The 110,841-nt window shown below is 68.7% G+C and carries 115 protein-coding genes and 2 tRNA genes (2 of these 117 only partly in view); 34 read left to right on the top strand and 83 right to left on the bottom strand.

Annotated elements, in window-relative coordinates; translation table 11 throughout:
• Positions 1–34, bottom strand: the beginning of a protein-coding gene (gene rodA / locus BHU06_RS10295) for a rod shape-determining protein RodA (protein ID WP_070399072.1). 1,124 nt of this gene lie to the left of the window's left edge; only the first 34 of its 1,158 coding nucleotides appear in the window; it begins with the start codon at positions 32–34; its stop codon lies off the left edge, out of view.
• Between rodA and BHU06_RS10300 the strand changes: the two genes are divergently transcribed.
• From BHU06_RS10300 to ruvC, 7 genes are read left to right on the top strand one after another with little or no spacing between them, the layout of a single operon-like run.
• Positions 33–671, top strand: coding sequence for a YqiA/YcfP family alpha/beta fold hydrolase (locus BHU06_RS10300; RefSeq protein WP_254668149.1), 639 nt, complete (start codon positions 33–35; stop codon positions 669–671). The genes rodA and BHU06_RS10300 overlap by 2 nt on opposite strands.
• A gap of 27 nt (positions 672–698) precedes the next feature.
• Positions 699–2,762 (top strand): ribonuclease catalytic domain-containing protein, encoded by a 2,064-nt coding sequence (locus BHU06_RS10305; protein WP_070399073.1) that lies wholly within the window; start codon positions 699–701, stop codon positions 2,760–2,762.
• A gap of 8 nt (positions 2,763–2,770) precedes the next feature.
• Positions 2,771–3,652, top strand: a complete 882-nt coding sequence (locus tag BHU06_RS10310; protein ID WP_254668150.1) for an energy transducer TonB — start codon at positions 2,771–2,773, stop codon at positions 3,650–3,652.
• On the top strand, positions 3,652–4,401 hold the full coding sequence (mtgA, locus tag BHU06_RS10315; protein WP_070399074.1) for a monofunctional biosynthetic peptidoglycan transglycosylase: 750 nt from the start codon (positions 3,652–3,654) through the stop codon (positions 4,399–4,401). Before BHU06_RS10310 ends, mtgA begins: the two co-directional genes overlap by 1 nt.
• Before the next feature lies 1 nt (position 4,402).
• The gene (locus BHU06_RS10320) at positions 4,403–5,020 is read left to right on the top strand and encodes a lysophospholipid acyltransferase family protein (RefSeq protein ID WP_070399075.1); all 618 of its coding nucleotides are present in this window, start codon (positions 4,403–4,405) and stop codon (positions 5,018–5,020) included.
• The gene (locus tag BHU06_RS10325) at positions 5,020–6,006 is read left to right on the top strand and encodes a phosphatidate cytidylyltransferase (protein WP_070399076.1); all 987 of its coding nucleotides are present in this window, start codon (positions 5,020–5,022) and stop codon (positions 6,004–6,006) included. Before BHU06_RS10320 ends, BHU06_RS10325 begins: the two co-directional genes overlap by 1 nt.
• A 19-nt stretch (positions 6,007–6,025) precedes the next feature.
• The gene (ruvC, locus tag BHU06_RS10330) at positions 6,026–6,574 is read left to right on the top strand and encodes a crossover junction endodeoxyribonuclease RuvC (protein WP_070399077.1); all 549 of its coding nucleotides are present in this window, start codon (positions 6,026–6,028) and stop codon (positions 6,572–6,574) included.
• A gap of 31 nt (positions 6,575–6,605) precedes the next feature.
• On the opposite strand, the gene BHU06_RS10335 is transcribed toward ruvC, so the two are convergent.
• From BHU06_RS10335 to BHU06_RS10425, 19 genes are all read right to left on the bottom strand, one after another.
• Positions 6,606–7,169 carry a hypothetical protein gene (locus BHU06_RS10335; RefSeq protein WP_139147040.1) on the bottom strand — a complete coding sequence of 188 codons (564 nt, stop codon included), beginning with the start codon at positions 7,167–7,169 and terminating at the stop codon, positions 6,606–6,608.
• Positions 7,170–7,180: 11 nt separating this feature from the next.
• Entirely contained in the window at positions 7,181–8,812 is a 1,632-nt protein-coding gene (locus BHU06_RS10340) for a DUF6531 domain-containing protein (protein WP_070399079.1), read from the bottom strand.
• A gap of 147 nt (positions 8,813–8,959) precedes the next feature.
• Positions 8,960–10,705 (bottom strand): ATP-dependent DNA ligase, encoded by a 1,746-nt coding sequence (locus BHU06_RS10345; protein ID WP_070399080.1) that lies wholly within the window; start codon positions 10,703–10,705, stop codon positions 8,960–8,962.
• Positions 10,702–11,742: a ligase-associated DNA damage response exonuclease gene (locus BHU06_RS10350; RefSeq protein WP_070399081.1), complete on the bottom strand. Its 1,041-nt coding sequence runs from the start codon at positions 11,740–11,742 to the stop codon at positions 10,702–10,704. Before BHU06_RS10350 ends, BHU06_RS10345 begins: the two co-directional genes overlap by 4 nt.
• 30 nt (positions 11,743–11,772) lie before the next feature.
• On the bottom strand, positions 11,773–13,026 hold the full coding sequence (gene clsB, locus BHU06_RS10355) for a cardiolipin synthase ClsB (protein WP_070399082.1): 1,254 nt from the start codon (positions 13,024–13,026) through the stop codon (positions 11,773–11,775).
• A gap of 17 nt (positions 13,027–13,043) precedes the next feature.
• The gene (locus BHU06_RS10360) at positions 13,044–13,784 is read right to left on the bottom strand and encodes an endonuclease/exonuclease/phosphatase family protein (protein ID WP_070399083.1); all 741 of its coding nucleotides are present in this window, start codon (positions 13,782–13,784) and stop codon (positions 13,044–13,046) included.
• A gap of 66 nt (positions 13,785–13,850) precedes the next feature.
• Positions 13,851–14,330, bottom strand: a complete 480-nt coding sequence (gene nudB, locus BHU06_RS10365) for a dihydroneopterin triphosphate diphosphatase (RefSeq protein ID WP_070399084.1) — start codon at positions 14,328–14,330, stop codon at positions 13,851–13,853.
• Positions 14,320–14,625: a hypothetical protein gene (locus BHU06_RS10370; protein ID WP_070399085.1), complete on the bottom strand. Its 306-nt coding sequence runs from the start codon at positions 14,623–14,625 to the stop codon at positions 14,320–14,322. Before BHU06_RS10370 ends, nudB begins: the two co-directional genes overlap by 11 nt.
• A gap of 58 nt (positions 14,626–14,683) precedes the next feature.
• Positions 14,684–15,058 (bottom strand): phage holin family protein, encoded by a 375-nt coding sequence (locus tag BHU06_RS10375; RefSeq protein ID WP_070399086.1) that lies wholly within the window; start codon positions 15,056–15,058, stop codon positions 14,684–14,686.
• Positions 15,059–15,066: 8 nt separating this feature from the next.
• Entirely contained in the window at positions 15,067–15,381 is a 315-nt protein-coding gene (locus BHU06_RS10380; RefSeq protein ID WP_070399087.1) for a YqjD family protein, read from the bottom strand.
• A 129-nt stretch (positions 15,382–15,510) separates the two neighbouring features.
• Positions 15,511–17,313, bottom strand: a complete 1,803-nt coding sequence (gene aspS / locus BHU06_RS10385) for an aspartate--tRNA ligase (protein WP_070399088.1) — start codon at positions 17,311–17,313, stop codon at positions 15,511–15,513.
• 13 nt (positions 17,314–17,326) lie between these two features.
• Entirely contained in the window at positions 17,327–18,001 is a 675-nt protein-coding gene (locus BHU06_RS10390) for a DUF502 domain-containing protein (protein WP_070399089.1), read from the bottom strand.
• Between the two features lie 10 nt (positions 18,002–18,011).
• Positions 18,012–18,362 carry an FmdB family zinc ribbon protein gene (locus BHU06_RS10395; RefSeq protein ID WP_070399090.1) on the bottom strand — a complete coding sequence of 117 codons (351 nt, stop codon included), beginning with the start codon at positions 18,360–18,362 and terminating at the stop codon, positions 18,012–18,014.
• 230 nt (positions 18,363–18,592) lie between these two features.
• A complete protein-coding gene (gene ubiB, locus BHU06_RS10400) occupies positions 18,593–20,158 on the bottom strand; it encodes a ubiquinone biosynthesis regulatory protein kinase UbiB (protein ID WP_070399091.1) in 1,566 nt (521 codons plus the stop codon).
• Between the two features lie 58 nt (positions 20,159–20,216).
• The gene (locus BHU06_RS10405) at positions 20,217–20,813 is read right to left on the bottom strand and encodes an SCP2 domain-containing protein (RefSeq protein WP_254668151.1); all 597 of its coding nucleotides are present in this window, start codon (positions 20,811–20,813) and stop codon (positions 20,217–20,219) included.
• Between the two features lie 50 nt (positions 20,814–20,863).
• Entirely contained in the window at positions 20,864–21,886 is a 1,023-nt protein-coding gene (locus BHU06_RS10410) for a Tim44 domain-containing protein (RefSeq protein WP_070399092.1), read from the bottom strand.
• Between the two features lie 55 nt (positions 21,887–21,941).
• The gene (gene ubiE, locus BHU06_RS10415; protein ID WP_070399093.1) at positions 21,942–22,673 is read right to left on the bottom strand and encodes a bifunctional demethylmenaquinone methyltransferase/2-methoxy-6-polyprenyl-1,4-benzoquinol methylase UbiE; all 732 of its coding nucleotides are present in this window, start codon (positions 22,671–22,673) and stop codon (positions 21,942–21,944) included.
• An 11-nt stretch (positions 22,674–22,684) separates the two neighbouring features.
• Positions 22,685–23,098 carry a gamma-butyrobetaine hydroxylase-like domain-containing protein gene (locus BHU06_RS10420; RefSeq protein ID WP_070399094.1) on the bottom strand — a complete coding sequence of 138 codons (414 nt, stop codon included), beginning with the start codon at positions 23,096–23,098 and terminating at the stop codon, positions 22,685–22,687.
• A 17-nt stretch (positions 23,099–23,115) separates the two neighbouring features.
• The gene (locus BHU06_RS10425) at positions 23,116–26,985 is read right to left on the bottom strand and encodes a DUF3683 domain-containing protein (protein ID WP_070399231.1); all 3,870 of its coding nucleotides are present in this window, start codon (positions 26,983–26,985) and stop codon (positions 23,116–23,118) included.
• 178 nt (positions 26,986–27,163) lie between these two features.
• Between BHU06_RS10425 and ugpB the strand changes: the two genes are divergently transcribed.
• The 5 genes from ugpB (at position 27,164) to ugpQ (ending at position 32,106) form a co-directional block, all read left to right on the top strand.
• On the top strand, positions 27,164–28,483 hold the full coding sequence (ugpB, locus tag BHU06_RS10430; RefSeq protein ID WP_070399095.1) for a sn-glycerol-3-phosphate ABC transporter substrate-binding protein UgpB: 1,320 nt from the start codon (positions 27,164–27,166) through the stop codon (positions 28,481–28,483).
• 105 nt (positions 28,484–28,588) lie between these two features.
• Positions 28,589–29,470 (top strand): sn-glycerol-3-phosphate ABC transporter permease UgpA, encoded by an 882-nt coding sequence (ugpA, locus tag BHU06_RS10435; protein WP_070399096.1) that lies wholly within the window; start codon positions 28,589–28,591, stop codon positions 29,468–29,470.
• 13 nt (positions 29,471–29,483) lie between these two features.
• Positions 29,484–30,338, top strand: coding sequence for a sn-glycerol-3-phosphate ABC transporter permease UgpE (ugpE, locus tag BHU06_RS10440; protein ID WP_070399232.1), 855 nt, complete (start codon positions 29,484–29,486; stop codon positions 30,336–30,338).
• 11 nt (positions 30,339–30,349) lie between these two features.
• Entirely contained in the window at positions 30,350–31,360 is a 1,011-nt protein-coding gene (locus tag BHU06_RS10445) for a sn-glycerol-3-phosphate import ATP-binding protein UgpC (protein WP_070399097.1), read from the top strand.
• The gene (ugpQ, locus tag BHU06_RS10450) at positions 31,357–32,106 is read left to right on the top strand and encodes a glycerophosphodiester phosphodiesterase (protein ID WP_070399098.1); all 750 of its coding nucleotides are present in this window, start codon (positions 31,357–31,359) and stop codon (positions 32,104–32,106) included. The genes BHU06_RS10445 and ugpQ overlap by 4 nt, the downstream gene beginning before the upstream one ends.
• A gap of 4 nt (positions 32,107–32,110) precedes the next feature.
• On the opposite strand, the gene BHU06_RS10455 is transcribed toward ugpQ, so the two are convergent.
• Positions 32,111–32,359 carry a hypothetical protein gene (locus BHU06_RS10455; RefSeq protein ID WP_139147043.1) on the bottom strand — a complete coding sequence of 83 codons (249 nt, stop codon included), beginning with the start codon at positions 32,357–32,359 and terminating at the stop codon, positions 32,111–32,113.
• Between the two features lie 61 nt (positions 32,360–32,420).
• On the opposite strand from BHU06_RS10455, the gene hemA reads away from it, so the two are divergent.
• The 5 genes from hemA to BHU06_RS10480 all read left to right on the top strand — a co-directional run bounded on the left by hemA (position 32,421) and on the right by BHU06_RS10480 (position 37,232).
• Positions 32,421–33,713, top strand: a complete 1,293-nt coding sequence (gene hemA / locus BHU06_RS10460; RefSeq protein WP_070399100.1) for a glutamyl-tRNA reductase — start codon at positions 32,421–32,423, stop codon at positions 33,711–33,713.
• Positions 33,714–33,775: 62 nt separating this feature from the next.
• Positions 33,776–34,861, top strand: coding sequence for a peptide chain release factor 1 (prfA, locus tag BHU06_RS10465; protein WP_070399101.1), 1,086 nt, complete (start codon positions 33,776–33,778; stop codon positions 34,859–34,861).
• Positions 34,858–35,691, top strand: a complete 834-nt coding sequence (prmC, locus tag BHU06_RS10470; protein ID WP_070399102.1) for a peptide chain release factor N(5)-glutamine methyltransferase — start codon at positions 34,858–34,860, stop codon at positions 35,689–35,691. The genes prfA and prmC overlap by 4 nt, the downstream gene beginning before the upstream one ends.
• A gap of 42 nt (positions 35,692–35,733) precedes the next feature.
• Positions 35,734–36,057, top strand: coding sequence for a Grx4 family monothiol glutaredoxin (gene grxD / locus BHU06_RS10475; RefSeq protein WP_070399103.1), 324 nt, complete (start codon positions 35,734–35,736; stop codon positions 36,055–36,057).
• A 167-nt stretch (positions 36,058–36,224) separates the two neighbouring features.
• A complete protein-coding gene (locus tag BHU06_RS10480; protein ID WP_070399104.1) occupies positions 36,225–37,232 on the top strand; it encodes an AAA family ATPase in 1,008 nt (335 codons plus the stop codon).
• Between the two features lie 6 nt (positions 37,233–37,238).
• On the opposite strand, the gene BHU06_RS10485 is transcribed toward BHU06_RS10480, so the two are convergent.
• Both BHU06_RS10485 and BHU06_RS10490 read right to left on the bottom strand, forming a co-directional pair.
• Positions 37,239–37,868 carry a lytic transglycosylase domain-containing protein gene (locus tag BHU06_RS10485; protein WP_070399105.1) on the bottom strand — a complete coding sequence of 210 codons (630 nt, stop codon included), beginning with the start codon at positions 37,866–37,868 and terminating at the stop codon, positions 37,239–37,241.
• Positions 37,865–39,610, bottom strand: a complete 1,746-nt coding sequence (locus tag BHU06_RS10490; RefSeq protein ID WP_070399106.1) for a proline--tRNA ligase — start codon at positions 39,608–39,610, stop codon at positions 37,865–37,867. Before BHU06_RS10490 ends, BHU06_RS10485 begins: the two co-directional genes overlap by 4 nt.
• A gap of 168 nt (positions 39,611–39,778) precedes the next feature.
• Here BHU06_RS10490 and BHU06_RS10495 point away from each other — a divergent pair, with 168 nt between their 5' ends.
• Together BHU06_RS10495 and BHU06_RS10500 are read left to right on the top strand one after the other, a co-directional pair.
• The gene (locus BHU06_RS10495) at positions 39,779–40,420 is read left to right on the top strand and encodes an RNA pyrophosphohydrolase (RefSeq protein WP_070399107.1); all 642 of its coding nucleotides are present in this window, start codon (positions 39,779–39,781) and stop codon (positions 40,418–40,420) included.
• Positions 40,417–40,935: a CNP1-like family protein gene (locus BHU06_RS10500; protein WP_070399108.1), complete on the top strand. Its 519-nt coding sequence runs from the start codon at positions 40,417–40,419 to the stop codon at positions 40,933–40,935. Before BHU06_RS10495 ends, BHU06_RS10500 begins: the two co-directional genes overlap by 4 nt.
• A 6-nt stretch (positions 40,936–40,941) precedes the next feature.
• On the opposite strand, the gene proB is transcribed toward BHU06_RS10500, so the two are convergent.
• The 4 genes from proB to rplU all read right to left on the bottom strand — a co-directional run bounded on the left by proB (position 40,942) and on the right by rplU (position 43,852).
• The gene (gene proB / locus BHU06_RS10505) at positions 40,942–42,099 is read right to left on the bottom strand and encodes a glutamate 5-kinase (protein ID WP_070399109.1); all 1,158 of its coding nucleotides are present in this window, start codon (positions 42,097–42,099) and stop codon (positions 40,942–40,944) included.
• Entirely contained in the window at positions 42,096–43,190 is a 1,095-nt protein-coding gene (cgtA, locus tag BHU06_RS10510) for an Obg family GTPase CgtA (RefSeq protein WP_070399110.1), read from the bottom strand. Before cgtA ends, proB begins: the two co-directional genes overlap by 4 nt.
• 80 nt (positions 43,191–43,270) lie before the next feature.
• The gene (rpmA, locus tag BHU06_RS10515) at positions 43,271–43,528 is read right to left on the bottom strand and encodes a 50S ribosomal protein L27 (RefSeq protein ID WP_070399111.1); all 258 of its coding nucleotides are present in this window, start codon (positions 43,526–43,528) and stop codon (positions 43,271–43,273) included.
• A gap of 12 nt (positions 43,529–43,540) precedes the next feature.
• Positions 43,541–43,852: a 50S ribosomal protein L21 gene (rplU, locus tag BHU06_RS10520; RefSeq protein ID WP_070399112.1), complete on the bottom strand. Its 312-nt coding sequence runs from the start codon at positions 43,850–43,852 to the stop codon at positions 43,541–43,543.
• A 279-nt stretch (positions 43,853–44,131) separates the two neighbouring features.
• Here rplU and BHU06_RS10525 point away from each other — a divergent pair, with 279 nt between their 5' ends.
• The 8 genes from BHU06_RS10525 to BHU06_RS10560 all read left to right on the top strand — a co-directional run bounded on the left by BHU06_RS10525 (position 44,132) and on the right by BHU06_RS10560 (position 50,810).
• Complete coding sequence (locus tag BHU06_RS10525; RefSeq protein WP_083293165.1) at positions 44,132–45,061, top strand: polyprenyl synthetase family protein; 930 nt, start codon at positions 44,132–44,134, stop codon at positions 45,059–45,061.
• Positions 45,062–45,110: 49 nt separating this feature from the next.
• A tRNA-Pro gene (locus tag BHU06_RS10530) sits at positions 45,111–45,187 on the top strand.
• Positions 45,188–45,361: 174 nt separating this feature from the next.
• Positions 45,362–47,092: a type IV-A pilus assembly ATPase PilB gene (pilB, locus tag BHU06_RS10535; protein ID WP_070399114.1), complete on the top strand. Its 1,731-nt coding sequence runs from the start codon at positions 45,362–45,364 to the stop codon at positions 47,090–47,092.
• Positions 47,093–47,126: 34 nt separating this feature from the next.
• On the top strand, positions 47,127–48,344 hold the full coding sequence (locus tag BHU06_RS10540) for a type II secretion system F family protein (RefSeq protein WP_070399115.1): 1,218 nt from the start codon (positions 47,127–47,129) through the stop codon (positions 48,342–48,344).
• Positions 48,344–49,201: an A24 family peptidase gene (locus BHU06_RS10545; protein WP_070399116.1), complete on the top strand. Its 858-nt coding sequence runs from the start codon at positions 48,344–48,346 to the stop codon at positions 49,199–49,201. The genes BHU06_RS10540 and BHU06_RS10545 overlap by 1 nt, the downstream gene beginning before the upstream one ends.
• A complete protein-coding gene (coaE, locus tag BHU06_RS10550) occupies positions 49,198–49,806 on the top strand; it encodes a dephospho-CoA kinase (RefSeq protein ID WP_070399117.1) in 609 nt (202 codons plus the stop codon). Before BHU06_RS10545 ends, coaE begins: the two co-directional genes overlap by 4 nt.
• 43 nt (positions 49,807–49,849) lie before the next feature.
• Positions 49,850–50,605 carry a cell division protein ZapD gene (gene zapD / locus BHU06_RS10555; RefSeq protein ID WP_070399233.1) on the top strand — a complete coding sequence of 252 codons (756 nt, stop codon included), beginning with the start codon at positions 49,850–49,852 and terminating at the stop codon, positions 50,603–50,605.
• 4 nt (positions 50,606–50,609) lie between these two features.
• Entirely contained in the window at positions 50,610–50,810 is a 201-nt protein-coding gene (locus tag BHU06_RS10560) for a DNA gyrase inhibitor YacG (protein ID WP_070399118.1), read from the top strand.
• A gap of 13 nt (positions 50,811–50,823) precedes the next feature.
• Here BHU06_RS10560 and BHU06_RS10565 read toward each other — a convergent pair whose 3' ends face one another.
• From BHU06_RS10565 to BHU06_RS10585, 5 genes are all read right to left on the bottom strand, one after another.
• On the bottom strand, positions 50,824–51,261 hold the full coding sequence (locus BHU06_RS10565; protein WP_175442837.1) for a (deoxy)nucleoside triphosphate pyrophosphohydrolase: 438 nt from the start codon (positions 51,259–51,261) through the stop codon (positions 50,824–50,826).
• Positions 51,262–51,269: 8 nt separating this feature from the next.
• Positions 51,270–52,154, bottom strand: a complete 885-nt coding sequence (locus BHU06_RS10570; RefSeq protein ID WP_070399120.1) for an ATP-binding protein — start codon at positions 52,152–52,154, stop codon at positions 51,270–51,272.
• Entirely contained in the window at positions 52,151–53,398 is a 1,248-nt protein-coding gene (argJ, locus tag BHU06_RS10575; protein WP_070399121.1) for a bifunctional glutamate N-acetyltransferase/amino-acid acetyltransferase ArgJ, read from the bottom strand. The genes BHU06_RS10570 and argJ overlap by 4 nt, the downstream gene beginning before the upstream one ends.
• Positions 53,399–53,448: 50 nt before the next feature.
• Positions 53,449–56,202, bottom strand: a complete 2,754-nt coding sequence (gene secA, locus BHU06_RS10580) for a preprotein translocase subunit SecA (protein WP_070399122.1) — start codon at positions 56,200–56,202, stop codon at positions 53,449–53,451.
• Between the two features lie 175 nt (positions 56,203–56,377).
• Positions 56,378–57,331 (bottom strand): M23 family metallopeptidase, encoded by a 954-nt coding sequence (locus tag BHU06_RS10585; RefSeq protein WP_070399123.1) that lies wholly within the window; start codon positions 57,329–57,331, stop codon positions 56,378–56,380.
• A 64-nt stretch (positions 57,332–57,395) separates the two neighbouring features.
• On the opposite strand from BHU06_RS10585, the gene BHU06_RS10590 reads away from it, so the two are divergent.
• Positions 57,396–57,710, top strand: a complete 315-nt coding sequence (locus BHU06_RS10590; RefSeq protein ID WP_070399124.1) for a DciA family protein — start codon at positions 57,396–57,398, stop codon at positions 57,708–57,710.
• Between the two features lie 22 nt (positions 57,711–57,732).
• On the opposite strand, the gene BHU06_RS10595 is transcribed toward BHU06_RS10590, so the two are convergent.
• The 6 genes from BHU06_RS10595 to petA all read right to left on the bottom strand — a co-directional run bounded on the left by BHU06_RS10595 (position 57,733) and on the right by petA (position 61,897).
• Positions 57,733–57,808: transfer RNA gene (locus BHU06_RS10595), tRNA-Thr, on the bottom strand.
• 19 nt (positions 57,809–57,827) lie between these two features.
• Entirely contained in the window at positions 57,828–58,298 is a 471-nt protein-coding gene (locus BHU06_RS10600; protein WP_070399125.1) for a ClpXP protease specificity-enhancing factor, read from the bottom strand.
• A gap of 25 nt (positions 58,299–58,323) precedes the next feature.
• Positions 58,324–58,935: a glutathione S-transferase N-terminal domain-containing protein gene (locus tag BHU06_RS10605; RefSeq protein WP_070399126.1), complete on the bottom strand. Its 612-nt coding sequence runs from the start codon at positions 58,933–58,935 to the stop codon at positions 58,324–58,326.
• Between the two features lie 105 nt (positions 58,936–59,040).
• The gene (locus BHU06_RS10610; protein ID WP_070399127.1) at positions 59,041–59,796 is read right to left on the bottom strand and encodes a cytochrome c1; all 756 of its coding nucleotides are present in this window, start codon (positions 59,794–59,796) and stop codon (positions 59,041–59,043) included.
• 32 nt (positions 59,797–59,828) lie between these two features.
• Entirely contained in the window at positions 59,829–61,229 is a 1,401-nt protein-coding gene (locus BHU06_RS10615) for a cytochrome bc complex cytochrome b subunit (protein WP_070399128.1), read from the bottom strand.
• 50 nt (positions 61,230–61,279) lie between these two features.
• A complete protein-coding gene (petA, locus tag BHU06_RS10620; protein ID WP_070399129.1) occupies positions 61,280–61,897 on the bottom strand; it encodes a ubiquinol-cytochrome c reductase iron-sulfur subunit in 618 nt (205 codons plus the stop codon).
• A 162-nt stretch (positions 61,898–62,059) separates the two neighbouring features.
• Here petA and mscL point away from each other — a divergent pair, with 162 nt between their 5' ends.
• Complete coding sequence (gene mscL / locus BHU06_RS10625) at positions 62,060–62,491, top strand: large conductance mechanosensitive channel protein MscL (RefSeq protein ID WP_070399130.1); 432 nt, start codon at positions 62,060–62,062, stop codon at positions 62,489–62,491.
• On the opposite strand, the gene pdxA is transcribed toward mscL, so the two are convergent.
• Positions 62,481–63,527 carry a 4-hydroxythreonine-4-phosphate dehydrogenase PdxA gene (gene pdxA / locus BHU06_RS10630; protein ID WP_070399131.1) on the bottom strand — a complete coding sequence of 349 codons (1,047 nt, stop codon included), beginning with the start codon at positions 63,525–63,527 and terminating at the stop codon, positions 62,481–62,483. The two genes, mscL and pdxA, sit on opposite strands and share 11 nt — an antisense overlap.
• Positions 63,527–64,282: a Nif3-like dinuclear metal center hexameric protein gene (locus BHU06_RS10635; RefSeq protein WP_070399234.1), complete on the bottom strand. Its 756-nt coding sequence runs from the start codon at positions 64,280–64,282 to the stop codon at positions 63,527–63,529. Before BHU06_RS10635 ends, pdxA begins: the two co-directional genes overlap by 1 nt.
• 103 nt (positions 64,283–64,385) lie before the next feature.
• On the opposite strand from BHU06_RS10635, the gene BHU06_RS10640 reads away from it, so the two are divergent.
• Entirely contained in the window at positions 64,386–65,540 is a 1,155-nt protein-coding gene (locus BHU06_RS10640; RefSeq protein ID WP_070399235.1) for a Do family serine endopeptidase, read from the top strand.
• Between the two features lie 27 nt (positions 65,541–65,567).
• Here BHU06_RS10640 and tatC read toward each other — a convergent pair whose 3' ends face one another.
• The 36 genes from tatC to BHU06_RS10820 all read right to left on the bottom strand — a co-directional run bounded on the left by tatC (position 65,568) and on the right by BHU06_RS10820 (position 98,645).
• Positions 65,568–66,365 (bottom strand): twin-arginine translocase subunit TatC, encoded by a 798-nt coding sequence (gene tatC / locus BHU06_RS10645; RefSeq protein WP_070399132.1) that lies wholly within the window; start codon positions 66,363–66,365, stop codon positions 65,568–65,570.
• Positions 66,365–66,865, bottom strand: coding sequence for a Sec-independent protein translocase protein TatB (gene tatB, locus BHU06_RS10650; RefSeq protein ID WP_070399133.1), 501 nt, complete (start codon positions 66,863–66,865; stop codon positions 66,365–66,367). The genes tatC and tatB overlap by 1 nt, the downstream gene beginning before the upstream one ends.
• A 79-nt stretch (positions 66,866–66,944) precedes the next feature.
• Positions 66,945–67,187 carry a Sec-independent protein translocase subunit TatA gene (gene tatA, locus BHU06_RS10655; RefSeq protein ID WP_070399134.1) on the bottom strand — a complete coding sequence of 81 codons (243 nt, stop codon included), beginning with the start codon at positions 67,185–67,187 and terminating at the stop codon, positions 66,945–66,947.
• 106 nt (positions 67,188–67,293) lie between these two features.
• Positions 67,294–67,656: a histidine triad nucleotide-binding protein gene (locus BHU06_RS10660; RefSeq protein WP_070399135.1), complete on the bottom strand. Its 363-nt coding sequence runs from the start codon at positions 67,654–67,656 to the stop codon at positions 67,294–67,296.
• Between the two features lie 12 nt (positions 67,657–67,668).
• Entirely contained in the window at positions 67,669–68,058 is a 390-nt protein-coding gene (locus tag BHU06_RS10665) for a hypothetical protein (RefSeq protein ID WP_070399136.1), read from the bottom strand.
• A gap of 4 nt (positions 68,059–68,062) precedes the next feature.
• Positions 68,063–68,431 carry a phosphoribosyl-ATP diphosphatase gene (locus BHU06_RS10670; protein ID WP_175442834.1) on the bottom strand — a complete coding sequence of 123 codons (369 nt, stop codon included), beginning with the start codon at positions 68,429–68,431 and terminating at the stop codon, positions 68,063–68,065.
• 65 nt (positions 68,432–68,496) lie between these two features.
• Positions 68,497–68,886, bottom strand: coding sequence for a phosphoribosyl-AMP cyclohydrolase (hisI, locus tag BHU06_RS10675; protein WP_070399137.1), 390 nt, complete (start codon positions 68,884–68,886; stop codon positions 68,497–68,499).
• Complete coding sequence (gene hisF / locus BHU06_RS10680) at positions 68,886–69,647, bottom strand: imidazole glycerol phosphate synthase subunit HisF (RefSeq protein ID WP_070399138.1); 762 nt, start codon at positions 69,645–69,647, stop codon at positions 68,886–68,888. Before hisF ends, hisI begins: the two co-directional genes overlap by 1 nt.
• Before the next feature lie 6 nt (positions 69,648–69,653).
• Entirely contained in the window at positions 69,654–70,394 is a 741-nt protein-coding gene (hisA, locus tag BHU06_RS10685) for a 1-(5-phosphoribosyl)-5-[(5-phosphoribosylamino)methylideneamino]imidazole-4-carboxamide isomerase (protein WP_070399139.1), read from the bottom strand.
• 27 nt (positions 70,395–70,421) lie between these two features.
• Positions 70,422–71,081: an imidazole glycerol phosphate synthase subunit HisH gene (gene hisH / locus BHU06_RS10690; protein WP_070399140.1), complete on the bottom strand. Its 660-nt coding sequence runs from the start codon at positions 71,079–71,081 to the stop codon at positions 70,422–70,424.
• A 19-nt stretch (positions 71,082–71,100) separates the two neighbouring features.
• Entirely contained in the window at positions 71,101–71,730 is a 630-nt protein-coding gene (hisB, locus tag BHU06_RS10695) for an imidazoleglycerol-phosphate dehydratase HisB (protein WP_070399141.1), read from the bottom strand.
• A complete protein-coding gene (hisC, locus tag BHU06_RS10700; protein WP_070399142.1) occupies positions 71,727–72,827 on the bottom strand; it encodes a histidinol-phosphate transaminase in 1,101 nt (366 codons plus the stop codon). Before hisC ends, hisB begins: the two co-directional genes overlap by 4 nt.
• Positions 72,824–74,230, bottom strand: a complete 1,407-nt coding sequence (gene hisD / locus BHU06_RS10705; protein ID WP_070399143.1) for a histidinol dehydrogenase — start codon at positions 74,228–74,230, stop codon at positions 72,824–72,826. The genes hisC and hisD overlap by 4 nt, the downstream gene beginning before the upstream one ends.
• Entirely contained in the window at positions 74,227–74,883 is a 657-nt protein-coding gene (gene hisG, locus BHU06_RS10710) for an ATP phosphoribosyltransferase (RefSeq protein WP_070399144.1), read from the bottom strand. The genes hisD and hisG overlap by 4 nt, the downstream gene beginning before the upstream one ends.
• Positions 74,880–76,160 (bottom strand): UDP-N-acetylglucosamine 1-carboxyvinyltransferase, encoded by a 1,281-nt coding sequence (murA, locus tag BHU06_RS10715; RefSeq protein WP_070399145.1) that lies wholly within the window; start codon positions 76,158–76,160, stop codon positions 74,880–74,882. The genes hisG and murA overlap by 4 nt, the downstream gene beginning before the upstream one ends.
• A 4-nt stretch (positions 76,161–76,164) precedes the next feature.
• Complete coding sequence (locus BHU06_RS10720; RefSeq protein WP_070399146.1) at positions 76,165–76,404, bottom strand: BolA family protein; 240 nt, start codon at positions 76,402–76,404, stop codon at positions 76,165–76,167.
• A 4-nt stretch (positions 76,405–76,408) separates the two neighbouring features.
• Entirely contained in the window at positions 76,409–77,164 is a 756-nt protein-coding gene (locus BHU06_RS10725; protein WP_070399147.1) for an ABC transporter permease, read from the bottom strand.
• A complete protein-coding gene (locus BHU06_RS10730) occupies positions 77,161–78,108 on the bottom strand; it encodes an ABC transporter ATP-binding protein (protein ID WP_070399148.1) in 948 nt (315 codons plus the stop codon). Before BHU06_RS10730 ends, BHU06_RS10725 begins: the two co-directional genes overlap by 4 nt.
• 126 nt (positions 78,109–78,234) lie before the next feature.
• On the bottom strand, positions 78,235–78,507 hold the full coding sequence (locus BHU06_RS10735) for a lipid asymmetry maintenance protein MlaB (RefSeq protein ID WP_070399149.1): 273 nt from the start codon (positions 78,505–78,507) through the stop codon (positions 78,235–78,237).
• Positions 78,507–79,139, bottom strand: coding sequence for a phospholipid-binding protein MlaC (locus BHU06_RS10740; protein ID WP_070399150.1), 633 nt, complete (start codon positions 79,137–79,139; stop codon positions 78,507–78,509). Before BHU06_RS10740 ends, BHU06_RS10735 begins: the two co-directional genes overlap by 1 nt.
• 123 nt (positions 79,140–79,262) lie before the next feature.
• Positions 79,263–79,988, bottom strand: a complete 726-nt coding sequence (locus BHU06_RS10745) for a VacJ family lipoprotein (protein ID WP_070399151.1) — start codon at positions 79,986–79,988, stop codon at positions 79,263–79,265.
• A 30-nt stretch (positions 79,989–80,018) separates the two neighbouring features.
• The gene (gene mlaD / locus BHU06_RS10750) at positions 80,019–80,507 is read right to left on the bottom strand and encodes an outer membrane lipid asymmetry maintenance protein MlaD (protein ID WP_070399152.1); all 489 of its coding nucleotides are present in this window, start codon (positions 80,505–80,507) and stop codon (positions 80,019–80,021) included.
• Positions 80,508–80,527: 20 nt separating this feature from the next.
• A complete protein-coding gene (gene mlaE / locus BHU06_RS10755; RefSeq protein WP_070399153.1) occupies positions 80,528–81,313 on the bottom strand; it encodes a lipid asymmetry maintenance ABC transporter permease subunit MlaE in 786 nt (261 codons plus the stop codon).
• Positions 81,313–82,128 (bottom strand): ABC transporter ATP-binding protein, encoded by an 816-nt coding sequence (locus BHU06_RS10760; RefSeq protein ID WP_070399154.1) that lies wholly within the window; start codon positions 82,126–82,128, stop codon positions 81,313–81,315. Before BHU06_RS10760 ends, mlaE begins: the two co-directional genes overlap by 1 nt.
• A gap of 154 nt (positions 82,129–82,282) precedes the next feature.
• Positions 82,283–83,749, bottom strand: coding sequence for a glutamate synthase subunit beta (locus BHU06_RS10765; RefSeq protein WP_070399155.1), 1,467 nt, complete (start codon positions 83,747–83,749; stop codon positions 82,283–82,285).
• A gap of 39 nt (positions 83,750–83,788) precedes the next feature.
• Positions 83,789–88,567 (bottom strand): glutamate synthase-related protein, encoded by a 4,779-nt coding sequence (locus BHU06_RS10770; RefSeq protein WP_070399156.1) that lies wholly within the window; start codon positions 88,565–88,567, stop codon positions 83,789–83,791.
• Positions 88,568–88,746: 179 nt separating this feature from the next.
• On the bottom strand, positions 88,747–89,454 hold the full coding sequence (locus BHU06_RS10775; RefSeq protein ID WP_070399157.1) for a transposase: 708 nt from the start codon (positions 89,452–89,454) through the stop codon (positions 88,747–88,749).
• Between the two features lie 73 nt (positions 89,455–89,527).
• The gene (locus tag BHU06_RS10780) at positions 89,528–90,721 is read right to left on the bottom strand and encodes a CynX/NimT family MFS transporter (protein WP_070399158.1); all 1,194 of its coding nucleotides are present in this window, start codon (positions 90,719–90,721) and stop codon (positions 89,528–89,530) included.
• On the bottom strand, positions 90,718–91,875 hold the full coding sequence (locus tag BHU06_RS10785; protein ID WP_070399159.1) for a deoxyguanosinetriphosphate triphosphohydrolase: 1,158 nt from the start codon (positions 91,873–91,875) through the stop codon (positions 90,718–90,720). The genes BHU06_RS10780 and BHU06_RS10785 overlap by 4 nt, the downstream gene beginning before the upstream one ends.
• On the bottom strand, positions 91,872–92,996 hold the full coding sequence (gene aroB / locus BHU06_RS10790) for a 3-dehydroquinate synthase (RefSeq protein WP_083293153.1): 1,125 nt from the start codon (positions 92,994–92,996) through the stop codon (positions 91,872–91,874). The genes BHU06_RS10785 and aroB overlap by 4 nt, the downstream gene beginning before the upstream one ends.
• 40 nt (positions 92,997–93,036) lie before the next feature.
• Complete coding sequence (locus BHU06_RS10795) at positions 93,037–93,603, bottom strand: shikimate kinase (RefSeq protein ID WP_070399161.1); 567 nt, start codon at positions 93,601–93,603, stop codon at positions 93,037–93,039.
• Entirely contained in the window at positions 93,604–95,685 is a 2,082-nt protein-coding gene (gene pilQ, locus BHU06_RS10800) for a type IV pilus secretin PilQ (RefSeq protein ID WP_254668155.1), read from the bottom strand.
• Positions 95,686–95,729: 44 nt separating this feature from the next.
• On the bottom strand, positions 95,730–96,272 hold the full coding sequence (locus BHU06_RS10805) for a pilus assembly protein PilP (protein WP_070399163.1): 543 nt from the start codon (positions 96,270–96,272) through the stop codon (positions 95,730–95,732).
• Positions 96,269–96,940, bottom strand: a complete 672-nt coding sequence (locus BHU06_RS10810; RefSeq protein ID WP_070399164.1) for a type 4a pilus biogenesis protein PilO — start codon at positions 96,938–96,940, stop codon at positions 96,269–96,271. The genes BHU06_RS10805 and BHU06_RS10810 overlap by 4 nt, the downstream gene beginning before the upstream one ends.
• 14 nt (positions 96,941–96,954) lie before the next feature.
• The gene (locus tag BHU06_RS10815; protein ID WP_070399165.1) at positions 96,955–97,569 is read right to left on the bottom strand and encodes a PilN domain-containing protein; all 615 of its coding nucleotides are present in this window, start codon (positions 97,567–97,569) and stop codon (positions 96,955–96,957) included.
• On the bottom strand, positions 97,566–98,645 hold the full coding sequence (locus tag BHU06_RS10820; protein WP_070399237.1) for a pilus assembly protein PilM: 1,080 nt from the start codon (positions 98,643–98,645) through the stop codon (positions 97,566–97,568). Before BHU06_RS10820 ends, BHU06_RS10815 begins: the two co-directional genes overlap by 4 nt.
• A gap of 267 nt (positions 98,646–98,912) precedes the next feature.
• On the opposite strand from BHU06_RS10820, the gene BHU06_RS10825 reads away from it, so the two are divergent.
• Entirely contained in the window at positions 98,913–101,339 is a 2,427-nt protein-coding gene (locus BHU06_RS10825; RefSeq protein ID WP_070399166.1) for a penicillin-binding protein 1A, read from the top strand.
• On the opposite strand, the gene cyaY is transcribed toward BHU06_RS10825, so the two are convergent.
• On the bottom strand, positions 101,329–101,658 hold the full coding sequence (gene cyaY / locus BHU06_RS10830) for an iron donor protein CyaY (protein ID WP_070399167.1): 330 nt from the start codon (positions 101,656–101,658) through the stop codon (positions 101,329–101,331). The genes BHU06_RS10825 and cyaY overlap by 11 nt on opposite strands.
• Positions 101,659–101,720: 62 nt before the next feature.
• Here cyaY and BHU06_RS22095 point away from each other — a divergent pair, with 62 nt between their 5' ends.
• Together BHU06_RS22095 and lysA are read left to right on the top strand one after the other, a co-directional pair.
• Positions 101,721–101,873, top strand: coding sequence for a lipoprotein (locus BHU06_RS22095; RefSeq protein ID WP_116958532.1), 153 nt, complete (start codon positions 101,721–101,723; stop codon positions 101,871–101,873).
• A complete protein-coding gene (gene lysA / locus BHU06_RS10835) occupies positions 101,827–103,107 on the top strand; it encodes a diaminopimelate decarboxylase (protein ID WP_070399168.1) in 1,281 nt (426 codons plus the stop codon). The genes BHU06_RS22095 and lysA overlap by 47 nt, the downstream gene beginning before the upstream one ends.
• Here lysA and BHU06_RS10840 read toward each other — a convergent pair.
• The 5 genes from BHU06_RS10840 to BHU06_RS10860 all read right to left on the bottom strand — a co-directional run bounded on the left by BHU06_RS10840 (position 103,077) and on the right by BHU06_RS10860 (position 109,205).
• On the bottom strand, positions 103,077–103,718 hold the full coding sequence (locus BHU06_RS10840) for a sulfite oxidase heme-binding subunit YedZ (RefSeq protein ID WP_070399238.1): 642 nt from the start codon (positions 103,716–103,718) through the stop codon (positions 103,077–103,079). The two genes, lysA and BHU06_RS10840, sit on opposite strands and share 31 nt — an antisense overlap.
• Before the next feature lie 61 nt (positions 103,719–103,779).
• Positions 103,780–104,769, bottom strand: coding sequence for a protein-methionine-sulfoxide reductase catalytic subunit MsrP (msrP, locus tag BHU06_RS10845; RefSeq protein ID WP_070399169.1), 990 nt, complete (start codon positions 104,767–104,769; stop codon positions 103,780–103,782).
• Positions 104,770–104,862: 93 nt separating this feature from the next.
• Positions 104,863–106,230 (bottom strand): c-type cytochrome biogenesis protein CcsB, encoded by a 1,368-nt coding sequence (ccsB, locus tag BHU06_RS10850; RefSeq protein WP_070399170.1) that lies wholly within the window; start codon positions 106,228–106,230, stop codon positions 104,863–104,865.
• 4 nt (positions 106,231–106,234) lie between these two features.
• A complete protein-coding gene (locus BHU06_RS10855; protein ID WP_070399171.1) occupies positions 106,235–108,409 on the bottom strand; it encodes a cytochrome c biogenesis protein ResB in 2,175 nt (724 codons plus the stop codon).
• 181 nt (positions 108,410–108,590) lie between these two features.
• Positions 108,591–109,205, bottom strand: a complete 615-nt coding sequence (locus BHU06_RS10860; RefSeq protein WP_070399172.1) for a cytochrome c — start codon at positions 109,203–109,205, stop codon at positions 108,591–108,593.
• 110 nt (positions 109,206–109,315) lie between these two features.
• Here BHU06_RS10860 and yihA point away from each other — a divergent pair, with 110 nt between their 5' ends.
• Positions 109,316–110,020, top strand: coding sequence for a ribosome biogenesis GTP-binding protein YihA/YsxC (gene yihA / locus BHU06_RS10865; RefSeq protein ID WP_070399173.1), 705 nt, complete (start codon positions 109,316–109,318; stop codon positions 110,018–110,020).
• A gap of 9 nt (positions 110,021–110,029) precedes the next feature.
• On the opposite strand, the gene BHU06_RS10870 is transcribed toward yihA, so the two are convergent.
• A protein-coding gene (locus BHU06_RS10870) for a lipid A biosynthesis acyltransferase (protein ID WP_083293154.1) crosses the window boundary here: on the bottom strand, positions 110,030–110,841 show its 3' portion. The gene runs 118 nt beyond the window's last position; 812 of the gene's 930 nt are visible here — the last part of the coding sequence; its start codon lies beyond the right edge, outside the window; its stop codon occupies positions 110,030–110,032.

Below are 110,841 nucleotides of genomic sequence, written 5' to 3' on the forward strand. Positions count from 1 at the left end.
GCAGCAGACTGGGTTTGTCGAGGACGACGGCCATGGACCGCGATTATCCTCAGTCGATGCACCCCCTCCCCACCACCCACCTGCTCTACCTGCACGGCTTCCGGTCCTCCCCCCTGTCGATGAAGGCCCGCCTGGTGGGCGAGCGCGTGCGCCGCGCGCACCCCGCCGTGACCTGGTGGTGCCCCCAGCTGCCGCCGTCGCCGCGCGCCGCCACCGAATGGATCCGCCAGGCCACGGCCGACTGGCCGCGCGAACGCACGGCGGTGGTGGGGTCCTCGCTGGGCGGGTTCTACGCGCGCTGGTTCGCCCTGCAGACCGGCTGCCGGGCGGTGCTGCTCAACCCCGCGGCCCACCCCGCGCGCGACCTGGCCGCCCACATCGGCGAACAGACCACCTGGCAGAACCCCGAGGAGCGCTTCTTCTTCGAGCCCGGCTTCGTGGACGAACTGCGGGCGCTGGAGAGCGACATCGCGCGCCTGTCGCCGGCCTCGCCGGCCACGCCCGAGCGCCTGTTCGCGCTCATCGCCAAGGGCGACGAGGTGCTGGACTGGCGCGAGATGCAGGCCTTTTGCGCGGGCGGCGGCATCCGCCTGCTGGAAGGCGGCGACCACGCGATCAGCGATTTCGAGGCCCACATGGACGCGGTGTTCGGCTTCCTGCGGCTGGCCTGAGCCGGGCGGGATGGGACAATCGCGCCCATGCACATCCTGTTCGACGAGGCCGGCAAGTTCCTGACCGGCCGCCTGCTGTCCGAGTCCGACAGTTCCCTCCAGGTGGAACTCGACTCCGGCAAGCGGGTGAAAGTGAAAGCGGCCAACGCGCTGCTGCGGTTCGAGAAACCCGCGCCCGCCGAGCTCCTGAAGGAGGCCGGCGCGCTGGCCGAGGGCATGGAGCTCGAACTCGCCTACGAATTCGCGCCCGAGGACGAGTTCGGCTTCGCCGACCTGGCGCGCGAGTACTTCAGCGCCCAGGCCGGCACCGCCCAGCAGGTGGCCGCGCTGCTCACGCTGCAGAACGCGCCGCACTACTTCCGCCGCGCCGGCAAGGGCCGCTTCAAGAAGGCCCCGCCCGAGATCGTGGCCCAGGCCCTGGCCGCCATCGAGAAGAAGAAAGAGCTGCAGGCCCGCATCGAGGCCTGGGCCGCCGAGCTGGTGGCGGGCCGCTGCCCCGAGCCGGTGCACCAGCAGCTCTACCGCATCCTCTTCAAGCCCGACAAGAACGGCCCCGAATACAAGGCCGTGGTCGAGGCCGCGCGCCTGAGCCACACCGCGCCGCTGGTGCTGCTGCAGCAGGCTGGGGCCATCCGCAGCGCCTACCAGTTCCACTGGCAGCGCTTCCTGTTCGAGCACTTTCCCAAAGGCACGGGCTTCCCTGCGCTGAACGCCCCGCCGGTGGCCGAGGCGCTGCCGCTGGCGGCCGTGGCGGCCTTCTCCATCGACGACTCCGCCACCACCGAGATCGACGACGCGCTCTCCGTGCAGGGCCTGGGCTCGGGCACGGTCACGCTGGGCATCCACATCGCGGCGCCGGGCCTGGCCATCGCGCCGGGCGACCCGCTCGACGAACTCGCGCGCACGCGCCTGTCCACCGTCTACATGCCCGGCCACAAGATCACCATGCTGCCCGACGCGGTGGTCGACGCCTACACGCTGCAGGCCGGACGCGACTGCCCGGCCGTCTCGCTGTACGTGGAGATCGACGAGGCCACGCTGGCCGTGGGCCCCAGCCGCACCGCGCTGGAGCGCGTGCCGATCGCCCACAACCTGCGCCACGACCGGCTCGACGCGATCGTCACCGAGGCCTGGCTCGCCGGCGAGGCCAACGCCCAGGCCCCGGCCGAGCTGGCCGGGCTGCAGCCCGCGCTGGTCTTCCTGCACCGCTTCGCGCGCGAACACAAGGCGCAGCGCGAAATCGCGCGCGGCAAGCCCGAGACCTTCGCGCGCCCCGACTACACCTTCAAGCTGGAAGGCGTGCAGGGCGACGAACCCGCCGGCGACGAACGCGTGCTCATCGGCACGCGCTCGCGCGGCGCGCCGCTGGACCTGATGGTGGCCGAGGCCATGATCCTGGCCAACAAGACCTGGGGCCTGTGGCTGGCCGAGTGCGGCGTGCCCGGCATCTACCGCAGCCAGGCCAGCCTGCTGCCGGGCATCAAGGTGCGCATGGGCACCAAGGCCCTGCCGCACGCCGGCATCGGCGTGAAGGCCTACACCTGGGCCACCTCGCCGCTGCGCCGCTACGTCGACCTGGTCAACCAGTGGCAGATCGTGGCCTGCGCGCGCCACGGCAAGACCGCCGCGCTGGCCGCGCCCTTCAAGCCCAAGGACGCCAACCTGCTCGCCGTGGTCAGCGCCTTCGACGCCGCCCACACCGCCTACAACGGCTTCCAGGGCGGCATGGAGCGCTACTGGACGCTGCAGTACCTGCGTCAGAACGGCATCACCGAACTCACCGCCACGCTCATCAAGGACGGCCTGGTGCGCGCCGACACCCTGCCCCTGGTGCTGCCGGTGCTGGGCGCCGATGGCCTGCTGCGCGGTGCCCACCTGCGGATCCGGCTGGGGGCCATCGACGACATCACCTTGGAGCTGAGCGGCACGGTCATCGAGCGGCTCGACCAGCCGGTGGAAGATCCCGCGGCGCTCGAGTCCGAGGCCGAGGAGGACGAGGAAGAGCCGCTGGGCGCCCCGGTGGCGCTGGCCATCGACCTGGACGAGGCCGCGGCGGCCGAAACGCCCCCCGACGGAACGCAGAACGGATAATCCCCCGCGTGAAATCCGCCGCCCGCGCCAAGGCCGTCCGCACCCTGAGGAACCTGAGCACGCTGCAGCTCGCGCTGCTGGTCTCGCTCGGGGTGCACGCGGCCCTGCTGGCGGTGCGCTTCGCCGACCCGGAGCGCTTCGACCGCGTGTTCAAGGACACGCCGCTGGAGGTGATCCTGGTCAACGCGCGCAGCGACCAGCGCCCCGAGAAGGCCCAGGCCATCGCCCAGGCCGCGCTGGCCGGCGGCGGCGACGCCGAGCGCGGGCGCGCCACCTCGCCGCTGCCCCCCGCTGCCATCGCCCGGCTGGGCGACACGCCCGACGAAGAACTGCGCCGCATGGAGGCCCTGATGGAGCAGCAGGTGCAGCTGCTCGCGCAGGTGCGCCGCGCGCTGGCCACCATGCCGCCGCCCGCTCCCGTGGCCCAGCGCCAGACGCCCGAGGCCCGCGAGCAGGAACAGAGGCGCCAGGCCCTGGTGCGCGTGCTGGCCGAGATCGAGAAACGCATCAACGAGGAAAACGCGCGGCCGCGCAAGCGCTACATCAGCCCGGCCACGCGCGAAGCCGTCTACGCCGTCTACTACGACGGCCTGCGCCGGCGCATCGAGCAGCACGGCACGGCCAACTTCCCCGAGGCCGCCGGGCGCAAGCTCTATGGCGAACTCACCATGGTCATTACCGTGAACCACACCGGCCAGGTGCTCGACACCGAGGTGGTGCAGGGCTCCGGCAACCGCCTGCTCGACAGCCGCGCCCAGGCCATCGTGCGTGGCCTGGCCTTCGGTCGCTTCAACGAGGCCATGCGCCGCCAGGCCGACCAGATCGTGGTCGTCTCGCGCTTTCGCTTCACGCGCGAGGACGGCCTGCAGACCCAACTGTCGGGACAGTAGTGGTACGCGCCTTCGGTCGCTGGCTGCTGTGGTTGGTGCTCGCGGGGCTGGCCCTGCAGCTGTACTTTCTGGCCGGCATCGCGCTCATGACCGTGCTCGACCCGCAGAGCACCGCCTTCCAGCGCTCCGAGGCCTGGCGCGTGGCCACCGCCAGCGCGCGCGGCGAGACCCAGTGGCGCTGGCGCCAGCGCTGGGTCGACGGCGAGCGGATCAGCCCGAACCTGTGGCGCGCCGTGGTGGCCTCCGAGGACGCCGGCTTCTTCGACCACGGCGGCGTGGACTGGACCGCCATCGAAAAGGCCTGGCAGAAAAACGAGCGCCGCCAGGAGCAGGCCGAGCGCCGCGCCGCGCAGAACCCCAACCGCCCCGTGCGCGAGGCCAAGGTGGTGGGCGGCTCCACCATCACCCAGCAGCTCGCCAAGAACCTGCTGCTGTCGGGCGAGCGCACGCTGTTGCGCAAAGGCCAGGAGCTGGTGCTCTCCCTGATGCTCGAACTGCTGCTGGACAAGCGCCGCATCCTCGAGATTTACCTGAACAGCGTGGAATGGGGCGAAGGCGTGTTCGGCGCCGAGGCCGCCGCGCAGCGCTACTTCAACAAGCCGGCCGCGCGCCTCAGCGCCTACGAGGCCGCGCGCCTGGCGGTGATGCTGCCTTCGCCGCGCTTCTTCGAGACGCGCCAGGGCTCGGCCTACCTGGCGCGCCGCACCGCCACCATCGTCGCCCGCATGGGCGACGTCAAACTGCCCTGACATGCGCCTCGCCGCCTCCGCCGTCGGCTACCTCCTGCTGGGCCTGGTGCGCCTGCTCACCGGCGCGCAGGCGCGCTGGTACGGCGCGCCGCCCAAGGCCGAGCAGCGCATCTACTTCGCCAACCACCAAAGCCACGCCGACCTGGTGCTGATCTGGGCCGCGCTGCCCAAGGAACTGCGCGGCATCACGCGGCCCATCGCCGCCAAGGACTACTGGACCGCCTCGCCGCTCAAGCGCTGGATCACCACCGAAGTGTTCAACGCCGTCTACGTGGAACGCGAACGAAAGGGCGACGAGGACCCGCTGGCGCCGCTGATCGCCGCCCTGGAGAGCGGCGACTCGCTCATCCTCTTCCCCGAGGGCACGCGCGGTTTCGAGGAAGACCCGCAGCCCTTCAAGAGCGGCCTGTACAACCTGGCCATGAAGTTCCCCGAGGTGGTGCTCGTGCCCACCTGGATCCACAACGTGCAGCGCGTGATGCCCAAGGGCGAGGTGGTGCCCGTGCCCGTGCTGTGCACCGTGACCTTCGGCGAACCCGTGAAGCCCGGCGCCGACGAGCCGCGCGCCGACTTCCTGGCGCGCGCGCGCCTCGCCGTCATGGCGCTGAGGGACGTCTGATGACCGGCTTCCTGCGCGGCCTTACCTCCGACCAGCAGGTCGGTCTGCTGTTCCTCGTGGTGTTCGGCCTGCTGGCCCTGGCCACCGTCGCGGGGGTGCTGCTCTCGCTGCGCGAGCGCCGCGCGCATGGCGACGACCCCGCGCTGGCCCGCCGCCGCCACGACAACGCCGACCTGCTGCGCATCTCCTGGCTGATGGCCGTGGTGTTCTGGATCGGCTGGGTGATGGGCCGCGGTCCGTCCATCGCCCTGTTCGGCGTGCTCTCCTTCTTCGCCCTGCGCGAGTTCATCAGCCTGTCGCCCACGCGGCGCGGCGACCACCGCAGCCTGGTGCTGGCCTTCTTCGTGGTGCTGCCGGCCCAGTACGCGCTGGTGTGGAACGCGCAATTCAACCTGTTCACGGTCTTCATCCCTGTGTACGTATTCCTGGCCCTGCCGGTGGTGAGCGCGCTGCGCGGCGACCCGCAGCGCTTCCTGGAGCGAAGCGCCAAACTCCAGTGGGGCATCATGGTCTGCGTCTACGGCCTCAGCCACGTGCCCGCGCTGATGCTGTTGCAGTTTCCGCGCTGGCTGGGCAACAACGCCTTCCTAGTCTTCTTCCTGGTGCTGGTGGTGCAAACCTGCATGCTGGTGCAGCACCTCGCCGCGCGCGGCCGCCAGCGCCCGGTGGCGCCGGCCATCAGCGCCAGCTTCCACTGGGCCAGCTGGGGCTGGGGCCTACTGGCCGGCGGCCTGCTGGGCGCGCTGCTGGCGGGCTTCACGCCCTTCAAGCCCCTGCCGGCCTTGGCCATGGCCCTGGTGGCCTGCGTCGCGGGCTCGCTGGGCCACCTGGTGATGAAGGCCATCAAGCGCGACCGTGGCGTGACGAACTGGGGCGGCGAGCGCCGCTCGGTCACCGGCGCGGCCGGCCTGCTCGACCGCGTCGACGCGCTGTGCTTCGCGGCGCCGGTGTTCTTCCATTCGGTCCGCTGGACCTTCGGGCTGTGAGCCCGCGCCACGACCGCCCATGAGAATCCTCGGCATCGACCCCGGCCTGCAGTGCACCGGCTTCGGCGTCATCGACACTGAAGGCCCGCGCCTGGCCTACGTGGCCAGCGGCACCATCCAGACCAGCCCGAAGGATGGCGCCCTGCTGCCCGAGCGGCTGAAGGTGCTGTTCGACGGCATCACCGAGGTGACCCGCCGCTACCAGCCCGAGGTGGCGGTGTGCGAAATCGTGTTCGTCAACGTGAACCCGCAGGCCACGCTGCTGCTGGGCCAGGCGCGCGGCGCCTGCCTCACCGCCCTGGTGGCCAATGGCCTGGGCGTGGCCGAATACACCGCGCTGCAGCTCAAGAAGGCCGTGGCCGGCCATGGCCGCGCCACCAAGGAGCAGATGCAGGAAATGGTGAAACGCCTGCTGCAGCTGCCCGGTCTGCCCGGCAAGGACGCGGCGGACGCCCTGGGCCTGGCGATCACGCACGCCCAGGTGGCGCGCACCCAGGCCGCCATCGAACGCGTGGCGCCGCTGCGCGCGCGCACGCACGCGGCGTACAAGGGTGGGCGCAACTACTAGCCGCGGGCCTTGAGGCGATCAAGGCGATCGGTCAGTACCGCGTCTCCAGAAAATCGCCGCCCGGCATGTCGAACCGGGAGATGCCGCCACCGGGTCGCTCGATGTCCCAGCCGAACAACACCCCATCGGGCTTGAGGCGGAACTTCAGGCGCAGCGCGCCGCCCTTGGCGCGGATGTCGCGCAGGACTTCATCGGGGATGCGGGCGGCGACAGGGATGGTGTGGTCACCAAGGATGGTGCCTTCGTAGTCGATTCCTCCATGCTGGCCCCATATGGCCTTCGGATGATCTCTCCAGATGATCCGAACGGTCAGCGGTACGCGGGGGCTGCCGAGGGCCATGATTTCCCGGTTGCGCTTTGCAACGATCGATGACGCATAGATCGATGTTCCCCTGTCGTTGTAGAAGACAACGCCCTCCATTTCAGCACCCGGTATCGCGTCGACCACCAACACCAGTCCGATATCGCGAAAGCGCCGCTGCTGATCAGGGCCTTGACCTGCGTCGCTGCCAACCTGGCTCGCACAACCAGGAAAACAGACGCACATCGTCAGCCATGCCAACCATTGGCGCCGCATGACTTGATTCTTCTTCATGTGATTCATCGTTATTGCACCTTCATGTCGATCCCGTAGCCATTGGCATTGAGCCAATCCAGATAGCCCTGCATGTCCACGGTCCCGGTCACGAACCGCCACCTTTGCGGATCGTCGGCCGGCAGGTAGTGGATGAATGCCTGCGTGTCTGCCCAGCTCATCCCCTCTGTGAACGGCATCTCGCGTTGAACCGTGCGCGCGCCGTCGCGATAGCGCACTTGCCTGTCTTCCGATCCCGGGGCAGGTGCTCCCGTCTGAATGCTGTTGCTTTTGTCGTGGAGAACCGGGTCGGGGATGACGGTCGATGGGGGGGCATGCATCGTCACCCCTGCCGCTTCGGCCTGCTCAACCATCCAGACCAGCGCTACCCTGGCCAACTGGCTGTCGTTCTCCCCGAAGCCACCCCCAATGTCGGCGTGCGCACCGAGGAACCCGCGCTCGATGCGCGTGTGGCCCTCCACCGGAACAGGGCTCGCCATGCCCTGCAAGATGGACTCCAGCGGAAAGGCCCCCAGTGCCCCATAGGCATGACCGGTATTGCCTCGGTACTCATTCAATGCCACCGCATGGGCCACATAAGAGAACTCGGTTGGAATGCCCAGCTGATAGGCGTGGCCACTCCAGTTCGTGCTCAGCACCGTGTCGAACAACCCCATGAATCGGAAATTGACCTTCTGGCAGCGCGCTTCCTGCGCGCCGTCGCTGCCGGTCTCCGAGGCCGCGCCACCTTCACTCGGCGCCTGCGCCGGATAGATGACCTGGCTGAGGTTGGCGATGGGCTCGCTGGGCCTGGCGCTGGAGCCCTCGGGCAGTTGCCCGCCGTGTTCATAAACAAACCGTCCCACGGGCGTGTCGATGCCCTGCACGCCGCGGTAGCGCTGCGGGTCCTGGGCGCTGGCCTTGTCCAGCACATGCAGGCGCAGGCGCCGCCCGGCGGGGTCGATCACTTCGCTGAGCCAGCCGCGCCCGTCGTAGCGCAGGCTGAGGAATTCGCCGCTGGGCGCGCGGATCTGCTCCAGCTGGCCCCGGGTGTTGAAGCGCAGCTGGCGCCCGTCGGCCCAGCGCCAGAGGTACTCGCTGCCGCGCGGCGTGTGCAGTCGGTGCACCAGGCCTTGCAGCGGGTTCAGGCCACGGTAGAGATCGCCTTGGTCCTGGCCTGGGCCTTGGCGTTCGTCTGGAGGCAGGGCGAAGGCGATGCGCGTGCCATCGGCCTGCACGACTTCCAGCGTGCCCGCCAGCGCACCGGTGCCCACGCGCAGCGTGGTCTCGTAGCTCAGGCGCCAGCCGCGCCCCAGCATGTGGCGCTCGGTGTCGGCGCTGTTGTAGTAGCGGATGAGTTCCAGGCCGAGCACGCCGGGCAGCGCGGGCATGTCCACCTCGCGCTGGAACTTGTTGCCGCCCAGCACATTGAGGGGGTTGCCCGCACCGCTGTCCACGCCCGAGGTGTTGCCCAGGGTGGCCGCGCCCGCCCCGCCGCAGGGGCTGCCGGTGCTGGGGGCACCGGCGCAGCAGCTCACGCTGGGGTCGCAGGCGGCCGATGCGCCAAGGCCCGTGAGCAGCAGCGCCAGACCCAGCAGGCCAGACAGCCACCTTGCACCGCTACGCGCGGCCTTCAGCACCACGCGGTGGTGATTCCAGTTCATGCACTGCCTCCCCGATGCGATCCGAAACGCCCGTGCCACGGCACGAGCGCGCGATCACATCAGCCGGCGGCACGGGGCGTCGGCGTTGCCGGCAGGGCTTGAAGCAAAGCTCAGAACCGACGCGGGTTCCGTCCCCCACCGGGGGGATCAGGCGCCGGGCAGCAAGGCCTGGAGCTCACCCAGCGTGCCGGCCTCGTGCAGGGGTTTGTCCTCGCGCACGCGCAGCATGCGCGGGAAGCGCAGCGCCACGCCGCTCTTGTGGCGCTTGCTGCGCGCGATGCCTTCGAAGGCCAGCTCCACCACCAGCGTCGGGCGCACGCTGCGCACGGGGCCGAAGTGCTCCAGCGTGGTCTCGCGGATCACGGCGTCCACGGCCTGGAACTCGGCGTCGCTCAGCCCCGAATAGGCCTTGGTGAAGGACACCAGCTGCAGGCCTTGCGGGTTGGCCGGTCGGCGATCGGCGATCGCGTCCACCACCGCCTGCGCCTCGGCCGGATCGCGCGGCGTGCGGTTCCAGACGGCGAAGCTGTAGTCGGTGTAGACCGAGGCGCGCCGCCCGTGGCCGGCCTGGGCGTAGATCAGCACGCCGTCCACCGTGAACGGGTCGATCTTCCATTTCCACCAGGCCAGCCGCTCGCCCTCGCCCGAGCGCTTCACGCGCCCGGTGCCGTAGGCGCCGTCGCGGTGCTTGAGCATCAGGCCCTCGACGCCGAGTTCGCGCGAACGCGCGCGCCAGGCGGCCAGCGTGGCCCAGTCGGGCGCGCCGAGCAGCGGCGAGCAGGGCAGCGGCGGGGCGCAGGCCCGCGCCAGCGCCTGCAGGGCGGCGCGGCGCGCGTGCTGGGGTTGCCCGCGCAGGTCCTGTCCGCCGCGCTCCAGCAGGTCGTGGGCGATGAAGCCCACGGGCGCATCGGCCAGCACGCGGGCCGTGAGCGTCTTGCGCGCGATGCGCTGCTGCAGCGTGGCGAAGGGCGCGGGCCGGCCCGGCGTCTCGAAGCCCGGCAGGGGCGCGGCCAGCGCGTCCCAGGCCACGATCTCGCCGTCGACCACCGTGCCGTCGGGCCAGGCCGCGGCCAGGCGCTCCAGCTCGGGAAAGCGCTCGGTCATCAGCTCCTCGCCGCGCGACCAGACCCAGGCGCGGCCCGCGCGCTTGACGATCTGGCCGCGGATGCCGTCGAACTTCCACTCGGCGCACCAGTCGCCCACCTCACCCAGCGTGGCCTCGGGCGCCCCCGCGAGCGCGGACGCCAGGAAGAAGGGGTAGGGCTGGCTCGGGTCGCGTGCGGCCGCCCCTTCGCCCTCGGCCGACGCCACGATGGCGCGCCAGGCCTCGGCCGTGGGCGCGCGCTGGCCGCTGGTGTAGCCCATCATGCGCGCCGCCACGAGCTTGGGGTCCAGGCCCGCGAACTCGGCCACGGCGCGCTGCGCCAGCAGCTGGCTCACGCCGACGCGGAAACCACCCCCCACCAGCTTGACGAAGAGGAAGCGGCCCAGGCTGTCGAGCTCGGCCCACCAGCCCAGCACCGCGGCCGCCACCGTGGCCTCATCGGCGCCGCGCAGCGGCAGCAGCCGCTGGGTCATCCAGCCGTGAAGGCCGAGCTCGGCGCCCCCCTCGGCCGGCGCGGGCAGCACCAGGGCGATGGTCTCGGCGAGGTCGCCCACGGCCTGGTAGCTCTCCTCGAACAGCCATTCGGGCAGGCCCGAGGCCCGCAGCGCCAGCGCGCGCAGCTGAGCGGTGCGGATGAGTTGGCGCGGCTTGCCGCCCGCGAGGAAGTACACCGCCCAGGCCGCGTCCTCGTCGGGCGCTTCGCGCAGGTAACGCACCAGGGCGGCCACCTTGGCGTGGGTGGCGGTGCTGGCGTCGAGTTCGGCGAACAGCGCGCCGAAGCGCTTCATGCGGCGGACTCCGCCCCGGCGGCGAGCGGATCGTCGGCGCCGTCGCCGTACTCGGTCTTGAAGCCTTCGGCCCGCAGGCCCTGCTCCTGGAGGTAACGCACCAGGGTGGGCACGCTGCCGTGGGTGACGATCACGCGCCCGGCGCCGGTCGCGCCGATGGCCGAGAGCAGGCCGGGCCAGTCGGCGTGGTCGCTGATGACGAAACCGCGGTCGTGGCCCAGGCGGCGGCGCCAGCCGCGGATCTGCATCCAGCCGCTGGCGAAGGCGTCGCTGGTGTCACCGAAGCGGCGTATCCAGGGCGAGGACAGGGCGCTGCCCGGGCACAGCACCAGGGCGCGGCGCAGGTCCGCCGGGTCGTGCGTTCCCTCCGCCGCGAGCGTGGCCGGCAGGTCCACGCCCGCCGCGCGGTAGGCTCGATTGAGCGGCTCCACCGAGCCGTGGCAGACGATGGGGCCGATGGACGGGTCCACCCCCGCCAGCAGGCGCTGCGCCTTGCCCAGGCTGTAGCAGCTGATCACGCTGGCGCGCCCGACGGCCGCGTTGTCGGCCCACCAGTGGTTGAGTTCGGCGAACAGCTCGTGGTCGGGACGCCAGCGGTAGATGGGCAGGCCGAAGGTGGACTCGGTGATGAAGGTGTCGCAGCGCACCGGCTCGAACGGCGCGCAGGTGCGATCGGGCACGCCGTGGGCGGGCGTGGGCCGGTAGTCCCCGCTGGCCACCCACACCTGGCCCTGGTGTTCCAGGCGCACCTGGGCCGAGCCCAGCACGTGGCCCGCCGGGTGCAGGCTGATGCGCACGCCCCGGTGCGTGACCACCTCGCCGTAGTCCATCGGCTGCAGGGGGATGCCCTCCCCCAGCCGCGCGCGCAGCAGCCCGGCGCCGGGCGCGGCCGCGAGGTAGTGGCGGTGCCCGGTGCGCGCGTGGTCGGCGTGCGCGTGCGTGATCACCGCGCGGTCGACGCGGCGCCAGGGGTCGATGAAAAAATCGCCCGGCGGGCAGTACAGGCCCTCGGGGCGCTGGACGATCAGGTCCTGCATATCAGGGACGTGGGGGCGGCCACCGCCTCCTCAATAGCGGTGGCCGGTGAGAAACAGCACCGTGCGCATGATGCCGAAGGCGATGCGGTCGAGGATGCGCTGGCCCCAGGGCCGGCTGTTGAGCGCCTCCGCGTGGATGGGTGTGCTGCGGTGGCAGACGATGTGATCCAGGTGCGCGCGCAGCAGCGCCGCGAAGCGCCGGTCGGTGCTCATGACGTTGGCCTCGCGCGCCAGCAGCAGCGACAGCGGGTCCAGGTTGGTGGAGCCCACCGTGGCCCAGCGCTCATCCACCACGGCCACCTTGGCGTGCAGCGCGCTGGGCGCGTACTCGCAGACCTCCAGGCCCGCGTTCACCAGGCGCTTGAGCGCGGGCCGCGCGGCGCGGTACTGCAGGAAATGCTCGTAGCGCCCCTGCAGCAGCAGGCGCACCCGCACGCCGCGCCCGACGGCCATCAGCAGGGCCTTGCGCAGCCGGCGCCCGGGAATGAAGTAGGCGTTGACGATGAGCACCTCCTGGCGCGCCTCGCCGATGGCCTTGAGGTAGGCGCGCTCGATGTCGTGGCGGTGCGCCACGTTGTCGCGCAGCAGCAGCGCGGCGCGCGCGTCGTCCACGCCCATCAGCGCGCTGCCGGTGTCTTCCTCGCCGCCGGACGCCAGGCCGCGCGCGCGCGTTTCCAGCTTGCGCAGCAGCTTGGAGAAATCGCCCGAGGCGCTCGAGCCGCGCAGCGCCTGCCAGGCGGCCGAGAACTCGCGCTGGCGCGCGGCCCGCACGGCCTGCAGGCGCCACCAGAGCTGCTCCATGGTCTCCGTCATGTCCTGCACCAGCGGCCCGGCCACGCGCAGTGAATAGTCCAGCCGGGGTTCGTCGAGCCGGCCCAGCGACACGTCGTCGCGGTCGTCGATGATGTTGACGCCGCCGCAGAAACCCACCGTGCCGTCCACCACGCAGAGCTTGCGGTGCAGGCGGCGCCACAGGCGGGGGAACAGCAGGCCCAGCCGGCCCAGGGGCGAGTAGATGCGCCATTGCACGCCGGCGGCGCCGAAGCGCTGGCGCCATTCTTCGGGAATCGACGGCGTGCCCACGCCGTCGACCACCAGGCGCACCGCCACGCCGCGCCGCGCCGCGCGCTCCAGCGCCTCGGCCACCTGCAAGGCCGAGCCCGCGAACTCGAAGATGTAGGTCTCCAGGTGCACCACCTGGCGTGCCGCGTCCATGGCCTCGGCCAGCGCGGGGAAGAGCTCGTCGCCGCCCACCAGCAGCACGAGCTGGTGCCCATCCTTCATCGTCGCATGCAGGCGTTTCACGGGAATTCGAGGTCGGCGATGATCGGCAAGTGGTCGGACATGCGGCGCCAGGCGCGCCCATGCGGCACGTGGGCCGAGACCGGGCGCAGGCCGCGAAAAAAGATGCGGTCCAGGTGCAGCAGCGGCAGCCGCGCCGGGAAGGTGGGCAGGCGGATGCCCTCGAAGGTGTGCAGGTCCAGCGCGGCCATGGGTTTGAGCAGCTGCGCGCTCCAGTCGTTGAAGTCGCCCGCCACCACCAGCGGCGCGCCGGCGGGAACCTCGCGGGCGATGAACTGGCCCAGGCGCTGCACCTGCCGTTCGCGGCTGGCGTGCACCAGGCCCAGGTGCACCACCACCACGTGCAGCTCCAGGCCATCGACCAGCAGGTGCACGTGCAGCAGGCCGCGCTGCTCGAAGCGGTGGTCGGAGACGTCGGAATGCCCCACGCCCACCACCGGCCAGCGCGACAGCAGGGCGTTGCCGTGTTCGCCGTGGCGCGTGATGGCGTTGCTGCGGTAGACGGCCTCGTAGCCCTCGGGCGAGAGGTAGCCGGCCTGGTCCATTTCGGGCCAGCGGGTGAAGTAGCGTTCCAGCTTGCGGTGGTGGCTGCGCACCTCCTGCAGGCAGACGATGTCGGCATCGAACTGTTCGACCGCGTGCACCAGGTTGTGGATTTCGAGCCGGCGCGCCGGGCCCAGGCCCTGAACGCCCTTGTGGATGTTGTAGGTCGCTACGCGCACCATGCTCATGGCGCACATGATCGCACGGGCCAAGGGCCCCGCGCGGGCGCACGCGCGGGGCGTGCGCGGCCGGACGGCATGGCCCTACGGCCTCGGCGCCCCGCCCAGCCGCGGCAGCCAGCCGATGGCCTCGGCATTGGAAGGAGAGAAGCAGCGCTGCGCCGCCTCGCGCCACGGCAGCCAGACCTGGTCGCGGTGCTCGCGCGGGCTCAGCCGCACCGGCGCGGCGCGTGGCACACACAGGCCGAACACGCGCTCCGTGTTGTGCGTGACACCCGGCGCGTAGCGGTGCCGCCACTGCGGGTAGATCTCGTAGACGTTCTCCAGGCCCCAGTCGCGCAGGGCGTGCCCCGGCGCGGCGGCGTCCAGACCGGTCTCTTCCCTCACCTCGCGCGCGGCGGTGAGCTCGAAGGGTTCCTCGGGCTTGTCCTTGGCGCCGGTCACGGACTGCCAGAACCCCGGCGCATCGGCGCGCTCGATCAGCAGCACCTCGAAAGCCGGGGTGTGGATGACCACCAGCACCGACTGCGGGACCTTGAAGGCCCGCGCCGGCTCAGCGCTCACGGCGGGCCGCGCCGAAGCGCTGCCACAGGCGCCACAGGGACAGCGCGCGCAGCGGCAGCGAGACCAGCCGGCTGGGGCGGCGCGCCACCCACAGCCCGGCCACGGCGGCCAGGGGCAGGGTCAGCTGGGGCGGCCAGCCGCGCAGCCACCGCCAGGCGTCCTGCACCCGGTCGGCCCAGCCGAACACGGGGCGCAGGGACTCGGCCTGCATCCCGGCGCGCACGCGCAGCGTGCGGGAGCGCCGGCGCAGCGACAGGTGGCGCTGCCTGAGCTGTTCGGCGCGCGGAAGGCTCATCGGCTGGCCTCCGCGCCACGCGCTGCACTGCAAGCCCCTTCGGGCGGCCGGGCGGGTCTCATGGGTCCAATGCCTCGCGGTCCTGGCGCAGCTCGTCGATGCTGGCCGAGAACAGCCGCGAGCCACGCAGCACGCGCGCGCGCGCCTGCCAGATGGCCAGCAAGCCGACGAACAGGAACAGGCCGGTGAAGGTGGCCAGCGCCGCCAGCCGGTGCTCATCCCACAGGGCCACGGTGATCAGGATGGCCAGAAAGCCCACGCCGAGCGCCAGGCACACCAGGGCGATGGCCCCGTAGGCCACCAGCCCGGCGAGGCGCAGCACCTCCTCCTGGGCCTCGACGCTGAACAGTTCCAGGCGGACCTGGGCCAACTCGACCAGCGTGGCCGCCAGCCCGCGCACGGAGGCCGAGAGGCGTTGAGCGGACGGCTCCATGGCGGCGCTCAGCGCCGGGCGATGAGCATGCCGATCAGCAGGCCCACGCCGGCGGCGGTGCCGATGGCCTGCCAGGGGTGCTCGTGCACGTACTCGTCGGTGGCGCGGGCGGCTTCCTTGGTGCGGGCAGCGACGGTTTCCTCGATGTCGCCCAGCTTGTGCCGGGCGGCGATCAGGTTCTCGCGGATGCGCTCGCGCATCTCGATCACCTTGCCCTCGGTTTCGTTGGCGGTGGCTTGCAGCAGCTCTTCGGCGTCGGTGATGACGCGCTGCAGATCGCGCACGAGCTTTTTCTTGCTGGTTTCGGTGGTGGCGTCGGCCATGGCGGGCTCCTTTCCAGGCGGTTGGGACAATCGATCGGAAAAACCGATAGTGCGATCGCCCAAGGATACGCAGGTTCCCACGAAAAAGGCGCCCGAAGGCGCCTTTTGCGGTCTGGTCCTACAAGGATCTCAGCTGTTCTTGACCGAATCGGGGTTTCGCAGGCGGATGTGCAGCTCGCGCAGCTGCTTTTCGTCCACCGGGCTGGGCGCCTGCGTGAGCAGGCACTGGGCGCGCTGGGTCTTGGGGAAGGCGATCACGTCGCGGATCGACTCGGCGCCCGTCATGAGGGTGACGATGCGGTCCAGGCCGAAGGCCAGGCCACCGTGCGGCGGCGCGCCGTACTGCAGCGCGTCGAGCAGGAAGCCGAACTTCAGGCGCTGCTCTTCGGGGCCGATCTTGAGCGCGTCAAAGACCTTGGCCTGCACGTCGGCGCGGTGGATACGGACCGAACCGCCGCCGATTTCCCAGCCGTTGAGCACCATGTCGTAACCCTTGGCGATGCAGCGGCCCGGGTCGCTGACCATGAAGTCCTCGTGGCCGTCTTTGGGCGCGGTGAAGGGGTGGTGCACCGCGGTCCAGCGGTCTTCCTCGTCGTCGTGCTCGAACATGGGGAAGTCCACCACCCACATCGGCGCCCAGCGGTCCTCGAACAGGCCGTTCTTCTTGCCCAGCTCGCTGTGACCGATCTTGATGCGCAGGTTGCCGATGGCGTCGTTGACCACCTTGGCCTTGTCGGCGCCGAAAAACAGGATGTCGCCGTTCTGCGCGCCGCTGCGCTGCAGGATGGCCTCGAGCGCCGCGTCGTGCAGGTTCTTCACGATCGGGCTCTGCAGGCCGTCGCGGCCCTTCGCCACGTCGTTGACCTTGATCCAGGCCAGGCCTTTGGCGCCGTAGATCTTGACGAATTCGGTGTAGGCATCGATCTCGCTGCGGCTCATCTCGCCGCCGCCGGGCACGCGCAGGGCCACCACGCGGCCGGTCTTCATCTGCGCGGGCGCGCTGAAGACCTTGAAGTCCACGTCGGCCATGACGTCGGTGAGTTCGGTGAACTCCATGGTCACGCGCAGATCGGGCTTGTCCGAGCCGTAGCGGTGCATGGCTTCGGCGTAGGGCATGACCGGGAACTCGCCGAGGTCGATGCCGAGCACGTTCTGGAACACCGTTTTGATCATGCCCTGGAACATGTCGCGGATGTCCTGCTCGGTCAGGAAGGAGGTCTCGATATCGATCTGCGTGAACTCGGGCTGGCGGTCGGCGCGCAGGTCCTCGTCGCGGAAGCACTTGGTGATCTGGTAGTAGCGGTCGAAGCCGGCCACCATCAGCAGTTGCTTGAACAGCTGGGGCGACTGCGGCAGCGCGAAGAACATGCCGTCATGCACGCGGCTGGGCACCAGGTAGTCGCGCGCGCCCTCGGGCGTGCTCTTGGTGAGCATCGGCGTCTCGATGTCGATGAAGCCGTTGGCGTCGAGGAACTTGCGCACCTCCATGGCCACGCGGTAGCGCAGCATCAGGTTGCGCTGCATGTAGGGGCGGCGCAGGTCGAGCACGCGGTGCGTGAGGCGGGTGGTCTCGGACAGGTTGTCGTCGTCCAGTTGGAACGGCGGCGTGACCGAGGGGTTGAGCACCTTCAGCTCGTGGCACAGCACCTCGATCTTGCCGCTCTTGATGGTGTCGTTGGTGGTGCCCTCCGGGCGCGCGCGCACCAGGCCGACCACCTGCACGCAGAACTCGTTGCGCACCTCTTCGGCCGTCTTGAACATCTCGGGGCGGTCCGGGTCGCAGACCACCTGCACCGTGCCTTCGCGGTCGCGCAGGTCGATGAAGATGACGCCACCGTGGTCGCGCCGGCGGTTCACCCAGCCCGACAGCGTGACGGTTTGGCCCATCAGGGCTTCGGTCACCAGACCGCAGTAGTGGCTTCGCATGGACATGGGGTCTTCTTTCTCAGGGTTGCGTCTCGGCCTCGGCCGCGAGCGGGATCTTGGGGTTGCGGGGGCCGCCGGGCACGATGACGCCCATGGACACGATGTAGGTGAGGGCCTCGTCCACGCTCATGGCGAGCTCGACGCAGTCGCGCGCGCGCAGCAGCACGAAGTAGCCGCCCGTGGGGTTGGGCGTGGTGGGCACGTAGACGCTGAGGAACTCGTCTTGCGGCGAGTCGCTGCCGGGTCGGGCCTGCAGTTGCTCCAGCAGGTCGCCCTGGGGCGAGCCGGTGAGGAAGGCGATGGTCCACATGCCCTCGTGGGGCCACTGCACCAGCAGCGCCTTGCGAAAGGCGTTGCCCTTCTCGGAGAACAGCGTGTCCGACACCTGCTTCACACCCGAATAGATGGAGCGCACCACCGGAATGCGGTGCAGCAGCGCGTGCCACCAATGCACCAGCTTGTTGCCGATGATGTTGGAGGCCAGCGCGCCGATGGACAGCACGATCACCAGCGCGAACAGCACGCCCAGCCCGGGCACGTGCACGCCCAGCCAGGCGTCGGGGCGCCAGGACGTGGGCAGGATGTTCAGGGTCTGGTCCAGGGTGCCGACCACCCAATCGAGCACCCACAGGGTGACGATGAGCGGCACCAGGACCAACAGGCCCGAGAACAGCCACTTGCGCAGGGCGGTCATGCGGGCCCGATCAGGTGCTGGGGGTGGACGGCGTGGCCGGGGCGGGGGCGGGGGCCGGGGCCGGCGCGGCGGCCGACTCGGTCTTGGCGCCCGCGGCCGGCGCGGCGCTGGCCGCGCCATCGGCGGGCTTGCTGTCGCTCGGGGCGGCCGCCACGCCGGAATTGGCGCCGCTGCCGTTGCCGCCGCGGAAATCGGTCACGTACCAGCCCGAGCCCTTGAGCTGGAAGCCGGCGGCGGTGAGCTGCTTGCGGAAGGCATCGGCCCCACAGGCCGGACAGACGCTCAGCGGAGCGTCGGAGATCTTCTGGAGCACGTCCTTGGCGTGGCCACAGGACTCGCACTTGTAGGCGTAGATGGGCATAAGTACTCGAATCACCCCCGCCGCGCTGCGCGCGCCCCCCCTCAAGGGGCAACACCTGCGGCCTGGCAAAGCCAGTTCCGCGGTGTTTCTCGGTTCGACCGCTTCATGCGTCGCGGGTCGCGCCGAGCGCGGCGGGGAATGGATAAACAAAGGACGCGCCCGCCCGGAGCCGGCGGACAAAGCCGGCGATTATAAATTCCGGGGGTATTCCCTGGCCCGGCCCGGCCGGCTCACCACAGGCGCACGCGCAGCAACAGCTGGGTCAGCACCAGCCCCAGCGCAAAACCGATGCCGCCGTAGACGATGCCCTGCAGCAGCCGGTTGGTGCGCCGCTGCTCGGCCAGCAGCACGTCAAGCTCCTTGCGCAACTCGTTCGGCCGGTGCTTGAGGTAATCGTGCATCAGCCGGGGCAGCGCGGGCAGCAGCTTGGCGTACTGGGGCGCCTCGGCCTTGAGCTGGGCCAGCAGCTTCTGCGGGCCGAGCTGCTCCAGCATCCACTTTTCCAGGAACGGCTTGGCGGTGGCCCACAGGTCCAGCTCGGGGTCGAGCTCGCGGCCCAGGCCTTCGATGTTGAGCAGGGTTTTCTGCAGCAGCACGAGCTGGGGCTGGATTTCGACCTGGAAGCGCCGCGAGGTCTGGAACAGGCGCATCAGCACCATGCCCAGCGAGATTTCCTTCAGCGGGCGGTCGAAATAGGGCTCGCAGACCGCGCGGATCGCGGACTCCAGTTCGTCGACCCGGGTCTCCGGCGGCACCCAGCCCGATTCGATGTGCAGCTCGGCCACGCGCCGGTAGTCGCGCCGGAAGAAGGCCGTGAAGTTCTGCGCCAGGTACTCCTTGTCGTGCTCGGTCAGGGTGCCGACGATGCCGAAATCGAGCGAGATGTAGCGACCGAAGCTGGCCGGCGCCACGCTCACCTGGATGTTGCCCGGGTGCATGTCGGCGTGGAAGAAGCCGTCGCGGAACACCTGGGTAAAGAAGATGGTGACGCCGTCGCGCGCCAGGCGCGGAATGTCCACGCCCAGGCGGCGCAGTTCGTCGACGCGGTTGATGGGCACGCCGCTCATGCGCTCCATCACCATCACGTCGTTGCGGCACCAGTCCCAGACCATCTCGGGGATGAGCACCAGGTCCAGTCCGGCCATGTTGCGGCGCAGCTGGGCGGCGTTGGAGGCCTCGCGCAGCAGGTCCAGCTCGTCGTGCAGGTATTTGTCGAACTCGGCGACCACCTCGCGCGGCTTGAGGCGTCGGCCATCGGCCGACAGGCGCTCCAGCCAGCCGGCCATCAGGCGCATGAGGGCCAGGTCCTTCTCGATCACCGGCAGCATGTTGGGCCGCAGCACCTTGACGGCGACCTCGCGTCCGGCCTCGCGGCCGCCGCGCAAGGTGGCGAAATGCACCTGGGCGATGGAGGCACTGGCCACGGGCTCGCGCTCGAAATGGCTGAACACCTCGTCGAGCGGGCGGCCGAAGGCGCGTTCGATGGTGGCGATGGCGATCTCGCTGGGGAACGGCGGCACGCGGTCCTGCAGGCGGGCGAGTTCGTCGGCGATGTCGGGTGGCAGCAGGTCGCGTCGGGTGGACAGCACCTGGCCGAACTTCACGAAGATCGGGCCCAGGCGCTCGAGCGCCTCGCGCAGGCGCTGACCGCGCGGGCTGTCCAGGCGGCGGCCAGTGGAAACGATGCGGGTGAGCCGGCGGATCCACGGGTGATCGAAGCTGGAGAGCACGAGCTCGTCGAGCCCGTATCGCAGCACCACCCAGACGATGAAGCCACCGCGCAGGAACCGGGTCACTCGAACGCCTCCGCGCGGTGCGCTGCGGTGCGGTCGCCCTCGGCCAGCCGGGCCGCGATCATGCGGCGCCCCCGCCGGAGCCCGGCGGGCGGGGCATGCGGGCGACGAAGCCCTTGAGCGCCTGCGCGGCCTGGCGCGCGAAGCCGACCAGGGTGTGCGCCGCCGCGTCGCCCATCAGGCGCGAGAGGTCTTCCTCCACGTCCCAGCGCACGTTGTCCACCAGCCAGGCCACTTCGGCGGCGAACTGCACGTCGCCCTGGATGTCCACGGCCGGCTTCTCGCCGGCCAGCACCCGCCGCGCCAGCTCGGCGGGCGAGGCCTGGGTGAGGCTCACGGTGAGTTCGGGCGGGTGCAGCATGGGGTCGACACGCTCCAGCAGGCCGGCGCGCGTGGGCGCCACGCAGAAATGGAAATCGCCCCACTGCACGCGCAGCGGCTTGCCAGCCTGGCGGCGCAGCCGCTCGGTGGCCGCCGGCTCCTGCTGCAGCACGTGGTTGAGGAAGAGCACCAGCTTGTTCTGCAGCTCGTCGATCACCCAGCCGGGTGGGCGCAGGGCCTGCAGGATGGAGCGCAGCGGATCGGTCGGCGCGCCGGCCGGGCCTTGCGGGCCGGCCGGGCCGGCACCAGAAACGGAATCGGGTGGTACATGGGCCATGACCACCCGATTCTGACGGATAACGGGCGCCGCGCCGGCGCCGCGTCGGCTTACTGGAGGGCCTGCACGCCGGCCACCAGCCAGCCGCCCGGACCGCTCTTGGGTCGGGTGATGTTCCAGACCTCGCGGAAGGGGTTGGGACCGGCCGAGGGCTCCTCGCGGATCAGGCCGGAAAACTCCACGCTGGCCATGTACTCGCCGTCGAGCTCCTCGATGCCCAGCAGCTGCGCCTCGAGCATCACCACCTCGGTGCGGTGGGCCGCGCCGGGACCGCTGCGCTCGCGCTCGGCCAACTGGCCCTTGATCTGCTCGAGCATCTCGTCGGTCATCATGGCGCGCAGGCTGGGGATGTCGGACTTGTCCCAGGCGGCTTGCAGGTTCACGAAGTTGGCCTTGGAGGCCTTGAGGAAGCCTTCGGTGTCAAACCCGGTCGGGATGCCCCAGGTCTGGCGGCCCTGCAGGGCCGAACCGATCATGGAGCCGTGGCCGCTGTCGAGCGAGGCGGGCGCGCTGCGCTCCCAGGGGCGGGCCGAGGCGTCGTTGCCCACGTTCTTGGGGCTGTAGCTGGCCGGCGTGGCGGGCTCGAGGTCGAGCGGCGCACGCGCCGTGGCACCGGCCGCGCCCTGGTACGCCAGGCCACCGCTGCGGCCGGCGGCCTGGACCGGCGCCTTGCGGCGCATCACCATGCCGACGACGGCCAGCACCACCACGGCCAGCAGGGCGAACAACAGGAACTGCGCGAAGGCCTCGCCGAAGCCCAGGGCCGAGGCCAGCCAGGCCAGGCCCAGACCGGCCGCGAGGCCGCCCAGCATGGCGCCCCAGGGGCGCTTGGGCGCGGCGGCGGCCGGGGCGGCGTTGGCCGGGCGCTGGGCAGCGGCGTTCTGCGTGGGCGCTGGCGCGGCCTGCTGGGCGGGCGCCTGGTTGGGTGCGGTCGGCGCGGTGCTGCGCTGCGTCACGTTGCCGGACTGCTTGCCGAAGGAGCCGCCGCCGCCCAGGCGCTTGGCCATCACGTCGGCGGAACCGACGGCCAGGGCGCAGGCCAGCAGAAAGGACCAGAGTTTGTGTTTCTTCATGCGATGTGTCTCCGATTGCAACGATTTCGACGCCGGGGGCCGAGGGGCCGCCCGATCAACACTTGATGCCCAGGTGCAAGGCGACGACACCCCCGGTGAGGTTGTGCACATCGACGTGTCCGAAGCCGACCCCCTTCATCATCTGCCGCAGGCTCTCCTGGTCCGGGTGCATGCGGATGGACTCGGCCAGGTAGCGGTAGCTCTCGGCGTCCCCCGCGACCAGCTGGCCCAGTTTCGGCAGCACATTGAACGAATACCAGTCGTACGCCTTCTCCAGCGGCTTGGCCACCCGGGAAAACTCCAGAACGAGCAGTCGGCCACCGGGTTTGAGCGTCCGATGCATTTCGGCCAGCGCAAGTTCCTTGTGCGTCATGTTGCGCAGGCCGAAGGCCACCGAGACGATGTCGAAGCTGGCGTCGGCGAAGGGCAGCTTCTCGGCGTCGCAGACCATGGTGGGCAACACCACGCCGGCGTCCAGCAGCCGGGTGCGGCCCTCGCGCAGCATGGCCTCGTTGATGTCGGTGTGCACCACGCGGCCCGTGGGGCCGACCTGGCGCGCGAAGGCCAGGGAGAGGTCGCCGGTGCCGCCCGCGATGTCGAGCACCTGCTGACCAGGCCGGGCGTTGGCCACGGTGACGGCGTAGCGCTTCCAGAGCCGGTGCAGCCCGCCCGACATCAGGTCGTTCATCACGTCGTAGCGCGAGGCGACGGAGTCGAACACGCCGCGCACGCGCCGCGCCTTGTCGCCCTCGTCGACGGACTGGAAGCCGAAATGGGTCTGTGCCATGGTGCCGGCCCTCAGTGGTGGCCGCAGCCGTGGCCGGCCGCAGCGGGCATGGGATCGTCGCGGCCCACGCCCGCCGCCTGCAGCCGGGCCTCGTAGTCGGCCCAGAGCTGCGCCTGCTGCGAGCCCAGGAAGTACAGGTAGTCCCAGGAGAAGATGCCCGACTCGTGGCCGTCGTCGAAGGTCGGCTGAATGGCGTAGTTGCCGATCGGCGCCAGCGAGACCAGGCGCACCTCGCGCTTGCCGGTCTGCAGCACCTCCTGCCCGGGGCCGTGGCCCTGCACCTCGGCCGAGGGCGAATAGACGCGCATCAGCTCGAAGGGGATGCGGAAGGTCTGGCCATCCGAGAAGGCCACCTCGAGCACGCGCGAGGCGCCGTGCACGGTGATGTCCTGCGGGATGGGGGTGTTGCGGTCCAGGCCGGCCATGGTCGGTCTCCCTTGAATCAGACGAGCACGCGCTCGATGCCGCCCTGGTTGGCGCGGGCCACGTACTCGGGCAGCCAGTTCTCGCCCAGGATGTGGCGCGCCATCTCGACAACGATGTAGTCGGCCTCCAGCAGGCCGTTTTGCAGGTCGTCGCCGTAGCGGGTGAGGCCCTGCAAGCAGCTCGGGCAGCTGGTGAGGATCTTGACGTTGTCCTCGGCGCCGACGGCGCCGCTGGCGCGCAGCGCCGCCTCGCCCTTGCGGATCTCTTCTTCCTTGCGGAACCGCACCTGGGTGGACACGTCGGGGCGCGTGACGCCCAGCGTGCCCGATTCGCCGCAGCAGCGTTCGCTCTTGAGCACCTGCTCGCCCACCAGCGCCTTCACGGTCTTCATGGGCTCCTGCAGCTTCATGGGGCTGTGGCAGGGGTCGTGGTACAGGTAGGCGCCCTTGGATTCGAGGCGGATGCCCTTCTCCAGCAGGTACTCGTGGATGTCGACGATGCGACAGCCCGGGAAGATCTTCTCGAATTCGTAGCCCTGCAGCTGGTCGTAGCAGGTGCCGCAACTCACCACCACGGTCTTGATGTCCAGGTAGTTGAGCGTGTTGGCCACGCGATGGAACAGCACGCGGTTGTCGGTGATGATCTTCTCGGCCTTGTCGAACTGGCCCGAGCCGCGCTGCGGGTAGCCGCAGCACAGGTAGCCGGGCGGCAGCACGGTCTGCACGCCGGCGTGCCAGAGCATGGCCTGGGTGGCCAGGCCGACCTGGCTGAACAGGCGCTCCGAGCCGCAACCGGGGAAGTAGAAGACCGCTTCGGTCTCGGCCGTGGTGCCCTGCGGGTTGCGGATGATGGGAACGTAGTCCTTGTCTTCGATGTCCAGCAGCGCGCGCGCGGTCTTCTTGGGCAGGCCGCCCGGCATCTTCTTGTTGATGAAGTGGATGACCTGCTCTTTGATGGGCGCCGGGCCCAGGGTAGCCGGCGGCGCGCTGGTCTGCTTGCGCGCCACGCGCTTGAGCAACTGGTTGGCCAGGCGCTGCGCCTTGAAGCCCACGCCGACCATGGCCGTGCGCATGAGCTTGATGGTCTCGGGCTGGGTGGCATTGAGGAAGAACATGGCCGCCGCGTTGCCGGGACGGAAGCTCTTCTGGCCCATCTTGCGCAAGAGGTTGCGCATGTTCATGGTGACGTCGCCGAAGTCGATTTTCACCGGGCAGGGCGTGAGGCACTTGTGGCAGACCGTGCAGTGGTCGGCCACGTCCTCGAACTCCTGCCAGTGCTGGATGCTCACGCCGCGGCGCGTCTGCTCTTCGTAGAGGAACGCCTCGATCAGCAGCGAGGTGGCCAGGATCTTGTTGCGCGGGCTGTAGAGCAGGTTGGCGCGAGGCACGTGGGTGGCGCAGACCGGCTTGCACTTGCCGCAGCGCAGGCAGTCCTTCACCGAATCGGCGATGGCGCCGATGTCGCTCTGCTGCATGATGAGCGACTCGTGTCCCATGAGGCCGAAGCTGGGCGTATAGGCGCGCGAGAGGTCGGCGGTGTGGGCGCCGTCCATGGCGCCGCGCAGCAGCTTGCCCTTGTTGAAGCGGCCCTCGGGGTCCACCTTGGCCTTGTAGTCGGCGAACGGCTGGAGCTCCTCGTCGGTGAGGTACTCCAGCTTGGTGATACCGATGCCGTGCTCACCCGAGATCACGCCGTCCAGGCCGCGCGCGAGCACCATGATGCGGTCCACCGCCTCGTGCGCGGTCTGCAGCATCTCGTAGTCGTCGCTGTTCACCGGGATGTTGGTGTGCACGTTGCCGTCGCCCGCGTGCATGTGCAGGGCCACCCACACGCGGCCCTTGAGCACGCGCTTGTGGATGGCGTTGCACTCGGCCAGCAGCGGGCCGAAGGCGGCGCCGGCGAACAGCTGCTGCAGCGGCGCGCGGATCTGGGTTTTCCAGCTCGCGCGCAGGCTGTGGTCCTGCAGCTGCGGGAACAGGCGGTCCACGTCCTGCAGCCAGCCGCCCCAGAGGGCGCGCACCTCGCGCACCAGGGCCAGGGCCTGCTGCACGCGGTCTTCCATCAGTTCGGCGGTGGGGATCTCGCTGGCGTCGTCGCCCTTGCCCAGGGGCAGGTTCCCGCGCTGGAAGAAGGCCTCCAGCTCGTCGGCCAGCCGGATCTTGTTGCGCAGCGAGAGCTCGATGTTGATGCGCTCGATGCCCTCGGTGTACTCGCCCATGCGCGGCAGCGGGATCACCACGTCTTCGTTGATCTTGAAGGCGTTGGTGTGTTTGCTGATGGCGGCCGTGCGCTTGCGGTCGAGCCAGAACTTCTTGCGCGCCTCGGGGCTGATGGCGGTGAAACCCTCGCCGTGGCGCGTATTGGCGATGCGGATGACCTCGCTGGTGGCGCGCGCCACCGCGTCCGGGTCGTCGCCCACGATGTCACCGATCAGCACCATCTTGGGCAGGCCACCGTTGCCCTTCTTGCTCTTGGTGGCGTAGCCGACCGCCTTCAGGTAGCGGTCGTCCAGATGCTCCAGGCCGGCCAGGACCACGCCCGAGCGCTTCTGCTCGGCGAACATGAAGTCCTTGATCTCGACGATGCTGGGCACGGCGTCCTTGGGGTTGCCGAAGAACTCCAGGCACACGGTGCGGGTGTGCTCGGGCATGCGGTGCACGATCCAGCGCGCGCTGGTGATCAGGCCGTCGCAGCCCTCTTTCTGGATGCCCGGCAGGCCCGAGAGGAACTTGTCGGTGACGTCCTTGCCCAGGCCTTCCTTGCGGAAAGTCTTGCCCGGGATGGCCAGGGTTTCGGTGCGGCGCGGGGTCTTGCCGTCGGGCGCGAAGTAGCGCAACTCGAAAGTGGCGACCTCGGCGTCGTGGATCTTGCCGCGGTTGTGGTCCAGGCGGGTCACCTCCAGCCACTCGGCCTGGGGCGTGACCATGCGCCAGCTGACCAGGTTGTCCAGCGCCGTGCCCCACAGCACGGCCTTCTTGCCGCCCGCGTTCATGGCCACGTTGCCGCCGATGCACGAGGCCTCGGCGCTGGTGGGGTCGACCGCGAACACGTGGCCGGCGCGCTCGGCCGCGTCGGCCACGCGCTGCGTGACCACGCCGGCCTCGGTCCAGATGGTGGGCAGCGGCTCGTCGTGCCCGGGCACCTTGACCCATTCCACCTCGGTCATGGCCTCGAGCTTCTCGGTGTTGATGACCGCGCTCTTCCAGGTCAGCGGGATGGCGCCGCCGGTGTAGCCGGTGCCGCCCCCGCGCGGAATGATGGTCAGGCCCAGTTCGATGCAGCCCTGCACCAGGCCGGCCATTTCGGCCTCGGTGTCGGGCGTGAGCACCACGAAGGGGTATTCCACCCGCCAGTCGGTGGCGTCGGTGACGTGCGAGACGCGCGACAGGCCGTCGAACTTGATGTTGTCCCGGGCCGTGAGCCGGCCCAGGGCCTTCTGGGCGCGCTGGCGCAGGGCCGCGACCTCGTCAAAAGAGCGGGCGAAGGCCTCGACGGCGGCGCGGGCGGCCACCAGCAGCTCGCCCACCAGGGCGTCGCGGGCCGGGTCGTCCTGGGGCGTGCGGCGCTTCTGCACCTCGGCCAGGCGGTGGTTCAGGGCGTCGACCAGCTGCCCGCGGCGCTTGGCGCTGGACAGCAGGTCGTCCTGCAGGTAGGGGTTGCGCTGCACGACCCAGATGTCACCCAGCACCTCGTACAGCATGCGGGCCGAACGGCCAGTGTGGCGCTCGCCGCGCAGCTGGTCCAGCAGCGACCAGGAGCGCTCGCCCAGCAGCCGGATCACGATCTCGCGATCCGAGAAGGAGGTGTAGTTGTAAGGAATCTCCCGCAAGCGGGGGGTATCGTCCGTGGCGGTGGCGAGCAACGTGAGCGGGGTGGGAGCGTTCATGGGGCACCCGGCACCGTCATAGGGCACCGAGGCGGGGATGGTATCGCAGCGCAACATCCCATCCCTTCCTTATGGAAACCCCCCGTTGTCATACCCGGGCAACACCTGTGCAATCGATCCGTCACACCAGACCGATAGCCTGCGGCTTCCGCAGCATCCCCTACCCGAGGAGCCTTTCATGAAAAACCGATTCCTGCCCCTGGCCGGTGCCGTCGCCCTGGCCGCCACCCTTGCCGGCCCCGCCCACGCCCAGACCGAGATCCAGTGGTGGCATTCCATGGGTGGCGCCCTGGGCGAATGGGTCAACGACCTGGCCAAGGACTTCAACGCCAGCCAGACCCAGTACAAGATCGTGCCCACCTTCAAGGGCAGCTACGACGAGTCCATGACCGCCGCCATCGCGGCCTTCCGGGCCGGCAACGCCCCGCACATCCTGCAGGTCTTCGAGGTCGGCACCGCCACCATGATGGCCAGCCGCCAGGCCATCGTGCCCGTGGGCGAGGTGATGAAGAAGGCCGGCGTGACCTTCAACCCGGACGCCTACGTGCCCGCCGTGGCCGGCTACTACACCGCGCCCAACGGCCAGATGCTGAGCTTCCCTTTCAACAGCTCGACCACCGTCTTCCACTACAACAAGGACGCCTTCAAGGCCGCCGGCCTGGACCCGGACAAGCCGCCCAAGACCTGGCCCGAGGTGGCCCTGGCGGCCGGCAAGCTCAAGGCCTCGGGCCACAAATGCCCCTTCACCACCAGCTGGGTGAGCTGGACCCAGCTGGAGAGCTTCTCGGCCTGGCACAACACCGAGTTCGCCACCCTGGGCAACGGCATGCGCGGCCTCAACACCCGCCTAAGCTTCAACAGCCCGCTGCACGTGCGCCACATCGAAAACCTGGCCAACATGGCCAAGACCGGCCTGTTCGTCTACAAGGGCCGCGGCAACGCCGCCGACGCCACCTTCGTCTCGGGCGAGTGCGCCATGGTGACCGGCTCCTCGGCGCTGTACGGCAACGTCAAGCGCAACGCCAAGTTCACCGGCGGCATCAGCACCCTGCCCTACTACCCCGACGTGGCCGGCGCGCCCCAGAACACCGTCATCGGCGGCGCCAGCCTGTGGGTGATGTCGGGCAAGAAGGAGGCCGAGTACAAGGGCGTGGCCCAGTTCTTCGCCTTCCTGTCCAAACCCGAGGAAGCCGCCAAGAGCCACCAGCGCACCGGCTACCTGCCGGTGACCAAGGCGGCCTACGAGCTCACCGAGAAGTCGGGCTTCTACAAGCAGAACCCGGGCACCGACGTGTCGGTGGAGCAGATGATCCGCAAGACCACCGACAAGTCGCGCGGCATCCGCCTGGGCAACTTCGTGCAAATCCGCACCATCAACGACGAGGAACTCGAACAGGTCTGGGCCGGCCGCAAGGCGCCCAAGCAGGCCCTGGACGACGCCGTCAAGCGCGGCAATGAGCTGCTGATCCGCTTCGAAGCCGCCAACAAGGGCAAGTGATGGCCCGCCGGGCGCCCCAGGCGCCCTGCCCGCCCCGCACCGGCGCGACCCGGGCGGGGCGGTTTTTGTTGTAGCGTCGCCCCTCCCCAAGTCCGCGAAACCCCCATGGAAAAACGCGTCCGGTTCCGATCCGCCTGGCTGCCCTGGCTGCTGGTGGCCCCGCAAATGGCGGTGGTGCTGGTGTTCTTCTTCTGGCCCGCCGCCCAGGCGCTCTACCAGAGCGTGCTTCAGCAGGACGCCTTTGGCATCTCCACCGAGTACGTGGGCCTGGCCAACTTCCAGCGCCTGTTCGACGACCCGGGCTACCTGGCCTCGTTCAAGGTCACGGCCCTGTTCTCGGCGATGGTGGCCGGCTTCGGCCTGGTGATCGCCCTGCTGTTGGCCGTGATGGCCAACCGCGTGCTGCGCGGCGCCTCGGTCTACAAGACGCTGCTGATCTGGCCCTACGCCGTGGCGCCGGTGGTGGCCGGCGTGCTGTGGCTGTTCATGTTCGCCTCGCCCTACGGCGTGGTGGCCCACGCGCTGCGCTGGCTGGGCATGGACTGGAACCACCTGCTCAACGCCGACCACGCCCTGGCCCTGATCGTGATGGCCGCTGTGTGGAAGCAGATCTCCTACAACTTCCTGTTCTTCCTGGCCGGCCTGCAGTCCATCCCGCAGTCGCTGATCGAGGCCGCCACCATCGACGGCGCCTCGCCCTGGCGGCGCTTCTGGACCATCGTCTTTCCCCTGCTGTCGCCCACCACCTTCTTCCTGCTGGTGATCAACGTCGTCTACGCCTTCTTCGACACCTTCGCCATCGTGGACGCCACCACGCACGGCGGCCCGGGCAAGGACACGGCGATCCTGGTCTACAAGGTCTACTACGACGGCTTCAAGGCCCTGGACATGGGGGGCTCGGCGGCGCAGTCGGTGATCCTCATGGGCATCGTCATCGCGCTGACGGTGCTGCAGTTCCGCTTCGTCGAGAAGAAAGTCCAATACTGAGGAGCCGGCCATGATGATCGAACGACGCCCCGTCCTCACCGCCGTCTCGCACCTGATCCTGCTGATCGGCGTGCTGGTGGTGGCCTTTCCGGTCTACATCACCTTCGTCGGCTCCACCCAGACGGCCGAGCAGATCGCCAGCAGCAACCCGCTGTCGCTGGTGCCCGGCAGCCACTTCCTGGAAACCTACCGGCTCGCGCTGTTCGGCGGCAAGACCTACAGCGGCTCCACCATCGCGCCGGTGGCGCCCATGCTGTGGGTCAGCTTCGTCTGCGCCATGGTCATCGCCATCGGCAAGATCGCGATCTCGCTGCTCTCGGCCTTCGCCATCGTCTACTTCCGCTTTCCGGCGCGCGGCCTGGTGTTCTGGATGATCTTCGTCACCCTGATGCTGCCGGTGGAGGTGCGCATCGGCCCCACTTACGAGGTGGTGTCGGACCTGGGCATGCTCAACAGCTACGCCGGCCTCACGGTGCCGCTGATCGCCTCGGCCACCGCCACCTTCCTGTTCCGCCAGTTCTTCCTCACCGTGCCCGACGAGCTGGTGGAGGCCGCGCGCATGGACGGCGCCGGGCCCATGCGCTTCTTCTGGGACGTGCTGCTGCCGCTGTCGCGCACCAGCATCGCGGCGCTGTTCGTCATCCAGTTCATCTATGGCTGGAACCAGTACCTCTGGCCGCTGCTGGTGACCACCAGCGAGGACATGTACCCCGTGGTGCTGGGCATCAAGCGCGCCATCTTCGGCGAGGTCTACGTGGAGTGGAACGTGGTCATGGCCACGGCCATCCTGGCGATGCTGCCGCCGGCCATCGTGGTCATGCTCATGCAGAAATGGTTCGTCAAGGGCCTGGTCGACACCGAGAAATAAAGAGACGCTCCATGGCAACGCTGCAATTCAAGAACGTCATCAAGCAATACCGCCAGGGCAAGCAGTCCCTGCAGGTGATCCACGGCGTGAGCGCCGACATCGCCGACGGCGAGTTCATCGTCATCGTCGGCCCCTCGGGCTGCGGCAAGAGCACGCTGCTGCGCATGGTCGCCGGCCTGGAGGAGGTCACGGGCGGCGAGATCTGCATCGGCCCGCGCGTGGTCAACGAACTGGAGCCGGCCGAGCGCGACATCGCCATGGTGTTCCAGAACTACGCGCTCTACCCGCACATGAGCGTGTTCGACAACATGGCCTACGGCCTGAAGATCGCCAAGGTGCCCAAGGACGAGATCAAGGCGCGCGTGGACAAGGCCGCGAAGATCCTCGAGCTGGGCCATCTGCTGGAGCGCAAGCCGCGCCAGCTCTCGGGCGGGCAGCGCCAGCGCGTGGCCATGGGCCGCGCCATCGTGCGCCAGCCGCAGGTCTTCCTGTTCGACGAACCCCTGTCCAACCTGGACGCCAAGCTGCGCGCGCAGACGCGCATCGAGATCCAGAAGCTGCACCGCGAGCTGGGCATCACCAGCCTGTTCGTCACGCACGACCAGGTCGAGGCCATGACGCTGGCGCAGCGCATGATCGTGATGAACGCCGGCCACATGGAGCAGTTCGGCACGCCGGAAGAGGTCTACAACCGCCCGGCCACCACCTTCGTGGCCAGCTTCATCGGCTCGCCGCCCATGAACCTGCTCAAGCAGGCCCCGGGCGGGCGCGAAGGCCGCCTCCTGGGCATCCGCCCCGAGCACCTGGACATCGGCCCCGAGGGCTGGGCGCTGCAGGTGGAGACGGTGGAGCTGCTGGGCGCCGAGCGCCTGGTGCACTGCCGCCTGGGCGAGGAAGCGGTGATCATCCGCACGCACGAGGACGAAGGCGCGCCGGCCGTGGGCAGCACCATCCACGCCCGCCCGCGCGAGGACCGGCTGCACTGGTTCGACGCGGCCTCCGGCCAGCGGGTCGAGGTCTGAGCGTGGCCACCCCCTGGCCCTACCCGCGCTGGATCGCGCACCGCGGCGCCGGCAAGCTGGCGCCGGAAAACACCCTGGCCGCCTTTCGCCTGGGCGCGGCGCACGGCTACCGCATGTATGAGTGCGACGCCAAGCTCAGCGCCGACGGCGTGGTCTTCCTGCTGCACGACGCCACGCTGGAGCGCACCACCAACGGCCACGGCGTGGCCGGCGAGCGCCCCTGGAGCGAGCTGAGCCGGCTCGACGCCGGTGGCTGGCACTCGCGCGCCTTCGCGGGGGAGCCACCCTGCACGCTGGAGGCCCTGGCGCGACACTGCCAGGCGCAGCGGCACTGGCTCAACATCGAAATCAAGCCCACGCCCGGGCTGGAGCTGGCCACCGGCCGCGCCGTGGCCGCCGAGGCGCGGCGCCTGTGGACCGCCCAGCCGGGCGATCCGCCGCTGCTGACCTCCTTCCGTCCCGAATCGCTGCAGGGCGCTCGGGAAACGGCCCCCGAGCTGCCGCGCGGCCTGCTGCTGGACACCCCCTGGGACGGCTGGCAGCGGGTGGCGCGCGAGCTGGGCTGCGTGGCCCTGGTGTGCAACCACGCCCTGTGGGACCGGGCCCTGGTGGACCTCGCGCGCGACCAGGGCTGGCGCGCCCTGGCCTACACGGTGAACGACGAATGGGCCGCGCAGCGGCTGATCGACCTGGGGCTGGACGGGATCATCACGGACCGGGTGGACCTGTTTTCCCCCGCCGGCTGAGCGCTTAACGGCCCCGCAGCCACCAGGCCAAGCTGCCCTGCACCAGCACCAGGGCCGCGTAGGTCGCCACCCGGCCGTCGCGGCCGAAGGCGATCAGCCCGGCCAGCAGCACCAGCACCCCACCGGTGACCAGGACGGCCAACTGGGTGCCGCGCCCGAAGCGCCCCGCCCGGCGCAAGCGCAGGCCCAAGGCGAGCACCAGAGCCACGCCCACGGCAGGCGCGATGAAGGCCAGCACATGCTCAAGGAGCAATACCGCGGTCATTGAGAAGGATCAAGGCCGTCCATAAGCGGCAAATTTTATAATCTGGGTTATGTCTGTCTGGACGCTCGGCATCAACCACCAGACGGCCCCGCTCGACCTGCGGGGCCGTTTTGCGTTCGCGCTCGACCAGATCCAGCCCACCCTGCACACCCTGCGCAGCGCCCTGCCGCGCCAGCCCGAGGCCACCCTGCTGTCCACCTGCAACCGCACCGAGCTCTACGGCGCGGGCGACCCGGCGGTGCTGGACCCCACGCTGGACTGGCTGGCCGGCGCCGGCGGCGTCAGCCCTCAGGTGCTGCGCGACCACGCCTACGTGCTGCGCGACGACCAGGCCGCGCGCCATGCCTTTCGCGTCGCCAGCGGCCTGGACAGCATGGTGCTGGGCGAGGCCCAGATCCTGGGCCAGATGAAAGACGCGGTCCGCGCCGCCGACGAGGCCGGCGCCCTGGGCACCACCCTGCACCAGCTGTTCCAGCGCTCCTTCGCAGTGGCCAAGCAGGTGCGCAGCTCCACCGAAATCGGCGCCCACTCCATCAGCATGACGGCCGCCGCCGTGCGACTGGCCTCGCAGCTGTTCGAGGACCTGCGCGAGGTGCGCGTGCTGTTCGTCGGCGCGGGCGAGATGATCGAGCTCGCCGCCACGCACTTCGCGGCCAAGACGCCCAAGGCCATGGCCATCGCCAACCGCAGCATGGAGCGCGGCGAGAAGCTGGCCCAGCGCTTCGGCGCCCAGGTGATGCGCCTGGCCGACCTGCCCGAGCAACTGCACCAATTCGACGTGGTGGTGAGCTGCACCGCCAGCACCCTGCCGCTGATCGGCCTGGGCGCGGTGGAGCGCGCGCTCAAGAAGCGCAAGCACCGCCCCATGTTCATGGTCGACCTGGCTGTGCCGCGCGACATCGAGGCCGAGGTGAAGGCGCTGGACGACGTTTACCTCTACACCGTGGACGACCTCGCCACCGTGGTGCAGACCGGCAAGGACAACCGCCTGGCCGCCGTGGCGCAGGCCGAGGCCATCATCGACGCCGGCGTGCTGAGCTTCATGCACTGGATGGAGCGGCGCGACCCCGCCAACGGCGTGGTGCCGCTGATCCAGCAGATCAACGCCCAGGCCGACGCCTGGCGCGCCCACGAACTCGGCCGCGCCAAGCGCCTGCTGGCGCGCGGCGAGCCCGTGGAGGCCGTGCTGGAAGCGCTCTCCAAGGGCCTCACCCAGAAGATGCTGCACGGCACCCTGGCCGAGCTGCACAGCGGCGACGCCGCCGCGCGCGCGGCCACGGCCGAAACCGTCTCGCGCCTGTTCCTGCGCGACGGCCGGCCCCCGCAAGACCCCCGCTCCTAGCCCGCGCGGCGCGCGGTGGCCGTGGCGCGTCCAGCCACGGGCGCCTCGGCCAGGCACCGCCCATGAAACCCTTCGTCCGCCACGCCCTGCTGAAACAGCGCGCCCGCCTCCACGAACTCGACGCCCTGCTCTCGGCGCCCGACGTGGTGGAGGACATCGCGCGCTTTCGTTCCCTGAGCCGGGAGCACGCCGAGGCCAGCGAGGTGGTGGCCGTGTTCGACCGCTTCCTGGCCCGCGAAGCCGACGAGCAGGCCGCGCGCGACCTGCTGCGCGACCCCGAGATGGCCGCCATGGCGCAAGAGGAGATCGCCGCCTGCGCCGCCGACCTGGCGGCGCTGGACGGGCAGTTGCAGACCCTGCTGCTGCCGCGCGACCCCGACGACGCCCGGCCGGCCTTCCTGGAGATCCGGGCCGGCGCTGGCGGCGACGAATCGGCCCTGTTCGCCGGCGACCTGGCCCGCATGTACAGCCGCTACGCCGAGCGCCAGGGCTGGCGCGTCGAGCTCATGAGCGAATCGCCCAGCGAACTGGGCGGCTACAAGGAGGTGGTGCTGCGCATCGACGGCGACGGCGCCTACGGCCGGCTGCGCTTCGAATCGGGCGGCCACCGCGTGCAGCGCGTGCCCGCCACCGAAAGCCAGGGCCGCATCCACACCAGCGCCGCCACCGTGGCCGTCATGCCCGAACCCGACGAAGCCGCGACCATCGAGCTCAACCCGGCCGAGCTGCGCATCGACACCTTCCGCGCCAGCGGCGCGGGCGGCCAGCACATCAACAAAACCGACTCGGCCGTGCGCGTGACGCACCTGCCCACGGGCATCACGGCCGAATGCCAGGATGGCCGCAGCCAGCACAGCAACAAGGCCAAGGCCCTGCAGGTGCTGGCCGCCCGCCTGCGCGAGAAGGACCGCGCCGAACGCGCCGCCAAGGAGGCCGCCACGCGCAAGGGCCTCATCGGCAGCGGTGACCGCAGCGACCGCATCCGCACCTACAACTTCCCGCAGGGACGGCTCACCGACCACCGCATCAACCTCACGCTCTACCAGCTCGCCAGCGTGCTGGAAGGCGAACTCGACGAGGTGGTGCACGCCCTGCAGGTGGCGCGCGGCGCCGAGCTGCTGGCCGAACTGGAACAGGCGGCGGCATGACGCTCGCCGAGACCCTGCGCGCCCTCCTGGCCGATGGCGTGCCGCGGCTGGAGGCGCAGCAACTGCTGCTGCTGGCCCTGGGCCGCGACCCCCAGGCGCGCGCCTGGCTCACGGCGCACGACGATCTGGCCCTGGACGACGCGGCCGGCATCCGCCTGACCGCCCTGGCGCAGCGCCACCGCGAAGGCGAGCCCATGGCCTATCTGCGTGGCGAGCAAGGCTTTCATGGGCTGGTGCTGCGCACGGATGCGCGCGCGCTGGCGCCGCGGCCCGACACGGAAACCCTGGTCGACTGGGCCCTGGAGGTACTGGCCGACCTGCCACCCGATGCGCGCGCCATCGACCTGGGCACCGGCAGCGGCGCCATCGCTCTGGCGCTGCTGCACGCCGCGCCGGACCTGCGCCTGACCGCCACCGACGCCAGCGAGGCCGCCCTGTCCCTGGCGCGCGACAACGCCCAGCGCCTGGGCCTGAGCCCGCGCTTCGCGGCCGGCGCCTGGCTGGCCGCCGTGCCTGGCGAGCGTTTCGAGCTCATCGTCAGCAACCCGCCCTACATCGCCGCTGGCGACCCGCACCTGGCGGCCCTGCGCCACGAGCCGCTGTCGGCCCTGGTCTCGGGCGCCGACGGGCTGGACGACATCCGCACCATCGTGGCCCAGGCCCCCGGCGCCCTGGCGCCGGGCGGCTGGCTGCTGCTCGAACACGGCCACGACCAGGCCGAGGCGGTGCAGGCCCTGCTGCGCGCCGCCGGCTTCGAGGCCGTGGGTGGCCGCACCGACCTGGCGGGCATCGTGCGCTGCAGCGGCGGGCGCTGGCCGGCGGCGCGATAATTCCCGTTCTTTCGGGGCGCGCCCCGCCAGCAGGACCACGACATGAGCGACACCCAGACCCGCATCGACCAACTGGTCAAATCCCACGACATCGTGCTCTTCATGAAGGGGAGCGCGAGCTTTCCCATGTGCGGTTTCTCGGGCCGCGCGATCCAGATCCTCAAGGCCAGCGGGGTCGACCCGCGCAGCCTGTTCACGGTGAACGTGCTCGAGGACGACGCCATCCGCCAGGGCATCAAGGACTACAGCAACTGGCCCACCATCCCGCAGCTCTACGTCAAGGGTGAGTTCATCGGCGGCTCGGACATCATGATGGAGATGTACCAGTCGGGTGAGCTGCAGCAGGTACTCAGCGCGCAGAACTGAACCCCCATCCGTATCTCCACCGAAGCCGCCCACCGGGCGGCTTCGTGCTTTTGGCACGCTCTGCACGAAAGTGAACGCCAGCGGGCCTTTTCCGGTCCTTATCAGGGAGCCGGAATGGCACGCACCGTGCTTGAATGTGCTCACTGCCGCGTTCGAAGGAGAGTTCCATGAGCAGCTCACGCAGCCTGGTCGCGCCATCCCCCCTGGGCCTGCCCATCGCCCAGATGCGCAGCGTGTTCAACACGGACGAAGTCGAGCGCAAGCTGGCCAAGCTTCAGGCCAGCGGCAACGAACGCGAGCACGAAGGCCTGCGCAACACCTGGCAGCGCATGCTCGAGCGCGGCTCGCAGCGCTTCGCCGTCAAGCCCTCCGGCCTGCCCGACATGGCGCCGCTCTATGAACTCATGCCCAACTTCGGCGAGGCCCTGGACGACGTCAAACGCCACGTGGCCCTGAGCCAGGACAGCCGCGACAGCCTGGAGGTGACGCCGATGCTGCTGCTGGGCCCGCCCGGCGTGGGCAAGACGCACTTCGCGCGCCAGCTCGCCGACCTGCTGGGCACCAGCATGAACCTGGTGCCCATGAGCAGCATGACCGCCGGCTGGCTGCTGTCCGGGTCCTCGTCCCAATGGAAGGGCGCACGCCCCGGCAAGGTGTTCGAGTCGCTGGTGGACGGCCAGTACGCCAACCCCGTGATCGTGGTGGACGAGATCGACAAGGCCAGCGCCGACGCCCAGTACGACCCGCTGGGCGCGCTCTACAGCCTGCTCGAACACGACACCGCGCAGCACTTCGTCGACGAGTTCGCCGAGGTGGCGATCGACGCCAGCCAGGTGATCTGGGTCACCACGGCGAACGACGAGCGCGCCATCCCCGAGCCCATCCTCAACCGCATGAACGTGTTCGAGATCCAGCCGCCCTCACCCGAAGCGGCGCGCAAGATCGCGGCCAACCTGTACCGAGGCATCCGCGGCGAACACGACTGGGGCCAGCGGTTCGACCCCGATGTGCCCGCCGACGTGCTGGACGTGCTCGGCGTCCTGCCACCGCGCGAGATGCGCCGCGCCCTCGTCACCGCCTTCGGCAACGCACGCCTGGACCAGCGCTACCGCCTCGAACCCGAGGACCTGCCACGCGGCGGGCCGGCCAAGGGCCGCCTCGGCTTCCTACAGTAAGGGGTTTCAGGCGTCGGGATGCGCCCACTGGCGCGCCGCCGCCTGCACGGCGTTCGGGTACTCGCTGCGACCGCGGCTGCCGTTGTAGCGGCCCAGGGCCATGAAGGCGTTGCCGCGCTCGCGGTCCAGGTAGTGCCGCAGGATCACGCAGCCGAAGCGCAGGTTGGTCTGCATGTGGAACAGGCCGCCCACGTCGCCGTCGCCGATGAGGCGCGCCCAGAACGGCATGATCTGCATGTAGCCGCGCGCGCCCACGCTGGAGATGGCGAACTTGCGGAAACCGCTCTCCACCTGGATCAGGCCCAGCACCATCGTGGTGTCCAGCCCCGCGCGGCGGGTCTCGTACCACACGGTCTGCAGGAATTCGATGCGGGTCTGGAAGTCGGGCTTGCGCCGGCGCAGGCGCTCGCTGTTGGCGCCCAGCCAGCGCAGATAGGCCAGCCGGCGCTCGGTGTCGAAGAACTCGGGTACCGGGGGCGTGTCGTTGGCGATGGCCGCGCTCAGCGCCGTGCGCACGGAATCGGCCAGGGGCTCCTCCAGCTGGCCAGCCCGCGCCGCCCGCGGCAGCCAAGCCCCGCCCACCAGAGCGGCCATGGCGGCCAGCCCGTCGCGCCGGGTCCAGCCGCCTGCGTTCATGCCGTGAGGCGGGCCTTTACGTGGGCCGCCACTTCCGCCAGCGGCACGGCCGTGGCCGCACTGTCCCGCCGGTGCTGGTATTCGGCCTGACCGGCCTTCACGCCCCGGTCGCCCAGGGTGATGCGGTGGGGCACGCCGATGAGCTCCCAGTCGGCGAACATCGCCCCGGGTCGTTCTCCACGGTCGTCCAGGATCACATCCACGCCTTGCTCCAGCAGCTGGGAGTAGAGATTGTCCGCCGCCGCCTTGACTTCCGGGCTGCGGTCCATGCCGATCGGGCACACCACCACGGTGAACGGCGCGATCGCGTCCGGCCAGATGATTCCGCGCTCGTCGTGGTTCTGTTCAATCGCCGCCGCCGGCAGGCGCGTAATGCCAATGCCGTAGCAACCCATCTCGAAATGCTTGGGCTTGCCGTCCTCGTCGAGGAAGGTGGCGGCCATCGAGCGGCTGTACTTGGTGCCCAGGTAGAACACGTGGCCGATCTCGATGCCGCGCTCGATCGCCAGCACGCCCTTGCCGTCGGGCGAGGCGTCGCCCTCGACGATGTTGCGGATGTCGGCCACGCGCGTGGGTTCGGGCAGGTCGCGGCCCCAGTTCACGCCAGTGAGGTGCACGTCGGCCTCATTGCCGCCACAGACCCAGTCGGCCATGACGGCGACCTCCCGGTCCACCACCAGTTCCACCGGCTGCTTGAGCCCGATGGGGCCCAGGTAGCCCGGCCGGCAGCCGAAGTGCGACTCGATCTCGGGCGGGGTGGCAAAGCGCCAGCCCTGATCGAGGCCGGGCACCTTGCCCACCTTGACTTCGTTCATGTCGTGGTCACCGCGCAGCAGCAGCAGCCACACCTTGGAGGCCTTCACCGCCCCGGCGTCGTCGAGCGTGTCGGTGGCCAGCACGATGGACTTGACCGTGGTGGCCAGCGGAACGCCCAGGAACTGCGCCACGTCGGCGCAGGTGCTCTTGCCGGGGGTGGGCGTGCGCGCCAGGGGGTTGGCCGGCGCGGGACGCGGCCCCTGAGGCGCCAGCGCCTCGGCCTTTTCCAAGTTGGCGGCGTAATCGCTGCCAGGGCAATAGACGATGGCGTCCTCGCCCGTGGCGGCGATCACCTGGAACTCCTCGCTCAGGTCACCGCCGATGGCGCCGCTGTCGGCCGCGACCGCGCGGTACTTCAGGCCGAAGCGGTCGAAGATGCGCCGGTAGGCCTGGGCCATCACCTCGTAGCTGCGCTTGGCGCTGGCTTCGTCGCGGTCGAAGCTGTAGGCGTCCTTCATGATGAACTCGCGCCCGCGCATGAGTCCGAAGCGCGGCCGGCGTTCGTCGCGGAACTTGGTCTGGATCTGGTACAGGTTCTTGGGCAGCTGCTTGTAACTGCGCAGCTCCTGGCGCGCGATGTCGGTCACCACCTCCTCGCTCGTGGGCTGCACCACGAAGTCGCGGTCGTGGCGGTCCTTCACGCGCATCAGCTCGGGGCCCATCTTCTCGAAACGGCCACTTTCCTGCCAGAACTCGGCCGGCTGCACCACGGGCATGGTGAGCTCCACGGCACCGGCGCGGTTCATCTCCTCGCGCACGATCCGCTCGACCTTGCGGATCACGCGCAGCCCCATGGGCATGTAGTTGTAGATGCCCGCCCCCAACTTGCGAATCATGCCGGCGCGGGTCATGAGGCGGTGGCTCACCACCTCGGCGTCGGCAGGCGCTTCCTTGAGCGTCGTGATCAGGAACTGGCTGGCTTTCATGAAGGGGCCTGCACCGGGAGGTGCGCGAAAGGGGGTTCAGGAGGGGTGGCGCCGGCACCGCTTGCGGGTATATCCCTAGGCGGGACGCGGGGCCGTGCGGTGTGCGATCACTTCGCTGGGCGCGGGGTGCGATGCATAATGGTCGCAGTTCAAAAATCGAGGTTGATTATGCTTGACAGAGAGGGCTTCAGGCCCAATGTCGGCATCATTCTGCTCAACCAGAAAAACCAGGTGTTCTGGGGCAAGCGCATCCGCTCCCATTCCTGGCAGTTCCCGCAAGGGGGCATCGACCGCGGTGAAACGCCCGAACAGGCGATGTTCCGCGAACTGCACGAGGAAGTCGGACTGCGCCCCGAGCACGTGGCCATCGTGGCCCGCACGAAGGACTGGTTGCGCTACGAAGTGCCTGACCGCTTCATCCGGCGGGATGCCCGCGGCCACTACAAGGGGCAGAAGCAGATCTGGTACCTGCTGCGCCTCGTCGCGCAGGACTGGCACCTGAACCTGCGCGCCACCAGCCACCCCGAGTTCGACGCCTGGCGCTGGAACGACTACTGGGTGCCGCTGGACGTGGTCGTCGAATTCAAGCGCGGCGTCTACGAGATGGCCTTGACCGAGCTGGCGCGTTACGTCCCGCGCCAGGACGGCGGCCGCGGCCGCTACCCGCGCCACCATCCGGGGCGCGGCTATCGCCCGGTCGATGGCTTTCCCGCCGCCGAGGCGCCGCCCGGCCTGGAACTGCCCCCCGGCGCCAGCTTCGACCCCGGGCCCCAACCCAGCATTCGCCCCGAGGGCGCCGTCTCCAAATGAACAACCGGTTCTTCCGCGCGGCGGTCTGTGCCGTCGCGCTGGCCTCCATGGGCGGCCCGCTCTGGGCGCAGTACCCGTACCGCGAACCCGAGACCTGGAAGGAGGGCGAGGTGGCGCTGCCGGCGCGCTTCAGCACCGACCGGCTCGTCACTGTCGAGATCGAAGACCGCTCGTCCTTCGAATACGGCATCGACCCGGACACGCTGAGCGTCGGCGCCGATGGCGTGGTGCGCTACGTCTTCGTGGCGCGCAGCCGCAGCGGGGCCCTCAATGCGCTCTACGAGGGGGTGCGGTGCAACGCGGCCGAGGTCAAGGTCTACGGCCGTTGGGACCCGGACAGCGCGAGCTGGCGCACCAGCGCCTCGGACGACTGGCAGCCAATGGACACGCGGGGCAGCACCCGGCGCGCGCTGAAGCTCGCGCAGTCCGGCCTGTGCGACGGGAAAGCCCCGAACGGGTCGCCGCGCCAGATCCTCCAGACGCTGCGGGGCGAGCACCCCTACCGTTTGCGCTGAGCCGGCTCAGGCGCGGCTGAGCACCAGGTTGTCGCGGTGGATCATCTCGGGCTCGGCGGCGTAGCCCAGCAGGCGCTCGAAATCGGCCGAGGACTTGCGGCACAGCAGGCGCGCTTCCGAGCTGGCGTAGTTCGCCAGCCCGCGCGCCACTTCCTGGCCGCGAGCGTCGCGCACCGCGATCACGTCGCCGCGCGAGAAGTCGCCTTCCACGGCGGTCATGCCGATCGGCAACAGGCTCTTGCCCTCGCCCGCGATCTTGGCCGCCGCGCCGTCGTCCACCACCACCGCGCCGCGCAGCTGCAGGTGGTCCGAGATCCAGCGCTTGCGCGCCTGGTGCTTGGCCGTCTGCGCGACCAGGGCCGTGCCGATGGCCTCGCCGGCGCACAGGCGCAGCAGCACGTCGGGCTCACGCCCCCAGGCGATGACCGTGGAAGCGCCCGACGCCGCCGCGCGCTTGGCGGCCAGGATCTTGGTGATCATGCCGCCCTTGCCGATGCCGCTGCCCGCGCCACCGGCCATGGCCTCCAGCGCCGGATCGCCCGCGCGCGCCACGTGCACGAAGCGCGCCTCGGGGTCGCGCCGCGGGTCGGCGGTGTAGAGGCCCTTCTGGTCGGTGAGGATGACCAGCACGTCGGCCTCGACCAGATTGGCCACGAGCGCGCCCAGCGTGTCGTTGTCGCCGAACTTGATCTCGTCGTTGACCACCGTGTCGTTCTCGTTGATCACGGGCACGACGCCGAGCTGCAGCAGCGTCAGCAGGGTCGAGCGGGCGTTGAGGTAGCGTTCGCGGTCGGCCAGGTCGGCGTGGGTCAGCAGCACCTGCGCACTGCCGACGCCGCAGGCGCGCAGCTGCGTCTCATACATCTGCACCAGGCCCATCTGGCCCACGGCGGCGGCGGCCTGCAGCTCGTTGATCTCGTGCGGCCGTTTGCTCCAGCCCAGGCGCTTCATGCCCTCGGCGATGGCACCGCTGCTCACCATGATGAGCTCGCGCCCCTGCTGGACCAGGGCCGCGAGCTGCTGGCTCCAGTGGCCGATGGCCCCTTCGTCCAGGCCTCGGCCTTCGTTGGTGACCAGGCTGGAGCCCACCTTGACGACGATGCGCCGCGCGTGGCGCACGAGGTCGGCCGCTTCGCTGGCCGTGCTGTCGATGACCTGGCTCATGGTGTGATGGATCCGGATCCGTCGTCGCCGCCGCCCGGCGCGAAACGGGGGTCGATCTCGACGGGCCCGATGGCCTGCTGCCGCTGCGCCTCGATGTGTTCGTAGGCCTTCTGCACCAGCCGCTCGCAGCCCTCGCGCGTCAGCGCCGAGATCTCGAACACCGGGCCCTTGTAGCGCAGGCGTTTGACGATGTCCTTGACGCGGGCCCCGCGCTCTTCGGGCGGCAGCATGTCCACCTTGTTGAGCACCAGCCAGCGGGGCTTGGCGTGCAGCTCGGGGTCGAATTTTTTGAGTTCGGCCACGATCGCCTTGGCCTGCGCCACCGGGTCGACGGCCTCGTCGAACGGCGCCGCGTCCACCAGGTGCAGCAGCAGCCGCGTGCGCTGCAGGTGGCGCAGGAACTGGTGGCCCAGCCCCGCGCCCTCGGACGCGCCCTCGATCAGGCCGGGCACGTCGGCCACCACGAAGCTCCTTTCGGGCCCCACCCGCACCACGCCCAGGTTGGGGTGCAGGGTGGTGAAGGGGTAGTCGGCGATCTTCGGTCGGGCGTTGGAGATGGCCGCGATCAGGGTGGATTTGCCCGCGTTGGGCATGCCCAGCAGGCCCACGTCGGCCAATACTTTGAGCTCCAGCTTGAGCGCCTTGCGTTCGCCGGGCCAGCCGGGCGTCTTCTGCCGCGGCGCGCGGTTGGTGGAACTCTTGTAGTGCATGTTGCCAAAGCCGCCATCGCCGCCCTTGGCAATCATCACCTGCTCACCGGCTTGCAGCAGTTCGCACAGCACCTGGCCCGACTCGGCGTCGGACACGATGGTGCCGACCGGCACCTTGAGCACCACGTCGTCGCCCTTGACGCCGAACATGTCGGAGCCCTTACCGTGTTCACCACGCTGTGCCTCGAAGCGGCGGGTGTAGCGGAAATCGACCAAGGTATTCAGGCTCGGATCAGCCAGCATGAATACGTGGCCACCTCGCCCGCCGTCCCCGCCATCGGGGCCGCCGAACTCCTTGTACTTTTCGTGCCTGAACGACGCGCACCCATTCCCCCCATCGCCAGCGGCGACGTCGATGGTGGCTTCATCAACGAACTTCATGGGAGTTGGATGCGAATGCTAGCTCGAAGACAACAAAAAGGCCCGCAAGCGCGGGCCCCTTGCGCGAGGATCGTGCAGGATCAGGCCGGGGTGACGCTGACCACGTGACGACCCAGCGCACCCTTGACCGCAAACTGCACATGGCCGTCCACGGTGGCGAACAGGGTGTGGTCCTTGCCGACGCCGACATTGGTGCCGGGGTGGAATTTGGTGCCGCGCTGGCGCACGATGATCGAGCCAGCCGTGATCAGCTCGCCGCCGAACGCCTTGACGCCCAGCATCTTGGGCTTGGAATCGCGCCCGTTGCGTGTAGAGCCGCCGCCTTTTTTCTGTGCCATCTTGCCTGCTCCTTAGGCCGAAATCGAGGCGATTTCGATCTCGGTGAAATTCTGCCGGTGACCCTGGCGCTTCTGGTAGTGCTTGCGACGGCGCAGCTTGAAGATGCGCACTTTGTCGTGACGACCGTGCGCCACCACCTTGACCGTGACCGATGCGCCGGAGACCAAGGGAGTGCCCACTTTCAGCTCGGTGCCGTTGCCGACCGCCAGAACCTCATCGAACACAATCTCTTGGCCCACGTCCGCAGCAATCTGTTCTACTTTAATTTTTTCGCCGGCAGCCACGCGATACTGCTTGCCACCGGTTTTTATGACCGCGTACATAGGAACCTCTTGAAGTTGGCCTTCCTGCAGAGCCCGGCCAAGACAGCCGGCTGACCACGAAGGCATCGGCAGACGGATTTCCGCCGAACTGCGAATTATAGCCGTCGGCAAACCACCAGGCAAACCAGTCGGTCCGTGCCGCCAGGGCAGGCCCAGAGCCCGAGGGCCGTCGGACGGGCTTCCTATAATCCAGCGCCGCCCAACGCCACCCAATCACGGGCCCCTCACTTGTCCCTTGCCTTGTCGACGAACAACCCGCTCGAACTGATCCGCGCCGACATGGCCGCGGTTGACCGGGTGATCCACGAACGCCTGACCACCGACGTACCCCTTGTGCGGGAGGTGGCCCAGTACATCATCTCGGCCGGCGGCAAGCGTCTGCGCCCGGCCCTGCTGCTGCTGGTCAGCGGCGCCCTGGCCTGCGAGCACCCGCACCGGCACACGCTGGCGGCCGTGGTGGAGTTCATCCACACCGCCACCCTGCTGCACGACGACGTGGTCGACGAATCGACGCTGCGCCGGGGCCGTGCCACGGCCAACCAGACCTTCGGCAACGCCGCCAGCGTGCTGGTGGGCGATTTCCTCTACTCGCGCGCCTTCCAGATGATGGTCGACGTGAATCAGATGCGCGTGATGGAGGTCCTGTCGGACGCCACCAACGTGATCGCCGAGGGTGAGGTGCTGCAGCTCATGAACATGCGCGACGCCTCGATCGACGAGGCGTCCTACCTGCGCGTGATCCGCTCCAAGACGGCCAAGCTGTTCGAGGCCAGCGCGCGGCTCGCCCCCATCCTGGCGCAGGCGGACCCGGCCGTCGAACACGCCTGCGCCACCTATGGCCAGGCCCTGGGCACGGCCTTCCAGGTCATCGACGACGTGCTCGACTACGAGGGCAGCGCCGACGAACTCGGCAAGAACCTGGGCGACGACCTGCGCGAGGGCAAGGTCACGCTGCCCATCATCTGCGCCTTGCGAGCGGGGAATGACGCCCAGCGGGCGCTGATCCGCGACGCGATCGAACACGGCCGCATCGAGAACCTGCCGGACATCCAGCGCATCATCCTGGGCACCGGCGCCCTGGACACCGCACGGGCGGCGGCGCACGCCGAGGCGCAGCGCGCGCTCGACGCCGCGGCCACGCTGCCGTCGAATCCGCACCAAGAGGCTTTGCTACAATTGGCGGCTGCACTGCTGGAGCGTCGCTCCTGAAGTTCACGGTTCTGGCACCGTCATCAGCCAAAGGATCCGCTGATCCACACGGGGTGTAGCTTAGCCTGGTAGAGCGCTACGTTCGGGACGTAGAGGCCGGAGGTTCGAATCCTCTCACCCCGACCATCATCTGGTCACATCAACGACCGCTGCGCGGCCCAGTAGCGCTCCAAGGCCCCCAGCTGGCGGCTCGCCCGACGCAACGCAGATACAACGTCAATCGACGTGAGTCCCTGTTTTCCGGATAACTGGCGTCAATTGTGACGTCCAAGTTGTTGATTTCCGTTAGATTACGGGCATATGGCGTCAGTTGATTCGGTGAACCAGGACAGTCCGTCCATGGCCCTTCCGGGGCTTGGGCGCGCGCTCGTGTCCGCGGGCAAGCTCAACCAGCGCGCGGCCGAGGACCTTTACCGCAAGGCCCAAAGCAGCCGAACCAGCTTCATTGCCGAGTTGACCGGCTCCGGCGCGGTGTCGCCCACGGACCTGGCGCACACCATGTCGGTGGCTTTCGCGGCCCCCCTGCTCGACCTCGATGCCATTGACGTGCAGCGGCTGCCTGCCGGCTTGCTGGACGCCAAGATCTGCGCCGACTTCCGCATCGTCGTCCTCAGCAAGCGCAACAACCGCCTGATCGTCGCGACGGCGGATCCGTCCGACCAGCAGGCGGCCGAAAAGATCAAGTTCGCCACGCAGATGGGCGTGGACTGGGTCATCGCGGAGTTCGACAAACTCAGCCGCCTGGTCGAAGCGCAGACCAAATCGGTCACCGAGGCGATGGAGAACATCGTCGGCGACGTCGAGTTCGATGAGCTGGCGGCCGAAACCACCACCGCCGATGCCGCCGAAAAGGCCAGCGAAGTCGACGATGCCCCGGTCGTCAAGTTCCTGCACAAGATGCTGATCGACGCGTTCAACATGCGCGCGTCCGACCTGCACTTCGAGCCCTACGAACACCAGTACCGCGTGCGCTTCCGCATCGACGGTGAACTGCGCGAGATTGCCTCACCCCCGGTCGCCATCAAGGAAAAGCTGGCCTCGCGCATCAAGGTCATCTCGCGGATGGATATTTCCGAGAAGCGCGTCCCGCAAGACGGCCGGATGAAGCTCAAGGTCGGGCCCGATCGCGTCATCGACTTCCGCGTCAGCACACTGCCCACGCTGTTTGGCGAGAAGATCGTGATCCGTATCCTCGACCCAAGCCAGGCCAAGATGGGTATCGACGCCCTGGGCTATGAGCCGGAAGAGAAAGAGCGTCTGCTGGAGGCCATCCAGCGCCCCTACGGCATGGTGCTGGTCACCGGTCCCACGGGCTCCGGCAAGACGGTCTCGCTCTACACCTGTCTGAACATCCTGAACAAGCCCGGCGTAAACATTTCGACGGCCGAAGACCCGTCCGAAATCAACCTGCCCGGCGTGAACCAGGTGAACATGAACGAGAAGGCGGGCCTGACCTTTGCCGTCGCGCTCAAGGCCTTCCTGCGCCAGGACCCGGACGTGATCATGGTCGGCGAGATCCGCGACCTGGAAACCGCCGACATCGCGATCAAGGCCGCGCAGACCGGTCACATGGTCATGTCGACGCTGCACACCAACGACGCGCCGACGACACTCACGCGGATGATGAACATGGGCATCCCCACGTTCAACATCGCCTCCAGCGTGATCCTCATCACCGCCCAGCGACTGGCGCGCCGCCTGTGCCCCAACTGCAAGGCGCCGCTGGACGTTCCCCGCAAGGCCTTGCTCGAGGCCGGCTACAAGCCCGAGGAGCTTGACGGCACCTGGACGCCCTACAAGCCGGTGGGCTGCTCGGCCTGCAACAACGGCTACAAGGGGCGCGTCGGCATCTACCAGGTGATGCCGATCTCCGAAGAGATCCAGCGCATCATCCTGCGCGGCGGCACCTCACTGGACATCGCGCAGCAGGCCAGCAAGGAAGGCGTTCGCTCGCTGCGGGAGTCCGGCTTGCTCAAGGTCAAGCTGGGACAGACCTCGCTCGAGGAAGTCCTCAGCGTGACGAACGAATGACCCACCGCTCACCCACAGCCCCCTGAGGAATTCCATGGCCACCGTCGCAAGCAAGAGCGTCAAGGACTTCGTGTTCGAATGGGAGGGCAAGGACCGCAACGGCAAGGCGGTGCGTGGAGAAACGCGCGCCCAGGGTGAGAACCAGGTGACGGCCACGCTGCGCCGGCAAGGCATCATCCCGGTCAAGATCAAGAAGCGCCGCACGTCGTCCGGCAAGCGCATCAAGCCGAAAGACATCGCGATCTTCACGCGCCAGCTGGCCACCATGATGAAGGCCGGCGTGCCGCTGCTGCAGTCCTTCGACATCGTGGGCCGCGGCAACCCCAACCCCAACGTCACGCGGCTGCTCAACGACATCCGCGCCGACGTGGAAACCGGTACCTCGCTGAGCGCGGCCTTCCGCAAGCACCCGATGTACTTCGACAGCCTCTACTGCAACCTGATCGAGGCGGGCGAAGCGGCCGGTATCCTGGAAGACCTGCTCGACCGCCTCGCCACGTACATGGAGAAGACCGAGGCGCTGAAGTCGAAGATCAAGTCGGCCCTGATGTACCCCACCGCCGTGATCATCGTGGCCTTCGTGGTGGTGGCCGTCATCATGATTTTCGTGATCCCCTCCTTCAAGGAGGTGTTCACCTCGTTCGGCGCCGACCTGCCCGCGCCCACGCTGTTCGTCATCGCCATGAGCGAGTTCTTCGTCCAGTACTGGTGGCTGATCTTCGGCGGCCTCGGCGGCGGCATCTACTTCTTCCTGCAGGCCTGGAAGCGCAACGAAAAGGTCCAGCGCTTCATGGACCGCCTGCTGCTCAAGCTGCCCATCTTCGGCGACATGATCGAGAAATCGGTGGTGGCGCGCTGGACGCGCACGCTGGCCACCATGTTCGGCGCGGGCGTGCCGCTGGTCGAAGCGCTCGACTCCGTGGGCGGTGCGTCGGGCAACTCGGTCTATGCCATCGCCACCGAAAAGATCCAGCAGGAGGTGTCGACTGGCACCAGCCTCACGGCCGCGATGACCAACGCGAACATTTTCCCCTCGATGGTGCTGCAGATGTGCGCGATCGGCGAGGAATCGGGCTCCATCGACCACATGCTGGGCAAGGCCGCCGACTTCTACGAGGCCGAGGTCGATGACATGGTGGCCGGCATCTCCAGCCTGATGGAGCCGATCATCATCGTGGTGCTCGGCACGGTGATCGGCGGCATCGTCGTCTCGATGTACCTGCCCATCTTCAAGCTCGGCCAGGTGGTCTGATGGCGGAGCTGGCCACCGGTGCGCCCGCCGCGGCGCTGTTGGGCTTGCTCGGCCTGCTCGTGGGCAGCTTCCTGAATGTCGTCATCCACCGGCTGCCCAAGATGATGGAGCGGCAATGGGCCGCCGAATGCGCGGAGTTGCAAGGCACGGCGCAAGAGGCCCAGGCACCGGCAGACCGCTACAACCTCCTGGTGCCGCGCTCCGCCTGCCCGCATTGCGGCCACACCATCCGCTGGTACGAGAACATCCCCGTGCTGAGCTACCTCGCGCTGCGGGGCCGGTGCAGCCAGTGCGGCGCGGGCATCGGGCCGCGCTATCCCCTGGTGGAAGCGGCCACCGGTGCGCTGTTTGCCTGGGCAGGCTGGCACTGGGGCCTCAACACCGCCGGCCTGGCCTGGTGCGGGTTCGCCGCGGCCGTGGTCGCGCTGGCCTGCATCGACTGGGACACCACCCTGCTGCCCGACGACATCACGCTGCCCCTGCTGTGGGCGGGCCTGGTCGCCGCGGCACTCGGCGTTACGCCCACCCACCTGGCCGATGCCGTCTGGGGGGCGGTCGGCGGCTACCTGTCCTTGTGGCTCGTCTACTGGGCCTTCAAGCTGCTCACCGGCAAGGAAGGCATGGGCTACGGCGACTTCAAGCTGTTCGCGGCCTTCGGCGCCTGGTTCGGCTGGCAAGCGCTGGTGCCCATCATCCTCATGGCCTCGGTGATCGGTGCGGTCGTCGGCATTGGCATCAAGCTGGTGGGCCGCCTGCGCGAAGGTGGGTATGTGCCCTTCGGCCCCTTCCTCGCGCTGGGGGGGCTCACCGCCATGGTGTTCGGTCCCTCGGCCATCCTGGCCGCCGTCGGCCTGTGAACGCCGCGCGACCGGCCTGGCGGATCGGCCTCACGGGCGGCATTGGCAGCGGCAAAAGCACGGTCGGCGCCCGGCTGCAGTCGCTCGGTGCGGAGCTCATCGACGCGGACGCCATCTCCCGCGCCAGCACGGCGGCCGGGGGCGCGGCCATTCCCGCGGTGCGCGACGGCTTCGGCCCGGATTTCATCGACAGCGACGGCGCGCTGCACCGCGCCCGCATGCGCGAGCTGGTGTTCGCCGACCCCGGCGCCCGCCAACGGCTCGAGGCCATCGTTCATCCCATCGTCGCGCGCGAGATCGCCATCCGCGTGACCCAAAGCAACAAAGCTTGCGTCGTGTTCGACGTGCCCTTGCTCGCCGAGTCGCCGCGCTGGCGGCCCCAACTCGACCGAGTGCTCGTGGTCGACTGTAGCGAGGCCACGCAGCGCCGCCGCGTGCGCGCCCGCAGCGGCTGGGACGACGCGGTGATCGATGGCGTGCTGCGCAGCCAGAGCCCCCGGGCCCTGCGCCTGGCGGTGGCCGACGCGGTGATCTTCAACGACGAGGACGATCTCGACCGTTTGCATGGGTTGGTGGACCGGCTATCGGTAAGCTTCGGGCTATGATCCGCCCATGCGCGGCCAACACGGCCCCACGCGCCGCGAGCCCGTGATCCTCTACGAATACCCTTTCAACGAACGCATCCGCACCTACCTGCGGCTCGAGCAGCTGTTCAAGCGCCTCGCCGCGCTCGTGCCACGCGACCACCCGCTGGATCACCACTACGCGATCCAGACGCTGTTCGAGATCATGGACGTGGCCTCGCGCGCCGACATGAAATCGGACGTGCTCAAAGACCTCGACCGGCAGAAACAGGCGCTGGCGGGCTTTCGGGGCAATCCCGCCATTTCCGAGTCGGCGCTGGAAACCGCCATCGCCCAACTCGACACCTGCTTCTCGCAGATCGCCGACGTGCCCGGCAAGCCGGGCCAGGCGCTCACCGAGAACGATTGGCTGATGGCCATCCGCAGCCGCATCGGCATCCCCGGCGGCACCTGCGAATTCGACCTGCCGGCCTACTACCACTGGCAGCACCTGGCCACGGACCAGCGCCAGGCCGACCTGAGCGCCTGGTCGCGCACGCTGGCGCCGCTGGCCGAGGCCGTGGTGCTGTTGCTGAAGATGATGCGCGAGACCGGCGCGCCGCAGAAGGTGGTGTCCAGCGGCGGGCAGTTTCAGCAAAACCTGCCCCAGGGGCGCACCTTCCAGTTGCTGCGCTTGCGCATCGATCCCTCGTCCGGCCTGGTCCCCGAAATCAGCGGCAACCGGCTGATGTTCTCGGTGCGCCTCATGCGCCTGGGCGAGGACCACCGCCTGCACCCGGCGGGCGAGGACGCGAGCTTCGAGCTCGCCTTGTGCGCCTGAGGCCATGGCCGAGCCGGTCGAGCCCCGCATCGTGCGCTGCCCGGCCTGCGGCGGCGACAGCGTCTACGCCCCCAGCAACCGCTGGCGCCCGTTCTGCAGCGAACGCTGCAAGCAAGGCGACCTGGGCGCCTGGGCCAGCGAGCAGTACGCCCTGCCCGACAAGGGCACGCCAGTGAACGACTGGGACGCCGAGTCGACGCGCTGAACCGCGCCGCGCCTCAGGCGGCGTCGGCCTCTTCCTGCAGCCAGCGCAGCACCGGCACCGTGCCGGGCAACACGGGTTCGCAGCCCACCGGCAGGCGCTCCCAGCGGCTGTCCTGGCCCTCGTGCATCTGCAGCTCGCCGGACCACTGGAACACCTTGCAGAAGTGCAGGCGCACAAGCCCGTGGGGGTAGTCCACCAGTTGGACGCGCCAGACGTTCGCCGGCCCGATGGTCAGGCCGATCTCTTCCTGCAGCTCGCGCCGCAGCGCCTGTTCCACGGTCTCGCCGGCCTCGAGCTTGCCACCCGGGAATTCCCAGTAGCCCGCGTAGACCTTGCCCGCGGGGCGCGAGGTGAGCAGGAAGCGCCCCTGATCGTCGATGAGAACGCCGACGGCCACGTCCGTCGCGCCCTGGGCGGCGGCGGCCTCGCGCCCCCCGTCGACGACCAGCACCTCGGCGCTCACGCCCCGGCCTCGGCGCCGTGCGAGCCGGCGTAGTCGCGCGCGAACTGGTAGGCCACGCGGCCGCTGCGCGAGCCCCGCTCCAGCGCCCACACCAGGGCCTGCGGCCGCGCCGCCTCGATCGCCCCGGCCGCCACGCCGAAGGACGACAGCCACTGCGCGACGATGGCCAGGTACTCGTCCTGGCTGAAGGGGTAGAAGCTGATCCACAGGCCGAAGCGCTCGGACAGCGAGATCTTCTCTTCGACCACCTCACCGGGGTGCACCTCGCCGTCCGCCGTGTGCGTGTACGTGAGGTTCTCCTTCATGTACTCGGGCAGCAGGTGGCGGCGGTTGCTGGTGGCGTAGATCAGCACGTTGGCGCTGGACGCCGAGACCGAGCCGTCGAGGATGGACTTGAGCGCCTTGTAGCCGGGCTCGCCGTCTTCGAAGCTGAGGTCGTCGCAATAGACGATGAATTTCTCGGGCCGGCCGGCCACCACCTCGACGATGTCGGGCAGGTCGACCAGGTCGCTCTTGTCGACCTCGATCAGCCGCAGGCCTTGCGCCGCGTACGCGTTGAGGCAGGCCTTGACCAGCGAGGATTTGCCCGTGCCGCGCGCGCCCGTCAGCAGCACGTTGTTGGCCGGCAGGCCTTTCACGAAGTGCTCGGTGTTGCGCTGGATGCGCTCCTTCTGCGGCTCCACTTCCTTCAGGTCGTCCAGCGCGATGCTGGCGACGTGGCGCACGGGCTCCAGCAGGCCATGGCCGCTGCTGCGCTTGCGGTAACGAAAGGCATGGGACGCCGACCAGTCCGGCGCCGACAGGGGCCGCGGCAGCACGGATTCGATGCGGTCGATCAGGGCTTCGGCGCGCTGCATCAGGCGCTCGAACGAGGGGTTCATGAGCGGTAGTCGGCGTTGATGGTGACGTACTCGTGGCTGAAGTCGCAGGTCCAGACGGTGTCGCTGGCCGTGCCGCGGCCCAGGCCGATGCGCACCTCGATCTCCGCCGGCTTCATCACGCGCTGGCCGTCTTCTTCGCGGTAGTGAGGGTGGCGGCCGCCGCGCGTCACCACGTGGACATCGCCCAGCCACAGGTCGATGCCGCCCACGTCCAGGTCGTCGATGCCCGCATAGCCCACCGCCGCCAGGATGCGGCCCAGGTTGGGGTCGCTGGCGAAAAAGGCCGTCTTGACCAGCGGCGAATGCGCCACAGAATAGGCCGCGCGCAGGCACTCCGCCGTGTCGCGGCCGCCCTCCACACGGATGGTGATGAACTTGGTGGCGCCCTCGCCGTCGCGCACGATGGCGTGCGCCAGGCGCTGGGCCAGGGGCGTGAGCGCGTCCAGCAGGGCGCGGCCCGACGGGCTGGACAGGTCGGTCACCGGCGGATGGCCTGCCTGGCCGGTGGCGATGACCACGAAGGAATCGTTGGTGCTGGTGTCGCCGTCGACCGTGACCCGGTTGAACGAGGCGTCGGCCAGGCGCCGGGCCAGTTCGTTCATGAGTTCGGGCGCCACCGCCGCGTCGGTGGCCAGGAAGCCCAGCATGGTGGCCATGTTGGGCCGGATCATGCCGGCGCCCTTGGCGATGCCGGTGGCGCGCAGCGCGCGGCCCTCCAGCTCGAAGGACACGCTGGCGGCCTTGGGCAGGGTGTCCGTGGTCATGATGCCCTGGGCCGCGGCCAGCCACTGGGCGCCGGAGTCGTGCTGCGCCGAGCAGGCGCTGGTCAGCGCCGCCGGCAGGCCGCCGAGCAGGCGGTCCATGGGCAGGGGCTCCATGATCACGCCGGTGGAGAACGGCAGCACCTGCTCGTGGTGCAGGCCCAGCGAGCGCGCCAGCGCGGTGCAGGTCTGGCGCGCGTCGGCCAGGCCGCTCTCGCCCGTGCCCGCGTTCGCATTGCCCGTATTGATCACCAGCGCGCGCACGCCCTGGCCACTGGCCAGGTGCTCGCGGCACACCTGCACCGGTGCCGCCGCGTAGCGGTTGCGCGTGAACACCGCGCCCACCGCGCTGCCCTCATCGAGCAGGAACACGGTGAGGTCCTTGCGGTTGGCTTTGCGGATGCCGGCTTCGGCGACACCGATGCGCACGCCCGCGATGGGCAGCAGATCGGCCACGGCAGGACTGGAGAGCTGGACAGGCATGGAGGGGTTCTCGGATCGGGAAGGGGACGGCTGGCCAGGGCGCCAGCCGCTCAGTCGAGTCGGCCGTGGCAGTGCTTGTACTTTTTGCCGCTGCCGCAGGGGCAAGGATCGTTGCGCCCCACGCGTGGCACCTCGCCCGCCATCGCCTGGGCGACGGCGGCCTCGGGGCGGGTCTCGGCCTCACCGGTCTCGGTGGGCGCCGTGTAGGTGACGTTGCTGATGGCCTCGGCGCGCTCTTCCATCTGCTCGGCCGCCTGCGAGATCTGCTCAGCCGATTGAACGCGCACGTTCATGAGGATGCGGGTGACGTCGTTCTTCACCGAGTCGAGCAGCTGGCCGAACAACAGGAAGGCCTCGCGCTTGTATTCCTGCTTGGGCTGCTTCTGCGCGTAGCCGCGCAGGTGGATGCCCTGGCGCAGGTAGTCCAGCGCGGCGATGTGCTCGCGCCACTGCGAATCGATGGTCTGCAGCAGCACCACGCGCTCGAACGAGGTGAAGTTCTGCTCGCCAACCTGGTCGACCTTGGACTCGAACACCGCCTTAGCGGCCTCGCGCACGCGCTCGGCGATGTTCTCCGCCTCGACCGCCTCCGCCCCGGCCACCCAACTCGCGAGCGGCACGTCCACCGCCCACTCCTCGCGCAGCGCCTTCTCCAGGCCGGGCAGGTCCCACTGCTCTTCCACGCTTTCCTCGGGCACGTACTGGTGCACCAGGTCGGTCATGGCGCCGTCGCGCAGCGCGTCGATCTGCGCGCGCAGGTCCTGCGCGTCGAGGATGTCGTTGCGCTGCTGGTAGATGACCTTGCGCTGGTCGTTGGCGACGTCGTCGTACTCCAGCAGTTGCTTGCGGATGTCGAAGTTGCGCGCTTCCACCTTGCGCTGCGCGCTTTCGATGCTGCGCGTGACGATGCCGGCCTCGATGGCCTCGCCCTCGGGCATCTTCAGGCGGTCCATGATGGCGCGCACGCGGTCGCCCGCGAAGATGCGCATCAGCGGATCGTCCAGGCTCAGGTAGAAGCGGCTGGACCCCGGGTCGCCCTGGCGGCCCGAGCGGCCGCGCAGCTGGTTGTCGATGCGGCGCGACTCGTGGCGTTCGGTGGCGATGATGCGCAGGCCACCCAGTGCCACCACCTTTTCGTGGTCGGCCTGCCACTGCGCGCGCAGCGCCTCGGCGCGCGCGGCGCGGGTGGCCTCATCCAGCGAGGGATCGGCCATCACGGCCTCGACCATCTTCTCGAGGTTGCCGCCGAGCACGATGTCGGTGCCGCGGCCCGCCATGTTGGTGGCGATGGTGATGGCGCCCGGACGGCCGGCCTGCGCGATGATGTCCGCCTCGCGCGCGTGCTGCTTGGCGTTCAGCACCTGGTGCGGCAGCTTCGCCGCTTCGAGCAACTGGGCAATGATCTCGGAGTTTTCGATCGACGAGGTGCCCACCAGCACCGGCTGGCCGCGCTCGTGGCACTCGCGAATGTCGGCGATCGCAGCGTCGTACTTTTCCTTGGTGGTCTTGTAGACGCGGTCGAGTTGGTCCTGGCGCTTGCTGACGCGGTTGGGCGGAATCACCACCGTCTCCAGGCCGTAGATCTCCTGGAATTCGTAGGCCTCGGTGTCGGCAGTGCCGGTCATGCCCGAGAGCTTGCCGTACAGGCGGAAGTAGTTCTGGAACGTGATGGAGGCCAGGGTCTGGTTCTCGGGCTGGATGCCCACGCCCTCCTTCGCCTCCACCGCCTGGTGCAGGCCATCGCTCCAGCGGCGGCCGGCCATCAGGCGGCCGGTGAACTCGTCGACGATGACGATCTCGCCGTTTTGGTTCACGTAGTGCTGGTCGCGGTGGAACAGGTGGTGCGCCTTGAGCGAGGTCACCAGGTGGTGCAGCAGCGCGATGTTCGAGGGGTCGTACAGCGAGGCGCCTTCGGGCAGCAGGCCGGCCTTGGACAGCAGGGCCTCGGCGTTCTCGTGACCCTGTTCGGTGAGGTGCACCGAGCGCGCCTTCTCGTCGAGCGTGAAGTCGCCCGGCTTGATCACGCCCTCGCCGGTGCGCGGATCGGCCTCGCCTTCCTGGCGGCTGAGGTGCGGCACCAGGCGGTTGATGGCCACATAGACGGCCGTCTGGTCCTCGGCCTGGCCGCTGATGATCAGCGGCGTGCGGGCCTCGTCGATCAGGATGGAGTCCACCTCGTCGACGATCGCGTAGTGCAAGGGGCGCTGCACGCGGTCCGCGGCCTCATAGACCATGTTGTCGCGCAGGTAGTCGAAGCCGTACTCGTTGTTGGTGCCGTAGGTGATGTCGGCGCGGTAGGCGGCCTGCTTCTCCTCGCGCTGCATCTGCGGCAGGTTCACGCCCACCGTCAGGCCGAGGAAGTTGTAGAGCTTGCCCATCCACTGGGCGTCGCGGTTGGCCAGGTAGTCATTGACCGTCACCACGTGCACGCCCTGGCCAGCCAGCGCGTTCAGGTAGACCGGCAACGTGGCCGTGAGCGTCTTGCCCTCGCCGGTGCGCATCTCGGCGATCTTGCCGCTGTGCAGGGCGATGCCACCCATGAGCTGCACGTCGAAGTGGCGCATCTTCATGACGCGCTTGCTGGCCTCGCGCACGACCGCGAAGGCCTCGGGCAGGAGGGCATCCAGCGTCTCGCCCTGCGCCAGGCGTTGGCGGAAGACCTCGGTCTTGGCCTTGAGTTCGTCGTCGCCGAGCTTCTCGAACTGCGGCTCCAGGGCATTGATGCGCTCGACCGTTTTGCGGAACTGCTTGAGCAGGCGGTCGTTACGGCTTCCGAAGAGCTTGGTGAGGAAATTGGTGGCCATATGAGGGCGTCCGGGAGGCCAGGCTGCGAGGCCCTGGCGTGGACAGCAAGGATCGATCGGAAGGACGCTTGCGCGCCCACGGCCTGCGACAACGGGGCACAAGGCCTCTACATGCCGGCGAACACGCGGCTTTCAAGCGCGAAACCGGCATTTTAGCGGCCGGCCCCGGTGCGCTTCAGCGCGTGCGTGGGGCGTTCGGCCCGGGCGGCGAGCGGGCCAGGGTTTCGCCGGCCTGCAGGAATTTCTGCGGGTTCTGCGGCACGCCCGCCACCCACACCTCGAAGTGCAGGTGCGGGCCGGTGGAGCGCCCGGTCGAGCCGACCTCGGCGATCTTCTGGCCGCGTTTGACGATGTCGCCCTTCTTCACGAAGACCTTGGAGGTGTGGGCGTAGCGCGTCACCAGGTCGTTGCCGTGGTCGATCTCCACCAGGTTGCCATAGGCGGCGTGGTACTCCTGCGCGATGACCACGCCACCGGCGGCGGCCACGATGGGCGTGCCCGTCTCCGCGGGAAAGTCCAGGCCCGTGTGCAGGGCCGACTGGCCGTTGATCGGGTCGATGCGGAAGCCGAAGCCCGAGCCCACCCGCCCGTCCGCCACAGGCTTTTCCGTCGGTATCAGGGTGCTCTGGATCTTCTGGTCGAAGAGGCGCGACTCGATCGCGGTGAGCCAGTCCACGCGGGCGCCGCTGCCGGCGTCCGCCGCCTCCATCTCGCGCGCGAGCTCCTCCAGCGTGAGCGAGCGGTTGGAGACCAGCACACCGCCCGAACCGGGCAGGGGCGGCCGCGCCTGCGCGGGCTCCAGGCCGGCCAGGCCGGCGACGCGCTCACCGAGCGAGTCGATCTGCATCATGCGCGCTTGCATCTCGCCGAGCTTGCGCGCCATCGCGTCGAGGTTGGCGCGCAGGTAGGCGTCGCGTTGGCCGGGATCGTCGCGGTGCACCAGGCGCGCCACCGAAGCGAAGCCGGGCCAGCCCTGGCGAATGCCCTCCAGGAACACCCAGTGGTAGGTGGCCACCGCGCCGAACATGAGGCCCAGCACGGCCAGCACGGCCACGGCGATCAGCTTCCAGCCGTTCAGGTGCAGGGCCTGGCGGCGGGCGAGCCAAGCGTCGGTGATGATGATGTGCACGGCTCTGTTCCTTTGCTGAGCGACCCGCTCGACGCGGCACGACCGACTCGGTCAGAATGACCGCATGCCGACCCGACAATCCCCCTCCGTCTTCAGCCTGCAGGAGGCCGTTGGCGCCGCGCCTGGCCTGGCCGAACTGCAGGCCAGGATCCGCCAGTCGCAGCGCTGTCTCGATCTTGTTCGGGAGCGCATTCCCCATGCCCTGCGCACCCAGGTCACCGCCGGGCCCCTGCAGGACGCCGAGTGGTGCCTGCTGGTTCGCAGCAGCGCGGCGGCGGCCAAATTGCGGCAGCTGCTGCCCGCGCTGCGTGACGCATTGCACGAAAGCGGGGCGCAGGTTAGCGCAATCCGCATCAAAGTCCAAACGCCAGGCCGATGAGCGCGCCCGCCGGGAGACCGGGTGGTGCCGCTTGTCCGACTCGAACGGACGACCTATCGCTTACAAGGCGATTGCTCTACCAACTGAGCTAAAGCGGCCGGGGCAGCGATTCTAGGTTCACTTCACTCGCTTGAGCTGCGGCCGGCCACCCGGACGGCCAGGGCCATCACCGCCCGGCTCGGGCGGGGTCGGGTCGTCGGGCGTGACAGCCCGCAGCGAGGACGGCGGGGCAGGTTCCGCAGCCGCCGGCGGCTGCGAGGGCGCCGGCGCGGGAAAGGCCATGCCCTGCCCGTTCTCGCGCGCGTAGATCGCGATGACGTGGGTGATCGGCACCACGATCTCCCGCGACACGCCGCCGAAACGCGCCTTGAAGGTGATGTACTCGTTGTCCAGGCGCAGGTCCTTGGTGGCCTCCATGCTCACGTTGAGCACGATCTCGCCGTTGCGCACGAACTCCATCGGCACCTGCACCGAGGCATCCACGTGCACGGCGATGTAAGGCGAGTACCCGTTGTCGCTGCACCATTCGTACAGCGCCCGGATGAGGTAGGGGCGGGTCGACGGGACCGGTGGCTCTGCCTGGGTCATGGCGCTGCGGCGGAACGGGCGCGCCTTACTTGCGCATGACCTTCTCGGACGGCGTCAGCGCCTCGATGTAGGCCGGGCGCGAGAAGATGCGCTCCGCGTACTTCAGCAGCGGCGCGGCGTTCTTGCTGAGCTCGATGCCGTAGAAGTCCAGGCGCCACAGCAGCGGCGCAATCGCCACATCGAGCATGGAGAAGTTGTCGCCCAGCATGAACTTGTTCTTCATGAACACGGGCGCGAGCTGCGTGAGGCGGTCGCGGATGTGCGAGCGGGCCTTTTCCAGCGCCTTGTCGTTGCCCTTGCTGGTACGCGATTCGAGCACCGACACGTGCGTGAACAGTTCCTTCTCGAAGTTGAGCAGGAACAGGCGCACGCGTGCGCGGTCCACCGGGTCGCCCGGCATGAGCTGCGGGTGCGGGAAGCGCTCGTCGATGTACTCGTTGATGATGTTCGACTCGTACAGGATCAGGTCGCGCTCGACCAGGATCGGCACCTGGCCGTACGGGTTCATCACGGCGATGTCTTCGGGCTTGTTGTACAAGTCGACGTCGCGGATCTCGAAGTCCATGCCCTTTTCGAACAGCACGAAGCGGCAGCGGTGCGAATAGGGGCAGGTGGTGCCCGAGTACAAAACCATCATGGTTGGCGTCTCCTGAAACAGAAAACAGTGGCTTGCGATTGTGCCGCTTGGGCACCGCAAGCCACTGTGGGCGACAAGGGGTGGGTTGCACCCCGAGACGAAGGCTTACTTGACGTCTTTCCAGTACGCGGCGTTGAGGCGCCAGGCGACAACGGTGAAGAAGCCGAGGAAGATCAGCACCCACACGCCGATCCGCACGCGGTTCTTCGCGGCGGGCTCGGCCATCCACTGGAGGTAGGCCACCAGGTCGCCGACGTTCTGGTCGTACTGGGCCTGGGTCATGGTGCCCGGCTTGACCTGTTCCCAGCCGCGCAGCACCTCGACTTCGTGGCCGTGGCTCTCCACCTTGTCGTAGACGGGCTTGCGCTCGCCCTGCAGCTCCCACAGGGGGTGCGGCATGCCGATGTTGGGGAAGGCTTTGTTGTTCCAGCCGGTGGGCTTGGTGTCGTCGCGGTAGTAGGTGCGCAGCAGGGTGTAGAGGTAGTCAGGGCCGCTGCCGGCCGAGCTGGCGCGCGAACGGGCCACCAGGGTCAGGTCGGGCGGCACCTTGCCGAACCAGTCTTTGGCCATCTTGGGGTCGATGGCCGCCTTCATGGTGTCGCCGATCTTGTCGGTGGCGAAGGTGAGGTTTTCGGCGATCTGCTTGTCGTTCAGGCCGATGTCGCGCAGGCGGTTGTAGCGCATGAAGGCCGCCGAGTGGCAGTTCAGGCAGTAGTTGACGAACAGCTTGGCGCCGTTCTGCAGCGCGGCCATGTCGTTGGTGCGTTGCGGGGCGCGGTCCAGCGGGATGCCGGCGCCGGCGGCCAGGGCGGCGCCGCTCAGGCCCAGGGACAACGCGATGCCCAGAAGAATCTTTTTCATAACGTTCGCTCTCCGGATGTCGTCGCGTTGGCTCAGTGCGGCTGGAAGGTCACCCGGTCGGGGACCGGCTTGAACTCGCCCAGGCGGCTCCACCACGGCATCAGCAGGAAGAAGCCGAAGTAGAACAGGGTGCCCACCTGCGACACGCGCTCGCCGATCGGCGAGGGCGCCTGGATGCCCAGGTAGCCCAGCACGAAGAAGTTGATGACGAACACGGTGTAGAGCCACTTGTTCCAGCTCGGGCGGTAGCGGATCGACTTGACCGGGCTGTTGTCGAGCCAGGGCAGGAAGAACAGGATGATCACGGCGGCGCCCATGACGATCACGCCCCAGAACTTGGCGTCGTAGGTCAGCATGGCGGCCGACACCAGCAGGGCGGCGACCACGATCACGCCCTTGAGCGCCGCGTTGACGCGGGCCTTGATCAGGCCGAACACGGCGGCCAGCACCACGCAGGCGACCAGCACGTACATGAACTCGGCGGTGATGGCGCGCAGCATCGAATAGAACGGCGTGAAGTACCAGACCGGCGCGATGTGCAGCGGCGTGGTCAGCGGGTCGGCCGGGATGAAGTTGTTGAACTCCAGGAAGTAGCCGCCGAACTCGGGCGCGAAGAACACCACGGCCGAGAACACCATCAGGAAGACCGCCACGCCCAGAATGTCGTGCACGGTGTAGTAGGGGTGGAAGGGGATGCCGTCGACCGGCTTGCCCGAAGCGTCCTTGTTGGCCTTGATCTCCACGCCGTCGGGGTTGTTGGAACCCACTTCGTGCAGGGCGATGAGGTGCGCCACCACCAGGCCCAGCAGCACCAGCGGCACCGCGATGACGTGGAAGCTGAAGAAGCGGTTCAGCGTGGCGTCGCCCACCACGTAGTCGCCGCGGATCAGCAGGGCCAGGTCAGGGCCGATGTAGGGAATGGCGGAGAACAGGTTCACGATCACCTGGGCGCCCCAGTAGGACATCTGGCCCCAGGGCAGCAGGTAGCCCATGAAGGCCTCGGCCATCAGGCACAGGAAAATCGCGCAGCCGAACACCCAGACCAGCTCGCGCGGCTTGCGGTAGCTGCCGTACAGCAGGCCGCGGAACATGTGCAGGTAGACCACCACGAAGAACGCCGAGGCGCCGGTGGAGTGCATGTAGCGGATCAGCCAGCCCCAGGGCACGTCGCGCATGATGTACTCGACCGAGGCGAAGGCCACGTTCGCGTCGGGCTTGTAGTGCATCACCAGAAAGATGCCGGTGACGATCTGGATGACCAGCACCAGCAGCGCCAGCGAACCGAAGAAGTACCAGAAGTTGAAGTTCTTCGGCGCGTAGTACTCGGCGAGGTGCTCGTTGTAGAGCTTGGAGAGCGGGAACCGGTTGTCGACCCAGTTCAGCGCTTTCTGGCTCAGCGGTGCGTCGGGGGAGATTTCTTTGAATTCGGCCATGGCTTGCGTGCCTCGATGTTCCGTGGGTGTTCAGGCTCGATGGCGCGGCCTCAGGCCGGCTTTTCCTCGCCGATCAGCAGCATGTTGTCGGAGACGTAGTAATGCGGCGGGATCTCGAGGTTGTCGGGCGCGGGCTTGTTCTGGAACACGCGGCCGGCCAGGTCGAAGGTCGAGCCGTGGCAGGCGCAGAGGAAGCCACCCAGCCAGTTGTCCGGCAGCGAGGGCTGCGGGCCGGGCGTGAACTTGTCGCCAGGCGAGCAGCCCAGGTGGGTGCAGATGCCGATGGCCACGAGGATTTCGGGCTTGATCGAGCGGGTGCGGTTCTTCGCGTACTCGGGCGTGGGGAACGCGGTGCGCTCGGACTTCGGGTCGGCCAGCTGGGCCTCGTCCTTCTCCAGCGTCGCCAGCTGCTCGGGCGTGCGGCGCATCACCCACACCGGCTTGCCGCGCCATTCCACGATGCGCTTCTCGCCCGGGGCGATGGTGGAGACGTCCACCTGAACCGCCGCGCCTGCAGCCTTGGCGCGCTCGGACGGCTGGAAGGAACTCACGAAGGGCACGGCGACAGCCGCGGCACCCACGCCACCCATGGCGCAGGAGGTGATCAGCCAGGTCCGGCGACTGTTGTCCACAGCGGCCTTGCCTTGGTTGGCGGGAGCTTCACTCATGGGGGACTTTCTCGTCTTGCGGGAGGGGAATCAGGGACAACCCGGCATTGTACTGGACCATGTCAAGGGTCCAGCCGGGTTTTGCCCGGGGCCCGCGACCGGGGCGCGCCGGAATTCGCGTGTGACAATGCGCGCCCGACCACTACCCCCCGGAGAAGGCACATGGGCATGATGCAGGAGTTCAAGGAATTCGCCGTCAAGGGCAATGTCATCGATCTGGCCGTGGGCGTGATCATCGGCGGCGCCTTCGGCAAGATCGTCGGCTCGCTGGTGGACGACGTGATCATGCCGGTGGTGGGCCTGGTGTTCGGCAAGCTTGACTTCAGCAACCTGTTCCTGGTGCTGGGCACGGCACCGGAGGGCACGGCCCGCACCCTGGCGGCCATGAAACAGGCCGGCGTGCCGGTGCTGGCCTATGGCAGCTTCATCACCGTGGCCATCAACTTCTTCATCCTGGCGTTCATCATTTTCCTGATGATCAAGCAGGTCAACCGCCTCAAGCGCGAGACCCCGCCGGCCCCCCCGGCACCGCCCGCCGCGCCGCCCGAGGACATCGTCCTGCTGCGCGAGATCCGCGACAGCCTCAAGAAGTAAGGCCGGCACCCTCCGGGGCCGCGGCCATCGCGGCGTCGATGGCCGCCAGCAGGCTGTCCGCGCTGGCGCGCCCGCTGCCGGCGATGTCGAACGCCGTGCCATGGTCCGGGCTGGTGCGCACGAACGGCAGGCCCAGGGTGGTGTTCACGCCGTGCTCCAGGCCCAGCAGCTTCACGGGAATGAGCCCCTGGTCGTGGTACATCGCCACGACCACGTCGAAGGCGCCCTGGCGCGCCCGCATGAACACGGTGTCCGGCGCGTGCGGCCCGCTGGCCGCGATGCCCTGGTCGCGCGCCGCCCGCACAGCGGGTTCGATCGCTTCGATCTCCTCGCGCCCGAACAGCCCGCCCTCTCCCGCGTGCGGGTTCAGCCCAGCCACCGCAATGCGGGGCTGCGCCAGGCCGGCGCGGCGGAAATGGGCGTCGGTGATGCGGATGGTCTCCAGCACACCCTCTGTCGTCACCGCGGCCAGGGCATCGCGCAGCGAGACGTGGATGCTCACCAGCACCGTGGCCAGGCCAGGCGCGCTGAGCATCATGCGCACCGGCAATGCCGCCACGGGCACGCCCTGGTGCCGCGCCGCGAGGGCCTGCAGCAACTCGGTGTGGCCGGGGTAGGGTTCGCCGGCCGCCGCCAGCGCCTCCTTGTGGATCGGTGCCGTGACCAGGGCGCGCGCCCGGCCGTCCAGCGCCGCCTGGGCCCCCTGGCGAATGGCCGCCGCCGCCGCCCGGCCCGCCGCCGCGCTCACCTGGCCCCAGGCGGGTGGCGCCAGGGCGTCGCCCGCCTGCCACACGCCCACGGCGCCGGGCGGCAGCCCGGCCCATTGGGCGGGTTCTTCCAGCTCGGCCAGCACCAGGCCGCCCTCGGCCGAGTCGGGCACCACGCCCAGCCACGCCGCGCGCCGCAGACAGGCCATGTCGCCCACCACCACCACCTCGCGCCGCAGCGCGGGCCGCTCGCGCAAGGCGCGCCACACGATCTCGGGGCCGATGCCCGCGGGATCGCCCATGCTGATCAGGACCGGGCGCTTCGCCATCACGCGGGGTTGGGAATGTCGATGAAGCGGTGCTCGAGACCCAGCGCCGAGGCCACGTGGGCGGCGACGGCGGGGGCGCCGTAGCGCTCGCTGGCGTGGTGCCCGCAGGCCAGGTAGGCCACGCCGCATTCGCGGGCGTAGTGGGCCTGGGGCTCGGAGATCTCGCCGGTGATGAAGGCGTCGGCGCCGGCCGCGATGGCGGCCTCGAAATAGCCCTGGGCCCCGCCCGTGCACAGCCCGATGCGGCGCACCGTGTGGCCCGGCGGCGCCACCAGCGTCACCGGCCGGCCCAGGGCCTGTTCCACATGGGCCGCCAGCGCCTCGGCCGGCGCCGCGGGGCGCTGCCCCATGAAGCCCAGCGATTGGTCGCCGAAGCGCACACCGTCCTCCAGCGCGATGTCCAGCACCCGGGCGAGTTGCGCGTTGTTGCCCAGCGTGGGGTGGGCGTCCAGCGGCAGGTGGTAGGCGATCAGGTTGATGTCGTGCGCCAGCAGGCGCGACAGGCGCTGCTTCATCCAGCCGGTGACCCGCCCGTCCTGGCCGCGCCAGAACAGCCCGTGGTGCACGAAGATGGCGTCGGCTTGCATCTCGATCGCGGCCTCGATCAGCGCCAGGCTGGCGGTGACGCCGCTGATCAGCCGGCGAACCTGCGCCCGCCCCTCCACCTGCAGGCCATTGGGCCCGTAGTCCTTGAACGGCGCGGGCTGCAGCAAGGCGTCGAAGGCGTGGACCAGGGTGTCTCGGTTGGTGCTCATGGGGAAAGCCTGCGCGCGGCGGCTTGAAATGCGGCATTCTGACAGCCACATATCCCTCAGCCGAATGCGGGACAATTCCGCCCTTTCCTCCGCCGACTTTTCCATGAAACGACTCTGGCTCGTGTTTGCCCAAACCGTTACCGTGCTGGTGGCGGTGTTCTTCGTGGTGGCCACGCTGCAGCCGCAGTGGTTGGGCCGGCGCTCGCTGCCCTCGGTGGTGCCGGTGTTCGAGGCGCCGTCCAGCGCGCCCGCCGCGGCCGACCCGGGCACCGTGAGCCTGCGCGCCGCCGCCAAGACCGCCTCGCCGCCGGTGGTGAGCATCAACACCAGCAAGGCGCCCGCCAACAACCCGCACAGCGTCGACCCCTGGTTCCGCTTCTTCTTCGGCGACCAGGCCAACAGCCAACCGCAGACCGGCCTGGGCTCGGGCGTGATCGTCAGCCCCGCCGGCTACGTGCTCACCAACAACCACGTGGTCGAAGAAGCCGACGAGATTCAGGTGAGCCTGAACGACGGCCGTCAGGCCGCCGCCAAGGTGATCGGCACCGACCCCGAGACCGATCTCGCGGTGCTCAAGATCGAGCTGACCGACCTCCCGGTCATCACCCTGGGCAATTCCGACGCCCTGCAGGTCGGCGACCCGGTGCTGGCGATCGGCAACCCCTTCGGCGTGGGCCAGACCGTCACCAGCGGCATCGTCAGCGCCCTGGGCCGCACCCAGCTCGGCATCAACACCTTCGAGAACTTCATCCAGACCGACGCGGCCATCAACCCGGGCAACTCGGGCGGCGCCCTGGTCGACGTGCAAGGGCACCTGATGGGCATCAACACCGCCATCTACTCGCGCTCGGGCGGCTCCATGGGCATCGGCTTCGCCATCCCCACGTCCACCGCGCGCAGCGTGATGGAAGCCATCGTCAAAGAGGGCAAGGTCACGCGGGGCTGGATCGGCGTGGAGCCGCAGGACCTCACGCCCGAACTCGCCGAGAGCTTCGGCGTGGGCCGGCGCAGCGGCGTCATCATCACCGGTGTGCTGCAGAACGGCCCGGCGGCCCAGGCCGGCATTCGCCCGGGCGACGTGATCACGGCCGTGAAGGGCCAGGAAGTGAAGAACGTGCCGCAGCTGCTGGCCGCCGTGGCGGCGCTGCCGCCGGGCGAGAAGGCCCGCCTCGACGTGCTGCGCCGCGACGCCTCGATGCAGATCGAGGTGACACCAGGCCGGCGCAACATCGCGCAGCAGACCATCAACCGCCGCTGAGGCCCGTGGCCTGCGCCGCGTCCGCCGTCAGGAGGCGGTCTTCTCGTCGCTGGCTTCTTCGCCCTCGGCCTGTGTGCGCTTGACGAACACCTGCGCGCCCCAAATGCCGGCTTCATAGAGCACGATCATGGGCACCGCCAGCGCCAGTTGCGAGATCACGTCGGGCGGCGTGACGATCGCGGCGACGATGAAGGCGATGACGATGAAGTAGCCGCGGAAGTCCCGCAGCTTCTGCACCGACACCATGCCCATCTTCACCAGCAGCATCACCACGATGGGCACCTGGAACGCCAGGCCGAAAGCCAGGTACAGGCCCAGGATCGCCTCCACGTAGGACGCGATGTCGGGCGTAGCAGCCACACTGGCGGGCGTGAACTTCTGGATGAAGCCGAACATCTTGTCGAGCACGAAGAACTGCACGAACGCGATGCCCGCGTAGGCCAGCAGGCTGCCCAGGATGATCAGCGGCACGGCGAACCGCTTCTCGTGGCTGTACAGGCCCGGCGCGATGAAGGACCAGAGCTGGTACATCCACCAGGGCAGCGACAGCAGCACCGCCGCCATGGCCAGCACCTTCAACGGCACGAAGAAGGGCGAGAACACGCCCACGGCGATCAGTCGCGCTTCGGGCGGCATGTGGGCGCGGATGGGAATGGCGATCAGGTCGATGAGACCGCTGGGGCCGGGCCACAGGGCCAGTGCGGCCATGCACACGGCCAGGCCGATGATGCTGTAGATCAGGCGGTCGCGCAGCTCCATCAGGTGCTGCACGAAAGGCTGTTCGGTACCGGCCAGCTCGTCGTCGGAATCGGGCTTGTTGGACATCAGGGCTTGCTGGACGGGCGGGGCCGGAAACGCGCCACGCGCGCGGCGCCCGACTGGGTGCGGGTGCGCACGCCCGTGCGCGCCTTGAACCACTGCGGCACGGCCTTCTGCTTCAGGCGGAAGTTCTTCTTCGGGTGCCGGTAGACCGGGTACACCCCTTGCCCGATGGCGTTCATGGCGTCCGCCTCGGTGGGCTCGCGCAGGGGTTCGTTGTCGAGGCCGGCGGTGGCGTCCGACCAGGATTTCTCGAAATCACTGGCGCCAGACTCCACGGAGGACTGCACGTCGCGCGCCGCGGTCTCCACCGAGTCCTTCATCTTCTTGAGCTCTTCGAGCTCCATGGACCGGTTGACCTCGGCCTTGACGTCGGCCACGTAGCGCTGGGCCTTGCCCAGCAGGGCGCCCACGGTGCGCGCCACGCGCGGCAGCTTCTCGGGGCCGATGACGACGAGCGCCACCGCGCCGATGAGCGCGAGCTTGGATATGCCGAGGTCGATCATGGATCAGCCGCTGCGCCAGCGGCCCCGCCCGGAACGCCCGCGGGGATCACGGGCCAGGAAGGGGCGCGGGCGAGACGCCTCAGCTCTTTTGCTTGGCTTCGACGTCGATGGTGCCCTTGTCCGCAGAGCTGTTCTGCGTGACCTGGGCCGTGGGCGCGGCGGTGGTGTCGGCGGCGTTCTGGCCACCTTCCTTCATGCCGTCCTTGAAGCCCTTGACGGCGCCACCGAGGTCGGAGCCGATGTTCTTGAGTTTCTTGGTCCCGAACACCATGACCACGATGAGCAGCACGATGAGCCAGTGCCAGATGGAAAACGTACCCATGTCAATCTCCAGAGAGGTGGGGTGAGCGCGCGCGCAATCCTGGGATTCTAAGCCGCCACCCGGGGTTCAACCGGCCGTCCCGGCATGACACAGCGGGCCGCAGGGATCAGCCCCGGGCCCAGGGGCGGGGACCGCCGATCACGTGCAGGTGCAGGTGGTGGACTTCCTGGCCACCCTCCTGGCCCGTGTTGCACACGATGCGGAATCCGCCTTCGGGATAGGGGTTGCAGCCCTGCTCCATCGCCAGCCTGGGGGCCAGGGTGAGCAAGCGGCCCATCAGGCGCTCGTGCTCGGGCCCGACCTGGGCCATGGACGGGATGTGCGCCTTGGGCACCATGAGAAAGTGCACCGGCGCCCAGGGATTGATGTCGTGGAAGGCGAACACCTCCTCGTCCTCGTAGACCTTGCGGGACGGGATCTGGCCGGCGACGATCTTGCAGAAGATGCAGTTCGGGTCGTGTGCGCTCATGTGTCGGTGGCCTTATTGCGGCATGGGGCGGTTGGCGTTCATGTTCACCATGCCCTTGACGATGCGGTAGAGGAACCAGATCGAGATCAGGCACCAGGCGATCCAGCCGGGCACGAAGAGCAGCAGCCAGAGCGGGATCGTCACCACGTACAGGATGGCCGCCCAGATGACCGAGCGGATGCGCCAGGAGAAGTGGCTGGCCTGCCAGGTGCCGGCGGCCTCGCCCTGCTTCACCAGGTCGATGATCAGCGCCACGATGAGCAGCGCGATGCCCGGCTGCGCCGAGGGCAACACCGCGCCCACCGCCACGATGAGGTGCAGGATGTAGCTGAGCCAGCCCACGCTCTTGAGCGACTGGGCTTTCTCGCTGTCGGTGGTTTCCACGTCGATCACGTCGCTCACGGCATCACTCCTTCGCTTCGCGTTCGCGCACCTTGCGCAGGGCTTTCTCTTCCAGGCCGCTCAGGCCTTCGCGGCGCACCAGCTCGGCCACCACGTCGGACGGCCCGAGCCCGAAATGGGCCAGGGCGATCATGCTGTGGAACCAGAGGTCGGCGGTTTCGTTCACCAGCTTCTGGCGGTCGCCGCCGCCGTGCTCCAGGTCCTTGGCGGCCATCACGGCCTCGGTCGCTTCCTCGCCGATTTTCTTGAGGAAGGCCTCGGGGCCCTTGTGCAGCAGGCGCGCGACGTAGCTTTTCTCGGGATCGCCACCGTTCGCGGGCTTGCGGCTCTCGATCACGGCGGCCAGACGGGCCAGGTCGTCGGTGCTGGTCAATTGGATACCTCCGCGCAGCGCGCTGCGGTGCGAGCGACTTCGGGCGGCCGTGCGTCGCTCATGGCCTATTTGTAGATGGATTCCGGGTCTTTCAAGACCGGTTCCACGGTGACCCATTGGCCGTTCTCGTGGCGCTGGAAGAAACAGCTGTGCCGGCCGGTGTGGCAGGCGATGCCCGGCTCGTGCCCGAGCTGCGTGACCTTGAGCAACACCACGTCGTTGTCGCAGTCCAGGCGGATGTCGTGCACGGTCTGCACGTGACCGGACTCCTCGCCCTTGAACCAGAGCTTGCGGCGCGAGCGGCTGTAGTACACCGCCCGGCCCAGTTCGGCGGTCTTCTGCAGCGCCTCGCGGTTCATCCAGGCGAACATCAGCACATCGCCGGTGGCGGCTTCCTGCGCGATCACGGGCACCAGGCCCTGCTCGTCCCATTTCACGGCGTCGAGCCAGTCCATCACAACCTCACCGGAATGCCGCGCTCGGCCATGCGGGCCTTGGCCTGCGCGACCGTGTATTCACCGTAGTGGAAGATGCTGGCGGCCAGCACCGCGTCGGCGCCGCCTTGCTGCACGCCGTCGGCCAGATGGTCCAGGTTGCCCACGCCGCCGGAGGCGATGACGGGCACGCTCACCGCGTCGGCCACGGCGCGCGTGAGCGCCAGATCGAAACCCGACTTGGTGCCGTCGCGGTCCATGCTGGTGAGCAGGATCTCGCCGGCGCCGAAATCGGCCATCTGCCTGGCCCAGGCCACGGCGTCGAGGCCGGTGTTCTTGCGCCCGCCGTGGCTGTAGACGTCCCAGCCCTGGCCGTCGGCGCGGCGCTTGGCGTCGATGGCGACCACGATGCACTGCGCGCCGTACTTGTCGGAGGCGTCGCGGATGACCTGCGGGTTGGCGATGGCCGCCGAATTGAAGCTGGTCTTGTCGGCGCCCGCGTTGAGCAAGCGGCGCACGTCTTCCACGGTGCGCACACCGCCGCCCACGGTGAGCGGGATGAAGACCTGCGAGGCCACGGCCTCGATGATGGGCAGGATCAGGTCGCGGCCGTCGCTGGTGGCGGTGATGTCGAGGAAGGTGAGCTCGTCGGCGCCCTGCTCGTTGTAGCGCGCCGCGATTTCCACCGGGTCGCCCGCGTCGCGCAGTTCGACGAAGTTCACGCCCTTGACGACGCGGCCACCGGTGACGTCCAGGCAGGGGATGATGCGTTTGGCGAGCATCAGGTCTCAGCCATTCAATTCGTCCGCGAGCTTCTGCGCGGCCTCGAAATCGAGGTCCCCGCTGTAGATGGAGCGGCCGCAGATCACGCCCTCCACGCCCTCGTCTTCCACCGCGCAGAGCTGGCGGATGTCGTCGAGCTTGGACAGGCCACCCGAGGCGATAACCGGGATGGACAGGGACTGCGCCAGCTTGACCGTGGCCTCGATGTTGATGCCGCTGAGCATGCCATCGCGCCCGATGTCGGTGTAGATGACGGATTCGACGCCGTAGTCTTCGAACTTCTTCGCCAGGTCGACCACCTCGTGGCCGGTGAGCTTGCTCCAGCCGTCGGTAGCGACCTTGCCATCCTTGGCGTCCAGGCCCACGATGATGTGGCCGCCGAAGGCCGTGCAGGCGTCCTGCAGGAAGCCGGGGTTCTTCACCGCCGCGGTGCCGATGATCACGTAGCGCAGGCCGGCGTCGAGGTAGCGCTCGATGGTGTCGAGGTCGCGGATGCCGCCGCCGAGCTGCACATCCACCTCGCTGCCGATCTCTTTGAGGATGGCACGGATGGCCTGCTCGTTCTTCGGCTTGCCCGCGAAGGCGCCGTTCAGGTCGACCAGGTGCACGCGGCGCGCGCCCTTGTCGACCCAGTTGCGCGCCATGGCGGCCGGGTCGTCACTGAACACCGTGGATTGGTCCATGTCGCCCTGTTTGAGGCGAACGCAGTGGCCGTCCTTGAGGTCGATGGCGGGAATCAGCAGCATGGTCTTGGGCAGGCGCGGGTGCGCGGCTCAGGGGTTCCAGTGGAGGAAGTTGCGGTAGAGCGCGAGGCCTTGGTCCGCGCTCTTTTCGGGGTGGAACTGGGTCGCAAAAATGTTAGCGCGCGACACCGCGGCTGCAAAGCGGCCGCCGTAGTCCGCTTCGCCGACCACGTGCTCGGGCCGCTCGGGCCGCGCATAGTAGCTGTGCACGAAATAGAAGTAGGCCCCGTCGGCGATGCCCGCCCACAAGGGGTGCACGCCGCGTCCCAGGTCGTGGAAGACCTGGTTCCAGCCCATCTGCGGCACCTTGTAGCGGCTGCCGTCGGGCTGGCGCTGGCCTTCCAGCTCGAAGCGCACCACCCGGCCGGGAATCAGGCCCAGGCCTTCGGTGGGCCCTTCGTCGCTGCGGTCCAGCAGCATCTGCATGCCCACGCAGACGCCGAACAGGGGTTTGTGCGCGCAGGCGTGCAGCACCGCGTCCTTCAGGCCCGAGGCCGCGAGCGCGCGCATGCAGTCGCCCATGTGGCCCTGGCCAGGCAGCACCACGCGCTCGGCGGCCATCACGTCTTCGGGGCGCTGGGTCACGACCACTTCCACGCCGCTGCCGCGCGCGGCATGCAGCACGGCCTGCGAGACCGAACGCAGATTGCCGCTCTCGTAGTCGACGACGGCGACCGTCCTGGCTTTCATCACGGGGAAAGGAACGGGTTCAGAGCGAACCTTTGGTGGAGGGGATCACGTCGCCCAGGCGGGGATCGCGCTCGAGGGCGAAACGCACGGCGCGCGCGAAGGCCTTGAACACCGTCTCGGCCTGGTGGTGCGCGTTCTCGCCGTGCAGGTTGTCCACGTGCAGCGTGACACCGGCGTGGTTGACGAAGCCCTGGAAGAACTCGTAGGTGAGCTGGGTGTCGAAGGCGCCGATCATGCCGGCCTTGAAGGGCACGCGCATGTGCAGGCCGGGGCGGCCGGAGAAGTCGATCACCACGCGCGAGAGCGCCTCGTCGAGCGGCACGTAGGCGTGGCCGTAGCGGCGAATGCCCTTCTTGTCGCCCACGGCCTTGGCGAAGGCCTGGCCCAGGCTGATGCCCACGTCCTCCACGGTGTGGTGGCCATCGATGTGCAGGTCGCCCTTGGCGATGATCTCCAGATCGATCAGGCCGTGGCGCGCGATCTGGTCGAGCATGTGGTCGAAGAAACCAATGCCGGTGGACAGCACGGCGACGCCGCTGCCGTCCAGGTTGATGCGCACGCCGATCTGCGTTTCGTTGGTGTTGCGCTGCACCTGGGCGGCGCGGTCATTCGGACCCGGCGGGGGAAAAGTGGGCGTGGTGGAGGTCATATGGCGGTCTGCAGGGCCTGGATGAGCCGGGCATTCTCGTCGGGGGTACCCACGGTGAGCCGCAGGCACTGGGCCAGCAGCGGGTGCATTTTAGAAACATTCTTCACGAGCAAACCGCGTGCCTTGAGGCCGTCGAAGGCGCGCTGCGCGTCGGGCACGCGCACCAGCACCATGTTGGCCTCGCTGGCGAAGGCCTGGACGCCGGGCAGGCGGGCCAGCGCGGCCATCAGCGCCTCGCGCTGCTCGCGGATCACGCCCGCCTGCTGGGCGAACACCTCGGCGTGCTCCAGCGCGAACAGCGCGCACTCCGCGTTGAGCACGCTCACGTTGTAAGGCGGGCGCAGCTTGTCGAACTCGTGCACCAGGGCCGCCGGGCCCAGCAGGTAGCCGATGCGCACGCCGGCCAGACCGAACTTGGAGAGCGTGCGCATGAGCAGCACGTGCGCGTTGGCCTCGGGCTGGACGCGCATCTCGTCCAACCAGGTGTGGCTGGAGAAGGGCTGGTAGGCCTCGTCCACCACCACCAGCCCGCCGAAGCGGGCGGCCTCGGCGATGAGGCGGCGCATGACGTCCGGGTCGAAGCGGTTGGCCGTGGGATTGTTCGGGTAGGCCAGGTAGGTGATGGCGGGCTGGTGCGCGCGCATCGCGGCCCGCATGGCGGCCTCGTCGAGTGCGAAGTCGGCGGTGAGCGGCACGCCGTGGAAGGCCAGGCCCTGCAATTGCGCGCTCATGGCGTACATCACGAAGCCGGGCAGCGGGGCCAGCAGGCTGGCGCCGGGCAGGTCGCAGCCCATGGCCAGCAGGGAGATCAGTTCGTCGGAGCCGTTGCCCAGCATCAGCGCGTGGCCGGCGGGCAGGTCAACGTAGCGCTCCAGCGCGCGCTTGAGTTCGTCGATGCGCGCGCCAGGGTAGCGGTTGATGGCCACGGCGCCCAGGCGCCGGCCCAGTTCGGCCTGCAGCTCGAGCGGCAGCGGGAAGGGGTTCTCCATCGCGTCCAGCTTGACCAGGCCGGCCGATTCCTGGATGGCGTAGGCCTGCATGGACTGGATGTCCTGGCGGATGCGCGCGAGCGGGTTGGGGTTCACGGGGCTGTTCATCGGGCATCGCCTCGCATCGGGGGCACGGTGGGCAGGCGCAGTTCGGCGGCGCGCGCGTGCGCCTGCAGGCCTTCGCCGTAGGCCAGTTCGGCGGCCACGGCGCCCAGGGTCTGCGCGCCCCGCTCGCTCACCTCGATCAGGCTGCTGCGCTTCTGGAAGTCGTAGACACCCAGCGGCGAGGAAAACCGCGCGGTGCCGCTGGTGGGCAGCACGTGGTTGGGGCCGGCGCAGTAGTCACCCAGGCTTTCGCTGGTGTAGGCCCCCAGGAAGATGGCGCCCGCGTGCTTGAGCAGCGGTTCCCAGCGGTGCGGCTCGGCGCTGGAGACCTCCAGGTGCTCGGGCGCGATGCGGTTGCTGATGGCGCAGGCCTCGTCCATGTCGCGCGTGAGGATGAGCGCGCCGCGGTCGTTGAGGCTTTTGGCGATGATGGCCGCGCGCGGCATGGTGGGCAGCAGGCGGTGGATCGCGACCTGCACGGCCTCGATGTAGGCCGCGTCGGGGCACAGCAGGATGCTCTGCGCGAGCTCGTCGTGCTCGGCCTGGCTGAACAGGTCCATGGCCACCCAGTCGGCCGGCGTGCTGCCGTCGGCCAGCACCAGGATTTCGCTCGGGCCCGCGATCATGTCGATGCCCACGGTGCCGAAGACGCGCTTCTTGGCGCTGGCCACGTAGGCGTTGCCCGGGCCGGTGATCTTGTCGACCTTGGGCACAGTGGCCGTGCCATAGGCCAGCGCGGCCACGGCCTGGGCGCCACCGATGGTGAAGGCGCGCGTGACACCGGCCACGTGGGCCGCCGCGAGCACGAGCTCGTTGCGCTCGCCGCGCGTGGCGGTGGCGGCGCCGCTGCCGCCTTCCACGCCACCGGTCGCCACGCTGCCGCGCACGGGCGTGGGCACCACCATGACGATCTCGGGCACGCCGGCCACGTGCGCGGGCACGGCGTTCATGATTAGGCTGGACGGATAGGCCGCCTTGCCGCCGGGCACGTAGATGCCCACGCGGTCCAGTGGCGTGACCTTCTGGCCGAGCAGGGTGCCGTCCTCGTCGCGGTAGCTCCAGCTCTCGCCGTTGGCCTTCTTCTGCGCCTCGTGGTAGCGCCGCACGCGCGCGGCCGCGGACTGCAGGGCTTCGCGCTGGGCGGCGGGCAAGGCGTCGAAGGCGGCCTTGAAATCGGCCTGGCTGAGTTCGAGCTCGGCCACGCCAGTGGCCCGCAGGCCGTCGAAGCGCGCGGTGTACTCCAGCACGGCGGCGTCGCCGCGCTGGCGCACATCGGCCAGGATGTCGGCCACCCGCTGCTCGATCGCGTGGTCCGTCTCGCTCGACCAATGCAGGCGCTCGGCAAAGCGCGCCTCGAAATCGGGCTGGGCGGTGGACAGGCGAAGGGGCTGGGCGGTCAGGGTCATGCGGTGGCGGGCTCCACGGCCCGGGCGAAGGCGTCGATGAGCGGGCGCAGCCGCGCCTGCTTGAGCTTGAGCGCGGCCTGGTTGACCACCAGGCGCGAGCTGATGTCCATGATGCGTTCGACCTCGATCAGGTTGTTGGCCTTGAGCGTGTTGCCGGTGGACACCAGGTCCACGATGGCGTCGGCCAGGCCGGTGAGCGGGGCCAGTTCCATGCTGCCGTAGAGCTTGATCAGGTCCACGTGCACGCCCTTGCTGGCGAAGAACTCGCGCGCGATGGCCGTGTACTTGGTGGCCACGCGCAGGCGCGAGCCCTGGCGCACGGCCGAGGCGTAGTCGAAGTCGGCCCGCACGGCCACGCTGACGCGGCAACGCGCGATGTTGAGGTCCAGCGGCTGGTACAGGCCCTGGCCGCCGTGCTCGATCAGCGTGTCCTTGCCGGTCACGCCGAGGTCGGCGCCGCCATGCTCCACGTAGGTGGGCACGTCGGTGGCGCGCACCAGCACCACGCGAACGTCTTCCTGGCTGGTGGGCAGGATGAGCTTGCGCGACTTCTCGGGGTCTTCGAGCACCTCGATGCCGGCCGCGCGCAGCAGCGGCAGGGTCTCGTCGAAGATGCGGCCCTTGGACAGGGCAAGCGTGATGGACGGGCTCATTTGACGCGCTCGATGTCGGCGCCGATGGCGCGCAGCTTCACTTCCATCTGGTCGTAACCGCGGTCCAGGTGGTAGATGCGGTCGACGGTGGTCTCGCCCTCGGCCACCAGGCCGGCGATCACCAGGCTGGCCGAGGCGCGCAGGTCGGTGGCCATCACGGTGGCGCCGGACAGGCGCGGCACCCCCTCCACCATCGCCACCTTGCCCTCGGTCTGGATGCGCGCGCCGAGGCGCACCAGCTCGTTCACGTGCATGAAGCGGTTTTCGAAAATGGTTTCGGTCACCTTGCTGGCGCCCTCGGCGATGCAGTTGACGGTCATGAACTGCGCCTGCATGTCGGTGGGAAAGCCCGGGTACTCGGTGGTGCGGAAGCTCTGCGCCTTCATACGGCCCGAGGCGCGGATGCGGATGAAAGGCCCGGCCGCGTTGGCGCCGGCCTCGATCTCCGCGCCCGCCTCGGTGAGCTTGTCGATCACCGCGTCCAGGTGGTCGGCGCGACCGCAGCGCAGCAGCACGTCGCCGCCGGTGGCGGCCACGGCGCACAGGAAGGTGCCGGCTTCGATGCGGTCGGCCACCACCTGGTGGTCGCAGCCGCCCAGGCGGTCCACGCCCTGTACGTGGATGCGGCTGGTGCCGTGGCCTTCGATCTTCGCGCCCATGCGGATCAGCATCTCGGCGAGGTCGGTCACCTCGGGCTCCTGGGCGGCGTTCTCCAGCAGGGTCTCGCCCTCGGCCAGGGCCGCGGCCATCAGGAAGTTCTCGGTGCCGGTGACGGTGACCATGTCGGTGGCGATGCGCGCGCCGTGCAGGCGCGCGCGACCCTGGGGCAGGCGCGCCACCATGTAGCCGTGCTCGACCACGATCTCCGCGCCCATGGCCTGCATGCCCTTGATGTGCTGGTCCACCGGGCGCGAGCCGATGGCGCAGCCGCCAGGCAGCGACACGCGCGCGCGCCCGAAGCGCGCCAGCAGCGGCCCCAGCACCAGCACCGAGGCGCGCATGGTCTTCACCAGGTCGTACGGCGCCTCGGGATTCAGGCCATCCGGCGCCTGCAGCCGGATGCCGCCGCGCTCGCCCAGCGTGTCGGTGCGCACGCCCATGTTGTTGAGCAGCTGGCGCATGGTGGCCACGTCGCGCAGGCGCGGCACGTTGGTCAGCGTCACCGCCTCGTCGGTGAGCAGGGCGGCGCACAGCTCGGGCAGCGCGGCGTTCTTGGCACCGGAAATCGGCACCTCGCCGCTGAGCTTGCGGCCGCCGCGGATCAGCAGTTTGTCCATGGTGTCAGTGTTGGGCCGCCCATTCGGCGGGGGTGAGGGTCTGCATCGACAGGGCGTGCACTTCGTCGGTGTGCATGCGCTGGCCCAGCGTGGCGTAGACGGCCTGGTGGCGCTGGATCAGGCGCTTGCCTTCGAAGGCCGGCGACACGATGACCGCGGACCAGTGGCGGCCGTCGCCCGTCACCTCGATGTGATGGCAGGCCAGGCCCCCGGCGATAAGGGATTGCAGTTGTTCGGCGGTCATGGGATCAGTGGCGGACCTTGTAGCCGGTCTTGAGCAGGTGCAGGGCCAAGGCACTGACCGCCAGCAGGGCACCGCCCACCAACGCCAGGCTCAGCCAGGGCGAGACGTCGCTGCGACCGAAGAAGCCGTAGCGAAAGCCGTCGATCATGTAGAAGAAGGGATTGAGGTGGCTCACGCTCTGCCAGAACGCCGGCAGGGAATGAATCGAGTAGAACACGCCCGACAGGAAGGTCATGGGCATGATGATGAAGTTCTGGAACGCGGCCATCTGGTCGAACTTCTCGGCCCACAGGCCAGCGATCAGCCCCAGCGTGCCCATCAGCGCGGCACCCAGCACGCCGAACACCAGGATCCACAGCGGCGCCACGAAACCGGGCTGCGCGAACAACCAGGCCACGATCAGCACGCCCAGGCCCACGGCGAGGCCACGCACCATCGATGAGCCCACGTAGGCCACGAACCAGGCGCGGTGCGACAGCGGCGTGAGCAGCAGGAACACCAGGCTGCCCATGATCTTGCTCTGGATGAGCGACGAACTGCTGTTGGCGAAGGCGTTCTGCAGCACGCTCATCATCACCAGGCCCGGCACCAGGAAGGCGGTGTAGCTCACCTCGCCGTAAACCACGGCCCGGCCCTCGAGCACGTGCGCGAACACCGCCAGGTACAGCAAGGCGGTGATGACGGGTGCGGCCACGGTCTGGAAGGCGACCTTCCAGAAGCGCAGCACCTCTTTGTAGAAAAGCGTTTGCCAGCCCGTCATACCGATGCCTTCAGCGGCTGATGGGCGGGGATCGCCGATGCGCCACTGCCCGTGAGATCGAGGAACACGTCCTCCAGGTCGGCCTTGCGCACCTCGATGTCCTCGGGCATGACGCCGGCCTCGCGCAGGCGCGACAGCACATGCTCCACGGCACGCGCGTCCAGCGCGGGCAGTTGCACCACGCGGCCGGTGATGCGCGCCTGCGCCGCGATGTCGGCCGGCAAGGCTGTGTCGGTCTTAAAGCGCAGCACGTTGGCCGCCGCGCGCGCCAGCAGGGCCGAGGTGGACTCCAGCGCCACCACCTGCCCCAGCTTGAGCATGGCGATGCGACTGCACAGGGCCTCGGCCTCTTCCAGGTAGTGGGTGGTCAGCAGCACGGTGCTGCCCAGGCGCTTGTTCAGGCCCGAGACGAACTGCCACAGCGTCTGGCGCAGTTCCACGTCCACACCGGCGGTGGGCTCGTCGAGCACGATGACGGACGGCTTGTGCACCAGCGCCTGGGCGATCAGCACGCGCCGCTTCATGCCACCCGACAGCTGGCGCATGTTGGCCGTGGCCTTGTCGGCCAGTCCGAGGCCACTGAGCAACTCGTCGATCCAGTCGTCGTTGCGGCGGATGCCGAAATAGCCCGACTGGATGCGCAGCGCCTCGCGCACATTGAAGAAGGGATCGAACACCAGCTCCTGCGGCACGACGCCGAGCTGGCGGCGCGCGGCCTGGTAGTCGGTCTGCACGTCGTGGCCGTGCACGGTGATGCGGCCCTCCGTGGCGCGCGCCAGGCCGGCCAGGATGCTGATGAGCGTGGTCTTGCCCGCGCCGTTGGGGCCGAGCAGACCGAAGAATTCACCCGGCTCGATGTCGAAACTGACCGAGCGCAGGGCGTGCAGGTCGCCACGCGAGGTGGCGTAGGTTTTGGAGACGTTCTGGAATGAGACGGCTGGCATGCGCAGCTACCGCGAATCCGGCCCGAGGCACGGGACATCCGTGGCGGGCGGAGAACCGGGGATTCTACGGCTGGCCCCTTGCCCGCGCTGGCGAAGGGCTGCCCCGGCCCAGGTTCAGGTTCAGGTTCAGGCGGGCAGCAGTTCCTGCACGCCGTAGGCGGCGACCAGGTCGCGCAGGCGCGGCGGCCAGTGGGTCACGCTCAGCGAGCGCCCGGCGCGCTGGGCCTCGCGCCGCAGCTCCAGCAGCAAGGCCACCGCGGACGAGTCGAAGCTGCGCAGCCCGCCGGCGTCGACGGTGAAGGCGCCGCCCGGCTGCGCGGCCAGCGCGCGGCGCAGGCTGTCCAGCGTGGCCGCGGCCTCCGCTGTCGTCAGCCGCTCGGGCAGGCGGGCCTCGCCCATCAGTTGGTTTTGGCGGTGGCGCCGCCGGCCTTGTTGCGCTGCGCCAGGGTTTGGATCAGGCCGTCGATGCCCTTGGCGTTGATCTCCTGGGCGAACTGGGTGCGGTAGGTCTCCACCAGCCACAGGCCCAGCACGTTGAGGTCGTAGATCTTCCAGCCGTCGCCGGCCTTTTCCATGCGGTAGTCGAGCTGGATGGGCTCGCCGCGGCCACGCACCTCGGATCGCACCACCACCTCGGTATCACCGGGCTGCATGCGCAGAGGCTTGAAGCTGAGGGTCTGGTCGCGCACCTCGCTCAGGGCCCCGGAGTAGGTGCGCACCAGCAGGGACTTGAATTCGGCCTGCAGGCGCTGCTGCTGCTCGGGCGTGGCCTGGCGCCAGTGGCGACCCACGGCGGAGGCGGTCATGCGCGTGAAATTCACGTTCGGCATGATCTTTTCGTCCACCACGGCCATGATGCGGTCGATGTTGCCGGCCTTGATGGCGGGATCGGCCTTGATCAGGTCGAGCACCTCGGTGGACAGGCGCTTGACCATGGCGTCGGGGGCCTCGGCGGCGCGGGCGGGCAAGGTGAAGGCGGTCAGGGCCAGCGCGATGCCGGCCAGCCAGGAACGTCGGTGCAGAAAAATCATGAAAGTCCTTTCCAAGGCTCGTGGCCTGAGTGACCGCATTGTGGCCAGGCGGTGCACCTCGAATGTGACGGGTTCGCGAGGGATCGTGACGAGGCGTTTCAGCAGCGAGCACCCACTATCGCCTTACTCCCCATCGCCCGTGCCAATGCCTTTGTCGATCATGTCGTCGATCTGGCGCTGGCGGCGGCCCAGGTAGAAGTCGCGCATGAGGCTGTACTTGTCGAGCGCGGCGCCCTCGAACAACTCGCCGGCGCGCAGCAGGCCGGCCCGCGTGTCCACCACGCGCAAGGCATAGAGGGAATTGCGCGTGGGAATGTGGTTGACATGGTCCACCAGATCGCCCTCCCAGTCCACCACCAGGCCACCGGTGTCGCGCACGGTGGACGGGCCAAAGAACGGCAACACCACATAGGCGCCCGACGGCACGCCCCAGCGGCCCAGGGTCTGGCCGAAGTCGATGCGCGTGCGCGGAATGCCGGCCTCGCCGGCGATGTCGAGCAAACCGCCGAAGCCCAGCACAGTGTTGACGCCGAAACGCAGCAGGTTGTCGGCGGTTTCGCGCGGGCGCAGCTGCAGGCCGGCGTTGACGGCGGACCACAGGTCGCCCAGGTTGCTGAAGAAGTTGTTGACCCCGGTGCGCACCGGGCTGGGCGTGATGTCGACGTAGGCCGTGGCCGCGGGCTTGAGCACCGCCGTGTCGATCGCGTCGTTGAAGCGGTAGACGCCGCGGTTCAAGGGCTCCAGTGGGTCCTTCGGGTCGGCGTCGGGGCCGGTGGCGCAGCCGGCCAGCAGCACCAGGGCGGCGGCCACCGCCAGCGCGGGGCGGGGGGTGGAACGTGCGGGGGTCATCGGGTCTCCCAGTCGTGGACTGCTCTTTGTTTATTGGGCGCCGGGTTCGGACTTCTTCTCGCCACTGTCGGCCGCCCGACTGAACAGGAACTGGCCGATCAGGTTCTCCAGCACCAGGGCCGACTGCGTCTGCGTGACCAGGGCGCCATCGGCCAGGTTTTCCGGGTCGCCGCCGGGTTCGATGCCCACGTACTGCTCGCCGAGCAGGCCGCTGGTGAGGATCTTCATGGAGCTGTCGCGCGGGAAGGCGTAGCGCTTCTGCAGCGTCAGCCCGACGCTGGCCTGGAAGGTCTTGTCGTCGAAGCCGATGGTCTCGACCCGCCCCACCACCACCCCGGCCGAGCGCACGGCCGCGCCGGTCTTCAAGCCGCCCGCGTTGTCAAAACGCGCCGTGACGCGGTAGGTGGGCTCGAAGCTGATCTGCAGCAGGTTGGCCGACTGCAGCGCGAGAAACAGGATGGCCGCGCCGCCAATGAGCACGAACAGGCCAACCCAGAAATCGTTCTTGGAAGAGGTCATGGTCTTTCTCCGACGCATCCTCAGATGCTGAACATCATGGCGGTAAGCACGAAATCGAGGCCCAGCACCGTGAGAGAGGCCATGACCACCGTGCGGGTGGTGGCGCGCGATACGCCCTCGGGCGTGGGCTGGGCCAGGTAGCCCTGCAGCAGCGCGATGAAGGTCACGGCAAAGCCGAACACGGCGCTCTTGATGACGCCATTGCCGACGTCGTCCCAGACGTCGACCCCGCCCTGCATCTGGCTCCAGAAAGCGCCGCCGTCCAGGCCGATGAGGCCCACGCCGACGACCCAGCCGCCGATCACGCCGACCGCACTGAACACGGCCGCCAGCAAGGGCATGGTGATGACACCGGCCCAGAAACGCGGCGCGAGCACGCGGCGCACCGGGTCCACGGCCATCATCTCCATGGCGCTGAGCTGTTCGCCGGCCTTCATGAGGCCGATCTCGGCCGTGAGCGAGGTGCCCGCGCGGCCGGCGAACAGCAGCGCGCTCACCACCGGGCCCAGTTCGCGCACCAGCGACAGCGCCACCAGCAGGCCCAGGGCCTCGGTGGCGCCGTAGATGCGCAGCGTGTAGTAGCCCTGCAGGCCCAGCACGAAGCCCACGAACAGGCCCGAGACGCCAATGATGGACAGCGAGTGGTTGCCCAGGAAGTGGATCTGGTCGCGCACCAGGCCGAAGCGGCGCAGCGCCGCCCCGCCCAGGAGCAGCAGGCGCAGGAACAGCCGCGCGCCATGGCCCAGCGCGATGATGTGCTGGCGCACGGCGCGGCCGACATGGGCGGGGTGCAGGGCCTTGAGCATCAGGCGGCTCCGTTGCCGAAGTCCTCGGCCAGCGCGGGCGCGGGATGGTGGAAGCGCACGGGGCCATCGGCCCGGGCGTTGACGAACTGCGCCACCAGCGGGTCGGTGCTGTGGCGCACCTCGTCGGGCGTGCCCTGGGCGGCGATCTTGCCGTTGGCCAGCACGATGACCTGGTCGGCGATGCCGAAGGTCTCGTCCAGGTCGTGCGAGACCACGATGCTGGTCAGGCCCAGCGCGCCGTTGAGCTCGCGGATCAGGCGCGCGGCGGTGCCCAGCGAAATCGGGTCCAGGCCGGCGAAGGGCTCGTCGTACATCACGAGCTCGGGGTCGAGCGCGATGGCGCGCGCCAGGGCCACGCGCCGCGCCATGCCACCCGACAACTCGCTGGGCATCAGGTCGCGCGCGCCGCGCAGGCCCACGGCATTGAGCTTGAGCAGCACGATGTCGCGCACCAGCACCTCGGGCAGCTTCGTGTGCTCGCGCAGCGGAAAGGCCACGTTGTCGAACACGCTCATGTCGGTGAACAGCGCGCCAAACTGGAACAGCATGCCCATGCGCCGGCGCGCGGCGTACAGCGCGCCCTGGTCCATGGTGGTGACGTCGGCGCCATCGAACAGCGTCTGGCCGCGCTGGGCGCGGATCTGGCCGCCGATCAGGCGCAGTACCGTGGTTTTTCCGCCACCCGAGGCGCCCATCAGCGCGGTGACCTTGCCGCGCGGCACGGTCATCGAGATGTTGTCGAGGATCACCCGCGGGCCATAGCCGAAGGTGAGGTCGCGCAGTTCGACGAGGGGGGCGGAGGGCGTGGTGCTCATCAAGCAAAAGCCGGGTGGAAACCCGGCTGCCGCATGATACGGGATTCGCATGGGGCGGACTGGCGCCTCTTGCACCCCGTAACACCGCGCAACCGGCATCGCCGGGCCGCGGGTGTTGGCCTCCCGAAGGTGCGGCGCGACGCGCCGCTGGAGGTCAGCGGGGCAGGTCGGAATAGCCCATCAGGAACTCATCCACCGAACGGGCCGCCTGACGGCCCTCGCGGATGGCCCAGACCACCAGCGACTGGCCCCGGCGCATGTCGCCGGCGGCGAACACCTTGGGCACGTTGGTCGCGTAGCCCCCCGTGAAGTCGGTCGTGGCCTTGGCGTTGCCGCGCGCATCCTTGTCGACGCCAAAGGCCTCGAGCACGGTGGCCACGGGGTTGGTGAAGCCCATGGCGAGCAGGACCAGGTCGGCCTTGTATTCCTTCTCGGTGCCCGGCACCTCGACGAACTTGCCGTCCTTGAACTCCACGTGCACGGTCTTCAGGCCCGTGAGCTTGCCGTTCTTGCCGATGAACTCCTTGGTGGAGATAGCGAACTCGCGCGCGCAGCCCTCTTCGTGGCTGGAGCTGGTGCGCAGCTTGAGCGGCCAGTAGGGCCAGACCAGGGGCTTGTTCTCCTGCTCGGGCGGCTGGGGCATGAGCTCGAACTGGGTCACGCTGGTGGCGCCGTGGCGGTTGCTGGTGCCCACGCAGTCGGAGCCGGTGTCGCCGCCGCCGATGACGATGACCTTCTTGCCGTCGGCACGCAGTTGACCCTTGAGTTTGTCGCCCGCGTTGACCTTGTTCTGCTGGGGCAGGAACTCCATGGCGAAATGGATACCGTCCAGCTCGCGGCCCGGCACGGGCAGGTCGCGGCTCTGCTCGGCGCCGCCGGTGAGCAGCACGGCGTCGAACTCGGCCTTGAGCTGCTCGGCGCTGACGGTTTCCTTGGCCCAGTTGGTGACCTTGCTGCCTTCGGGCAGGGCACCCACCAGCACGCCGGTGCGAAAGACCACGCCCTCGGCCTGCATCTGCTCGACGCGTCGGTCGATGTGCGACTTCTCCATCTTGAAGTCGGGGATGCCGTAGCGCAGCAGGCCGCCGACGCGGTCGTTCTTCTCGAACACGGTCACGTCGTGGCCGGCACGCGCCAACTGCTGCGCGGCCGCCAGGCCGGCGGGGCCAGAACCCACCACGGCCACCTTCTTGCCGGTCTTGTGCTTGGCCGGCTGCGGCGCCACCCAGCCTTCGGCCCAGGCGCGGTCGATGATGGCGTGCTCGATGGACTTGATGCCCACCGGGTCGTCGTTCACGTTGAGCACGCAGGCGGCCTCGCAGGGCGCGGGGCAGATGCGGCCGGTGAACTCGGGAAAGTTGTTGGTGCTGTGCAGCACCGTGATCGCGTTCTTCCAGTCGCCCTGGTACACGAGGTCGTTGAAGTCCGGAATGATGTTGTTGACCGGGCAGCCGCTGTTGCAGAACGGCGTGCCGCAGTCCATGCAGCGAGCGCCCTGGAGCTTGGCCTGCGCGTCATCGAGCCCGACAACGAACTCCTTGTAGTGCTTCAGTCGATCGGGCACGGGCGCGTAGCCCTCCTCGATGCGCTCGTATTCCATGAAGCCGGTGACTTTTCCCATGGTGCTGTCCTGTATCTCGTGGGGCTGTATCTCGTGGGCTTACTTCGCGGGCGCGGTGGCCTTCTTGGCCGAGCCTTGCGCCTTGGTGGTCGCGGCGGCGGCCGTCTGCTTCGCGGCCATCTCGCCGAGCGCGCGCTTGTACTCGTTCGGGAAGACCTTGAGGAACTTGCCCCGCGCCGTGGCCCAGTTGTCGAGCAGTTCGCGCGCGCGCTTGCTGCCGGTCCAGCGGTTGTGGTCTTCCAGCAGCTTCTTCAGCAAGGCCTCGTCGGTCTGGCCGCGGTGCCAGGCGCCGGCGCTGGACGCGGCCTCCTGTTCCTTGGCCGTGGGCACGGGCTCCAGGCTCACCATGGCGGTGTTGCAGCGCTCGGCGAAGCGGCCATCCTCGTCGTAGACGTAGGCCACGCCGCCGCTCATGCCGGCCGCGAAGTTGCGGCCGGTCTTGCCCAGCACCACCACGGTGCCGCCGGTCATGTACTCGCAGCCGTGGTCGCCGGTGCCCTCCACCACCGCGGTGGCGCCCGACAGGCGCACCGCGAAGCGCTCGCCGGCCACGCCGGCGAAGAAGGCCTCGCCCGTGGTGGCGCCGTAGAGCACGGTATTGCCCACGATGATGTTGCGCGTGGCCTCGCCGCGGAAGTCGATGCTGGGACGCACCACCACGCGGCCGCCCGACAGGCCTTTGCCGGTGTAGTCGTTGGCGTCGCCGATCAGGTACATCGTGATGCCCTTGGCCAGGAACGCACCGAAGGACTGGCCACCCGTGCCTTCCAACTGGATGCGGATAGAATCGTCCGGCAGGCCTTCCGGGTGGTGCTTGGTGAGCTCGCCCGAGAGCATGGCGCCCACCGAGCGGTTCACGTTGCGCGCAACCTCGATGAACTGCACGCGCTCGCCCTTCTCGATGGCGGGGCGGCATTTTTCGATCAGCACCTTGTCCAGCGCCTTGTGCAGGCCGTGGTCCTGCTGCTCGGTGTGCAGGCGCGGCACGTCGGCCGGCACGGCGGGCAAGGCCAGCAGGCGGCTGAAGTCCAGGCCGCGCGCCTTCCAGTGGGCGATGCCGGCGCGCGTGTCGAGCAGGTCGGCGCGGCCGATCAGCTCGTCGAAGGTGCGGATGCCCAGCTGCGCCATGATCTGGCGCGCTTCCTCGGCGACGAAGAAGAAGTAGTTGACGACGTGCTCGGGCTTGCCCGAGAACTTCTTGCGCAGCACCGGGTCCTGCGTGGCCACGCCCACCGGGCAGGTGTTGAGGTGGCACTTGCGCATCATGATGCAGCCCTCGACCACCAGCGGCGCGGTGGCGAAGCCGAATTCGTCCGCGCCCAGCATGGCGCCGATGACCACGTCGCGGCCGGTCTTCATCTGGCCGTCGGCCTGCACGCGGATGCGGCTGCGCAGGCGGTTGAGCACCAGGGTCTGCTGGGTCTCGGCCAGGCCGATCTCCCAGGGGCTGCCCGCGTGCTTGATGGACGACCAGGGCGAGGCGCCGGTGCCACCGTCGTGGCCGGCGATCACCACGTGATCGGCCTTGCACTTGGCCACGCCCGCGGCGATGGTGCCCACGCCCACTTCCGACACCAGCTTGACGCTGATGCTGGCGTGCGGCGCCACGTTCTTCAGGTCGTGGATGAGCTGAGCCAGGTCTTCGATGGAGTAGATGTCGTGGTGCGGCGGCGGGCTGATCAGGCCCACGCCCGGCACCGAGTAGCGCAGCTTGCCGATGTACTCGGACACCTTGCCGCCGGGCAGTTGGCCGCCCTCGCCGGGCTTGGCGCCCTGGGCCATCTTGATCTGCACCTGGTCCGCGCTCTGCAGGTACTCGGCGGTGACGCCGAAACGGCCCGAGGCCACCTGCTTGATCTTGGAGCGCAGGCTGTCGCCGTCTTCCAGCGGCAGGTCGACCTCGACCATGTCCTCACCGATGATGGACTTGAGCGTCTCGCCCTTGGTGATCTTGATGCCCTTGAGCTCGTTGCGGTAGCGGCGCTCGTCCTCGCCGCCTTCGCCGGTGTTGCTCTTGCCGCCGATGCGGTTCATGGCCACGGCCAGGGTGGCGTGCGCCTCGGTGCTGATGGAGCCCAGCGACATGGCGCCGGTGGCAAAGCGCTTGACGATCTCCTTGGCGGGCTCGACCTCGTCCAGCGGGATGGCCTTGCTCGGGTCCAGCTTGAATTCGAACAGGCCTCGCAGCGTCATCTGGCGGCGGCTCTGGTCGTTGATGAGCTGGGCGTATTCCTTGTAGGTGTTCCAGCTGTTGGCGCGCGTGCTGTGCTGCAGCTTGGCGATGGCGTCGGGCGACCACATGTGCTCTTCGCCGCGCGTGCGCCAGGCGTACTCGCCGCCGGCGTCCAGCATGGTGGCCAGCACCGGGTCGTCGCCAAAGGCGGCCTTGTGCATGCGAATGGCCTCCTCGGCGATCTCGAACACGCCGATGCCTTCCACGCGGCTGGCGGTGCCGGTGAAGTACTTGGCCACGGTGTCGCTGTTGAGGCCAATGGCCTCGAACAGCTGGGCGCCGCAGTAGCTCATGTAGGTGCTCACGCCCATCTTGGACATGATCTTGGACAGGCCCTTGCCGATCGCCTTGGTGTAGTTGTAGATGGCCTTGTCGGCGCTCAGATCGCCCGGCAGGTCCTTGTGGATGGCCACCAAGGTCTCCATCGCCAGGTAGGGGTGCACGGCCTCGGCGCCGTAACCGGCGAGCACGGCGAAGTGGTGCACCTCGCGAGCGGTGCCGGTTTCCACCACTAGGCCGGCGCTGGTGCGCAGGCCTTCACGCACCAGGTGCTGGTGGATGGCCGAGAGCGCCAGCAGCGCGGGAATGGCCACCTGCGCCGGGCCGATGCCGCGGTCGCTGATGATGAGGATGTTCTTGCCACCCTTGATCGCGTCCACCGCGGCCGCGCACAGCGAGGCCAACTTGGCCTCCACGCCCTCGCGGCCCCAGCCCGCGGGGTAGGTGATGTCCAGCGTGACGCTGCGGAATTTGCCCTGCGTCACGGCGTCGATGTTGCGCAGCTTGGCCATGTCGGCGAAGTCCAGCACGGGCTGGCTCACCTCCAGGCGCATGGGCGGGTTGACCTGGTTGATGTCGAGCAGGTTGGGCTTGGGGCCGATGAAGGACACCAGCGACATCACGATCGCTTCGCGGATCGGGTCGATCGGCGGGTTCGTGACCTGCGCGAACAGCTGCTTGAAGTAGTTGTAGAGCGGCTTGTTCTTGCTCGACAGCACGGCCAGCGGGCTGTCATTGCCCATGGAGCCGATACCCTCCTCGCCGTTGGCGGCCATGGGGCTCATGAGGAACTTGATGTCCTCCTGCGTATAGCCGAAGGCCTGCTGGCGGTCCAGCAGCTCGGGCGACACGCGCTCCACGCCAGCGGCTTGGGGTTCCGTCTGCGCCACGGGCAACTCCTGCGCGGCCTCGCCGGCCACCGGGTGCTCGACGTCGTCCAGGCGAATGCGCAGGTTGTCGATCCACTGCTTGTAGGGCTTGCTGTTGGCGAGGTTGGCCTTGAGCTCCTCGTCGTCGATCATGCGGCCCTGTTCAAGGTCGATGAGGAACATCTTGCCGGGCTGCAGGCGCCACTTGCGCACGATCTTGTTCTCGGGCACGGGCAGCACGCCGGATTCCGAGGCCATGATGACCAGGTCGTCGTCGGTGACGCAGTAGCGCGAGGGGCGCAGGCCGTTGCGATCCAGGGTGGCGCCGATCTGGCGGCCGTCGGTGAACACGATGGAGGCGGGGCCGTCCCAGGGCTCCAGCATGGCCGCGTGGTACTCGTAGAACGCGCGGCGGCGCGGGTCCATGGTGGTGTGCTGCTCCCAGGGCTCCGGGATCATCATCATCACGGCCTGCGACAGCGGATAGCCCGCCATGGTCAGCAGCTCGAGGCAGTTGTCGAACGTGGCGGTGTCGGACTGGTGCGCGAAGCTGATCGGGTAGAGCTTGTGCAGGTCGGCGCCGAGCACGGGCGAGCTCATCACGCCCTCGCGCGCCTTCATCCAGTTGTAGTTGCCCTTGACCGTGTTGATCTCGCCGTTGTGCGCGACGTAGCGGTACGGGTGGGCCAGCGGCCACTCGGGGAAGGTGTTGGTGGAGAAGCGCTGGTGCACCAGGCCCAGGGCCGACACGCAGCGCGGGTCCTGCAGGTCCTTGAAGTAGGTGCCCACCTGATCGGCCAGCAGCAGGCCCTTGTAGACCACGGTGCGGCTGCTCATGCTCACCACGTAGTACTCCTTGGAGTGCGTGAGCTTGAGGCGCTGGATGGCGGCACTGGCGGTCTTGCGGATCACGTACAGCTTGCGCTCCAGCGCGTCCTGCACGATGACGTCGTTGCCACGGCCGATGAAAACCTGGCGAATGATCGGCTCCTTGGCGCGCACCGTGGGCGACATGGGCATGTCGGCGTTCACGGGCACCTCGCGCCAGCCCAGCAGCACCTGGCCTTCGGCGGCGATGGCGCGCTCCATCTCCTGTTCGCAGGCCAGGCGGCTGGCGTGTTCCTTGGGCATGAAGATCATGCCCACGCCGTACTCGCCAGCGGGCGGCAGCGTCACACCCTGCGCGGCCATCTCGGCCCGGTACAGCGCATCGGGCATCTGGATCAGCAGGCCCGCACCATCGCCCATCAGCTTGTCGGCGCCCACCGCGCCGCGGTGGTCCAGGTTCTCCAGGATCTTGAGCGCCTGCTCGACGATGGCGTGGCTCTTTTCGCCCTTGATGTGGGCCACGAAGCCAACGCCGCAGGCGTCGTGCTCGTTCGCCGGGTCATAGAGGCCGTGCTGTTGCAAATGCGCTTTCTCGGCAGCCGTGTTCATGGCGCGCTTCCTTCTCGTCTGTGGGGCGAATCCGTCGGACCGCGGAGCTTATTGCATTGCACCATGCGTGCCAAGCATTTTAAATGGGGTCAGATTCCAATTAATCAACCGATCAATGATCCTCAAAGATAATTGGGGACATATTAGAAGAGCCGATAGCGACACGCTCTCAAGCGCGATCAGCCCTCGGTCTGGGGTGCAGGCGCCCCCGGCGGGCGACCCCGCGCCGCGCGCGACACCCGGCGGGCCGTCTGCTTCTGCAATTCCTCGGTGAAGCGCTCGTCACCCAAGGCCCAACCATGCAAAGAGGCGTCGGTGATGGCCTTTTGCTGCTGCGCGCCGAGGCCTGTCCGCACCCACTCGGCATACGCGGCCTCCCGCGCGAAAGGCGTGTTGCCCAAGGCCCAGTAGACGGGGTGCGGCGTGAGGTGACGGTCCACGCGCTGCCCAATGTGGTGCAGGTGGCTGGACCAGGGGTACTGCCGCGGCTCCGCGACCATGCCGGCGCGCACCGGATTGAGCTCGATGTAGGCCATGCAGGCCAGGAGGTAGCGCTCGGTCTGAACCAGCGTGGACTTGTAGCGCCCTTCCCACAGAGTCCCCGTGCGCTGGTGGCGGTCGTTGAAGCGGCGCACGTAACTGCGGCCAACGTCCTGCATCCAGCGGGGAACACCCTCCACGGTTTCCGGTGTGGCCAGCAGGTGGAAGTGGTTGTCCATCAGCACCCAGGCGTGCAGCGCCACGCCGTGTTGGCGAGCGCGGGCCGTGATCAGTTCGAGCAGGGCGTCCCGGTCTTCGTCGTCGCGCACGATGACCTGGCGGTTGTTGCCTCGCTGGATGATGTGGTGCGGGTAGCCAGCGACGGTCAAACGGGGCAATCGGGCCATGGCGCTTCATTCAATTGGAATCTGACCCCAATTAAAGCATGGGCGCGCACGGGTCCCCGCGGGCCAGCCACCGTCAAGCCGGGAGCGTGCGCTGGATGCGGTGCGCCACCCAGAGACCCAGCAGGGAAGCCACGCCGGTGACGACCCAGGTGAGCTGCCACCCGCCCACCTGCGTGGCCACCCAGGCCACGAACGGCGGTCCGACAAACTGCCCCAGCGCCGAAAGCTGCTGCATCCAGCCCACCGTCGTGGAGATGGTGTCTTCACCCGGCGCCAGGCGCACCGCCAAGCCGAACAGGGTGCCTGGAATGAGCCCGCCCAGGCCCGAGAAGGCCAGCACAGCGAGGTACTGCACCACAGGTGCGCCCTTCAAGCCAAAGGCCAACAGGGCCCCCAGGCCCATGGCCAGGTAGGCAAAGCCCATCACAAAGCGGGGGCGGCCGCCGCGCGCGATCCAGCGGCCAGCCCCGATGTTGCCGCCCATGTTCACCGCCGCCGCGGCCGCGCTGAGCAGGCCCGCCAGCAAGCCACTCACGCCGGCCTGGGCCAGGATGGTGGGCAGGAAGCCCACAACCGCCAGCCACTGCCCCGAGTAGAGGAAGAACGCCACGGCCACCAGCCAGGGCCCAGGCGCACCCAGCGTGCGGCGCAGGCGCGGGCCCAGCGGCGCGCCCTGCCCCGCCAGTGCCGCGTCGGACGGCAAGCCGCGCCACAGGGCCAACAGCGCCAGCAGCGAGCCGGCTGTCAGACCCAACCAGACGGCGCGCCACCCGAGCCACTCGATGACCGGCGCGCCGAACAGCAAGGCCAGGGCCGTGCCCAGTGGCATGTAGGCACCCCACCAGCCCAAGGCCTTGGCCAGCAGGCGCGGCTCGGCCACATGGCGGCGGATCAGGCCCGGCGCCGGCAGCACGGCGAGCAGGAACCCCAGGCCTTCCAATGCGCGCGAGGCCAGCAGGTCGGCCGGCGAACCGGCCGTCGCGCCCCAGGCGCTGCCCAGGGCCAGGGCCACCAGGCCGACCAGCATGATCCGGCGCGGCCCGATGCGGTCGGCCGCCAAGCCCACGAACAGGCCCAGCGCCATGCCGGCCAATTGCACGAGCGAAAGCAGGAAGCCCGCCTGCACCAGGCTCACGCCCAGCCCGGCCTGCAACGCAGGAATGGCGACGGGCAGCTTGCCGATGTGCAGGGCGCAGGTGACGCCCACCGCCACGACCAGAGCGGCGGCACGAACGGGATGGGACTCGGGCGGTGGTGTGGCAGTCATGGAAACAGTACCGAGCCGAACAGGCGCTCGTGCTCGCGGATGGCGAAACGATCGGTCATGCCAGCGATGTAGTCGGCCACCGCGCGCTCGATGTGCCGGCGTTGCCCATGGGCTTCGGGCATCTCGCCGGGCTCGGCCAGGTAGCGCCCGAAGAGATCGCCGATCACCTGGCGTGCGCGACCGGTGGTCTCGACCACCTGCGGGTGGCGGTAGAGGTTGCGAAACAGGAAGGCCTTGAGCGCGCGGCTGCGCTCGCGCATCGGGTCGGAGAAAGCCACCAGGGCCGCCTGGGTGCGCGCCTCGTCGGCCGAGGCGACGCCCGAGTGTCGCAGGCGCTCGCGCGTGGCGGCGATCACGTCGTAGACCTGGTCGCTCAGCATGCGGCGGATGCTCTCGAACAACAGCCGGCGCCCCTGCAACTGCGGGTGCTCCCGCAGGGCCTGGCGGCGGTAGTGGTCGAACAGCTCCACGGATTCGAGCTGCTCCAGCGAGAGCAGGCCCGAGCGCACGCCGTCGTCGATGTCGTGCGCGTTGTAGGCGATCTCGTCGGCCAGGTTGCACAACTGCGCCTCGAGCGAAGGAGCGCCGCCTCGCAGGAAGCGCGCCGCCACGCCGCCGGGCTCCAGCCGCTCCAGGCGCTCGGCGTTGTGCCGGGAACAGTGCTTCAGGATGCCTTCGCGCGTTTCGAAGGACAGGTTCAGGCCGTCGAACGCGGGGTAGCGCTCCTCGAGCTCGTCCACCACGCGCAGGCTCTGCAGGTTGTGCTCGAAGCCCCAGCCGTCGGGCGCGCGGCCATCGGAGCCGAGCGCCTGCAAGGCGGCGTGCAGCGCGTCCTGGCCGGCGTGGCCGAAGGGCGTGTGGCCCAGGTCGTGCGCGAGCGCGATGGCTTCGACCAGGTCTTCGTTGAGCCCCAGCGATCGCGCGATGCTGCGGCCGAGCTGGGCCACTTCCAGCGAGTGCGTCAGGCGGGTGCGGAACAGGTCTCCCTCATGGTTGAGGAACACCTGCGTCTTGTAGACCAGCCGACGGAACGCGGTGGAATGGATCACCCGGTCGCGGTCGCGCTGGTAGTCGGTGCGCGTGGGGGCGGGGGGTTCCGGGTAGCGCCGGCCACGGCTGCGCGCCGGATCGCTGGCGTACGGTGCCAGGCTCATGCCGGCTGGCAGCTTCGCGCGATCACCCCCGCCACGACGGCATCGCTGGCCGGGCGCATCGAGGCCCGGCCCGGTGGGTCGATGAGCACGAAGCGGATCTCCCCCGCTTCGGCCTTTTTGTCGACACGCATCAGCTCAAGGTAACGCTCGGCATTGCGCGCGGGATCGAGCACCGGCGCCACCGCCGGCAGGCCGGCACGGACCACCAGGCGCCTGAGGCGCTCGACGAACGCCTCGTCCACCAAGCCCAGCGCCTGCGACAGGCGGGCCGCCATCACCATGCCGCAACCCACGGCCTCGCCGTGCAGCCAGGCGCCATAGCCCATGCCGGCCTCGATCGCATGGCCGAAGGTGTGGCCAAAATTCAGGATGGCGCGCAGTCCCGATTCGCGTTCGTCGGCGCCCACCACCTGGGCCTTGATCTCGCAGCTGCGCCGCACCGCATGCGCCACATGCGCCGGATCGCGCGCCATGAGGGCCTCGATGTGGTCTTCGATCCAGTCGAGGAAAGCCATGTCGGCGATGGGCCCGTACTTGATGATCTCGGCCATGCCGGCACTGAACTCGCGCTCGGGCAGGGAGCGCAGCGCGTCGAGGTCGCACACCACCCTCAGCGGCTGGTGGAAGGCGCCGATCATGTTCTTGCCCAGCGGGTGGTTGATGCCCGTCTTGCCGCCCACCGACGAGTCCACCTGCGCCAGCAAGGTGGTGGGCACTTGCACGAACGGCACCCCACGCATGTAGCAAGCGGCCGCGAAGCCGGTCATGTCGCCCACCACCCCGCCGCCCAGCGCGTACAGCACCGTCTTGCGGTCACAACCGGTCTCGAGCAGGCGATCGAAGATGGTCTGCAGCGTCTGCCAATGTTTGTGGGACTCGCCGTCGGGCAGCACCACGTCCAGCACACGCGCATGGCGCCCGCTCAGCGCCGCCCGCAGCGACGCCAGGTACAGAGGCGCCACCACCTCGTTGGTGACAATCACGCCGGTGCTCGCCGTCGGCAGGCCGGCAAAGGTGTCGGCACGGCCGATCAGGTCGGCGCCGATGTGGATGTCGTAGCTGCGTGCGCCCAGGTCGATGGCGACGCGCTGGGTCTCGGTGGTCGAAGTGGCGGGGGACATGCCCCGAGTGTATGCCGCCCCCTCTGGGCGGCTGGGGCGCTCACCGCGGCGTGTCAGCCCCGTCCGCAGGCGGTGCGCTGGACACCAGCCCGGCCAACTCCAGCTGCATCAGGATCATGTTGACCAGCGTGGCCACCGAAGGGCGTCCCGTGTCGATCGCGAAATGCGCCGTCTCGGCGTACAGCGGGTGCCGCTGCGCGTGCAGGTCCTTGAGCCGGACCAAGGGATCGGCCACCTGCAACAGCGGACGGTGGCGGTCGTTGCGCAGACGGCGAAAAAGATCTTCCGGCGTCGATCGCAGGTAGACCACGCGCCCGCGCTCATGCAGGTGCACCCGATTCTCCGGACGCAGCACGGCGCCGCCACCGGTGGCGATCACCGCCAATGGACCGGCGGTGACTTCATCAATGACCTGCGCCTCGAGATCCCGGAACGCCGCCTCCCCCTCGCGATCAAAAAACGCCCGGATGCTCGACCCAATGCGTTGCTCGATCACGTGATCGGAATCGACAAAGGGCAAACCCAGCCGCCGGGCCAGTTGGCGCCCGACGGTGGATTTGCCCGATCCAGGCAGCCCGACCAGGAAGACCGACTGCGTGGGGTTCAATTAGTTGATGGCGGTGCGCCCCAGGACCCGCGGCGTGATGAAGATCAGCAGCTCAGAACGCTGATCGATCTGGTTGCGCGACTTGAACAGGTTGCCCACGGCGGGCAGATCGCCCAGCAGCGGCACCTTCTGGATCTGGTTGCGCTCGGTGCGCTCGAAGATGCCACCGATCACCACCGTGCCGCCGTTCTCCACCAGCACCTGGGTTTGCACGTGCTTGGTGTCGATGGCGATACCCTCGGAGGTGGTTTCGCCACGGGTGTCCTTGTTCACGTCGAGGTCGAGAATGATGTTGCCCTCGGGCGTGATCTGCGGCGTAACTTCCAGCTTGAGGTTGGCCTTGCGGAACGCGATGGCCGTGGCGCCGCTGGACGTGGCGGTCTGGTAAGGGAACTCGGTGCCCTGCTCGATCAGCGCCTTCACCTGGTCGGCCGTGACCACGCGAGGACTGGACACCACGCGGCCCTTGCCATCGGATTCCAGCGCCGAGATTTCCAGCGCCAGGAAGCGCGAGGCGTTCGGGCTGAACAGCGACAGGGCGTAGGACGCGGCCTGACCGGACGGGGGCAAGGCGGGCAGGTTCACGAAGGGGGCGGAGGTCAGAGACGGTCCGGTGGTCACGGCCCCGTAGTTGCTGCCGAAGTTGCCGCGCACCGGATTGCCATTGGCCGAGCCTGCGCTGAAGTCCCGCACGCCACCGCCCAGACGCACGCCGATGGATTTGCTGAAGTCGTCGTCGGCTTCCACGATGCGCGCCTCGATCAGCACCTGGCGGATCGGGATATCGAGCTTGGTGATCAGCTCCTGCACCTGCGCCAGGCGTGAGGGAATGTCCGTCACGAACAACTGGTTGGTTCGCGGCTCGGCGATCACGCTGCCACGGGGGGACAGGATGCGCGCGTTGCCGGAATTGCCTCCGCCGCTGACCGTCGACGACGACCCGGCCGTCAGTTGCGTGGCGATGTCGGACGCCTTGGCGTAATTCATCTGGAACGATTGCGTGCGCACCTGCTCAAGGCTCTCCACGGTAGCGCGCGCTTCCAGCTCCTGTTTCTCGCGGGCCGCGATTTCATCGCGCGGGGCGATCCACAGCACGTTGCCCGACTTGCGCAGGCCCAGGCCCTTGGCCTGCATGATGATGTCCAGCGCCTGGTCCCAGGGCACATCCTTCAGGCGCAAGGTGACCGAACCCGCCACAGAGTCGGAGGTCACGATGTTGAAGTTCGTGAAGTCGGCGATGACCTGCAGCAGCGCACGGACTTCGATGTTCTGGAAGTTCAGCGACAGCTTCTCCCCGGTGTAGCCCGGGCCTTGGCTGAGCTTGTTGGGATCCACGCGTTGCTCGCGCACCTCCAGCACGAACTGGTTGTCGCTCTGGTACGCGGAATGCTCCCAGTTGCCCGCCGCCGCCACCACCATCCGCACGCGGTCACCCGTCTGCGTGGTGGTCACCGACTGCACCGGCGTGCCGAAGTCGGTCACATCCAGGCGGCGGCGCAAGCCCTCGGGCAGGGAACTCTTCAGGAACTCCACCACGAGGCCCGTGCCCTGCTGGCGGATGTCGACACCGACCTGGTTGTTCGGCAACTCGACGACGACACGCCCCGTATTGCCCGTGCCGCGGCGGAAGTCGATGTCGCGCAGCGAGCTGACGTCCAGGTTGCGGCTCTCGGCAAAATGCGTCGGCGGATTGGTTTGGGCCGTCACCGCTTCGGGACGCTCCATGACCACCAGCAGGCTGTTGCCCTCGACGCGCGTCTGGAACGGCGCCGGCTGCTTGAGGTTGATCACCACCCGCGTGCGTTCGCCCGCCTGGACCACGGTGGCCGAACGGAGATTGCCTTCGTTGATGTCAACGGTGCTGCGCCCCATGGCATTGGCCACGCCCGGAAAGTCCAGGGCAATGCGCGCGGGCGACTGCACGGTGAAGCTAGACGGCGTGGCCTTCAGGGGTTCCGACAGGTTGATCCGGACCACCTCGGCACCACTTTGAATCCCGCCGGTGACCGACTGGATCGCAGACTGCGCCTGCGCCCAGCAGGCCGACAGGACGAGACCGAGAACCAGCCCCCCCTTGACCATCCTCCGCCCCCACGCCGTTCCAGCGGTCGCCTGTTCTGGCTTGTTCATTTAGCGTCCTCTACTAGCTGCAGCGCCGTGGGGCGCTCGATCCATTCACCCGACGGGTCCTGCACGATTTCGCGCAGGGCGACTTCGGTCTCGGTGATGCGGGTTACGCGTCCGAAGTTCTGTCCCAGGTACTGTCCTTGACGCACCTGGTACAGCAGGCGGTCCACCTTGATCAGCGCCACCAGTTCCCCCGAACGGTCCAGGCTGCCGACCATGGTCATGGAGTCCAGGGGGAAGGCCTCGAGTGGCTGTCGCCGACGCGCCAGCTCGGGCTCGATCAGCGCGGCATTGGCGGCGCTTGCCGATTGCGTGCCGCGCAGCAGGCTGGCCAGCTTTTCCGTGCTGAAGGGCGGCGTTTCGCGCTCGACACTGTAGGGTTGGGGTTCGAACCGCGTGGGTTCGGGAATCGGCTGAACCGATGGTTTGATCGAATTGCGCTCGGCCTGCATCCAGGACCGCAGCTCGTCCTGCCCGGACGAGGTACAGCCCGCCAGCACAAGGCCCAGGACCAACAAGGAGTAGGGGGCGAGGCGGCTCACTGCTTTGCCCCCTTCGCTTTTTGCTGGGCCGCGATTTCCTCGGGGTCCAGGTACCGGAAGGTCTTGGCCACGCCCTCCATCGTCAAGTAACCGTCGCGGGTGGCGATGGGCGTCAGGCTGAGGTTGTTCAAGGTGACGATGCGCGACAGGTTGGCGATATCAGCGGCGAACAGGCCGACGTCGTGGTATTTGCCCGTGACCCGTATGACGATGGGCAACTCGGCGTAGTACTCACGGACCACCACCTGTCCGGGACGGAACAGTTCGAACTGCAGACTGCGGCCCAGACCGGCTTGGTTGATGTCGGACAACAAGGCGTCCATTTCGGCCTTGCTGGGCAGTTGCTTCTCCAGCTGCGTCACGTACTGCTGGACCTGCTCCAGCTGCTTGCGCAGGGCGTCCAGGTTGACGGCCTGCACCAGCTTGCTGCGGTAGGTGGTGCGCAGTTGCTCTTCACGGGCCTTCTCGGCCACCAGTTCTTCGTCGACGCCCTTGAGCCAGAAGAACCACAGCGCGGCCACCACGCCCAAGCACACGGCCACGAACAGCAGGTTTCGGGGCAGCGCCGGCCACAAGGACGGATCGTTGGGATCGAGGCCGGTGAACTGGGCGCGCAGCTTGTCCTGCACGCCCTTCAGATCGATATTGATGCTCGACTTCTTCGCCATCACGCCACCCCGGGTCAGACTTTGCCCGCCGCGGGTGCGGTGGCTGGCGTGACCGGCGCCGGCGTGACCGCCGGCTTGCGCAAGGTCACGCGCATGGTGAAGTTGGCCACGCGCCGCGCATCGGCGCCACTGATGGCTGCGTTGGCGGACACGATTTCCACCAGCTCAGGGCGCGTCAAGGCGGGGCTGTTGTTGGACAGATTGCGCAACAGCTCGGACACCCGCTCCTGCGACTGCGCCGTGCCCGTCAACAGCACACTCATGTTTTCCTGCTTCATCGACCGCAGGAAAACCCCCTTGGGCAGTTGATTGACGAGCTCCTCCAGCAGATAGACCGGCAGGTTGCGGCCCGCCTGAAGGTCCTCGACGGCCGTCTGGCGCGCCCGCAGCGACGCGATTTGCTGCTGCAGCGTGGCAATGTCCTTGATTTCCGCGTCCAGCTTGGCGATTTCCTGGGTCAGGAATTGGTTGCGGTCTTGCTGGATGGAGATCTGCCCCTGATACCACGTGAAGACGGCGCCACCGATGATGCCCCCCAGCAGCGCCGACAAGCCCAGCTGCGTATAGAACTGTTCCTTCTGGCGCTTGCGCGCTGCCTCGCGGTGGGGCAGCAGGTTGATGAGGATCATTGGTAGAACCTCCGCAGCGCCAGCCCGGTGGACGTCAGGTAGGCTGGTGCCTCACGTGAGATCTTTCGCGCCTGAACACCCGCCCCCAGTTCCATCGCGTCGAAGGGGTTGATCAGCATGCACGCGAACGAGGTCTGGTGGGTCACCGCCTCGGTGAGCCCCAGCAAGGCGGCGCTGCCGCCGGCCAGCAGGATGTGGTCAATCTTGTTGTACGGCGTGCTGGTGAAGAAAAACTGCAGCGCGCGGCCGATTTCCTGAGAAAGGCTCTCAATGAACGGCTCCAGCACGGCGCTCTGGTAGTCCTCAGGCAGGTCACCCGAGCGCTTCTTGGCTTCGGCCTCGTCGGGCGAAAAGCCGTACTGGCGGATGATGAGCTGGGTGAGCTGACCGCCACCAAAGGCCTGGTCGCGCTCGTAGAGCACTTCGTCGTTGCGAATGACCTGCAGGCTCGTGGTCATGGAGCCGATCTCGAACAGCGCCACCAGCGCGTCCACCCCCTGGTTCGGCAAGGTTTCGATCACGCGGCCGGCGGCCAGCCGCGACGCATAGGACTCGACGTCCATGACCACGGGCTTGAGACCCGCGGCTTCGGCCAGGCCTTGCCGGTCGGACACCTTTTCCTTGCGGGAGGCGGCGATCAGCACCTCGACATCGCCCACGGACGTCGCGCTGGGGCCGACGACGCAGAAATCGAGGCTCACCTCGTCGAGCGAGAACGGGATGTACTGGTTGGCCTCGGACTCGACCTGCGCCTCGAGCTCCTTGTCGCTCATGCCACCCGGCAGAACGATTTTCTTGGTGATCACCGCCGAGGCCGGCAACGCCAGGGCCACGTTCTTCGTCTTGCTGCCGCTCTTGCGGACCACCCGGCGCACCGCGTCGGCCACCTCATCGAATTTTTCGATGTTGCCGTCGGTGATCCAGCCGCGCTCCAGCGGTTCCATGGCGCAGCGCTCCAGCACGAACTCGCCGGCGCGGTTGCGGCTGAGCTCGACAAGCTTGACGCTCGACGAACTCACGTCAATGCCCAGCAACGGCGCTGGCTCTCGGCTGAATAGCGATCCCAGTGAGATCAAGATGGCCCCCAAATCGCGTGGCGATGTACTACGCCAGACTTAAGAATTCACTTCAATGCTAGCAGTAAGCCCATTGAGCGGCAAAGATTTTTTGCCAAACGCACAAATCGAAACGTTGTCAAAAGCCGACGGGATGAAGGGCCGACACGATGGCCTGAACGCCCACCGACAATCCGGTCCACAAGCCCAAACCCCTACGTTCCGTTCATTCCATGTCGGCACCTTGGTCGACTTCTAAAATGCGGCACGTTTCCAGTCCGAGTTCGCATGCCCCAAGAATCCCAGCCCTCTCGCGCGGCTCCTGCCAAGGCAGTATCTGCGGCGCCCCGCACGCTCATCTGGATCGGTCGCTTGGTGGTGGTTGTCGCCGGACTGGCGGCGGCAGGTGTTGCGGCCATGCTGATGGCCCTTGGCATCGCCCTGGCGGTGGCCTACCCCAATCTGCCCGACGTCACGGGCCTGGCCGACTACCGCCCCAAGCTGCCTTTGCGCGTGCTCGCCGTGGATGGCCAGCTCATCGGCGAGTTCGGTGAAGAGCGGCGCAACCTGCTGACCATCGACCAGATCCCCGACGTGATGAAGCACGCGGTGCTGGCCATCGAAGACGCGCGCTTCTTCGAGCACAGCGGCGTGGACTACCGCGGCATGGTGCGCGCCGCGCTGGCCAACCTGCGCGAGGCCAAGAGCCAGGGCGCCTCCACCATCACCATGCAGGTGGCGCGCAACGTCTACCTGTCGGCGGAAAAGAGCTACACGCGCAAGATCTACGAGGTGCTGCTCACCTTCAAACTGGAGCACATGCTCACCAAGGAGCAGATCCTCGAGATCTACATGAACCAGATCTTCCTGGGCCGGCGAGCGTATGGCTTCGCGTCGGCCTCGCAGATCTACTTTGGCAAACCGCTGAAGGACGTGACCATCGCCGAGGCTGCCATGCTCGCGGGACTGCCGCAGGCGCCTTCGGCCTACAACCCGGTCCGCAATCCCAAGCGCGCCCGCACGCGCCAGCTGTACATCATCGACCGCATGGTCGAGAACGGCTTCATCACCGCCCAACAGGCCGAAGAGGCCAAAGCCCAGGAGGTCAAGGTCCACCGGGGGGCGATGGACGACGGCCTGCGCGCGGAGTTTGCCGCCGAGATGGTTCGCCAGGCCATCGTGGCCCAGTATGGCGAGGCCGCGTACACGCGCGGCCTGGTGGTGTCCACCACCATCGACCCGCGCGCCCAGGAAGCCGCCTACCGCGCCGTGCGCCAGGGCGTGCTGGACTACGAGCGCCGGCAGTTCTACCGCGGCCCGGAACTGTTCATCAACCTGCCCGAGGACCCGCAGGAACGCGACACGGCCATTGACGAGGCCCTCGCGGAACGCCCCGACAACGGGGACCTGCTGTCGGCCGTGGTGCTCCAGGCCGACCCACGCAAGGTGGTGGTGGTGCGTCAGGACGGCGACCCGATCGAGATCACCGGTGAAGGCCTCAAGCCGGTGCAAAGCGGCCTGTCGGACAAGGCCGGGCCGAACATCAAGCTGCGCCCGGGCGCCGTCGTGCGCATCGTCAAGGTGGGCGACAAATCCTGGCGCGTGACGCAATTGCCCGAGGTCGAGTCCGCCTTCATTGCGCTGGACCCGCGCAATGGCCGCATCGCGGCCGTCATCGGCGGCTTCGACTTCAACAAGAACAAGTTCAACCACGCCACCCAGGCCTGGCGCCAGCCGGGGTCCAGCTTCAAGCCCTTCATCTATTCCGCCGCGCTGGAAAAGGGCCTGACGCCAATGACGGTGGTGAACGACGCGCCGCTGTTCTATTCCGCCGCCGATACGGGCGGCAAGCCCTGGGAGCCGAAGAACTACGACGGCCAGTTCGAAGGTCCGATGTCGGTGCGCCGCGCGCTGGCCAAGTCCAAGAACATGGTGTCCATTCGCGTGCTGCAGCTGGTGGGCACGCAGAACGCGCAGAACTGGGTCACGCGCTTCGGCTTCGAGGCCGACAAGCACCCGCCCTACCTCACCATGGCGCTGGGCGCCGGTTCGGTCACGCCGCTGCAGATGGTCACGGCCTATTCGGTGTTCGCCAACGGCGGCCACCGCGTGACGCCCCTGCTGATCACCCGCGTGACGGACGCGCGCGGGCGCGTACTGTTCGAGGCGCCCCAGACCACGCTGGACAACGCGCCGCAGGCGATCGAGCCGCGCAACGCCTTCATCATGAACAGCCTGCTGCAGGAGATCACCCGCTCAGGCACCGCGGCGCGCGCGCAGGCCACCCTCAAGCGGCCCGACCTGTATGGCAAGACCGGCACCACCAACGACGCGGTGGACGCCTGGTTTGTCGGCTACCAGCCCACGCTGGCCGCCGCGGCCTGGGTGGGCTACGACACGCCGCGCAACCTGGGCAGCCGCGAAACCGGCGGTGGCCTGGCGCTGCCGATCTGGATTTCCTTCATGCAGGAGATGCTGAAGAACGTGCCCGTGGCTACCTATAGCGCACCGCCCGGCGTGGTCAACATCGGCGGCGAGTGGTACTACGAAGAATACGGCCCGGGCAATGGCGTGCATGGCCTGGGCCTGGCGGATCCCTGGCCTGGCGCGCCCGCCGGCGCGGCGGTCGATGCCAATGGCGTGCCGATCGCGCCGCCGCCGCCGCAGCCGCCGGTGGAGAACCGGCGCAGCATCCTGGATCTGTTCAGGAACTGAAGCGCAGCGCCTCGCCCGACTGCTCGCTCGCGTAACGCGACAGGTTCTCGAAGAATTCGCCGTTGCCCTTGGTGTCTTGCCAGGCGCGGCCATCGTGCTTGTAGTGAAAGCCACCGGCGCGTGCGGCCATCCACACCTCGTGCAGCGGCTTCTGCAGGTTGATCACGATCTGGCTGCGGTTGGCAAAGGTGAGTGTGATCATGCCGCCCACGCGCTGGTTGTCGATGTCCGCATCGCTGTCTTCGTTGATGCGGTCGCAGTTCAGTTCGATGGCGCGCAACAGGGCCTCGGCGCGATCCTGGTATTCGAGGTCGGTCATACAATGCGCGGATGTTTGGGTGGCTGCGCATTCTAGGTCGCTGTTCAGGCCCCGCTCGGGTCATGGCCTTGTCGCTGCTGCTGTCGGGCTTGGCGGCTTGCGGCCAGAAGGGTCCGCTCTACCTGCCGCCCCCCAAGAGCCCCGAGACCACGCCCAAGCCCGCCAACAATGCCCCTGTCGCCCCTGCCCGCCTTCCTGACGCAACGTCACGGTGAACTGCACATCGAGGACCTGAGCCTCGACAGCCTGGCCCGGGCCCACGGCACCCCACTCTTCGTCTACAGCCAGGCCGCCATGCTGCAGGCCCTGGGCGCGTACCAGCGAGGCCTCGCCGGGCGCTCGCACCTCATCTGCTATGCGATGAAGGCCAACTCCTCGTTGGCCATCCTGCAGACGCTGGTGCGCGCGGGCTGCGGGCTGGACATCGTCTCGGGCGGTGAGCTGGAGCGTGCGCTGGCCGCTGGCTGCGCGCCCGAACGCATCATCTTTTCGGGTGTGGGCAAGACCCGCGCCGAGATGCGCCGCGCGCTCGATGTCGGCATCGGCTGCTTCAACGTCGAGAGCCGCGCCGAGCTGACCGTGCTCGATGAGGTCGCGCGCGCGGCCGGGCGGCGCGCGCGCGTGAGCGTGCGCGTCAACCCCGACGTGGACGCGCAAACGCACCCCTACATCTCCACCGGCCTGAAGGACAACAAGTTCGGCATCGCGCACGACGAGGTGCTGGACACCTACCGGCAGGCCGCGGCCTGCAGCGGCCTTGAGGTGGTCGGCATCGACTGCCACATCGGCTCGCAGATCACGCAAGCGGCGCCCTACCTCGACGCGCTGGAGCGCGTGCTGGACCTGGTCGCCGCCATCGAAGGCCTCGGTTTGGGCCTGCGCCTGCGCCACATCGACTTCGGCGGTGGCCTGGGCATCGACTACCGCGGCGATGCGCCTCCCGCCGCCGACGCGCTGTGGGCGCAGTTGCTGCAGCGCCTGGACGCGCGCGGCTTCGGCGACCGCCAGATCCTGATCGAGCCGGGCCGCTCCATCGTGGGCAACGCCGGTGTCTGCCTGACCGAGGTGCTCTACCTCAAGCCCGGGGAACACAAGAACTTCCTCATCGTGGACGCGGCCATGAACGATTTGCCGCGCCCCGCGATGTACCAGGCCTACCACCGCATCGAACCACTGCGCGCGCGCACCGACACCGCCCCGCTCACCTGGGACGTGGTCGGCCCTGTCTGCGAAAGCGGCGATTGGCTGGGCCGTGACCGCGAGCTGGCGGTGCAGGCCGGCGATCGGCTGGCGGTGCTGTCGGCCGGCGCCTACTGCATGAGCATGGCCAGCAACTACAACACGCGCGGCCGCGCCGCCGAGGTGCTGGTCGATGGCAACCGGGCCACCGTGATCCGCCAGCGCGAAACCGCCGCCGATCAGATGCGGCTGGAAACGCCCCTGCCCTGAGGGGCCCCCCAGCGCCGCCAGGCGCGCCAGCCCAGCAGCGCGGCAAAGAGCACCGCATAGACCGCGACTTCGTTGAAGTCGTGCTTGCCCGCGCGCATCCAGAAGAAGTGCAGCACCGCCAGCGCCGCCACCGCATAGACCAGCCGGTGCAGGGCCTGCCAGCGCGGCGCCCCCAGCGCGCGGATGGCGCGGTTGAAGGACGTGGCCGCCAGCGCGAGCAGCAGCAGCCAGGCCAGCGTGCCCACGAGGATGAAGGGGCGCTTGGGGATGTCGGCGACCACCTCGGCCCAGTCGAAGCCCATGTCGAACCAGGCGTAGGCCAGCCAGTGCAGCGTGGCGTAGAAGAACACGAACAGCCCCAGCATGCGCCGAAAGCGCGCCAGCGCCGGCCAGCTTAGGGTGACGCGCAGCGGCGTCACCAGCAGCACCAGCACCAGGGCGCGCAAGGTCCAGTCGCCCAGGGATCGGATCAGCGCCTCGGCGGGGTTGGCGCCCAGGCGGTCGGCCGCCGCGGCCCAGAACAGCCAGGCGAAAGGCAGGAGCCACACGGCAAATACCAGGGGTTTGGCCAGCGGGTGCAGCAGCGCCCGCTGGACCGCGGCGCGGTTCAGCCAACGCCCCGCGGGCCACGCGGTACGGGCCCCTTCGGGCGGCCGGGCGGAGCCCATGGCCTCAGTAGAACTTGCGCAGGTCCATGCCGGCGTAGAGCTGGCCCACCTGCGCTTCGTAGCCGTTGAACATCAGCGTCGGGCGGCGCTTGGCGAACAGGCCACCGCCTTCGCCAATGCGCCGCTCGGTCGCCTGGCTCCAGCGCGGGTGCGCCACCTGCGGATTCACGTTGGAGAAGAAACCGTACTCCTGCGGCGCCGCCAGATTCCAGGAGGTGCGCGGCTCCTTCTCGACGAAGCGGATCTTCACCAGCGACTTGCCGCTTTTGAAGCCGTACTTCCAGGGCACCACCAAGCGCACGGGCGCGCCGTTCTGGTTGGGCAGCACCTCGCCGTACAGACCGAAGGCCAGCAGCGTGAGCGGGTGCTGCGCCTCGTCCAGGCGCAAGCCTTCCACATAGGGCCACTCCAGCACGTTGGCGCGCAGGCCGGGCATCTGCTGCCTGTCGGCCAGCGTCACGAACTCCACGTACTTCGCGCTGCCCTGCGGCTCCACGCGCTTGATGAGCTCGGCCAGAGAATAGCCTTGCCAGGGCAGCACCATCGACCAGCCCTCGACGCAGCGCAGGCGGTAGAGGCGCTCTTCCATGGGCGCCAGCTTGAGCAGGGCGTCGAGGTCGAAGCGGCCGGGCTTGTTCACCAGGCCCTCAACCTCCACCGTCCAGGGACGGGTCCTGAGCTTGCCCGCGTACTGCAGCGGGTCGCTCTTGTCGGTGCCGAACTCGTAGAAGTTGTTGTAGCTGGTGGCATCCTCGTAGCTGGTGGGCTTTTCCACCGTGGTGGCCCCGGCCACCGAGGACATCTTGCCCGGCAGAGCGGCCAGTTTGCCGGGGCGCGCCGGCGACGCCTGGGCCCAGGCATCGCGCGAAGCCCAGGCCACGCCCGCGGCGGCCAGGCCGGCCAGCCATTGGCGGCGCCCCAGGTAGGCGTGGCGCGGGGTGATTTCGCTGCTGCGCGGATGGACGAAACCGTCGCGGTCGGTTCGGATGATCATGGCCGTGTCCTCAGTGGCGCGCGGACGCGAGGGATGCCGCGCCCGCCAACCCGTCTGTCGTGTGATCCGCCGAAACCTTACGCGGTTCCGGGCTCAGAGGGTGCCGTAGCTGTGCAAACCCGAGAGGAACATGTTGACGCCGATGAAGGCGAAGGTGGTGATGGCCAGGCCCACCAGCGCCCACCAGGCGGCCACGGTGCCGCGCAAGCCTTTCATCAGCCGCATGTGCAGCCAGGCCGCGTAGTTGAGCCAGACGATCAGGGCCCAGGTCTCCTTCGGGTCCCAGCTCCAGTAGCCGCCCCAGGCCTCGGCGGCCCACAGGGCGCCCAGCACGGTGGCGATGGTGAAGAAGGCGAAGCCGACCGCGATGGCCTTGTACATCACGTCGTCCAGCACCTCGAACGAGGGCAGGCGCTCGGCGATGCGGCCGCGCACCGACAGGATGCCGCCCACAATAAACGCCGACACGCCGAAGTAGATGAACCAATAGACGCCGCCTTTGTCGGTGGCGCCCTGGCGGAACACCAGCGGTTCGAAGCACAGCACCACGCCCAGCACCCACAGGGGCGCCAGCTTGTACCAGCGGGTCTCGCCGGCGCTCTGCTTGATGAGGTAGGCGAAGGCCAGCATGGCCGCGATGGCGAAGGTACCGTAGCCGATGAAGTTGGCCGGCACGTGCAGTTTCATCCACCAGCTCTGCAGCGCGGGCACCAGGGGCTGGATCTCGTGCGCCTCGCGCACCACCGTGTACCAGAGCAGGAAGCCCACGGCCGCGCTCACGATCAGCATGGCGAAGGCACCCATGCGGCGCGTGCCGTACTGCTGCTCGTAGTAAAGGTAGAAGGCCGCCGTCATCCAGCAGAACAGCACGAACACCTCATACAGGTTGCTCACCGGGATGTGGCCGATGCCGGGGCCGATCTGGTGGCTTTCGTACCAGCGCACCAGCGAGCCGATGAGCGCCAGGCCCACCGCCACCCAGGCCAGGCGCGAGCCCAGCGCCTCCAGGGCATCGCCCGCGCGCGTGAACATGCCCAGCCAGTAGAAGGCGGTGCTCATGAAAAACAGCACGCTCATCCACAGGATGGCCGACTGGCTGGAAATAAAGTACTTGAGCAGGAAGACCTGATCGCCGCGCGCCAGGTCGGCGCCGCCGCCTGGGGCCTGGTACAGCCAGATGGCCAGCAAGGCGAAGGCCGCGACCACCGCCGCCAGCTTCTGCAGCGGGCGCCAGAACCAGCCCAGGGCGACCATGCTCGGCACGGTGCCGGCAAGGATCCACTTCTCGTAGATGTCCATGGCGCCGCCATAGCGCAGGAAGGCCAGCACGGCGCCGGCCAGCACGAACGCGGCGAACAGCCAGTCCCAGCGGTTGCGGCGGGCGAAATAGCCAGGGGCCAGTTCGGCGCCGCCCGAGGACTTCTTGAGCGTGATGGTTTGCGTGGCGGTGGTGGTGTTCATGCGGTCACCTGGAAAGCAATTGGGTCTTGAGCTGTTCGAACTCGCGGTCGGCGTCCAGCGTCTTGCGGTTGGTGGACAGGGCCATGCTGGCCTGCGCCCCCTGCCCGCTCGGCGTCAGCCAGACCCACAGGCGGCGCTCGCGGACGTAGAGCATGGCAAAGACGCCGATGATGAGCAACAGGCAGCCCAGGTAGACGACGGTCTGACCCGGGGCGCGGGCCACCTGGAAGACGCTTGCCTGCACATGGGTGAAGTCCGTCAGCTCGAAGGCCATGGGCGCCGGGTAGAAAAAGGTGTCGGACAGGCTGATCACCGCCTGCGTCATGAAGCGCTGGGCGGGTTCGTCGCGCGCCAGCGGCGCCAGGCCGGCCTTTTCGCGGCTGAGCTGCAGCAGCTCGAACAGGGTGCCGTTGAGGATGCGCACCAGCACGTCGCTGGCGCGCTCGCGCTCGGCCTCGGGCACGTTGGCCTGCAGGAAAGCGGCCACGGCCTGCAGGCCGCCGCTCGCCTCGCGGGGGGCACTGCCGTCGGCGCCCTTCATGGCGCTCGCGCCGTTCGGGCCATTCGCCGCCACCGCGTCCGCCACCGGCGTGACGCGTTCCGCGCCCGAAAACAGCGCCAGCGCGCGCGAGGCCGAGGCCACCAGGGCCTGCTCCAGGTCCGCGCGGCCCGGCTCCACCGACTGCGCGGCGTAGCGGCGCACGGCCTCGGCGCGCAGCGCCGGGTCGCTCAGCGCGGCGCGCAGCCGCACGAAGCCATCCAGGCTGTCGTTCTCGTCGGCCGGCACGCGCAGGTAGCGGAAGCTGTCCTGTGGTGTTTCGCGCAGGCCCAGCAGGTAAACGCGCTGGCCATCGAGCTCCATCGGCAGCATGTAGTTGTGGTATTCCACCGCCTGGCCCGCCGCGTCGCGCAGCTTGTAGGTCACGCTGGGCCCCACGTTGCGCAGGGTCTTCTCGGTCACGGTCTTGTGCGCGGCGCCGAGGCGGCTTTCGATGGACTCGCGCAGGTCGACCTTGCGCACGTCGGCCCCGCTGCCGGTGGCGGCGAAGTTCTCCACGTTGATGACGCGCAGGCTGGTGAACTCCAGCGAGAGCTTCTGGTCGCCGTTGCTCAGTTCGGTGGATCCGCCGATGATGCCTTCGACCTCGAAGGGTTTGCCCGGGCCATTGATGGGCACGGCCTTGAGCTTCACGCGAGAGCCGCCGTCGTCGAAGCTGGACTGGTAGATCGCCACGCCGCGGTGGAAGGCCGGGTGGTTCACCTCCACGCGGGCGTTCTTCTGCTCACCGGTCTCGCGGTCGTGGATCACGATCTCGCTGGCGAACAGCCGCGGCATGCCGGTCTCGTAGTACTCGACGATGAACTTCTTGAGTTCCACCGAGAACGGCAGCTCCTGCAGCAGCACGCCGCCGGGCTGCGTGAGGATGGCCGTGCTGGACGCGGTGCCTTCGGTCACCAGCAGATTGCCGCGGAAGGTGGGGTTGGCGGTGGACAGCCGGTACTGCTCGGGCACGTCGGCGATCAGGCCGCCGCCCTGGTAGATCTGCTTGCCGTTGAACCAGGTCTGGGCGCGCACCATCAGGTCACCGTCCAGCAGGCCGCCGATGCACACCATCACGATGGCGCTGTGCGCCGCGATGTAGCCCCACTTGTTCGCGGCGCCGGCCTTGGCCGCCAGCATCCAGCCGGTGCCCTGGGGCGTCTCGCGCGACTGCAGTTTCACCTTCCAGCCCGAGCCCAGCAGCGCCTGGCCCATGCGGTTGGCGGCGGCCTCGGGCGCCTCGGCCAGCTCGCCCTGCGCCTTGTGCGGGAAGGCCTTGAGGCTTTGCTCGCGGATGTTTTCCTTGTAGGCCTTGAGGTCGGCCAGGATCTTGGGCGTGTTGCGCGCAATGCACAGGCTGGTACTGACCACCAGGAAGGCCAGGATCAGCAGGAACCACCAGGCGCTGTAGACGGTGTAGAGGTTGGCCGCCGCGAACACGTCGGCCCAGAAGGGGCCGAACTGGTTGACGTAGTTGTTGTAGGGCTCGTTCTGCTTGACCACCGTGCCGATGACCGAGGCGATGCAGATCACCGTCAGCAGCGACACGGCAAAGCGCATCGACGACAGCAGCTCGACCCAGTCGCTCAGGCGCCGCGGGGCGGAGCGCAATTCCAGGCCTTGGGTGGAGACGGTCATGGGAGAAACACGTGGGGCAGAAAAAAAGGCGCGTCCCGTACGGACAGCGCCCTATCAGATGGCTTTCATGGCCGGCGGTTCAATTCATCGAGCGACGGGGCCGCATTGTGGGGCCAAACATCACTTGGTGCTTATATCCCAGGCGGGCCGAAGGGGCGCGGCCGGGGCCGCGCCACGCGCTTCAGCGCAGACCAGCGATGTAGTCGGACACCGCCTTGATCTCGCGGTCGGTCATCTTGGCGGCCACGCCGGCCATTTGCGGGTTGTTGGCGCGCGAGCCGTCGCGGAAGTGGCGCAGCTGCGTTTCGGTGTATTCGGCGTGCTGGCCGGCGATGTGCGGGAACTGCGAGGGAATGCCCGCGCCGTTCGGGCTGTGGCAGCCCGCGCAGGCGGCGATGCCGCGGTCGGCCAGGCCGCCGCGGTAGATGCGCTCACCCAGCTTCACCAGTTCGGCATCGGAGGCAAAGCCCTCCTTGGCTTTCTGCGAGGCCAGCCAATAGGCGATGTTGCGCATGTCGTCGTCGGACAGCGAGGCCGCCATGCCCTGCATGATCGCGTTCTTGCGCTTGCCGGACTTGTATTCCTGCAGCTGCTTGATGAGGTACTCGGGATGCTGCTGCGCAAGCTTGGGATTGGCCGGCGTGGTGGAATTGCCGTCCGCCGCGTGGCAGGCCACGCACACGGCGCCATAAGAGGCGGAGCCCTTGGCGAGGTCGGGCTTGGCCGACTGCGCGTGCGCGCTCAGGGACAGGGCGGCGGCCGCGGCAGCGACCAGGAGGGAGGCATGCAATTTCATGTCGGGCTGTCGGTGCGGTCGACGAATACGTGGGGCGCCTGGACCCCGTTCGGGGCGCTCGGCTGGACAAAACCCGCGGATTTTACAATGCGCTCCCAAACTGGCTCCCAATGACCCACGACCTCACTGCGGACCCCGGCCGCGACCCACGACTGGCGAACGGCTGGCTGCACACCGCCCGCTTCCTTACCACCGCCCCCCAACTGGAGCATCTGCCGGCCCTCGAGGTGCCGGAGATCGCCTTCGTCGGGCGCTCGAACGCGGGCAAGTCCACCGCCATCAACACCCTCACCCAGCAAAAGCGCCTGGCTTTCGCCTCCAAGACGCCTGGGCGCACGCAGAGCATCAACCTGTTCTCCCTGGGCAAGCAGGGCGCCACCGACGCCGTGCTGGCCGACCTGCCCGGCTACGGCTACGCCGCCGTGCCGCGCGAGGCCAAGATCCGCTGGCAGCGCGTGATGGCCAACTACCTGCTCACCCGCCCCAACCTGGTGGCGGTGGTGCTGCTGGTGGACCCGCGCTTGGGCCTGACCGAACTCGACGAGGCCCTGCTGGAGGCCATCCGCCCGCGCGTGGAGCAGGGCCTGAAGTTCCTGCTGCTGCTCACCAAGGCCGACAAGCTCACGCGCACCGAGGCCAACAAGGCCTTGTCGATCGCCAAGCTGCAGTCGGCCGGCGGCGAAGCGCGGCTGTTCTCCGCGCTGAAGAAGCAGGGCCTGGACGAGGTGGCCATGCTGCTGTGGCGCTGGACGCATGAGCCGCCCGGCGGCGCCGCCCTCGAGGCCGACACCGACGAGCCGGACGAGGTGGCCTGAAGGCCGCGACTAGAACAGATAGAAGGGTGGCGCGCCCGGCGGGCGCGTCTTGAACCGCTTGTGCACCCAGTAGTACTGCTCGGGCGCCTCGGCGATGAAGCCTTCGAGCCGGCGGTTCATCTCGGCGGTGTCGGCGGTCACGTCGCCCGTGGGATAGTCGGCCCAGGGCGAATGCACCGTGACCTCGTAGCCATCGGGCACCAGCCGCGCCGTCACGGGCACCACCTGCGCGCCGCCCAGGCGCGCCAGACGCGGCAGCGAGGTGAGCGTGGCCGCCGGCACGCCGAAGAAGGGCACGAAGACCGCGTCGCGCTCGCCATGGTCCATGTCGGGCAGCAGGTACAGCGGTAGGCCCTCGCGCAGGGCCGTGGCCAGGGCGCGCAGGCCCTGGCGCTTGCCCACCACGTGCGGGTTGCCGAAACGCTGCCGGCCCTCGGCCATCCAGCGGTCCACGTCGGCGTTGAGCTGCTCGGCGTACAGGCCGCAGAAGCGGCGCGACAGGTGCGCGGTCAGTGCCGTCCAGCCGGCGTCCATGCCCACGAAATGGGGCGCGAAGATCACCGTGGGCGCCTGACCCTCCAGGGCCTCGAGGTCGCCGCGCAGCAGCAGGCGGCGCTTGACCACGTGGCCGGGGGCTTCCCACAGCCAGCCGCGGTCCAGCCAGGCCTGGGCGAAGAACACGAAATGGCGCCGGATGGCGGCGTCGCGCTCGGCCTCGGAATGGTCCGGGAAGCAGGCGGCCCAGTTGGTGCGGGCGATGCGCCGCCGCCGCGTGGCCACCACGTGCAGCACGCTGCCCAGCGCCCAGCCCAGGGCACGCA

Origin of the sequence: Hydrogenophaga sp. PML113 (assembly GCF_001777155.1) — a bacterium.
Classification (GTDB): Bacteria; Pseudomonadota; Gammaproteobacteria; order Burkholderiales; family Burkholderiaceae_C; genus Hydrogenophaga; species Hydrogenophaga borbori.

Coding starts and splice junctions, on each gene's coding strand:
- BHU06_RS10300 (WP_254668149.1), top strand. CDS start 33: ATGGACCGCGATTATCCTCAGTCGATGCACCCCCTCCCCACCACCCAC.
- BHU06_RS10305 (WP_070399073.1), top strand. CDS start 699: ATGCACATCCTGTTCGACGAGGCCGGCAAGTTCCTGACCGGCCGCCTG.
- BHU06_RS10320 (WP_070399075.1), top strand. CDS start 4,403: ATGCGCCTCGCCGCCTCCGCCGTCGGCTACCTCCTGCTGGGCCTGGTG.
- BHU06_RS10325 (WP_070399076.1), top strand. CDS start 5,020: ATGACCGGCTTCCTGCGCGGCCTTACCTCCGACCAGCAGGTCGGTCTG.
- ruvC (WP_070399077.1), top strand. CDS start 6,026: ATGAGAATCCTCGGCATCGACCCCGGCCTGCAGTGCACCGGCTTCGGC.
- BHU06_RS10335 (WP_139147040.1), bottom strand. CDS start 7,169: ATGAAGAAGAATCAAGTCATGCGGCGCCAATGGTTGGCATGGCTGACG.
- BHU06_RS10340 (WP_070399079.1), bottom strand. CDS start 8,812: ATGAACTGGAATCACCACCGCGTGGTGCTGAAGGCCGCGCGTAGCGGT.
- BHU06_RS10345 (WP_070399080.1), bottom strand. CDS start 10,705: ATGAAGCGCTTCGGCGCGCTGTTCGCCGAACTCGACGCCAGCACCGCC.
- BHU06_RS10350 (WP_070399081.1), bottom strand. CDS start 11,742: ATGCAGGACCTGATCGTCCAGCGCCCCGAGGGCCTGTACTGCCCGCCG.
- clsB (WP_070399082.1), bottom strand. CDS start 13,026: ATGAAGGATGGGCACCAGCTCGTGCTGCTGGTGGGCGGCGACGAGCTC.
- BHU06_RS10360 (WP_070399083.1), bottom strand. CDS start 13,784: ATGTGCGCCATGAGCATGGTGCGCGTAGCGACCTACAACATCCACAAG.
- BHU06_RS10370 (WP_070399085.1), bottom strand. CDS start 14,625: ATGAGCCTTCCGCGCGCCGAACAGCTCAGGCAGCGCCACCTGTCGCTG.
- BHU06_RS10375 (WP_070399086.1), bottom strand. CDS start 15,058: ATGGAGCCGTCCGCTCAACGCCTCTCGGCCTCCGTGCGCGGGCTGGCG.
- BHU06_RS10380 (WP_070399087.1), bottom strand. CDS start 15,381: ATGGCCGACGCCACCACCGAAACCAGCAAGAAAAAGCTCGTGCGCGAT.
- aspS (WP_070399088.1), bottom strand. CDS start 17,313: ATGTCCATGCGAAGCCACTACTGCGGTCTGGTGACCGAAGCCCTGATG.
- BHU06_RS10390 (WP_070399089.1), bottom strand. CDS start 18,001: ATGACCGCCCTGCGCAAGTGGCTGTTCTCGGGCCTGTTGGTCCTGGTG.
- BHU06_RS10395 (WP_070399090.1), bottom strand. CDS start 18,362: ATGCCCATCTACGCCTACAAGTGCGAGTCCTGTGGCCACGCCAAGGAC.
- BHU06_RS10405 (WP_254668151.1), bottom strand. CDS start 20,813: ATGGCCCATGTACCACCCGATTCCGTTTCTGGTGCCGGCCCGGCCGGC.
- BHU06_RS10410 (WP_070399092.1), bottom strand. CDS start 21,886: ATGAAGAAACACAAACTCTGGTCCTTTCTGCTGGCCTGCGCCCTGGCC.
- ubiE (WP_070399093.1), bottom strand. CDS start 22,673: ATGGCACAGACCCATTTCGGCTTCCAGTCCGTCGACGAGGGCGACAAG.
- BHU06_RS10420 (WP_070399094.1), bottom strand. CDS start 23,098: ATGGCCGGCCTGGACCGCAACACCCCCATCCCGCAGGACATCACCGTG.
- BHU06_RS10425 (WP_070399231.1), bottom strand. CDS start 26,985: ATGAACGCTCCCACCCCGCTCACGTTGCTCGCCACCGCCACGGACGAT.
- ugpB (WP_070399095.1), top strand. CDS start 27,164: ATGAAAAACCGATTCCTGCCCCTGGCCGGTGCCGTCGCCCTGGCCGCC.
- ugpA (WP_070399096.1), top strand. CDS start 28,589: ATGGAAAAACGCGTCCGGTTCCGATCCGCCTGGCTGCCCTGGCTGCTG.
- ugpE (WP_070399232.1), top strand. CDS start 29,484: ATGATCGAACGACGCCCCGTCCTCACCGCCGTCTCGCACCTGATCCTG.
- BHU06_RS10445 (WP_070399097.1), top strand. CDS start 30,350: ATGGCAACGCTGCAATTCAAGAACGTCATCAAGCAATACCGCCAGGGC.
- hemA (WP_070399100.1), top strand. CDS start 32,421: ATGTCTGTCTGGACGCTCGGCATCAACCACCAGACGGCCCCGCTCGAC.
- prfA (WP_070399101.1), top strand. CDS start 33,776: ATGAAACCCTTCGTCCGCCACGCCCTGCTGAAACAGCGCGCCCGCCTC.
- prmC (WP_070399102.1), top strand. CDS start 34,858: ATGACGCTCGCCGAGACCCTGCGCGCCCTCCTGGCCGATGGCGTGCCG.
- grxD (WP_070399103.1), top strand. CDS start 35,734: ATGAGCGACACCCAGACCCGCATCGACCAACTGGTCAAATCCCACGAC.
- BHU06_RS10480 (WP_070399104.1), top strand. CDS start 36,225: ATGAGCAGCTCACGCAGCCTGGTCGCGCCATCCCCCCTGGGCCTGCCC.
- BHU06_RS10485 (WP_070399105.1), bottom strand. CDS start 37,868: ATGAACGCAGGCGGCTGGACCCGGCGCGACGGGCTGGCCGCCATGGCC.
- BHU06_RS10490 (WP_070399106.1), bottom strand. CDS start 39,610: ATGAAAGCCAGCCAGTTCCTGATCACGACGCTCAAGGAAGCGCCTGCC.
- BHU06_RS10495 (WP_070399107.1), top strand. CDS start 39,779: ATGCTTGACAGAGAGGGCTTCAGGCCCAATGTCGGCATCATTCTGCTC.
- BHU06_RS10500 (WP_070399108.1), top strand. CDS start 40,417: ATGAACAACCGGTTCTTCCGCGCGGCGGTCTGTGCCGTCGCGCTGGCC.
- proB (WP_070399109.1), bottom strand. CDS start 42,099: ATGAGCCAGGTCATCGACAGCACGGCCAGCGAAGCGGCCGACCTCGTG.
- cgtA (WP_070399110.1), bottom strand. CDS start 43,190: ATGAAGTTCGTTGATGAAGCCACCATCGACGTCGCCGCTGGCGATGGG.
- rpmA (WP_070399111.1), bottom strand. CDS start 43,528: ATGGCACAGAAAAAAGGCGGCGGCTCTACACGCAACGGGCGCGATTCC.
- rplU (WP_070399112.1), bottom strand. CDS start 43,852: ATGTACGCGGTCATAAAAACCGGTGGCAAGCAGTATCGCGTGGCTGCC.
- BHU06_RS10525 (WP_083293165.1), top strand. CDS start 44,132: ATGGCCGCGGTTGACCGGGTGATCCACGAACGCCTGACCACCGACGTA.
- pilB (WP_070399114.1), top strand. CDS start 45,362: ATGGCGTCAGTTGATTCGGTGAACCAGGACAGTCCGTCCATGGCCCTT.
- BHU06_RS10540 (WP_070399115.1), top strand. CDS start 47,127: ATGGCCACCGTCGCAAGCAAGAGCGTCAAGGACTTCGTGTTCGAATGG.
- BHU06_RS10545 (WP_070399116.1), top strand. CDS start 48,344: ATGGCGGAGCTGGCCACCGGTGCGCCCGCCGCGGCGCTGTTGGGCTTG.
- BHU06_RS10560 (WP_070399118.1), top strand. CDS start 50,610: ATGGCCGAGCCGGTCGAGCCCCGCATCGTGCGCTGCCCGGCCTGCGGC.
- BHU06_RS10570 (WP_070399120.1), bottom strand. CDS start 52,154: ATGAACCCCTCGTTCGAGCGCCTGATGCAGCGCGCCGAAGCCCTGATC.
- argJ (WP_070399121.1), bottom strand. CDS start 53,398: ATGCCTGTCCAGCTCTCCAGTCCTGCCGTGGCCGATCTGCTGCCCATC.
- secA (WP_070399122.1), bottom strand. CDS start 56,202: ATGGCCACCAATTTCCTCACCAAGCTCTTCGGAAGCCGTAACGACCGC.
- BHU06_RS10590 (WP_070399124.1), top strand. CDS start 57,396: ATGCCGACCCGACAATCCCCCTCCGTCTTCAGCCTGCAGGAGGCCGTT.
- BHU06_RS10600 (WP_070399125.1), bottom strand. CDS start 58,298: ATGACCCAGGCAGAGCCACCGGTCCCGTCGACCCGCCCCTACCTCATC.
- BHU06_RS10605 (WP_070399126.1), bottom strand. CDS start 58,935: ATGATGGTTTTGTACTCGGGCACCACCTGCCCCTATTCGCACCGCTGC.
- BHU06_RS10610 (WP_070399127.1), bottom strand. CDS start 59,796: ATGAAAAAGATTCTTCTGGGCATCGCGTTGTCCCTGGGCCTGAGCGGC.
- BHU06_RS10615 (WP_070399128.1), bottom strand. CDS start 61,229: ATGGCCGAATTCAAAGAAATCTCCCCCGACGCACCGCTGAGCCAGAAA.
- petA (WP_070399129.1), bottom strand. CDS start 61,897: ATGAGTGAAGCTCCCGCCAACCAAGGCAAGGCCGCTGTGGACAACAGT.
- mscL (WP_070399130.1), top strand. CDS start 62,060: ATGGGCATGATGCAGGAGTTCAAGGAATTCGCCGTCAAGGGCAATGTC.
- pdxA (WP_070399131.1), bottom strand. CDS start 63,527: ATGGCGAAGCGCCCGGTCCTGATCAGCATGGGCGATCCCGCGGGCATC.
- BHU06_RS10635 (WP_070399234.1), bottom strand. CDS start 64,282: ATGAGCACCAACCGAGACACCCTGGTCCACGCCTTCGACGCCTTGCTG.
- BHU06_RS10640 (WP_070399235.1), top strand. CDS start 64,386: ATGAAACGACTCTGGCTCGTGTTTGCCCAAACCGTTACCGTGCTGGTG.
- tatC (WP_070399132.1), bottom strand. CDS start 66,365: ATGTCCAACAAGCCCGATTCCGACGACGAGCTGGCCGGTACCGAACAG.
- tatB (WP_070399133.1), bottom strand. CDS start 66,865: ATGATCGACCTCGGCATATCCAAGCTCGCGCTCATCGGCGCGGTGGCG.
- tatA (WP_070399134.1), bottom strand. CDS start 67,187: ATGGGTACGTTTTCCATCTGGCACTGGCTCATCGTGCTGCTCATCGTG.
- BHU06_RS10660 (WP_070399135.1), bottom strand. CDS start 67,656: ATGAGCGCACACGACCCGAACTGCATCTTCTGCAAGATCGTCGCCGGC.
- hisI (WP_070399137.1), bottom strand. CDS start 68,886: ATGGACTGGCTCGACGCCGTGAAATGGGACGAGCAGGGCCTGGTGCCC.
- hisF (WP_070399138.1), bottom strand. CDS start 69,647: ATGCTCGCCAAACGCATCATCCCCTGCCTGGACGTCACCGGTGGCCGC.
- hisA (WP_070399139.1), bottom strand. CDS start 70,394: ATGCTGCTGATTCCCGCCATCGACCTCAAGGACGGCCACTGCGTTCGC.
- hisH (WP_070399140.1), bottom strand. CDS start 71,081: ATGAAAGCCAGGACGGTCGCCGTCGTCGACTACGAGAGCGGCAATCTG.
- hisB (WP_070399141.1), bottom strand. CDS start 71,730: ATGACCTCCACCACGCCCACTTTTCCCCCGCCGGGTCCGAATGACCGC.
- hisC (WP_070399142.1), bottom strand. CDS start 72,827: ATGAACAGCCCCGTGAACCCCAACCCGCTCGCGCGCATCCGCCAGGAC.
- hisD (WP_070399143.1), bottom strand. CDS start 74,230: ATGACCCTGACCGCCCAGCCCCTTCGCCTGTCCACCGCCCAGCCCGAT.
- hisG (WP_070399144.1), bottom strand. CDS start 74,883: ATGAGCCCGTCCATCACGCTTGCCCTGTCCAAGGGCCGCATCTTCGAC.
- murA (WP_070399145.1), bottom strand. CDS start 76,160: ATGGACAAACTGCTGATCCGCGGCGGCCGCAAGCTCAGCGGCGAGGTG.
- BHU06_RS10720 (WP_070399146.1), bottom strand. CDS start 76,404: ATGACCGCCGAACAACTGCAATCCCTTATCGCCGGGGGCCTGGCCTGC.
- BHU06_RS10725 (WP_070399147.1), bottom strand. CDS start 77,164: ATGACGGGCTGGCAAACGCTTTTCTACAAAGAGGTGCTGCGCTTCTGG.
- BHU06_RS10730 (WP_070399148.1), bottom strand. CDS start 78,108: ATGCCAGCCGTCTCATTCCAGAACGTCTCCAAAACCTACGCCACCTCG.
- BHU06_RS10735 (WP_070399149.1), bottom strand. CDS start 78,507: ATGGGCGAGGCCCGCCTGCCCGAGCGGCTGACGACAGCGGAGGCCGCG.
- BHU06_RS10740 (WP_070399150.1), bottom strand. CDS start 79,139: ATGATTTTTCTGCACCGACGTTCCTGGCTGGCCGGCATCGCGCTGGCC.
- BHU06_RS10745 (WP_070399151.1), bottom strand. CDS start 79,988: ATGACCCCCGCACGTTCCACCCCCCGCCCCGCGCTGGCGGTGGCCGCC.
- mlaD (WP_070399152.1), bottom strand. CDS start 80,507: ATGACCTCTTCCAAGAACGATTTCTGGGTTGGCCTGTTCGTGCTCATT.
- mlaE (WP_070399153.1), bottom strand. CDS start 81,313: ATGCTCAAGGCCCTGCACCCCGCCCATGTCGGCCGCGCCGTGCGCCAG.
- BHU06_RS10760 (WP_070399154.1), bottom strand. CDS start 82,128: ATGAGCACCACGCCCTCCGCCCCCCTCGTCGAACTGCGCGACCTCACC.
- BHU06_RS10765 (WP_070399155.1), bottom strand. CDS start 83,749: ATGGGAAAAGTCACCGGCTTCATGGAATACGAGCGCATCGAGGAGGGC.
- BHU06_RS10770 (WP_070399156.1), bottom strand. CDS start 88,567: ATGAACACGGCTGCCGAGAAAGCGCATTTGCAACAGCACGGCCTCTAT.
- BHU06_RS10775 (WP_070399157.1), bottom strand. CDS start 89,454: ATGGCCCGATTGCCCCGTTTGACCGTCGCTGGCTACCCGCACCACATC.
- BHU06_RS10780 (WP_070399158.1), bottom strand. CDS start 90,721: ATGACTGCCACACCACCGCCCGAGTCCCATCCCGTTCGTGCCGCCGCT.
- BHU06_RS10785 (WP_070399159.1), bottom strand. CDS start 91,875: ATGAGCCTGGCACCGTACGCCAGCGATCCGGCGCGCAGCCGTGGCCGG.
- aroB (WP_083293153.1), bottom strand. CDS start 92,996: ATGTCCCCCGCCACTTCGACCACCGAGACCCAGCGCGTCGCCATCGAC.
- pilQ (WP_254668155.1), bottom strand. CDS start 95,685: ATGGTCAAGGGGGGGCTGGTTCTCGGTCTCGTCCTGTCGGCCTGCTGG.
- BHU06_RS10810 (WP_070399164.1), bottom strand. CDS start 96,940: ATGGCGAAGAAGTCGAGCATCAATATCGATCTGAAGGGCGTGCAGGAC.
- BHU06_RS10815 (WP_070399165.1), bottom strand. CDS start 97,569: ATGATCCTCATCAACCTGCTGCCCCACCGCGAGGCAGCGCGCAAGCGC.
- BHU06_RS10825 (WP_070399166.1), top strand. CDS start 98,913: ATGCCCCAAGAATCCCAGCCCTCTCGCGCGGCTCCTGCCAAGGCAGTA.
- cyaY (WP_070399167.1), bottom strand. CDS start 101,658: ATGACCGACCTCGAATACCAGGATCGCGCCGAGGCCCTGTTGCGCGCC.
- BHU06_RS22095 (WP_116958532.1), top strand. CDS start 101,721: ATGGCCTTGTCGCTGCTGCTGTCGGGCTTGGCGGCTTGCGGCCAGAAG.
- lysA (WP_070399168.1), top strand. CDS start 101,827: ATGCCCCTGTCGCCCCTGCCCGCCTTCCTGACGCAACGTCACGGTGAA.
- msrP (WP_070399169.1), bottom strand. CDS start 104,769: ATGATCATCCGAACCGACCGCGACGGTTTCGTCCATCCGCGCAGCAGC.
- ccsB (WP_070399170.1), bottom strand. CDS start 106,230: ATGAACACCACCACCGCCACGCAAACCATCACGCTCAAGAAGTCCTCG.
- BHU06_RS10855 (WP_070399171.1), bottom strand. CDS start 108,409: ATGACCGTCTCCACCCAAGGCCTGGAATTGCGCTCCGCCCCGCGGCGC.
- BHU06_RS10860 (WP_070399172.1), bottom strand. CDS start 109,205: ATGAAATTGCATGCCTCCCTCCTGGTCGCTGCCGCGGCCGCCGCCCTG.
- yihA (WP_070399173.1), top strand. CDS start 109,316: ATGACCCACGACCTCACTGCGGACCCCGGCCGCGACCCACGACTGGCG.